Here is a 115,343-nt window from a genome sequence, read left to right as displayed (position 1 = left end):
GTTCATCAAAGCGCAGGAAATGCGCTACGGCGAGAACCCGCACCAGAGCGCGGCGTTCTACGTTGAAGCCAAGCCTGCCGAAGTCGGCATTGCGACCGCGACCCAACTGCAAGGCAAAGAGCTTTCCTACAACAACGTCGCCGATACCGACGCGGCGCTTGAGTGCGTGAAGAGCTTCGTCAAGCCTGCCTGCGTGATCGTCAAGCACGCCAACCCGTGCGGCGTTGCAGTAAGCCTGGATACAGAAGGCGGCATTCGTCAGGCCTACGAACTGGCCTATGCCACCGATAGCGAATCGGCGTTCGGCGGCATCATCGCCTTCAACCGTGAGCTGGATGCCGAGACGGCCAAGGCCATCGTTGAGCGCCAGTTCGTCGAAGTGATCATCGCCCCGAGCGTCAGCGCTGAAGCCCAGGCCATCATTGCCAGCAAAGCCAACGTGCGTTTGTTGACCAGCGGCCAGTGGGACGCAGAGCGCGCGCCGGCCTGGGATTACAAGCGAGTCAACGGTGGCTTGCTGGTGCAGAGCCGCGACATCGGCATGATCGGCGCAGACGACTTGAAAGTGGTCACCCAACGCGCGCCGACCGAGCAGGAAGTTCACGACCTGATCTTCGCCTGGAAGGTCGCCAAGTACGTGAAGTCCAACGCCATCGTTTACGCCAAGAACCGGCAGACCATCGGCGTCGGCGCAGGCCAGATGAGCCGGGTGAACTCTGCCCGCATCGCGGCGATCAAGGCCGAACACGCCGGTTTGCAGGTGCAGGGCGCTGTCATGGCCTCCGATGCGTTCTTCCCGTTCAGGGACGGCATCGACAACGCGGCCAAGGTTGGCATCACGGCAGTGATCCAGCCAGGCGGCTCGATGCGTGACGCCGAAGTGATTGCAGCAGCGGACGAAGCGGGTATCGCGATGGTATTCACCGGCATGCGCCATTTCAGGCACTGAGTGCAGCGGCAAGCATCAAGCTGCAAGCGGTAAGTAAAAGCAGAGTCACGTCGCTTTACTCGCCCTTGCAGTCTTATTAATTCAGAGCAATGAGCCGTGATTAAGAGTTGTGCTATTCGCTTTTACTTGCCGCTTGTAGCTTGCAGCTTCTCCGAAGGAGTCTTTCTTTGAATATTTTGATCATTGGCAGCGGTGGCCGTGAACACGCTCTGGCCTGGAAAGTCGCGCAGGACGCTCGTGTCGAGAAAGTCTTCGTCGCTCCCGGCAATGCCGGCACCGCCACTGAAGCCAAGTGTGAAAACGTCGCCATCGACGTGCTGGCGCTGGAGCAACTGGCTGACTTCGCCGAGAAGAACGTCGCGCTGACCATCGTCGGCCCGGAAGTGCCGTTGGTCGCCGGTGTTGTCGACCTGTTCCGCGCCCGTGGCCTGAAGTGCTTCGGCCCGACCAAGGACGCCGCACAGCTGGAAGGCTCCAAGGCATTCACCAAGGACTTCCTCGCGCGCCACAACATTCCCTCTGCCGACTACCAGAACTTCACTGAAATCGAACCGGCGCTGGCGTACCTGCAAGAGAAAGGTGCACCGATCGTCATCAAGGCCGACGGCCTGGCGGCGGGCAAAGGCGTGATCGTCGCGATGACCCTCGCAGAAGCAGAAGACGCCGTGCGCGACATGCTGGCCGGCAATGCTTTCGGCGACGCCGGTTCGCGCGTGGTGATCGAGGAATTCCTCGACGGCGAAGAAGCCAGCTTCATCGTCATGGTCGACGGCAAGAACGTACTGCCCATGGCCACCAGTCAAGACCACAAACGCGTCGGCGATGGCGACAGCGGCCCGAACACCGGCGGCATGGGTGCGTATTCCCCGGCCCCGGTGGTCACCGCCGAGGTTCACCAGCGCGTGATGGATCAAGTCATATGGCCGACCGTCCGGGGCATGGCCGCCGAGGGGAACATTTACACCGGTTTCCTCTATGCTGGTCTGATGATCGACAAGGCTGGCAATCCGAAAGTCATCGAATTCAACTGCCGTTTTGGCGATCCGGAAACCCAGCCTGTCATGCTGCGCCTGCAGTCGAGCCTGGTGACCCTGGTTGAAGCCGCTCTGGCGCAAACGCTGGATACGGTGGATGCTCAGTGGGACCCGCGTCCGAGTCTGGGAATCGTACTGGCAGCCGGCGGCTATCCGGCCGACTACGCCAAGGGCGACGAGATTCACGGGCTGGACGCTGCGGCCGCGTTGCCGGGCAAAGTGTTCCACGCTGGCACTGCGTTGCAGGATGACCGTATCGTGACCTCCAGCGGTCGCGTGCTGTGCGCGACAGCGCTGGGCGACAGCGTTGGCGATGCGCAGAAACAAGCGTACGAGCTGGCTGCAAAGATTGACTGGAAAGGTTGTTTCTACCGCACGGACATCGGCTATCGCGCCATTGCCCGGGAACGCGGCGAAGATCTGGCGTGAGCCTCGGCCCGATCGGCGATTCCTCGTTGAGTCGCTGATCGGGCATCCGGTGCCCCAGAGTTAAACAGGCTTCATTCACGAAGGGATTTCGCCGTGCGCTGGCTCAGGATTGCCACTCGTTTGACCGTCACATTGCTGACCCTGCTCTGTATAACTTCGGCGGCCGCCGAGGTCGGTGCAGGCTGGTCAACCCTTGTCGACGATCAGGCAAACCTAAACCTCAGCGACATTCGCTCCCCCCATTACGAATCCCAATTCAGCCCGGTCGAACTCGACAAGGTGCGCGCGACCAATCGCGACGCCGCGCTGTGGCTGCACTACCGCCTGCCCCCGGCCACCCATGAACAACTGGTGCGGATCTTCGCGCCTGACCTGGCGACGGTCGACATGTACGTGCTCGACGGCGACAGCCTGATCGATCATTCGCGCTCCGGTAACCGGGTGCCGCGCGAAGCCCAACCCCTGCCGTCACTGGATTTCCTGCTGCCGGTGCCCCACAGCGACAAGCCGCTCGACCTGTATTTGCGCCTCAAGTCCGAGCAGGAGCTGCGCCCTAACATCACGCTGCAGTCCGCCGTCACCAGCGCCGCCGACGAGCGCCGCCCCCTGCTGCTCGGCCTGTTCTTCGGCTCGCTGGCCATGCTGATCGTGCAGAACCTCACGCGCTTCGCCCAGTCTCGCTCGATCAGCAGCTTGTGGCTGGCAGCGTGCGAGGCGTTTCTGGGGCTGAGTGCGCTGTTGCTGCTCAACCTTCAGGCGCCGTGGCTGCCGCGCTGGCATCTGGCGCAGACGCCGAGCGCTCACCTCGCCCTGCTCCTCGCCGCCGCGACCGGGCTGATGTACACCTACTGTTTCTTCGTTCAGCGCGGCGTCGAGATGCTCAATCGGCTGCTGATGGGCGTGCTGCTGGTGGTGGGCTTTGGTGCGCTCCTGGTGCTGTTCGTTGACACCCTGCCGCTGAACATCATGACGTTCCTGCTGGTGGCATTGACCACGGTCAGCATCACCCTCGTGTCGATATACCACCTGCAGAAGGGCTACTCCCCTGCCCGGCCGTTCGTGATCGCCATGATCGCGTTCAATCTCGGCAACCTCGTGGTACTGCCGGCCATGCTCTGGCTGACGAGTATTCCCGCGCAGACGCTGATCATCGGGGTGTTGGCGGTGTTTTGCCTGTGCGGCCTGCTGATGAGCATCGCCCTCAGCGAGCGTCATCGCAGCATCACTGAAGACAACTTCAGCATCAGCCGCGAACTCGCCGCCAGCACAGCGGAGATCAACGCCAAGGCCGAGTTTCTGGCGAAGATCAGCCACGAGATCCGCACCCCCATGAACGGCGTTCTGGGGATGACCGAGCTGCTGCTGGGCACGCCGCTGTCGGTCAAGCAGCGCGATTACGTGCAGACCATCCACAGTGCCGGCAACGAACTGCTGACCCTGATCAACGAGATCCTCGATATCACCAAGCTGGAGTCCGGTCAGATCGAGCTGGACGACGTACAGTTCGATCTCAATGCGATGATCGAGGACTGCCTGAGCATCTTCCGCGCCAAGGCCGAACAGCAAAGTGTCGAGCTGATCAGCTTCATTCAGCCCCAGGTGCCGCGCGTCATCAGCAGTGACCCGACACGCCTGCGGCAGACGCTGCTCAGCTTGCTGGAGAACGCCTTAAAGAAGACCGACGAGGGCGAGATCCTGTTGGTCGTCGCCCTCGACTCCCGCGGCGGCAAGCCACGACTGCGCATCGCCGTTCAGGACAGCGGCACGCCGCTGACGCCCAACGAGCGCGACGCGCTGCTGCACGCCGAATTGCACAGCAAGAATTTCCTGGCGGCCAGCAAGGTGGGCGGTCACTTGGGGCTGGTCATCGCCCGGCAGCTCATTCTGTTGATGAGCGGCGAGTTCGGCATTCAGAGCGGCACCAATCAGGGCAGCACGCTGTGGCTGAGTCTGCCCCTTGATGCACAACGACTGGAGCAGCCCCCCGCCGATCTGGACAGCCCGCTAAAAGGCGCGCGGGTTCTGGTGGTCGACGACAACGATACCTGCCGCAAGGTGCTGGTCCAGCAGTGCAGCGCGTGGGGGCTCAACGTCAGCGCCGTGCCATCGGGCAAAGAGGCGCTGGCGCTGCTGCGCACCAAGGCTCACCTGCGCGACTATTTCGATATCGTCCTGCTCGACCAGAACATGCCCGGCATGACCGGCATGCAACTGGCCGCCAAGATCAAGGAAGACCCGAGCCTGAACCACGACATTCTGTTGATCATGCTCACCGGCATCAGCAACGCGCCGAGCAAGATCATCGCGCGCAATGCCGGGGTTAAACGCATCCTCGCCAAACCGGTCGCCGGGTACACGCTGAAGACCACGCTGGCGGACGAGCTCAATCAGCGCAACATAGGCAATGCGCCCTTTTCTGCAGTCGCCGGGGCGATCGGCGATATCGACGTGCCCAGCGACTTCCGCATTCTGGTTGCCGAAGACAACAGCATTTCCACCAAGGTCATTCGTGGCATGCTCGGCAAGCTCAACCTGCAGCCGGACACGGCCAGCAATGGCGAAGAGGCGCTGCTGGCGATGAAGACCCGGCGCTATGACCTGGTGCTGATGGACTGCGAAATGCCGATCCTCGACGGGTTCTCGGCGACGCAGCAGTTCCGCGCCTGGGAAACCGGAAACCAGCGCATTCGCACCCCTGTGGTGGCATTGACCGCGCACATTCTGGCGGAGCACAAGGATCGCGCGCGACAGTCCGGCATGGACGGGCACATGTCCAAGCCGGTAGAGATGTCGCAGTTACGCGATCTGGTCGAATACTGGGTGGAGCAACGTGCCCGGGATGACGCGACCCGCGCCACCCGCGGCGAAGACCGTTACGAGCAAAACTGACCGCCAGGTGGCCGTTACAGGCTGATAGACTTGGCGCCGTCCCAGTCTGCCGCCATGAGCTCAAACCATGCTTCACGTGCTGTTCAGCGTTTACCTGAAGATGCTGGTGCTCTATAGCCCGTTCTTCGTCCTGTCCTGTTTCATTTCCCTGAGCCGCGGTTATTCGCGCAAGGAACGCCGACGCCTGGCGTGGAAGATCGCCTTCGCGACGCTGGTGTCCAGCGTCTTGCTGTACTTGTTCGGGCGGGTGATTTTCGGTGTGTTCGGCATTACCGCCGACGCCTTCCGTATTGGTGCCGGCAGCGTGCTGTTCATCTCCGCGCTGGCCATGGCGCAGGGCAAATCCGGCGTGCAGACCGACAACGTCCAGCAGGACGTTGCCATCGTACCGCTGACCATCCCTATCACCGTCGGCCCCGGCACCATCGGCGCACTGCTTGTAATGGGCATCAGCCAGCCGCACTGGGATGACAAACTCACGGCCATCGTCAGCATCGCGCTGGCCAGCCTGACCGTCGGCGTCATCCTCTATCTGTCCAACAGCATCGAGCGGATTCTCGGCGATCAAGGCCTGCAGATTGTCAGCCGGTTAATGGGATTGTTTGTGTGCGCGCTCGCCGCCCAAATCATTTTCACGGGCATCAAGGGCTACCTGCTGACCTGATGGGCGCTCAGATCGCAAAGGTCTGAATCGCCCGTGCGCCATGGCCGTCCAGCTCCCTGGCAACGGCATCTCGGTGTCTGGCGTAGTCGGTGCGGTCAAAACGGTAGACCCCTCCGGTGATGCGCAATGTCAGCTCACTGCGTGATTCAGACCAGAAGTCGAAATCCCTCGTCTCGACGTTGCCGGTCATCTGGATGCCGCACAGCAGCACCATCACATTGCCCGCAGAGTCCGTCGCGCACGGAATGACCTGAAAGCCGGCGATGACGCTGTTGGCGTTGATGCTCTCAAAAAAATGCGTCGCATAACGATGGATGCGCATGGACTGAAGCGACGCCTTCGCCTGCCGCGCCAACCGAGCGGAGCCGCGTGATTCGATAACACTGAAGCTGATTTCCTCCAGTTCCGACGCGCTCCCGATCACCATTGGTTCATGAATGATCGGGCTCAGTTTCCTGAAACTTCGTTGCTCCAGTGCCGTGCCATACCGGTATGCCCAGTAGGTGAAATGTTCATCCCGACTGACCTTACCCGCCACTCGCTCGGCTCGCAGCAGGCAGTCGAACAGGTCCTCGCGGTCCTGCCTCTTGATACCGGCAGACAGTGAGACCAGACCATTGCCGACTACCGCGCCTGTCGCGCTCATGCGTCAGCTCCCGCCAACGCGCACACCAGGCTGGGGCGACGACCCTCCAGCGCCTGGCTGACGTTTTTGCGCAGGGGCGTGTAGACCAGGTCCATGAGTCGCAGGGAATAGAAGCGCAGATCGATATTGCCGACGATATCGTGGGGCTGCAGCGTCTCGAACACAAAGTCGTCTTTCAGCGCAGTTCGGTGCGTGAAGCTCACGAGCGCAACGGACAGCCCTGCGTTCAGGTTCAGAAAGCCGAACTGTAGCACCACCTTCTGGCCTTTTTGCACGTCGCCTGTATCCCTCGGCACTAAAGGCCCGAGCGCCTGGCGGGCCAGCAGGTCGACTGCTGGCTGATTGGGTCGGCTGGAAACAGAACGCCAGAGGGCCGACTCACTGTCAGACAGCATGTCGTTGGGCATGAAAATCGGCCACTTGCTCTTCAACCATCCCCACACCGAGCCGGGCCCGAGTTCCAGCGCCGGGCAACTCAACGTCTCATGGGTGTTCAGCGCCCAGCCGAAACGGATGAAAGCAGCGAGCCATGTGTCGTTCCAGGCAGAGGTGGCGGTAAAGCGAGCGTGTTTCTTGGTCGCCGCAAGCTGCGTGTACAGCACGCAATCGGCGGCGTCACTTTTCTGTAAGTCAGCACAGGCACTGTGCGTGAACAGCAGGCACCCTGCGCTGACCTGCGTTTCGATCATTCCCTGATGCATGGGCACATCTCCTTGAGAAGGAGGCGACGGGCGCCTCCCCCTATCTGATTAGATCTGGAATTCCTCGATGGCGGCTGAGGCGCTCTTGTTCAAACGCTGCTGGATCTGTGTACGCAGTGCCGCATAGACGCGTGTGTTCAACACCAGATGGTTCTCACCCCGGAAAGCTTGCACTTCAGCACTGTTCCATTCCCAAAAGAGGACGTTGGTGACAGCCGAATCGGTGGAGAAATTCACCGCACCCATCGCCAGGTTGACAGTGCCGTCGCTGGATTCAGTACAAGCGCCGATGCGGAAATTCGCGCCACGGTGGGTCTTGGTCTGACGCTCGAAAATTCGCAGCGGTTTTTCCTGGGCTTTCAGCGCGGCGACGGCATCACCGGCGACCTTCAGCATGGCGACGGACGCAGGCCCGGGCAGTGCGGCGGCGGCGATAGCGGAAGAGATGATCTCCAGCCCTGCTTGCTCCATGCTGAATCGACGGTGCGTCGAGTAATAGCGGCTGTACCTCCAGTTGGTGGAAAACCAGCCCAGCGTCGTCAACACCTTGTTGTATTGCTGGTACCACTGCTCGCTCTGCTTCTCCGGGTTGAACGCTTTGTTGGCGACCAGCGTGGCGAACAGAAGGGAGTCAATGACGTCGTCTTTGTTCTGCCGCGAAACGCCTTCGGCGAAGGCCAGCAGGTTGCCCGCCGCAACGGCACCTTGGCTTGGGTCGTCCGGGAGATCCGGAACAGCGTTATCCATTGCGGAGAAGTGCTCGATCAACGAGTGGGTGCAGTTGGCCATCTGGCACTGGTCGATGAAAGCACTGCGTTCGGCGTCGGTCATGCTTGTTTCATGTTTCATTCGTTAATCCTTTAACTGGCAGGTAAGTCCGTCGTGGACACCTCCGAGATTAACGAACATTGCCCGCCGCGCCACCCAAGGATTGGTAGCCGGGTTCGGCACATTCAGGCACCTATTCCTACAAAGCGACGGCACCGCTACTGGCCATGGCGAGAGCTAAACATCAAGCAAAGCAAGCGGTTGGCAGGCGCTTTGCGCAGGGCAACGGCAGTGGACGACGCGCCCAGTCGTCCACCGGCTGGCGTTTCTACACGCGGCTGGATAGGTTTCGCCATCGACCGGCTGATAGGCCTGCGTCAGCTATGAGACAAATCCCACAGCACGAACCGAACAGTCACTCACGCCGGCTTGGCACCATACCACCGCGGCGTGTAGACCCACGGCTGGCCATTGGCGCGAGGGAATACGCAGGTCAGCGACGACCCCACCAGCACCATTGTGCGCATGTCGACTTGCTCCGGCGTCAGCTCGCCGAGGGTGATGACCCGTAACGTCTGGGCGGGCCGGCCGATGTCGCGCCCCAGGGTGACCGGGGTGTCAGGGCCTCGATGCTGGCGGACGATTTCCAGGGCGCGCCCCAACTGCCAGGGCCGGGAGCGCGAGATCGGGTTGTAGAACGCCAGCGCCAGATCGGCCTGGCAGGCAAGGTCCAGCCGCTTCTCGATGATCTCCCACGGCTTGAGGTTGTCCGACAGGGACATGACGCAGAAGTCGTGGCCCAACGGGGCACCCGCCAGCGCGGCGGTTGCCAGCGAAGCCGACACGCCCGGCAGGATGTGCAGATCCACCCGGTGCCAGTCGGAATTGTCCGACTCATGCAGCGCTTCCAGCACCGCCGCCGCCATGGCGAAGACGCCGGGATCACCCGAAGAAACCACTACCACCGAGCGCCCTTCAGCGGCCAGCTCGAATGCATGGCGGGCGCGCAGCATTTCTTCGCGGTTGTCGGTGCAGTGCAGCACCTGGTCTGCGCGGAACGGCCCGGCCATACGCACATAAGTTTCGTAGCCCAGCACATCGTTGGCGCGCGCCAGCTCGGCTTTAACGGCGGGAATCATGAAGTCGGTAGCGCCCGGGCCGAGGCCGATCACCGCCAGCCGCCCCCGTGCACAGCCAATCTGCTGAACCTCCAGCGGCTGCGGCGCGACAGCAATGGCGATGCCCGCCGCCGGGGTGAGCGGTGGCAACAGTTGTGGCAATACCTGCTGGGTCATTTCCGCAGGGGTACCGGCGGCGGTGAAACGCAACGGTACGCCCAGTGATTCGGCAGCCGCGTGCAGCGCCGGACTGGCCATCTCGGCCTTGCTGGCCAGTAAACAACCCAGCGCCTGCACGGCAATGCGCGAATCGTGGAGCGCGCTTTTTACCGCCTCGGCGGGATCGGCCAGATCACCGCTCAGCGCCACCAGCACATTGCGCGGATAGATCAGCAGCTCGTGATCGCTGGGCTCGCGCTCGGCGTAACCCACGTGGATCGCCAGCTGCGCCTGATCATCCTCAGGCAACTGCGCCTGGGCCAACCAGGGCGCCGCGCCCTCGACACGCACGCTTTCGCCCGACAGCAAGTCGCTGACGAAGCGCTTGCCCAGCTCCAGGTCGCCGAGCGCGTAACCGGCTGGAGGGTTAAGCAGGCAGGTGCCGAAGCGCAACTCGCCACTGGTGGTGATAGCTGCTGCGGTGTTCAGCGCGGCGGCCACTTCCCGGGCCATGACGTTGACGCCACCCAGTCCGCCCAGCAGCGGCACTACTGCGTTGCCATCCTCGGCAACGGCGAGCACCGGCGGCTCGACGCCCTTCTCCAGCAACACCGGCGCCAACGTGCGAATGACGATGCCCGCTGCGCACAGCGCGATGATCGGCGTGTCTTGCTGATACAGCTGACGCAGTGTCGCGCCAAACTCCGAGTAGCTGCGGTCGGCCTCTTCGACGCGCCCGGCCAGCCCGTAAATCAGCGATTGGGGGTACAGCTGCTGGATACGTCGCGCCGTCGCCAGCGCGCCTTTGCCCAGGATGACAATCGCCGGAGCCTTGATGCTGGTCGTGACCATCAGCCTTGCCACCGTTCGCCGGGGACAATGATCAGCGAGAAATACGGCGACGACATCGGGTCAACCTCGGCCAGCGGCACGATCTTCTGATTGGCCATGGTCGCGCGCTCGACGTACAGCGCGCGCTCCGCCAAGCCGGTTTCCATCAGCACCTGACGCACTTTCGGCAGGTTGCGCCCCAGCTTCATGATCACCGCAGCGTCGGCATCCTGAAGCTTGCGTTTGAGTTCCTCGGCGGACAACACGCCAGACAGCACCGACAGGCTCTGATTGCGGTACACCAGCGGCGCGCCCAGCACCGACGCGCCGCCGAGCATCGAGCAGACACCGGGAATCACTTCGGCTTCGTAGCGATCGGACAGACGATCGTGGAGGTACATGTAAGACCCGTAGAACATCGGGTCGCCTTCGCAGATCACCGCCACGTCGCGTCCGGCGTCCAGATGCGCCGCCACATCGGCGCTGCTGCGGTCGTAGAAATCGCTGATCACTTGCTCGTAAGACAGGTGAACGGGCAAAGCCTCGGTGGTCACCGGGTACACCAGCGGCATCAGCGTCTGAGCCTGCTGCAGATGGCCTTCGATGATGCCGAACGCGTTGCCTTTCTTGCCCTTGGCGACAAAGTACGCGACCACCGGCGACTCGCGCAGCAGGCGCAGCGCCTTGACGGTAATGAGTTCCGGATCACCCGGCCCCACGCCCAGGCCAATCAGACGACCGCGGGGTGCCATCATTCGATCTCCGTGGCGAGTGAGTTGACCGCCGCCGCCGCCATGGCACTGCCGCCGCGACGGCCCTGCATGATCACGTAAGGCACGCCGCGACTGTCGGCAGCCAGCATGTCCTTGGATTCAGCGGCGCCGACGAAGCCCACCGGGAAACCCAGGATCAACGCGGGTTTCGGCGCGCCGGCGTCGAGCATTTCCAGCAGATAGAACAGCGCGGTCGGCGCGTTGCCGATCACCACAACCGCGCCTTCCAGATGCGGGCGCCACAGCTCCAGCGCAGCGGCCGAGCGAGTGTTGCCCAGCTCCCGCGCCATCTCGGGCACGCGTTCGTTCTTCAGGGTGCAGATCACTGGGTTGTTGGCGGGCAGGCGAGTGCGCGTGACGCCTTCGGCGACCATGTGTGCGTCACACAGAATCGGCGCACCGGCGGCCAGCGCGCGGCGACCTGCCGTGCCCGCGCCCGGCGAGAAGCGCAGGCCTTCGACCGCATCGACCATGCCGCAGGCATGAATCACCCGTACGGCGAGTTTTTCCAGGTCGGCCGGGATGGAATCGAGCCGGGCTTCGGCACGAATGATCGCGAAGGAGTTACGGTAGATCTCCTGGCCGTCGCGGATGTAATCAATCATCGGTGTTGCTCCGTGAGTCGGCGGTCAACAACGCGCCGACTGCTTCAATAGTGAGGTCACGTGCATGCAGATCGCCGAACCCGGCCTTTTCTGCATGACGAAAATAAAGGTCGTAACGACCGGGCGACGCTGCCAGCAGGGTCACCGGTGCCACATGGGCAGCAGCACACGAACGCGCGCAGCCGGATAGGTGCACCGCGCGGCTGATGGCGTTTTCTTGCAGCAATGCGGCCAGACGCAGCCCGTCGGCCTTGGTGTCAGCCAGCCCTTTAGCGCAGGCAGCGGAGCCGGTGCAGGCGACGATTTTCGACAGTGCTTGAGCGGCATCGACGAGCAGGCCCGCCCGACCCAAGCTATCCACTGCGAGCGCTGACTTTTCCGCCGGGACATTGCGCAGCGTCAGGCTTTGCCACGGTGTCATGCACAGCTGGCCGTCGCCACACGCAATCGCCAATCGCGCGGCTTCACGCAACATGGACGGCCGCAGACGCCCCAACGGCACGCCTGCGCCCACGGCCACAACGCCGGCTGTTGCCTGGGCGTACGTGCCGATGTGCGCAAAAGAGCGGATCGGTTCGCGCCGCCAGCTGGTTACTTTTTGATCAGCCACGAGTGACTGCGGCAAACGCGCGGCGACGTGTTCGAGGAATCGGTGCACGGGCGTTTCTTTCAGCAGATCGCGCATGCGCGCCTGATCGGGCCGAGCGAGATCCAGAAAGGTTTCCAGCACCGCGACCACCCATGCGTGCGCTGCTTCCGGCGCCACTGCAGCCACCGGTGAGTCGGTCGCCGGACAGCCCGCCAGCCCGAAACCCAGTAGCGTCCGGCCATCGACCTGCAACGCTGACAGCCAGACGTCATGGGGATGCTCGAGCATCGCCAACCCCTCGCCGCCGTCCAGCGACAAGGCAAATTTGGGCGACAGCTCATGGAAACGCGGGTGGTGCTCAAGGGTATGCAGGATCTGCCCGGCCAGCGGACGCACGTCCAGCAGTTGCTGCGGATCGATGCCTGCGGTCGGGCTGAGCATCAGATTGCGTACGTCGTCACCGGCCGGATTGCTTGGCCCCAGACCGGCATCGAGCAGGCAGGCGATCAGCCCGTCATGGTTGGCGCCTATACCGCGAATCTGCAGATTGCCGCGATTGGTCGCCTCGATCACACCGCCGGCGAACCCCTCAGCAGCATCCGCCACGGCCAGCGCCTGATCCGCTGAAAGCACCCCGCCCGGCAGCTTGATCCGGCAGATGCCGCCATCCAGCGCCGGGACGATACGCAACAACCCCGGACAAGCCGAGGGGCGAATGGGCGTAGCGGAGGGGCGAGCGGACAACGGCTCGGTCAATGGATCACCTGGTGCGAATGGGCGGACGCAAAGAGAAACGAAAAGTTACAGGGGCCGCATTATGCCTGCTTTGGCCGCTGCCATGAAAAGACGCTCTGTCGGATTCACAAAGCCATACGAACCGGCCCCGTCGGCGCGGTATCATGCCGGCCACTTTCACAGGCCGAGCAGGCGGGCCTGTTGCACGCAATCGGGTTGAGGGCAATTCATGTCACCGTGGCTGACAGTCGTGGGAATCGGTGAGGACGGCTATAAAGGTCTGGGCCGAAACGCTCGGCACGCGCTGCTGCAGGCGCGGCAGGTGTTCGGCGGCCCGCGGCAGCTGGCCTTGCTGCCGCCGTGCATTCAGGCCGAGCAGCGCCAGTGGCCGAGCCCGTTTTCCCTGAGCCCGGTGCTGGAGCAGCGTGGCGACCCGATCTGCGTGCTGGCCAGCGGCGACCCCATGTTGTTCGGCGTCGGCGCGAGCCTGTCGAAACACGTCCCCTTCGCTGAGATGCGGGTTATTCCAGCGCCGTCTTCTTATTCGCTGGCGGCGGCCCGTCTGGGTTGGGCGTTGCAGGACGTGGTGACGCTGTCAGTCGTCGCCCGCCCGGCCGCGGCCTTGAATGCTCACCTGCAACACGGCCTGCGCCTGCTGGTGCTGAGCAACGACGGCTCCAGCCCGGCGGCCATCGCGGCGCAGCTCCGCGAACGCGGGTTTGGCCCGAGCCGCATGATCGTGCTCGAACACTTGGGCGGCAGCGCCGAGCGACAGATCGAAGGCACCGCCGGTGAGTGGAACGCCACGGACATCGCGGCGCTGAACCTGGTCGCCATCGAATGCCGCGCCCAGCCTGATGCATTGCGTCTTTCGCCGCTGGGCGGTCTGCCGGACGAGGCATTTCGGCATGACGGTCAGCTCACCAAGCGCGACGTGCGGGCCATCACCCTGGCAAGGCTCGCCCCTGTTCCCGGTGAACTGCTGTGGGACGTGGGCGCAGGCTGCGGCTCCATCGGCATCGAGTGGATGCGCGCGCACCCGACCTGCCGCGCCATCGCCGTCGAGGCAGATGAGGGACGGCAACAACTGATCGAATTCAACCGCGATGCGCTGGGTGTGCCAGGCCTGCAACTGATTCGCGGACGTGCGCCCGATGCGCTGGAAGGCCTTGAACAACCGGACGCGATCTTCATCGGCGGCGGCGTGACGCGCGAAGGTGTGCTGCACGCGTGCTGGGAAAACCTGCGCTCCGGCGGTCGACTGGTCGCCAATGCCGTCACGCTGCAAAGCGAAGCGATGCTGGTTAACTGGCGCGAGCAATACGGCGGCGAACTGACCCGCATTCACCTGGCCCACGCCAAACCACTGGGCGAATTCGACACCTGGCGTCAGGCGCTGCCGATCACGCTGCTCGAAGCGATCAAACCCTGATGCGCGACGAAACCGCCGAACAGCCCGCGCCATTACGCAGCGGCTTGACCACTGGCAGCTGCGCCACTGCGACGTCCCTCGCCGCCGCGCGCCTGTTGCTGGCCGGCGAGACCAACGATGCCATCGAAATCACGCTGCCCAAAGGCAAGTGCGTGCAGATGCGCCTGGAATTCTGCCGTCTGATTGCGGGCGGCGCGGAGGCCGGCACGCTCAAGGATGCCGGTGACGATCCGGACGTTACCCACGGCGCGCTGGTGTCTGCCCAAGTCAGGCTGGTCCCTGAGCCCGGCGTGCGATTTGTCGCGGGCGAAGGCGTGGGTACCGTCACCCGCCCAGGTTTGGTGCTGGGTGTCGGCGAGCCGGCGATCAATCCGGTGCCGCGCAGGATGATGGCCGAACACCTGACGCATCTGGCCCAAGAGGTGAGCTATGGCGGCGGGTTTGAAGTGACGGTCTGCGTCGAAAACGGCAGCGCGCTGGCTTTGAAAACCATGAACCCGCGGTTGGGGATTCTCGGCGGCCTGTCGATTCTGGGCACCAGCGGGATCGTTCGTCCCTTCTCCTGCGCGGCGTACATCGCGTCGATCCACCAGGGCATCGACGTCGCGCGCACCAACGGTTACCAGCACATCGCCGCCTGCACCGGCAACGCCAGCGAAGACACGATGCGTCGCGTGTATCAGATCCCGGACATCGCACTGATCGAGATGGGGGATTTTGTCGGCGCTGTGCTCAAGCACCTGCGCAAAACCCCGGTAGAGCGGCTCAGTGTCTGCGGCGGTTTCGGCAAGATCAGCAAGCTGGCGGCGGGCCATATGGACCTGCACAGTCGCCACTCCAGTATCGATCTGGTTCAGCTCGCGCGCTGGGCTGCCGATGTGGGCGCGGACGCCGAGCTGCAACAGAACATTCGCCAGGCCAACACCAGTCAGCAAGCGCTGGCCATGGCCTCCGCCGTCGGCATCGCGCTGGGTGATGCGGTCTGTCAGCACGCGCTGGATTTCGCCCGCAGCGTGGTGCCGGCGCAGGTTGAGGTCGAGGTCTTCGCCATCGACCGGCAGGGCGGGATCGTCGGCCACGCGGGAGGTTTTGATTGAACTCACACACCCTGAAACGCGTACTATTGCTCGGCGGCGTCACCGACGCACTGGCGATCGCCCGTACGCTGGGGCCTCAGCACGTTTACAGCCTGGCGGGCGTGGGTCGCGTGCCCACCGACCTGCGCTGCGAAGTCCGTGTGGGCGGGTTCGGCGGCGCTGAAGGGCTGGCAAACTTCGTACAGCAAACAGGCATCGATCTGATCCTGGACGCGACGCACCCTTACGCTGCGCAGATGAGCCAGAACGCTGTCACGGCGGCAAAGCTGACCGGTGTTCCCTGCTGGGCATTGCGTCGACCCGCGTGGCAGGCGGGGCCGGACGATGACTGGCGCGAAGTTGCGGACTGGGCAGAATTGATCGCCGCCCTCACCCCCTTTCAACGCCCCCTGTTCACCTTGGGCCGCGAACCTTTGCAGCACCTGCACGAGATTCCCGCCCATCAGTTCTGGACGCTGCGGGCCCTGGACATCTACCCCGGCAACGAACGCTGTGAAGTGATCGGCGCGCGCGGCCCTTTCCGGCTGGAGGATGAGCGCGAGTTGTTCGAGACTCGCAACATCGACGTCCTTATCAGCAAGAACAGCGGCAGCACGGCCACCGAGCCGAAGCTGGAGGTGGCGCGGGAGCGCGGGGTGCCGGTGCTGGTGTTGAAACGGCCGATGCTGCCGGAGGTGGATCGGGCCTTTTGGAGTGTGGGCGAGGTGTTGGCTGCGTTGCAGAATGCTGAAGATGCCAGCTAGCTGTGTGGCATCCGTCTGGCCCCCTGCTGAACCCTTCCTGAACCAAATCCGCCCCGCGACATAACGTCGCGGGCGGGCTTTTTACATCTGGCGGCTGATCAGGCTAAATGGCCGGCATGAGAAAACAACAAGATCAAATCATCACGCAGAAGCGGCGCCGGGCGTTCGCCTGGGTGGCCTGTTTCGCACTGTTGTTCGGCGTGCTGGCGATGCCGATGACGCCGACCATGCCGCGCCCCGAGGGTGAGCGGCTGGTCTGGGGAAGCGGCTGCACAGACGCCGCATCACGCCTGGCCATGACGCCCGTTGAAGTCATCGATAAACAATCGTCCTATCACCCCGACATCGCGTTCGTGCAGCACTGCGCCTGCTGCACAAACGCCACGCCACTGGTTGCAGTGCCGACCCTCATCGGTTTTGGATTGTTCGCCCTGGTCGAACCGGTGCGTTTCCCTGTTGCGGTACTGGTGCTGCGTGCGCCGCCCCTTCAGCGCTGGCCTGCACGCAATCCGCACGCATCGCCCCGGGTCTGATGAGTCGACCTTGCCCTGGCGCACCTGAATGAACCGGAGACCTGCGTTGATGCTGAACAAAATCCTCCTGCTGATCGCCCTTGCGCTGCCAGCGGCTTTCGTTGAAGCCCAGGATTACACCAAGGGCCAATTGGTCGTCGCGCAGCCATGGTCCATGGCGTTGCCGCCCAACGCGCCCACCGTCGCTGCCTATTTTGTGATCACCAACGGAGGCGCGGAGAACGATAAGCTGAAAGCGGTCGACAGCCCCATCGCCGGTGCCGCTCAGCTGCATGAGCACGTCAGCCAGGACGGCCTGATGAAAATGCAGCACGTCGAGACGGTGGATATCCCCGGCGGCGGCACCGCGACATTCGCCCCCATGGCCTATCACGTCATGCTGCTGGATCTGAAAGACCGCGCCCGACTGATCGACGGGCAGAGCTTCCCCCTCACACTGCACTTTGAGAAAGCGGGCGACCTGACCGTTGACGTCATGGTATTGAAACAGCCACCCGATGCTGCCGCCCCGGCCCACGCCCACTGACCCGCCGAATCCCGACGCCGCCCCCTTGAACCGTCCGCCCGCGAACCGCGCCCGATCAGCCCACGCCCCTCGTCACTCGCAGGGTGCGTGGCTGAGCCTGTTCGCCATGCTGATGATCTTCATCGGCCCGCTGATCTCGCAGTCGATGCCCATGGAGCATCACAGCAGTATGGCAATACCCGCGCCGACTTCGATGTCGATGTCGATGCATGGCGAAATGGACATGTCGGCCTCGATGGACATGGCCATGGAGATGGGCGCGGGCGAACACAGCGGCCACGCCAAGGCCGAACTGGACGCCGGCGTCGATCACGTCATCTGGGCCAAATGCGGCTATTGCACACTGCTGTTCAGTTGCCCGGCGCTCACCAAAACCGTCGCCGTCCTGGCCCCCGTCCCGCCCAGACCCGCTGACTTCTACAACGAGGCCACGCAACTCGGCCACGCCCAGCGCAACGTCTTCCCCAACGCCCGCAGTCGCGCGCCGCCCCTCTCGTCAGTCGCCTGAACGCCACAAATTGACTCGCACCCGCTGACGGCTTCTCTGGCTGCCAGCGGGTTGCGCCGTGTTTTCCCTGACGGGAGCGTTGCACCATGTCCAAACCTAATGTGTCTTTCTACAACCTGGCGTGGCGATGGCATTTCTATGCCGGCCTGTTCGTCGCGCCGTTCATGATTCTGCTGGCGGTCACCGGGATCATTTACCTGTTCAAACCTCAGCTCGACGCGCTGATGTACAGCGACCTGCTGACGGTTAAACCCGCGCACCACTCACTCAGTGCCGATGACCTGCAAAAGCGTGTGCTGACGGCCTTTCCACAGGCTCAGGTGAGCAAATACCTGCCGCCGCTGAATGCCGAGGGCAGCGCGCAGTTCGTGGTCAAAAACGCCGGCCGCGACATGAACGTGTTCATCGATCCCTACAGCGGCACGGTGCTTGGCACCCAGGACGCAAAGCAAAACCTGCAAGCCATCGCGCGCGAACTGCACGGCGAACTGATGATCGGCACCGTCGGCGATCGGCTGGTGGAACTGGCCGCCGGCTGGGGCATCGTGCTGGTGGTTTCGGGCGTGTACCTGTGGTGGCCACGCGGTCGATCACCCGCCGGCGTGCTCTGGCCTCGTCTCTCCGCCCGAGGCCGCATTCTCTGGCGCGACCTGCACGCGGTGACCGGATTCTGGGGGTCGGTGGCGCTGCTGTTCATGTTGCTGAGCGGCATGACCTGGACCGGCATGTGGGGGAAGGTGTATGCCGATGTCTGGAACACGTTTCCGGCGGCGATGTGGAATGACGTGCCCAAGTCGGACAAGCAGGCGGGCGCCTTGAACAGCGCCAGTGTGCAGACCGTGCCGTGGGCCATGGAAAACACGCCGATGCCGGTGTCGTCCGGGGATCACGCCGAGCACATGAATCACGCGCACATGTCCAGCGCTCCCGCAGCGCCGGGCATCTCCCTGCAGCAGGTAGTGGACATCGCCAAGGCGCGCACTATCGAACCGGGCTACAGCATCACCCAACCGAAAACCGCCGATGGCGTGTTCACCGTCTCCGTGTTCGCCGACGACCCGCGCAATGACGCCACGCTGCATGTCGATCAGTACAGCGGCAAGGTGCTGGCGGACGTGCGTTACAGCGATTACAGCACCGTGTCCAAGGCCACTGAACTGGGCGTGATGCTGCACGAAGGCAAGATGTACGGCTGGGTAAACCAGCTGCTGATTCTGTTCATCTGCCTGATGGTGCTGCTGAGTTCGGTGAGCGGAATCGTGATCTGGTGGAAGCGTCGCCCGCAGAACGGTTTCGGCGTTCCGCCGTTGCGTCATGACCTGCCGCGCTGGAAAGCCGCAACGGTGGTGATGGTCGCGCTGGGCGTGGCGTTTCCGCTGGTAGGGGTTTCGATGCTGGCGGTATGGATGCTCGATCGAATAGTGCGTTCGCGCTTTGCCAAAACGGCGACAACAGCTTAGATTGCGTCTCGCGGAGCCTGGAACCTCTTTTGGGTGGTTTAGTGATGAATTCCTCCTCATTTCGGGTTTCAGGCTTCGCACCTGTTTTTCTGATCGTCGAATGTCCCACCTCCTCCGCGAAAACTCCTACCCGTCTGGTCGCTTTTCCTTTACCTCCAGACTTGGCTCCGCCTACAGACGCGCGCCTCACGCCCTGACTCCATGAAACGAGTCGCCGAACCCGTCGGTTCTGCGAGTCATCCCTCATGCATACGAACAGGCGCCATGAATTCCACGAACGTTACCGCTCCATCCATGCTCGACGTCGACAGCTCTGCCTTGACGATTTACACACTCCCCGATTTCACCCAGGCCCTTGAACAGACGCTCACTGACTGCCTTCGCCTGAGCCATCGCGGGCTGGCGTTCGATTACGCCCGTGCCCGGCTGGTCTGCCAGGAGCGAAGCATCGAACCCGGCGCAAGCGAAGTCACCAGCAGTTACCCGCTGCTTGCCAGCCTGACAGCCCACTTCACCGGGCTTTTTCAGTGGCAGAACGTCGAGTCTGCCGGGCTCTACACCACTGAGTTTCCTTCGCCGGACACGCCCTCCATCGGCGGGCTGGACCGCGACGCACTGATCGCTCTGTATGCAGCCGTCGCGCAGGCCCTGCCCGCCCGCTACAAACAAACACTGTCGGATCATTGGGCAGAGCTTCAACCCTCCGGTAAAAAGCGGGGAGACGACTTCCTCGCGGATCGGGTCAAATTGCTCAGGCTGGAGGGCCAGATGCGAGTCGAAAAAGGTGAGTTTCGTCCGTATCTGTACAGCATGCTCGACGCCACACTGGATTACGGCATGGACACCTCGGCGGACCCACTGCAGAAGCACGACGTCTTTAACCTGTGGTTGGGGACAAGCTCCACCGCACTGTTTCCCCTGACAGGGGCGTTTGTCATCACCGAGCAACGCAGCGATCAGGTTCCGGCACCTGACGACGAGTCAGTAGGAGAGGTCGTTCTCTACACCCCTGCCGGCAGTCTGGAACGATTCGATTCAGTGAATCAGCTCACCGGCACCCTCACCCGTCGCCTTGCCGACGAGACGCAACGCCGCCAGTTACTGGGCCATCTCAGGCTCAACGATGTCATCACAATGGCGCTGCCCAACGCTGACGTTGAGCAGCCCCCTGTACGCTGGGGCCTGCAGAAGCTGGGCAATAATTTCATGAGCCTGCTGCTGACATCGCAGATCATCAAACAGAAGGCTGACTTCGACCACGCGGTGAACATCGCTCAATCCCTGAACCTCAATCAGCCGTCGTTGCAGCGCCTCATTCTCGAGCTGATGGCCTCGGATCAACTGTTCGACAACCACCGCATCGAGCGGCAGCTGGATTGTGATGTGGTCCGCGAGCAGATGCCGGACTGGTGGGACAAAATGAGCGAAGAACAGCGGGCCGAATGGACCCGCGATGCGACGGCTTACGCTCAGTCTATCCGGGCCATCCGGCGCATCAGTCTGGACTACTTCAACACGCCGCAAGCTAACGGCGCCCACGTCATTACGGCCTACGTCGATGCAACGGTCACCGCCGCACTGGCAGAGAAAAATATCCAGCTGGCGCCTCGAAATATTCAGGTCATTGCGACGTTCCAGCATCTCGACGGTCCCTGTTTTACCCCCTTACCCCGACAGAAACGACAACCCGGTTCCAGACCCACTCGCTGCACGCATTGGCCCACGAAGACGCCCTACGGACGAACATCCAGAACGCCATCGAGTTACGGGCTGCAGACGAACACGGTGCAGAGATACCGGGGCTTTCTGGCGCTTTCGTGAGAGAGCTGCTAGCGCGAATCCAGATTCCAAAGCGGCTGGACGACTACCTAACCGAACACCTTGATCACTCCGAGTACGCTGGCCAGTTGAAGCGCCAGCACCGCGAGTTGCTGCTGGCGCGACTGGGCATGGCGTATAGGGAGAGTCAGCTCAACGGATTTCCCGAGAACCGGCTGCGCTGGATCAAAGCGGTACTGGAGGGCCCCGATTCGCAGCGGCGTCCGGGGGTGGACGAGGTCAATATCGAGGTGCGATTGCTGCACATTAGCGGGGTCAAGATCCCGGACGTCATGTTGATTGCCCCCGCTGGCAAATTCAGCAAGGGGCCTCTTGTGCTTTGCACGCTCAACGCCCCGGATAACGTGGTGTTCCGCGCATTCGACAGCATGTTCCACCTCACGAACGCTTTTCTGGAAAACGACACGTACAAATCCTACATGGCGAGGCTGCTGCCGCTGGCCGACAGACGCCAGGCCAGGCTGATGCTCGATTACGAAGAGTCGCTCAAGCACTGGCGCCTCCCGGACGTACTGGCGTCGCTGCCGAGTCCGCTTCCCATCCCGTCCCACTTTACGCATCCAGTGGTGTTTGTGACGCAGACGGGCGATCTGTTAGACGAGTATTTCGGGGGCAGGATCCGCCAGTTGAAAGAGGAAGCGAAATCGCTGCTGATCCAGCCCGGCAGTGGCGAGTCCCGGTGGCAAACCTTCGACATGGTGGTGAGCGTGGCCCTGCTGCTGTTGCCCCCGCCGGTCATGATCCCCCTCGCGCTCGGAATGGGCCTGGCCAACGCCTGGAGCGGCTTTCAAAAAGTCGATGAAAACGACTGGGACGGTGCCGCACAGGAGTTTATGGACGCGGCCGGTTATCTGCTGACTGCCGGTATCTCCCGCGCAGGTGGCGCAGCCTTCAAGGGCCGTCAACTGGCGGCGATAAAACGCCCGCACCTGGTCCGCCGCACCGGACGCCATGGACAGGTGCAGATCGGCTATCTGCTGTCACCCGCTGGGGCGCCCTACTTTGCCGAGTCGGGCATGATCACGAGGCTTGACCCGAAAAAATTTACCGAGATCACCCTCGATTCTGAAAAGGCCTACGTGGCTCGACGGTTCAACCTGTTCGGGCGGTGCCGCCTGTACCGCCCCTATTACCGAGACCCCGCGCTGCTGATCCATGAGGACGAATACGTTGTGCGGACAAGGACCGGGGGCTGGCGCAAGCTCTCGCAGCCGGTGGTGCGCCTGGCACCGAGCGCGAGTCGACAGGCCCGGCATGACCTAAGCCTGCTGCTCACCGGATGGCCGTTCCCGTCTGAAGGCATTAGCATTGCTGAACCGTCCCTCGATGAACCCCGGTTCCTGGCCCTGGCCGAACGCGCAAGGGCGGAGCTGTACCCCGAGCTCCTCGACTACATCGAAGGCGGATCCGCAGAGATCAATCAACTCCTGAGAAGCGGAGCGCGGACGCCCCGGACCCAGGCGTTTCTCAACCAGTTCTACCGCCTGCGTTCATGGAAAGGCGATGCGTTCCGTGCCGCGCGCGTCACGGACGAGGGTCTGCAACAATTACGACGCCAGCTCGGCGCGGTGTTTGTTGACGCAGGGGTGCAATCAGCGTCCATTAGCCGCGGGAATGCCGTGCGCTGGAGCCTGGACAGGTTCGTGACGGACCAGGCACTCAGTAATACGCGTCCGGTGTTTCTGATCTTTGCGCCGTCGGTACCGAAGAAGAACATGTTCTCGGATTTTCTTGCCGACCAAGTCGCTATCCCGCCCGGCACCCGCGTTCAGCTCAAAGCGTTTCAAGAGGTGAACGGACAGGCGTTCGCCTATTTCACCGCGCCGGACAACATCGTCTACGAAACCTTTGATCTGTTTACGGGGGAGCGTGAGCTTTTCGTGAGGTAGCAGCCCTTGCCGAGTGCGCCAGGCCAGTCAAACGAGGGGCGCCGGACGGTATCGCACCAGTTGAGCGCGCTTGACGCACCACCCGCCCCGCACCGATCCACATTGGTGCGCGGCGCCGGGTTCACGCGAAGTTTTGATTCCATTTTGCGACGCGCGCAGCCTTGGCCCAGCGTTTGCTAAAGCCTAAGCAGACTCAACTGTGCACCGCCAACAGCCGTCATCTAAAAAAATCAGAGAATGGAGCTAGCCAATGAAGCGTCGTAGTTTGCTGAAAGCGTTCACTTTGTCTGCATCGATCGCAGCGATGGGTTTGACCTGGACCGCTCAGGCGGCCGAGACCATCAAGGTCGGCATTCTGCATTCTTTGTCCGGCACCATGGCCATCTCCGAGACCTCGCTCAAGGACATGGCGCTGATGACCATTGATGAAATCAACGCCAAGGGCGGCGTCAACGGCAAGATGCTTGAGCCTGTGGTGGTCGACCCCGCGTCGAATTGGCCGTTGTTTGCCGAGAAGGGCCGCCAGTTGCTGACCCAGGACAAGGTCGCCGTGGTGTTTGGCTGCTGGACCTCGGTGTCGCGCAAGTCGGTGTTGCCGGTCTTCGAAGAGCTGAACGGCTTGCTGTTTTACCCGGTGCAGTACGAAGGCGAAGAGATGTCGCCGAACGTGTTCTACACCGGGGCCGCGCCCAACCAGCAGGCCATTCCTGCGGTTGAATACCTGATGAGCGAAGACGGTGGCGCGGCCAAGCGCTTCTTCCTGCTGGGCACCGACTACGTTTACCCGCGCACCACCAACAAGATTCTGCGCTCGTTCCTGCACTCCAAAGGTGTCGCGGACAAGGACATCGAAGAGGTCTACACCCCGTTCGGTCACAGCGATTACCAGACCATCGTGTCGAACATCAAAAAGTTCGCGGCGGGCGGCAAGACGGCGGTGATCTCAACGGTCAACGGTGACTCCAACGTGCCGTTCTATAAGGAACTGGGCAATCAGGGGCTGAAGGCCACCGACGTACCGGTTGTAGCGTTCTCGGTCGGCGAAGAAGAACTGCGCGGCGTCGACACCAAACCGCTGGTGGGCAACCTGGCGGCGTGGAACTACTTCGAATCGGTGAAGAACCCGGTCAACACCAAGTTCGTCGCCGACTGGAAGGCCTACGCCAAGGCGCACAACCTGCCGAACGCCGACAAGGCCGTGACCAACGACCCGATGGAAGCCACGTACGTGGGTATCCACATGTGGGCGCAAGCGGTCGAGAAAGCCAAATCCACCGACGTGGATAAAGTCCGCGAAGCCATGGCTGGCCAGACCTTCGCCGCGCCGTCGGGCTTCACCCTGACGATGGACAAGACCAACCACCACTTGCACAAACCGGTGATGATCGGCGAGATCAAGGCTGACGGTCAGTTCAACGTGGTGTGGCAGACCAAAGAGCCGATTCGCGCCCAGCCTTGGAGTCCGTTCATTCCGGGCAACGACAAAAAGCCTGACTACGCAGTGAAGAGCAACTAAGGAAAACAGGGTAAACGGTCGGTTGAAATGTTCCGGCTGAACCTTTCCCTGTGGGAGCGAGCTTGCTCGCGAATGCGATCTCACCGAGATCGCAGATGCCGTCTGACATCACGTGATCGCGAGCAAGCTCACGCCTACAGGTTCCCTGCATGACATTGCGTCATGCGGGTGCTCCCAGGACTCGATATGCCCAGATACTTCCACCACCTCATTCTCGCGCTGTGCCTGTGGCTGCCCTTCGCCGCCCACGCCAGCGATGCCGGCGACTTTGTCGCGGCCCAATCCTCCGAGCGCGCCCAACTGCTGGAAACCTGGGCCGCCAGGCCTGACCCGGCGCGCGTCGAGTTGCTGGTTGCCCTGCAGGACGGCCGCGTCGCCGCCGACAGCAGCAACCGGGCGTTCATCCAGAACGGCGACAGCTTCATCGCCGTCGACCCTGCCGCTCCCGCGCTGGCCGATGCGCCACACCCCGACACGCCACAGGCCATTAGCCTGAATAACCGCCTTCGCGGCCTGATCAACACCGCGCTGGCCAGCCATCAATTGCTCGCTGCCGACCCCAAGGTTCGCCTGGCCGCCGCGCAAATCCTGCAGAAAAGCGCGCGCCCGGCGCAATTGCCGTTGCTGGTGCAACAAGTGGCGAGCGAACAGGACGACAGCGTCCATTCGGCCCTTAATCTGGCGCTGGCCAACCTGCAGCTGGTGGACGTGAGCCCTACCGTGCGGCTCGCCGCGGTGCGCCTGCTCGGTGAAACCGGTGATCCACTGGCCCGCACCCGGCTGGAAACCCTGCTCGAACCCAACGTTGAAACCGACCCCACCGTGCGTCTGGCGGCGGAGACAAGCCTGGCTCAGGTCAAACGCAAATTAATGATCGGCGAGATCCTCGGGCAAGCCTTCGCCGGCCTGTCACTGGGATCGATTCTGCTGCTGGCGGCGCTGGGGCTGGCGATCACCTTTGGCCTGCTCGGTGTGATCAATATGGCCCACGGCGAGATGCTGATGCTCGGCGCCTACGCCACCTACGTCGTGCAGATGATGTTTCAGCGCTACGCCCCAGGCGCCCTTGAGTTTTATCCGCTGGTGGCGCTGCCGATCGCGTTTTTCGTCACCGCGTGCATCGGCATGGCCCTGGAACGTACGGTCATCCGCCACTTGTACGGTCGCCCGCTGGAAACACTGCTGGCGACCTGGGGCATCAGCCTGATGCTGATCCAACTGATTCGCGTGGTGTTCGGCGCGCAGAACGTCGAAGTGGCGAACCCGGAATGGCTGTCGGGCGGCATTCAGGTGCTGCCCAATCTCGTGCTGCCCTGGAACCGCATCGTCATCATCGCCTTCGCGCTGTTTGTCGTCGTGCTGACCTGGCTGCTGCTGAACAAAACCCGCCTGGGCCTGAACGTGCGTGCCGTCACCCAGAACCGCAACATGGCCGCCTGCTGCGGCGTGCCCACCGGGCGCATCGACATGATGGCCTTCGGGCTCGGCTCCGGCATTGCCGGCCTGGGCGGCGTGGCACTCAGCCAAATTGGCAACGTCGGTCCTGACCTGGGCCAGAGCTACATCATCGACTCCTTCCTCGTGGTCGTGCTCGGCGGCGTCGGGCAACTGGCCGGCAGCGTCACCGCAGCCTTCGGGCTGGGCATCGCCAACAAGATTCTCGAACCGCAGATCGGCGCGGTACTGGGCAAGATCCTGATCCTGGCGCTGATCATTCTGTTCATTCAGAAACGTCCGCAAGGCCTCTTCGCACTCAAAGGACGGGTGATCGACTGATGAATCAGCCATTAATGGTCACTGCCGCGCAACGCGCCGGCACCCAAGTCACGGTCGCGGTCGGCGTGGTGATTCTTGCCTTGCTGATCGCCCTGCCGTTGCTGTCCCTGCTGCCCGAGAGCAACAGCCTGCAGGTGTCGGCTTATACGCTGACGCTAGTAGGCAAGATCCTCTGCTACGCGATCGTTGCCCTGGCGCTGGACCTGGTCTGGGGTTACGCCGGCCTGTTGTCCCTCGGCCACGGGCTGTTCTTCGCGCTGGGCGGTTACGCGATGGGCATGTACCTGATGCGCGAAGCGTCGGGCGACGGTCTGCCGGCGTTCATGACCTTTCTGTCGTGGACCGAACTGCCGTGGTACTGGGTCGGCACCCAGCATTTCCTCTGGGCCATGTGCCTGGTGGTCCTGGCGCCGGGGTTGCTGGCACTGGTGTTCGGCTTCTTCGCCTTCCGCTCGCGGATCAAGGGCGTGTACTTCTCGATCATGACCCAGGCCCTGACCTTCGCCGGCATGCTGCTGTTTTTCCGCAACGAAACCGGCTTTGGCGGCAACAACGGTTTCACCAACTTCCGCAGCATTCTGGGGTTCAGCATCACCTCCCAGGGCACTCGCGCGGTGTTGTTTCTGCTGACGGTGGCGCTGCTGGCGGGCAGCTTGTTTGTCGGCTGGCGTCTGGCCCGCAGCAAGTTCGGTCGTGTCTTGACCGCCGTGCGCGATGCGGAGAACCGTTTAATGTTCTGCGGCTACGATCCGCGCGGTTTCAAGCTGTTTGTCTGGGTGTTGAGCGCCGTGCTGTGCGGGCTGGCCGGGGCGTTGTACGTGCCGCAGGTGGGCATCATCAACCCGAGCGAAATGTCGCCGACCAACTCCATTGAAGCGGCCGTCTGGGTCGCCCTGGGCGGTCGCGGCACGCTGATCGGCCCGCTGCTTGGCGCAGGTGTAGTCAATGGCATGAAGAGCTGGTTCACCGTGGCCTTCCCTGAATACTGGCTGTTCTTCCTCGGCGCGCTGTTCATCGTGGTGACGCTGTACCTGCCCAAAGGCGTGATCGGCCTGATCAAAAAAAGGGGCGAGCAATGAAAAGCACTCCGACGCCCGCATTCGATCCGGTGCTCGACCCGAACAGCGACGCCGGCACCAGCCGCGACGCCATCGGCCTTGGTCAGGTCGCCGGCAAAGGACTGAACACCTTGCACGGCACGATCCTGACGCTGGAAGACATCAGCGTCAGTTTCGACGGTTTCAAGGCCCTCAACGATCTGAATCTGTACATCCGCGTCGGCGAGCTGCGCTGCATCATCGGCCCCAACGGCGCAGGCAAGACCACGCTGATGGATGTGATCACCGGCAAGACCCGCCCCAGTCACGGCAAGGCTTGGTTCGGCGAAACCCTCGATCTGACCAAGATGAGCGAAGTGCAGATCGCCCAGGCCGGCATCGGCCGCAAATTTCAGAAACCGACGGTGTTTGAAGCGCTGAGCGTGTTCGAAAACCTGGAGTTGGCGCAGAAGACCGACAAATCGGTGTGGGCCAGCCTGCGGGCAAAGCTCAACGGCGAACAGCGCGACCGCATCGACGAGGTGCTGGAAACCATTCGCCTGACGGCGTCGATGTCGCGCCCCGCCGGGCTGTTGTCCCACGGCCAGAAGCAGTTTCTGGAGATCGGCATGTTGCTGGTCCAAGACCCGCAACTGCTGCTGCTCGACGAGCCTGTCGCCGGCATGACCGACGCCGAAACCGAATTCACCGCCGAGCTGTTCAAGAGCCTGGCCGGCAAGCACTCGCTGATGGTGGTCGAGCACGACATGGGCTTCGTCGGCAGCATCGCCGACCACGTCACCGTCCTGCACCAGGGCAGCGTGCTGGCGGAAGGAACGCTGGAAGACGTGCAGGCGGATGAAAGAGTTATCGAAGTGTATTTGGGGCGGTAAACCGCCCAGCGGCAAGCTTTTAGCTGCAAGCGGCGAGCTGAAGCCAAACGCATGACCCGCTTTTTCTTGCAGCTTGCAGCTGATGAATCCGAGGAAATCAAATTGTTAACCGTCACTCAGCTGCATCAATTCTACGGCGGCAGCCACATCCTCCGCGGCCTGTCGTTTGACGTAAAAATCGGCGAGGTCACGTGCCTGCTCGGTCGTAACGGTGTGGGCAAGACCACGCTGTTGAAAGTGCTGATGGGGCTGCTGCCCGCCAAAGAAGGCGTTGTGCAGTGGGAAGGCAAGCCGATTACCGGTTTCAAGCCCCACCAGCGCGTGCATTCCGGCATCGCCTACGTGCCCCAGGGCCGGGAGATTTTCGGGCGGCTGACCGTTGAGGAAAACCTGCTGATGGGCCTGTCACGCTTTCCGGGATCGGAGGCGAAGGAAGTCCCGGCGTTCATCTACGAGCTGTTCCCGGTGTTGCTGCAGATGAAGCACCGGCGCGGTGGCGACCTGTCCGGCGGTCAACAACAGCAACTGGCGATCGGTCGCGCCCTCGCCAGTCGCCCTCGCCTGCTGATTCTCGACGAACCCACCGAAGGCATTCAGCCCTCGGTGATCAAAGAAATCGGCGCGGTGATCAAAAAGCTCGCCGCCCGCGGTGACATGGCGATCCTGCTGGTCGAGCAGTTCTACGACTTTGCCGCCGAGCTGGCGGACCAGTACATCGTCATGTCCCGCGGCGAGATCGTGCAGCAGGGGCGCGGCGAAAACATGGAGGCCGAAGGCGTTCGGGGTCTGGTCACCATTTAATTAATGCGCCGATCAGCTAAGGTACTGACCTTCGATAAAACGATAATCGACTTATGAATCTTCCTGCCCACACCGCCCTGTTCACCCCCAGCTGGCATGCCGAGCTGGAGCTGGCGTATGGGCGTTTCGGCGACAGCACGCGCCCGACGCAACGACGCCACAAAGGTCCGTTGCGGGTGCAAAAGCATCTGTACGCCGAAGGGCCGCAGGTCTGCCAACACATCATCGTTCACCCGCCGGGCGGCATTGCCGGCGGCGATCGGCTGGACATCAGCGCCAGCGTCGGCGCCAACGCCTGGGCGCAATTGACCAGCCCCGGCGCAGCGAAGTGGTACCGCGCGGCGGGTCCGGCCTATCAGCAACTGGACATAAACGTCTCTGCAGGCGGCACGCTGGAATGGCTGCCGCAGGAATCCATCGTCTTCAGCGAAGCCAAGGCTGAACTGACCACGCAGATCGATCTGGAAGGCGACGCCCGGCTGTTCTATTGGGACGTGGTTGCGCTGGGCCGGCCGGCCAGTGGGGAGCATTTCGATCAGGGCCACTTTCAGGCGCATCTGGATATCCGGCGTGACGGCAAGCTGTTGTGGCACGAGCGCCAGCGCATCGTCGGCAATGACGGCTTGCTGGATTCGCCTATCGGCCTGTGCGGCAAACCGGTGTTCGCGACGCTGATCGTGACCGGGGAAATCGACGCTGATTTGATGGAGCGCTGCCGCGAGCTGGCCGCACATTCAGCCGTGCGCGGCGACCTCAGCCAGTTGCCAGGGTTGATCATCGCCCGCTGCCTGGCAGACGAAGCCCTGCACGCGCGGGCCTGGCTGATTGAATTATGGAGGCTGCTGCGCCCTGCCCTGTTGGGCCGGGAGGCGGTGGCGCCGAGGATCTGGAGCACCTAAACGAAACTGGCCATCTGTAGGAGCGTGGCTTGTCCGGCGATCGGCGACGAAGTCGTCGTAAACCGGCCCATACGGTCCTCATGACAGATCGAAGGAAGGCCATGACTGCCGCTTCGCGTCAGATCGCGGGACAAGCCACGCTCCTACAGAGTTTGCGGCGATTTCTCTATTCGGAACTTAATAACGGACAAAACCCATGGATCTGACCCCACGCGAAAAAGACAAGATGCTGATCTTCACCGCAGGCCTGGTCGCCGAGCGACGGCTGGCACGCGGTGTGAAGCTTAATTACCCGGAAGCGATGGCCTTCATCTCCGCCGCCCTGCTGGAAGGTGCGCGTGACGGCCAGACCGTCGCCGACCTGATGCACTACGGCACCACCCTGCTGACCCGTGACCAGGTGATGGAAGGCATCCCGGAAATGATCCCGGAGATCCAGGTCGAGGCGACCTTCCCGGATGGCACCAAGCTGGTCACCGTGCATCAGCCGATTGCCTGAACGGCCCATTGAACCTGAGAAGCCCGTTGAAACAGCCACACAGGAACCCGTGGAAACGAACATGACCTATTCGATCCGTGACGCTTTGCTGACTGACATGCCGGCCGTGCTGGCGATCTACAACGACGCCGTGCTCAACACCACGGCGATCTGGAACGAGCAGCCGGTGGACCTTGCCAACCGCGAAACCTGGTTCGCCGCGCGCCAGGCACAGGCGTACCCGATTCTGGTCGCCGTCGACGACGAGGATCAGGTGCTGGGCTATTCGTCGTTCGGCGACTGGCGACCGTTCGAGGGGTTTCGTCACACCGTCGAGCACTCGGTTTACGTGCGTGCCGATCAACGGGGCAACGGCCTGGGTCCGCTGCTGATGAAAGCGCTGATCGAGCGCGCCCGCGCCTGCGACAAGCACATGATGGTCGCGGCAATCGAAAGCGGTAACGCGGCGTCGATTCACCTGCACGAGCGCCAAGGGTTTATCACCACCGGGCAAATGCCCCAGGTCGGCACCAAGTTCGGGCGCTGGCTGGACCTGACCTTCATGCAGCTGGACCTGTCGCCCGGCGCCTCTGCCCCACCTTCGCAAGCGCCCGGCCTCACGCCTGTCGCCTGAATGTTCATTCTGAAAGGATTTCGCCCATGAATGCCGCCCACTTACGCCGTGTCACGTCAGAAAGCTTCGCGCATTACCGCTCAGGCCTGGTGGCGCTGTTGCTGGACGCCGTCCGCCACGGGGCCTCGGTCGGTTTCATGGCCGATCTCGGCGCTGAAGAGGCCACCACGTGGTGGGACGGCGTCAAGGCCGAAGTCGAGCAGGGCAACGTGCTGCTCTGGGTGGTGGCAGAGGAAGACCAGGTGCTGGCGACGGTGCAACTGGCGCTGTGCCAGAAGGCCAATGGCCTGAACCGCGCCGAGGTACAGAAATTGCTGGTGCTCAGTCAGGCACGCCGGCGCGGGCTGGCGACGCAGTTGATGACCGCCGTGGAACAGGCAGCGCAGCAGCACCAGCGCGGGCTTTTGTTTCTGGACACACTGGCCGGTTCCGATGCCGAAGATTTCTATCGCGCGTCGGGGTATGAGCTGTCTGGCCTGCTGCCGGACTACGCCTGCAACCCCGACGGCGAATACAAGGCCACGGCCATTTACTACAAGTTACTGTCGAGGAAGAGCGCATGATTCCTGGTGAATACCAGATCCAGCCCGGCGACATCGAGCTCAACGCCGGTCGCCGGACCATCACCCTTAGCGTCGCCAACAGCGGAGACCGGCCAATTCAGGTCGGCTCGCACTTTCATTTTTTCGAAACCAACGACGCCCTGACCTTCGACCGCGCCGCCAGCCGGGGCATGCGCCTGAACATCCCCGCCGGCACCGCCGTGCGCTTCGAGCCGGGACAGGCGCGGGAAGTGGAACTGGTGGACCTGGCCGGGTTGAGGCGGGTTTTCGGGTTTGCGGGAAGAGTTATGGGTGAACTGTAAAACGCGTTCACTTTCCAGCCAGGTCAAGCTGCAAGCGCCAAGCCACAAGCGCCAAGCACAGCAGTCCGCGGCGTACACAACATTCGCTTTTACTTGCCGCTTGCCGCTTGAGGCTTGCCGCTTTGATTCGAGGAACGAAGTATGAAGATCAGCCGACAAGCCTACGCCGACATGTTCGGCCCCACTGTCGGCGACCGTGTGCGTCTGGCCGACACCGAGCTGTGGATCGAGGTCGAGCAGGATTTCACCGTCTATGGCGAGGAAGTGAAGTTCGGCGGCGGCAAGGTCATTCGTGACGGCATGGGCCAGGGCCAGGGCGTGGCTGCCGAAGTCGTCGACACGCTGATCACCAACGCGCTGATCGTCGATCACTGGGGCATCGTCAAAGCCGATGTCGGCCTCAAGGGCGGGCGCATCGCAGCCATCGGCAAGGCCGGCAACCCGGACATTCAGCCCGGGGTGACCATCGCCATCGGCGCCGCCACCGAAGTTATCGCTGGCGAAGGCATGATCCTCACCGCCGGTGGCGTCGACACGCACATCCACTTCATCTGCCCGCAGCAGATCGAAGAAGCGCTGATGAGCGGCGTCACCACCATGATCGGCGGCGGCACCGGCCCGGCGACGGGCACCAACGCAACCACGGTCACGCCCGGCAAGTGGCACATGATGCGCATGTTGCAGGCTGCCGAAGCGTTCCCCATGAACATCGGCTTTACCGGCAAGGGCAACGTCAGCCTGCCCGAGCCGCTGATCGAACAGGTCAAGGCCGGTGCCATCGGCCTCAAGCTGCACGAAGACTGGGGCACCACGCCTGCGGCCATCGATAACTGCCTGAGCGTCGCCGATCAGTACGACGTGCAGGTGGCTATCCACACCGACACGCTAAACGAGTCCGGCTTCGTCGAAACCACTCTGGGGGCGTTCAAGAACCGCACCATTCACACCTACCACACCGAAGGCGCCGGCGGCGGTCATGCTCCTGACATCATCAAGGCCTGCGGCTTCCCTAACGTGCTGCCGAGCTCGACCAACCCGACCCGGCCGTTCACCCGCAACACCATCGACGAGCACCTGGACATGCTGATGGTCTGCCATCACCTGGACCCGAGCATCGCCGAAGACGTCGCGTTCGCCGAGAGCCGCATTCGCCGCGAAACCATTGCCGCCGAGGACATCCTTCACGATCTGGGCGCGTTCTCGATGCTCAGCTCCGACAGCCAGGCCATGGGCCGCGTGGGCGAAGTGATCATGCGCACCTGGCAGACCGCCGACAAAATGAAACGCCAGCGCGGCCCGCTGCCGGGGGACGGCGAAGGCAACGATAACTTCCGCGCCAAACGCTACATCGCCAAATACACCATCAATCCGGCCATCACCCACGGCATCAGCCATGAAGTGGGCTCCATTGAGGTGGGTAAATGGGCGGACCTGGTGCTCTGGCGCCCGGCCTTCTTCGGGGTGAAACCGACGCTGATCCTCAAGGGCGGCTCGATTGCCGCCAGCCTGATGGGCGACGCCAACGCCTCGATCCCGACCCCGCAACCGGTTCACTACCGCCCGATGTTTGCCAGCTACGGCAGCTCGTTGCACGCCAGCAGCCTGACGTTCATCAGCCAGGCGGCCTTTGACGCCGGGGTCCCGGAGCAGCTGGGTCTGAAGAAACAGATCGGCGTGGTCAAGGGCTGCCGCAGCGTCACGAAGGCGGACCTCATCCACAACGACTACCTGCCAAACATCGACGTCGACCCGCAGACCTACCAGGTCAAGGCCGACGGCGTGCTGTTGTGGTGCGAGCCGGCGGACGTGCTGCCAATGGCGCAGCGGTATTTTCTGTTCTAAGGGTATTAGTCCTTTTTTGTAGGAGCGTGGCTTGTCCCGCGATCTGGTGCGCAGCGCCAGTGAAATCCATGAATGCGAAGATCCAGCTATTCCGTGATCGCCGCTTTTCACGACGAATTGGTTGCCGATCGCGGGACAAGCCACGCTCCTACAATGAAAGCGTGCAAATGCGTGATGCTTCCTGCAACAACATGGCGGTACTATGCGCGCTCTCATTCAGCGCCCCGGCAGCAAGGTAGTTCCCCATGCGTCTTTCGGACTTCATCGTTCAGAATGTGGATCGCATCGTCGATGAGTGGGAACGGTTTGCGGCCACGCTGACGCCCGCCGCCGCCCAGATGAGTTCAGCCGAGCTGCGCGACCATGCCGAGGCGATCCTGCTCGCGGCGGCGCGTGACATGAACACCGCTCAGACCAAAGCCGAACGCATCGCCAAGGCGCAGGGCGAAGACATCGGCAAAACCCCGACACTCGATCAGGCCGCCTCCAGTCATGGTGAGTTGCGCCATATCGTCGGGTTTGACCTGGTGCAGATGACTTCAGAGTTCCGCCACCTTCGGGCCACGGTCGTGCGCTTCTGGGCAGAAAACCAGATAGATCCACAGGTCAGTCACATCACCGACATGATCCGCTTCAACGAAGCCATCGATGAAGCCCTGGCCGAGTCGACGGCGGCCTACGCCGATCGCGTGACACGTTCCCGTGACATCTTTCTTGCCATTCTCGGTCATGACCTGCGCGCGCCCTTGCAGGCCATCGGTATGTCGTCCGAAGTGCTGATGCGCAAGACCACGCTGGCAGACGCCGAGCTTGGGTACATCAAACGCATCAAAAGCAGCAGTTTGTTGATGGGGACAATGATCAGCGACTTGCTGGAGTTTGTTCGCAGCCGTCTCGGCGTCACGCTGCCGGTCGAGCGCAAACCCATGGAGATGACCCTGGCCTGCCGCGAGGCCATCGACGCGGCCACGGCAGGACAGCCCGATTGCAACGCCGTGTTCACCAGCACCGGTGACACCCGGGGCGAGTGGGATCGGGCACGCATCGCACAGTTGCTGCAAAACCTGATTGGCAATGCCTTGCAGCATGGCGCGGCGACGCGGCAGGTCACCGTGAAGCTCACCGGCAGCGAAAACCATGTGAGCCTCTCGGTGCATAACGGCGGCGAGCCTATCGCGGAGGAAGCCATCGGCAGCATCTTCGACCCGCTGGTCCGCTCGGCCAACGAAAAAACCGGCATCCACAACCCTTCCACCAGCCTGGGCCTGGGGTTGTTCATCGTGAAAGAGGTGGTGAATGCCCATAACGGCAGCATCACAGTTGTGTCCAACGTCGGAGACGGCACGACGTTTAACGTGGAATTGCCGAAGAAAGGTTAATAAGCGTTGAGCAGCGAGCACAACCCGTGTGGGGAGTGAGCTTCAGTCCAGCGCTTCAATCCACAAACCGCCCCAGCCGCTGCCTGAGCATGCGGTTTTCCGCCCTGACGTGTTCGAGCTCTTGCAGAAGGTCCAGCGCCAAAGCGACGCCGTCCCATTCCAGCTGCAATTCGCGACGCAATTTGACCGCACGCCTGCCGATCGACAACGCGGCACTGTCGAACAGCCACTCATCCGGCTGCCTTCCCTGGGGTTCGAGAATGCCGTGCTCGACAATCTCGATGACGAAGGCGGCCGGCAGGTCGACCACCTCACAGAACTCCTGCATGTCTATGACCAGGGTATTGCTCATGATCAGTTACTCCATTGAGCCCTCGGATCGAACGCGGCCTGCTGGGCCAGCTTCTCCCACAGCGCTTTGGTAGCCTCATCGGTGGATTTGGGCATGACGATTTTCAGTTGCGCGTACAGATCGCCGCGCTGGCCCTGCTTGTTCAGCAGACCATTGCCTTTGACCCGCAGCCGCTGACCGTTCTGACTGTCCGGGCGGATGGTCAGGTTGATCTTGCCGGTCAACGTCGGCACCGCCACCTTGGTGCCGAGCGCTGCTTCCCACGGCGCGATCGGCACCGTGATAATCAAGTCATGCCCCTCGACGTCGAACATCGGGTGCGGCGCCAGGCGGATGATCAGATACAGATCGCCCTTCTCCCCACCGGCAACGCCCGGCGCGCCCTGCCCCTTGAGGCGGATGCGCTCGCCATCGGTGACGCCCGCGGGGATCTTCACATTCAACGTCTTGGTGATGTCGGCCATGCGCTGACCATTGGCGCTGTGTTGCGGCACCTTGAAGCTGATCTGCTTGGACTCGGTGGAGAGGGTCTCCTCCAGAAACACCGCCAGTTCCATCTCCACGTCCTGCCCTCGACGCCCCGGGCTCTGCGCCCGACCGCCTTGCTGACCACCGCGATTACCGAAAATGGAACTAAAAAAGTCGGAGAAGTCGCCGTTTTCGAAGCCGCCGCCACCAAAGCCCTGACCCGCGCCCGCGCCGCCACGGCCCTGCCAGCCAGGCGGTGGCTGGAACCGGCCCTGACTGCCGTATTTGCGAATCTCGTCGTATTCGGCGCGCTTTTCAGGGTCGCTGAGCGCTTCATACGCTTCGGAGGCTTCTTTGAATTTGTCTTCCGCGCCAGGCTCTTTGCTGACGTCGGGGTGATACTTGCGCGCGAGCTTGCGATAGGCAGTCTTGATCGTCTTCTCGTCCGCCGTCGGCTCTACGCCAAGGATCTTGTAATAGTCTTTGAAGTCCATCTGACGGTCACCCAATTCTGGAATATCCAGCCCAGTCCGCAGCGTGTTCCACATGTGAACGCTGGCTGCGTTGAACGTTGCAATGTTATCGGCACGCCGTCCCGCGAATTGAAACGCTGTCCAGACCGGCCAAATGCATTAAGAGTTGCCTGCTAGATTGGGGCTCGGGGCCACAGTTCAAGCCAGGGGCGGGAAATAGATGCCGGACGGGCGATAAACCGACATTTCGCGCTACGCATCCGGCGCGCACTCGCATACACTGCGCGGCCGTTTTTTGACTGGTATGCAAAGCAGATGAGCACTCCATCCCCGGCCCGTGCCCTTGGCATCGATTTTGGCACGTCCAACTCCACGGTCGGCTGGCTACGCCCTGGAGTGGAAACGCTGATCGCACTGGAGGACGGCAAGATCACGCTGCCCTCGGTGGTCTTTTTCAACATCGAAGAGCGCCGCCCGGTCTACGGTCGTCTTGCGCTTCACGAGTACCTCGAGGGCTACGAAGGCCGCCTGATGCGCTCGCTCAAGAGCCTGCTGGGTTCCAAGCTGATCAAGCACGACACCAGCGTGCTCGGGACAGCGATGCCGTTCAAGGACCTGCTCGGGCTGTTCATCGGCGAACTTAAAAAACGTGCTGAAGCCGCTGCCGGTCATTCCTTCGAGCACGTCGTGCTGGGCCGTCCCGTGCATTTCGTCGATGACGACGCTGCCGCCGACCAGGAGGCAGAAGACACGCTGGCCGATGTGGCGCGCAAGATCGGCTTCAGGGAGGTTTCCTTCCAGTTCGAGCCCATCGCAGCCGCGTTCGACTACGAGTCAACGCTGGACCGTGAAGAGCTGGTGCTGATCGTCGACATCGGCGGCGGTACGTCGGACTTCTCGCTGGTGCGCCTGTCGCCGGAGCGTCGCCTGATTGACGACCGTCACAGCGACATCCTCGCCACGGGCGGCGTGCACATCGGCGGTACCGACTTCGACAAGCAGCTGAGCCTGCAGGGCGTGATGCCGCTGTTTGGCTATGGCAGCCGGATGAAAAGCGGCGCCTACATGCCGACCAGCACGCACATGAACCTGGCGACCTGGCACACGATCAACTCGGTGTATTCGCAAAAGTCGCAACTGGCGCTGGGCAGCATGCGCTATGACATCGAAGACACCCTGGGCATTGATCGGCTGTTCAGGCTGATCGATCAACGCGCCGGTCACTGGCTGGCGATGGAAGTCGAAGAAACCAAGATCCAGCTGACCCACTCGGAAAATCGTCTGGTGCCGATGGACCGCGTCGAGCCCGGCCTGAGCGTGGACCTCACGCGGCAGTTGTTCGAATCGTCAATTGACGCCTTGCTCGAACGCGTGCGCGGCAGTGTGACCAACCTGTTGAATGACGCAGGCGTGGGTGTGACCGATGTCGACACCGTGTTCTTCACCGGCGGCTCCAGCGGCATCCCGGCACTACGCAACAGCGTCGCCGCCATGCTGCCCAAGGCCCGGCACGTCGAAGGCAACATCTTCGGCAGCATCGGCAGCGGGCTGGCGATCGAAGCCAAGAAGCGTTACGGCTGATCCCCCGCGGGGCGCTTGTAGGACTGGCTTTAGCCGGGAAGGCGTCAGGTGTTACACCGCAAAAGTGAGGTTGTCCGCGCAGGCCTCTTCCCGGCTGAAGCCGGTCCTACTGAACATCGCGGTCCCACTGACCGACCGTGTGCACTTTGTGGGACCGGCTTTAGCCGGGAAGGCGTCAGGCGCCACGCAGCGAAAGTGAGGTTGGCTGCGCAGGCCTCTTCCCGGCTGAAGCCGGTCCTACACATCGCAGGCGCATCGTAGGACTGGCTTTAGCCGGGAAGGCGTCGGGTGTCATGCCGCGAAAGTGAGGTTGTCCGCGCAGGCCTCTTCCCGGCTGAAGCCGGGCCTCCACACCGCAGGTACTCGCGAAATGGTTGAAACCTGCCGCTACACCAGCTCTGCCCGGCGCAGTTCGCTCTTCAGGTACGCGTAATAAATCGGCCCTGCCACTACCCCCGGCAGGCCGAAGGCGGCTTCGAAGATCAGCATCGCCAGCAGCAATTCCCACGACTTGGCGCTGATCTGCCCGCCGACGATCCTTGCGTTGAGGAAATACTCGACTTTGTGGATCACGATCAGATAACCCAACGCCGCCACCGCCACCCAGATCGACAACGACATGCCGACGATGAAGATCAGCGTGTTGGACATCAGGTTGCCGACCACCGGAAGCAAGCCCAGCAGGAAGGTCAGCACGATCAGGGTTTTGGTCAGCGGCAGGTGCACGCCGCACAGCGGCAGGATCACTGCCAGGAATATAGAAGTGAACGCCGTGTTCAGCAGCGAGATCTTGATTTGCGCGAAAACGATATTGCGGAAGGCCTGGGTCAGCAGGTGCAGACGCTCGAACAGCGCCGCCGCCAATGGCTTGCGCTTGGTGACATCGGGGATGCGCTGCAAGGCGATGATCGCGCCCAGCACCATGCCAATCAGTAACGTCACGAACATGTGCGCCGCACCCTTGCCGAGCAGCTGAAGCTCGCCCAGGTGCTTGGTCAGCCACGCGCTGAGGGACACCTGAAACTCGGTGGCGCTCGCCGGCAGGTAGTTGTCGATGAAGGGCGGCAGCTGACCGCGGGCGCGGTCCACCAGAATCATGAATTTATCCAGCGACGCGCCGGGGTTTTCCGCCTCGTGCAGCAAAAAGCTGATCGCGCCGGCAAACAGCAACGCCAGCACCGTCACCACCAGAGTCCCCAGCAACGCCACCGCCAGCCACCGCGCACGCTCGCCGGCAATCAGCCGTTGCAGCTGTGGGGTGAGCATGTCGACCAGTTCGTACACCAGCAAACCCGCCAGCAGACTGGGCAGAAGGTTGAGCGGCAAGACCAGCAGCAACCCGCCGAACACGAGAATGCAACTGGCCAGATAGACTTGACGGGGCGTAAACGTTGGCATACAGCCTCAAAACGAGCGGCGTGAAGGATGGGCAGTCTGCCAGCGTTCTGAGTGGAGAACCAGCGACGCGAAAGCCCTTCAGGGCTCAAGCGTTGGGAGGCTGCGATTGCAGGCCAGATCATCGGCCGCAATCGCAGAAAGTACAGGGGCCGGCGCCGCCTTTCGACGCCCGCCATTGGCTCGGAAAATTATTTCTTTTTAAGACAATCGCTCATGAACGCCTTGCGCGCATCGCCCTTGAGCGCCTGAGTGCTGGCCGTGGCGTTGCAGGTTTTCATCTTCTCCTGTTGAGTGGCGGCAGGCGCAGGCGCGGCCTTCAGGCAGGAGCTCATGAACGCCTTGCGCTCGTCGCCTTTGAGGGATTTGGCCGAGGCATCGGCGTTGCAGGTGGTCATCTTGTTTTGTTGGGCGGTGGCGGCAAAACCCTGGGCGCTCAGCAGCAGGCCCATCACCAGCAGAGGAATACGCAGCATCGTCATCGCTTTTCTCCGGAAGCGCCACGCACCTGCATGGCTTTCGGAGCAGTGTAGCCAAAGAATGTTGCTGCATATTTCTGCAAATGCGTAGCGCACGCTGGACGCGCGCACTGACAGGCCGATAATGGCGCCTCATTCAGCCGCCGGGCCGGTCATGCAATACCTTTATCCACTGCTCACCGTCATGATCTGGGCGGGCAACAACGTCATCACCAAAGCCGCCGCGGGCCGTATTTTCCCGGCCGAGATCGGCTTCTATCGCTGGTTACTGGCCGGCTTGCTGTTCACGCCGTTTCTGCTGGGTCCCGTGCTGCGCAATCGGGCGCAGATCAAACCCATCATCGGCAAGGTCGTGGTGCTGGGCGTGCTGGGCATGGCGATTTATCAGAGCCTGGCGTACTACGCGGCGAACATCACGACGGCCACCAACATGGGCATCATTCTGTCTTTGGTGCCGGTGATGACCCTGGGCATGTCGATCGCCAGCCTTGGCACCCGGTTGACCGCAGGCGCGCTGGTCGGCGCTATCGTGTCGTTTGCGGGCGTGTTGTGGGTGGTGTCCCAAGGGAGCTGGAGCTTGCTGATTGCCCATGGCATCAACATCGGCGACGTGATGATGCTGGTCGCAACGCTGGCCTATGCGACCTATAGCACGCTGCTGAAGAAGTGGCAGTTGCGCATGCCGCCGTTGCAGCTGCTTTATTTGCAGATCCTGGTGGCGATCATCGCGCTGTTTCCGCTGTTCGTGATTTCACCGAAAACCGGCCTGAATGCGAGCAACATTCCGTTGGTGCTCTACGCGTGCATCCCGACCTCAATGCTCGCGCCGTTGCTGTGGATGAAAGCGATTTCCATCCTCGGGCCAAGCCGTACCACGTTGTTTTTCAACCTGGTGCCGATCCTGACGGCGCTGGTCGCTGCGCTCGCACTGGGCGAGCAGCTGGCGTCGTATCACTTCATCGGCGGTGCCCTGACGCTGGGCGGGGTGATCCTGGCAGAACGCTGGACCACACCGCTGCGCAAGGCCGCAATCCATTAACGCTGTCCGTCGAATGAAACCGGCTATCAGGCTTTGTCGTGCTCCTGCGCAGCGTGAATCGACACGTCGGTGATGCCCAGCACATGGGGCAGACCGATGGTGTCCTCACCGGTATCGAAGGGGTCATCTTCAACGGCCACGTTGTGCTTGAGCGCCAGCTCGTGCACAACCTCGATGATTGGCACGTCGAGGTTTTCAATCAGATCGACATGGTGCTCACCGGCCAGCGTGTACTCGATTTCATAAAGCTCTTTGTCGCTCATCGCATCTCTTCCTACGCGACCTCACGGGTCGACTGATCACGAACTACGGCCAAATAAGTCAAAGACCGGCGGCTTTGAGACGCGCGGCATGTTCAAGGAACAACCCCACGGGATCGGCTCCGTTGCCCACCAGCCCGAAGTGCTGGTTGACGATGTCGAAATGGTCGAGCGGGTAGTCATCACCGATGACTTTACCCAAGTGAGAACTGCATCTCCCGACCATGCCATCAGATTGACCCCGCTCTTTCGTGAACGTGCGAGCAAATATTCGGCAAGTGAGATTTGACGTATCAAAGAGGTTCTTGCCGCGGTCGGTACGCCCCGGTTGCAGGGTCCCGGACCACGAGTAATAGCGCACGCCGCCGACCTCCTCCTCGCCCTGCCCGCCCCAGTGTTCGGGCAATCCCTGGGGGAACCGCCGGTTGAAGTGCGCCACGCCGCGTGCGGTCAGCGAATGGTGCGCAGCGTCGACATCCACGGGCAGGCGCGTACCGCGATAACCGGTGTCGAGCAGGCTGGTGATGAGCGTGGTGAGGCGGATGGCAGCGTTGACCACACGCCCTTTCAGGGTATGGGGCGGGTAATGCGCTTCAAAGTAGTCGGCCAGTTCGGAGCCATGGTTGGGCCCCGCGACGGAGGTGACCGAGGCGACCAGGTCCGGGCGTACGCCAGCAACATACCGAATGGTCAGCGCTCCCTGACTGTGACCGATCAGGTTGACCTTCGCTGCGCCGGTTTCCTTGAGAACTTCCTGGACTCGGGCCAGCAATTGCTCGCCGCGAATCTCGGTGGAATTGACCGCCGACACCATGACCGGAATCACCTGCGCGCCGCCCCGACGCAGCGCCGGCACGATGCCGAACCAATACGGATAGACCACCAGTTTCACGAAGCCCATCAATCCCGGTACCAGAACGATGGGATAACGGGTGGCCTGCTCTTGCGACATTAAGGAGCGTCCCTCAGTGAGCGTTTTTGTTCAGCGCTGCGGGGTCAAGTCAGCCACGTCAAAGTAGCCGGGAAACATTCATAAAACATGACAGTACGGGTAATGCCCCATCGCCATCAATTTGATCGAACTCTTTTGCATCTTGAATGCTCCTAACAGCAACGGGCCAACAATGGCCTTTTTCGCGGAGCGATTCGAATGTTCAAGCAATCCCTGGCAGTAGTGATTTCCATGGCCGCATTGGCCGGTTGCGCATCGACCACCCTGCCGAACCCCGTTGATTACGCGACCTATCGCAATGAGCCGCTGGTCAAGCAAGTCGAAGAAGGCATGACCAAAGAACAGGTCCTGACCATTGGCGGCACGCCATCGACCTCCATTCAGCGTCGCGCCCACCCAGGTACTTGCAACAACTACGTGCTGAACCGCGAAGGCCATCAGCAGGCGTACTACGTCACCTTCGACAACAATGGCCGCGTCAACAGCAAGGGTTTCATGACCTGCGAACAGCGTGACGCCAACGAACGCGCCATGTGATCTGACGCCGTTCGTATGAATGGGTGAGTCCGCTCGTGATCACGAGCGCCGAGGCATCGCAAAGATGCCCGGCGCTGCCGCTGTCGCGAGCGATTCCTTGGAAACACGCGCACACCATCTTGACTCCGCATCGCCCTGTTCCCGCCACAACCCGACCATCTGACACTGCGTCAAAAAGTCCCCGAACAAAAATCAAACTTTTGCCAGCGCCCACCACTCACACCTTAAGACCCGATCTCGCCGGGCGCCTGCTTGACGTATGGCGCAACAGAGCGCGACGGAAAAAACCGTAAAAGCCCTGGAGAAATCTGATGATCAATCTGCACCCAATGACCGACGTCGCCACCCTGCGAGAGCGCGCGCGCAAAAACGTTGAAGACGGCGCCGTCACTGAAGGCTACAACGGTGATCGTGATGAGGTCCTGCGTTTGCTGAACTCGTCGCTCGCGACTGAACTGGTCTGCACCCTGCGTTACAAGCGTCACTACTTCATGGCCAAGGGCATCAAGTCCCACGCCGCCGCTGATGAGTTTCTGGAACACGCCAATCAAGAGCTCGAACACGCTGACAAGCTGGCCGAGCGCATCGTGCAGCTGGGCGGCGAGCCGGAATTCAACCCGGACCTGCTGAGCCAGAATTCCCACGCCCAGTACGTGGCCGGCAACACGCTTAAAGAGATGATCACTGAAGACCTGGTGGCCGAGCGCATCGCGATCGACAGCTACCGCGAAATCATTCAGTACATCGGCGACCAAGACCCGACCACCCGCCGTATCTTTGAAGAGATCCTGGCGCAGGAAGAAGAGCACGCCGACGACATGGCAGACCTGCTCGACGGCCTCTGATACGCGACACGCAATGCAAAAAGCCAGGGCACATGCCCTGGCTTTTTTGTGGGTAACTTTCAGGCGGGATGTTTAGCGGATACCGAGCTCTTCGCGAGCAAGCTCGCTCCCACAAGGGCCAGATCAACCTGACGCTGAATCAGGCGCCGAACGCGGTTCTGTGGGACCGGGTACCACGCAAGCCTGCGCCGAAGCCGGGCATATTGTGTGAGTGAAGACGGCACAGAATCCTGCGCCGAACTTATTTCACAGTCTTAGGCGCCTTGCCTGAACGCATCTGCTCCAGCAACCCGGTGCACTGGTTAGGCGCGTCGCCGCTGCTCGGTGCCACCAGTGCCAGCAATCCCGCCGCCGGTCCGACTGCAGCGCCCAACAGCACCATGCCCGCGCCGCGCAGCAACAGCGGACCTGACTCAACACCCGCGTTGGGTTTGCTGAACGGCCCACGCACATACAGCGGCGAACGCAGGGAGAAGACCCGGAAGCCTTTCGACTCGGGCGTCACCTTCATGTCCAGTTGCTCGGTCTTCAGGTTCGCCGTGCCATCGACGTAAATAATCGCGTTCTCGGTATCGAACACAAACACCTTCGTGCTCGCCAAGCCGTCCTTGAAGCCGACATCGGTGGCCGCACAGTTGATCTTCACGTCCTTGTCGCCGAACAGCTTGCCCACCACGTAGTTGCCAACGTTCAGGCCCGCAATCTCCATCAGGCCACGGCTGACGGCGCCGTCGTTGATCAGCATCTTCAGCTCGCCGTTGGACGTGCCCAGCAACGCTGCCACCGAGTTGCCACGGCCACTGAGGTCGGCATCACCGTTGAGCTCACCAAAGCTGGTTTTCATCGGTTCGAAGGTGGGGAACAGCTGCTTGAGCTTGAAGCCGCGAGCCGACAGTTTCGCGCGGCCCTCCAGCGGCTGGGTGTGCCCGTTGAGCTTGATGTCGGCGTCGAGCTTGCCGCCTGCCACACCAAACCGCAGCGGTTCCAGACTCAGCACACCATCGTTGAGCACCACGTGGGTGTACAGGTCGGTGAACGGCAGGTCGGCGCTCTGCACGATGCGCTTGCCCGTGAACTCGACGTCGGCGTCCATGGCAGCCCAGCGGTCGGTCTTGAACTCCTCGACCGGCAGCACCTTGCCTGTCGGCTGCTTGCTCTCGCCGCCCCGGGTTTTCTGCTCGGCATTGGAATCGGCGCCAATCAGCGGCTTGAGGTCCGCCATCAGCAGTTGGTTGGACACCAGCGCGCCGGTCAGCTTGGGGCGAGGTTCGCTGGCGGCAAAGCCGAGATCACCGTGGATGTCGCTGTCGCCGATCTTGCCGTTGAAGCCCTTGTACTGGAACGACGCACCCGCCGGGTCGTGCAGTTTCGCGATCAGGCGGCCGTCTGTGGAGTACGGGGGGGAATCCGGCAGCGTCACGCCGGTCAGCGGATAGAGATTGCTGAGGCTGTCGCCGGAGAGTTTTAGGCGCAGGTCCAGTTCACCCAGATTCTGCGGATCGGTAACCGTGCCTGCAATCGCAACACGCAAGGCACCCGCGCTGACGTCGGCCTGCACCGGGAATGGCAACGCCGCGTCTTTCAGCGCCAGCAGTCCACCTACCTTGCCGCTGCCGTTGAGTTTCTGGCCGTGGTACTGGCCTTTGGCAGTAAAGCCGAAGGCATAGTCCTGAGCCGAAGCGCCCTTGTCCTGAACCTTCTTCGCCTCGCTGCTGCCGACGATGTCGCTGTAGGGGATCGGCTTGCCCAGCATGTCGATGACGACATCGACGGCCGTGTTGATCTTCTGGTCGTTGTAGCTCACGAAGCCTTTGTCGAAGCCGATCGAGCCGATGTCGACCACCCAGCTCGACGGTTTGGCGTTCGGGTCGCTCTTGGGCAGATCAAAGACCCAGTTGGCGCGGCCATCGGCCAGACGCTCGATCTTCGCGTTGGGCTCGGTCAGGTTGATACGCGGGATGACCACGCGCTGGGCCAGCAACGGCAAGGGAGACAAACGCAGGTCGACGCGCTTGAGCGTGACCATCTGCGGCGTCTTTGACCATTCCGGGTTGCCCAGTGCGATGTCTTCCGCCGACAGGTGCGGCCACGGCACCCAGGCGCGCCAGCCGCCTTCATCGGGCTCGCGGTGCCAGCTCACGGCCAGATTGCCGTTGATGGCAAAGGGACGATGGAGTTCTGCAGACACCTTCTCGTTGATGGTCGGCTTGAGTCGGTTCCAGTCGAACGTGGCGATCACAATGATCAGAATCACCAGCAACAGCAGCAGGATTGCGGCTGTCCAGGCGAAGATTTTACGGCCTCGCGTCATTGCGTTGTCTCCCCAAAAACCGATGCGCCATCCAGGGCGCGTCTCGTACGTCGTAACGCTTCGACTGAGAAAAGCCGCGTCGGTTTGATCAAATCTGTATTCAAGGCCAGAAAAGTTCCGCACCCCACCGATACCGTACGTCCAGACGGGCTTGGCGATCCCTCTGAAACTCGCTGAAAGGCCCGCCAGGCAACGAGTCCAGAGGCGCATCATTTCTGTCGATGGTCACCATCAGCTCGCTGAACTTCTTTATCAGGCGGGCAGCGGTAAAATCGCCAGCACGTTCACATCACCCTTTACACCCGAGCATCCTTCCATGAAACGCCAGTTGATTGCCCTGACCCTTTCCCTGCTTGCCTCGAGCGCGTTCGCGATGCCTGCCAGCGAACAAGCGATCCTCGGCGAAGCAAAGGCGACACAGCATTCCGGTTTGCCGACCCTTGCGCAGGACGGCCCCGACCGATTGATCAATCAATATCAGCGCGTCGCCGAAAACGGCCCTGATCGGCTGATTCAGCAGTATCAGCGCGTTTCCTGATTTTTACCCGCTCCGTCAAAAGCTTCCCGGCTGAAGCCAGTCCTACAGAAACAACGCGGCGCTTGTTAGTGGGACCGGCTTAAGCCGGGAAGAGGCCGGTCAGATCAACCAAAAATCGGCACGACAAAAAACATGTGAACAGCCCGGCCCTGATCGCCGGGCTTTTTATTGCCCGACGTCAAACCGGGTTCGACGCCACGCAAACGCATTTGCTAGAGTTGCGGCCCATGCCTCTATCAGATACACGCCCCATGCTGCCCCGCGCCGAACAGAAACAGCAGACTCGCCATGCCCTGCTCGATGCAGCCCGGGGCCTGATGGAGAGCGGACGCGGTTTCGGCAGTCTGAGCCTGCGCGAAGTGGCGAAAACCGCCGGCATCGTGCCCACCGGTTTCTATCGGCACTTCGATGACATGGACCACCTCGGCCTGGCGCTGGTCAGCGAAGTCGGTCAGACCTTCCGCGAAACCATCCGCCGCGTGCGCCACAACGACAACATCGACAGCGGCATCATCGACGCCTCCATCCGCATCTTTCTGGACGTCGTGGCCGCCAACCGCTCGCAGTTTCTGTTCCTGGCGCGCGAACAATACGGCGGCTCGCTGAAGGTCCGACAGGCGCTCGGTGCGCTGCGCGAAGGCATCATCGCCGACCTCGCGACCGACTTGGCGTCGATGCCCAAATTCCATCACCTGAACACCGACGACCTCTCGGTCATGGCCGACCTGGTGGTGAAAAGCGTGTTTGCCATGCTTCCGGAGCTGATCGACCCGCCGCCCCCGGCATTGGCCGAACATTTGACCCCCCGCGCGAAAATCACTCAGCAACTGCGCTTTATCTTCATCGGCGCCAAGCGTTGGCAGGGATTGGGCAGCACCGAGTGAGCCGCGACGCTTCACTCCTCTGCAACACGGCCTCATGACCCTCCCTTCGCACCACGGAGGTGCGCCTTCGCAACTGACGCACCGATAAGTCGCACTGAGGTGATCAGTACAGCCCTTACTGCACCGTATTCTGGCAATTTCTGCCCTGTCCATCTGTTGGCAAGCCACTTGCTCTAGCCCTTGCATCGCACATTGCTGGAAGCTTTCTGATGCTGGTGATTCATCAACGGGTCGAACCTCAGGCTGAATGGGCCGCAGAGCTGCATTTGATATTCGAGGCGCGGAGCAAAAGCCGGCTGCGCTGTTTCAGTGGCGAGGGCGAAGACGTCGGGCTGTTCCTTGAGCGGGGCCAGCCGCCGCTGCGTGATGGCGACTTTCTCAAGGCTGAAGACGGGCGGATCGTGCGTGTTTGCGCGCGCCCCGAGCAACTGATGCACGTGACGTGCAGCAACACGTTCGAGCTGACCCGGGCGGCGTATCACTTGGGCAACCGCCATGTGGCACTGCAAGTAGGCGACGGCTGGCTGCGTCTGCTCGACGACTACGTGCTCAAGGCCATGCTCGATCAACTGGGCGCCACGACCGAATCCATCGAAGCCCCCTTCCAGCCCGAGCACGGCGCCTATGGCGGCGGCCATCACCATTCGCGCGCCGGTGAGGAAGATTTCAATTACGCGCCGCGCATTCATCAATTCGGCGTACGCACGTGAACGCAGCCTGGGCGCTGCTGCGTCTGGCCAGCCCCCAACTGCCGATCGGCGGCTACAGCTATTCCCAGGGCCTGGAAATGGCGGTCGAGCAATCGACCGTCCACGACTCGGCCAGCGCCGCCCGCTGGATTGGCGACCAGTTGCTGCTCAACCTTGCACGATTCGAGGCGCCGCTTTTACTGGCGCACTGCACGGCGGCTGCCGAAGACGACTGGGCGGCCTTGTTGCAATTGAGCGAAGAGCATCGCGCCAGCCGCGAAACCCGCGAACTGCATCTGGAAAGCCGGCAGATGGGCTACTCGCTGCAGCAATTGCTCAACGGTCTGCCGGAAATGGATCAGCCCGCGCGGGACTTTCTACAGCGTATGGGTGAGCCACATCTGGCGCTGGGTTGGGCACTGGCCGCGCGCGCCTGGCAGATCAGCCCTCAGGACGCGCTCGCTGCCTGGCTCTGGAGCTGGCTCGAAAACCAGTTGGCGGTGCTGATGAAAACCCTGCCACTGGGGCAGCAAGCTGCACAGCGCCTGACCAGTGAGTTGCTGCCGCTGCTGCAGAAGGCCCGGCACGACGCGAACGTACTGAATCCTGAACACATCGGCAGCGCGCCATTCGGTCTGGCGCTGGCGAGCATGAACCATGAGCGGCAGTACAGCCGCCTGTTCCGATCATGAGGTGGCTGCCATCGCCGCAGTACCTCGAACCGTACACCATGCTTAACGGAGAGAACGAATGAACAGCCAACCTTTGCGCGTCGGCATCGGCGGTCCGGTCGGGTCCGGCAAGACCGCGCTGACGCTCGCGCTGTGCCTGGCCCTGCGCGATCGTTACAACCTCGCGGTGGTCACCAACGATATCTACACCCGTGAAGACGCTGATTTTCTGGTGCGCAATGAAGCACTGGCGCCCGAGCGCATCATCGGCGTCGAAACCGGTGGCTGCCCGCACACGGCGATCCGCGAAGACGCTTCGATCAATCTGGAAGCGGTCGACCAGCTCAATCGGCGCTTCGAGGGGCTGGACCTGATCATCGTCGAATCCGGCGGCGACAACCTGTCGGCGACGTTCAGCCCGGAGCTGTCGGACCTCACCATTTATGTGATCGACGTGTCGGCCGGCGACAAGCTGCCGCGCAAGGGCGGCCCGGGCATCTGTAAATCCGATCTGCTGGTGATCAACAAGATCGACCTCGCGCCGCTGGTGGGTGCATCGCTGGACATGATGGACCGCGACACGAAGAAGATGCGCGGCGACAAGCCGTTCGTGTTCAGCAACCAGAAAACCGGTCACGGCCTGGAGCAGATCATCGCGTTCATCGAGCGCCAGGGTCTGCTGACTGCGGCCTGATTTCGTCCACCCAAATGGCTAACACCCAAGTGAAGCAAGGAATTCATTCATGAACGGCAAAAAAGTATTCGGCGCGTTGGCGCTGCTCCTCGTTCCGGCGCTGGCCTTCGCCCACCCCGGCCATGATGAAAGCGGTCTTGTGGCCGGCATCAGCCATCCACTGGGCGGCATCGATCACCTGCTGGCGATGATCGCTGTCGGGCTTTGGGCTGCACAGCAAAAAGGCGCCGCGCGCTGGGCGCTGCCGTGCACGTTTGTCGGCACCATGCTGATGGGCGGCTTGCTCGGGTTTGAAGGCCTGGCATTGCCGGCACTGGAGAGCGGCATTGCGGCATCGGTGTTTGCATTGGGCCTGGCGGTCGCGCTGGCCGTACGCCCGCCACTGTTCATGGCTGTAGCAGCGACGGCGCTGTTTGCGCTGTTCCACGGCGTCGCCCACGGTCTGGAGCTCCCTGAAATGTCGAGCCCGTGGGGCTATGCCCTCGGATTCGTCGGCGCGACGGCTGCGCTGCATGCAGCGGGTTATGCCGTGGTGCGGTTTCTGCCAACCGCGGCGGCACCAGTGGTGCGGATCGCAGGTGCGCTGTCGGCCGCAGCCGGCATCTGGTTGTTCGCGGGCTAAACCATGCCCTATAGGGTTCGGCGGGGATCAATCGATCCCCGCTGCCCCGCTCGCCTCACCTCCTGCTACCATGTCGCGCAATTTGCCACTGCCGTGACGCCATCCAATGCCTGACGCTTCCCTCCCCACCGCCAAGTCTGAACTGTCCGCCCTGTTCACTGAGCTGCAGCAGCACTTCATGCGCGTGGTCGTGCCGTTGTGGCAGGGCCCGGGGTGGAATGCCGAGATGGCGTTGCCGTTCGAGGCGCTCGACGCCCAGCATCGGCCTTTGCCGCCACAGCGCTACCGGGCCATGGCCTGTGCGCGTCAGCTGTTTCTGTTTTCAAGCCTGATCGATCACCCCGACGTGCCCGACGCCGCCACCCGCGCGGCCGCGCTGTTTCGTTCGTTGCAGCAGCACTTTCACGACGCCGAGCACGGCGGCTGGTTTTACAGCATTGATCCACAGGGCGCACCGCTGGATCGCCGCAAGGATCTCTACACTCACGCCTTCATCGTCTTCGCCTGCGCGCACTACTGGGGCAAGGTCCGTGAGCCGTTGGTGGAGTCGGTGCTTAATGCCGCGCTGAACGTGGTCGCCGAACGCTTCGCCGATGGCGATGGCTTGTACGAATCCGTGCTGGCCGAGGATTGGTCTTCGCTCAACGCCGGCGCGCTGCAAAACCCGCTGATGCATCTGGCCGAAGCATTTCTCGGCACCTTGGCCGTGCGTGATGACGCTGACACGCTGGCGGCGCTGGATGCCCTGGTAGAAGCCATGCAGCGACGCTTCGTGGACGTCGATCACGGCGTCATGCTGGAGAAACCGCTGGACGCTGTGGATAACTGGTCCGAGCCGGGTCATCAGTTTGAATGGTTTTATCTGCTGGCATCGTCCGCGCGTCTGCGGAGCACGCCGCTGTATCGCTCGCTGGAGACTGCATTCGCCCACGCCGAAGCACAGGGTGTCGACCAGACGACTGGCGCGGTCGCGGCGATGCTGGAAGTGGACGGTTCGGTGAAAGACGGCACGCAGCGCATCTGGGCTCAGGCTGAATACCTGCGCGCGCTGACGTTACGGCCTGAGAGCGAACATCTGCTGGCGCGCCAATTGACTGCGCTGCAAACGCAGTTTCTGCACCCCACCGGCTGGAACGAGTGCCTCGACAGCCAGGGGCAGATCAGCCGCAGCGACATGCCGTCGACAACGCCGTATCACCTGGCGACCTGCTACATCGGGCTGGCCGAGTTTTTTATCGGCTGAGCTGATTCCCTGATGGTCATCCCATCAGAGATTGGCGGCGCCCCCTGTGGGAGCGAGCTTGCTCGCGAATGGGCAGGTACATCCGCTAAATATTCAGCGGTTGGAATGCCGTCTTCGTGAGCAAGCTCACTCCCACATGGACGGCGCTGCCCTCAAGAACGCGCCGCGTGTCGGGCGACGCTAATCTCCTAAAACCCTACTTATTTCTCCCCGCGACTGCGATCAATCGCAAACCCGGCCCAGGTCTGGCTCACGGGCATCAGCTCCAGGCTGTTGACGTTGACGTGGGCCGGCGTGTTCATGATCCAGAAGATGGTGTCGGCGATGTCCTGCGGCTGGATCGGCTCGGCGCCTGCGTAGGTGGCGTCGTACTTGGCCTGATCGCCGCCGAAACGCACCAGCGAGAACTCGCTCTCACACAGGCCCGGCTCAAGGTTGGTCACCCGTACGCCGGTGCCGACCAGGTCGTTGCGCAGGTTCAGCGAGAACTGTCCGACGAACGCTTTGGTGCCGCCATATACGTTACCGCCCGGGTACGGATAATTCCCCGCAACCGAGCCAAGGTTGACGATGCTGGCGCCGCGGCCGTAGGCGATCAGACGCGAAAGCAGCGTGCGCGTTGTGTAAACCAGCCCTTTGATGTTGGTGTCGATCATGGTGTCCCAGTCATCCAGATCGCACTTGGGTGCAGGATCAATCCCCAGCGCCAGGCCTGCGTTGTTGATCAGGCCGCGGATCTTCGCGAATTCAGCCGGCAGGCTTTCCACGGCGCGCTCCACGCCTGCGCGATCGCGCACGTCCAGCGTCAGCGTGTGCACCTTGGTCTGTTTCGACAATTCGGCGCTCAGCGCCTGCAAGCGGTCTTCACGGCGACCGGTCAGCACCAGCGACCACCCCGCCTCGGCAAAACGACGGGCGCAGGCTTCGCCAAACCCGGAAGTGGCCCCGGTAATGAATACGGTAGAGGTCATTTCTTTCTCCTGACTAAAGATGCGGGCTTATCAAGCCAAGCGGGAATGTCACGCAAGCAGCGTTGCGTGTAGGAAGGTTCTGGAGAATGCCCGCCCGCACAGGCCGGGATCAAGCACCATCCGCAACATCCTCATACAACCGCTCTGCTGTACAAAAAACGACCAATTGCTCCCAACCCTTACACCATGTGGCCTGCAGACACTTTTGCCCACCTTATCCACAGTCAGACGTACATTTTCTGGGGGCAACTCTAAAACGCCGAAAGTCCCGGCATACGGGGCGTGTGGGTAACTCAGCGCATGTTTTTACTTGACCGGCCATGGGCCATCTGCCGTCGACTATTCTCAAGACTTGGGTGCGCGGACAGGATTGCTGCGTGAACGCCAGAGATTGCGCTATCTGCGGCGGTCTTTCCAACGGTTGCACACAGACTTATCCACAGGCAGACACCTTATAAAGACTGTATAAAAAACCAGCCACAAGAACGTTGACAAACCCCCTAAAAATACCGGCCGAAAGCACTGGTCAAATATTGATCAGCATGCTGCAAGCCACGTAAATAAAGGCCTCCAGCCAGCTGCTCCCAACTTATTCACAGTCACCTCCACAGTAAAACTGAACAAGTCAAAAGCGTGACAAAACAGCGATTTGCAGCGGCTATATGTCGCGTTTTCGCATCTGCCCAAAATTGTTTTCCACAATTCGGCTACCGCATAAAAAAGCCCCGGAAGTTATCCACCCGGGGCTTGTTTGAGCCGCATTGATCAGCAATCAGTGACCGCCTAGATAGGCGTTCCTGACCTCCTCGTTGGTGAGCAATTCCTTACCCGTGCCCGTCAGGCGAATCTCGCCGTTGACCATCACGTAGGCGCGGTCCGACAGCTTCAGCGCATGGTTGGCGTTCTGCTCGACCAGGAAGATGGTCATGCCGGTCTGGGCCAGCTCGCGCAGCGTTGCGAAAATCTGCTTCACGATGATGGGTGCCAGCCCCAGGCTCGGTTCGTCCAGCAACAGCAACTTGGGACGGCTCATCAACGCCCGCGCAATGGCGAGCATTTGCTGTTCGCCCCCGGACATCGTCATCGCCCGCTGATTGCGACGCTCCTTGAGCCGCGGGAACATCTCGAACATGCGCTGCATGTCTTCGCTGGCGTGTTTGTCGCCGATGGGGATGGTGCCCATCATCAGGTTCTCTTCCACCGACATGTCCGGGAACACACGGCGGCCTTCCGGCGACTGCGCGATGCCATTGGACGCGATGTAGTGCGACGACTTGTGGGTGATGTCGGTGCCCTGATAGATGATCTGTCCACTGGCCGCGCGCGGCTGGCCGAAGATCGACATCAGCAGCGTGGATTTACCCGCGCCGTTGGAGCCGATCAGGCTGACCGTCTCGCCCTCGTCAATGTGCATCGAGACTTTCTTCAAGGCCTGAATCGGCCCGTAATACACGTCGATCTCTTTCAGTTCGAGGATCGGCTTACTCATACCAACTCCTCTTCATCAGCGCCCAGATATGCGGCGATCACTTTCGGATCGTTGCGGATCTGCTCCGGTTTACCCTTGGCGATCACGTTGCCGTGGTCGAGCACGACGATGTCGTCGGAAATGCCCATGACCATTCCCATGTCGTGCTCGATCAGCACGATGGTCATGTCGTGATCGTCGCGCAGGTGGCGAATCATGCCGCTCAACGCCTCGGTTTCCTGTGGGTTCAAGCCGGCTGCCGGTTCGTCCAGGCAGATGACCTGCGGACGCGTGCACATCGCCCGCGCGATCTCCAGACGGCGTTGCTGGCCGTAGGAAAGCTCACCGGCCAGACGGTTCGCGCAGTCCACCAGATCCACCACTTCGAGCCAGTAGAACGCGGTATTCATGGCGTCTTCTTCGGCCTTGCGATAGGCCTTGGTGTTGAGGATGCCGGCCAGCATGTTGCGATTGACCCACATGTGCTGTGCGACCAGCAGGTTCTCGACGACGGACATTTCCTTGAACAGGCGAATGTTCTGGAAGGTACGCGCAAGCCCCGCACGGTTTACCAGGTGCGTGCCGCCAAACATTTTGTAGTACAGGCGGCTGCCGAAGCGCTTGGGCGACGCGAAGTCAGCGGCGCGAAATTGTTCGCCGAGCAACTGAATGACGTTGGTTTTCTTGCCCCGCGCGTTGAGCTCGATGCGCCCGCCGGTGGCTTTGTAGAAACCGGTCAGGCAGTTGAACACCGTGGTCTTGCCGGCGCCGTTCGGGCCGATGAGGGCGAAGATCGAGTTGCGCCGCACTTGCAGGCTGACGTCGCTGAGGGCCTTGATTCCGCCGAAGTGCATCATCAGGTTTTCGACGGACAGAACGATTTCGTCGCTCATCACGCGCCCTCCACTTTAGCCAGCACGCCTTTGCGTGGCTGCACGCCGGTACGGCTGATGCGGATCAAGCCACGGGGACGCCAGATCATCATCAGCACCATGAGGATGCCGAACAGCAAGACGCGGTATTCCGCGAAGCTGCGCAGCAGTTCCGGTGCGACGGTCAGCACGAACGCCGCAATGACCACGCCGACGGTCGAGCCCATGCCGCCGAGCACGACGATGGCGAGAATCAACGCCGACTCGAAGAAGGTGAACGAGGTCGGGTTGACGAAGCCTTGATAGCTGGCGAAGAACACGCCGGCCAGCCCTGCGGTCGAGGCGCCGATGGTGAAAGCCGAAAGCTTGACCAGCACGTGGTTCAGGCCCATGGAGCGGCAGGCGATTTCGTCTTCACGCAGTGCCTCCCACGCGCGGCCGACCGGCATGCGCGTCAGGCGGTGCTTGACGTACAGCACCGCCAACACGACCAGGAACAGCACGGTGTAGATGAAAATGAATTTCAGGTCCGGGTTGTATTCGAAGCCGAAATACTCGTGGATGGGGATGCCGCCGTCTTTCGCGCGACGTCCGAACTCCAGGCCGAAGAAGGTCGGCGCAGGCACCGCCACGCCGTTGGGTCCGCCGGTGAACGACAGCCAGTTATTGAGCACCAGACGAATGATCTCGCCGAAGCCCAACGTCACGATCGCCAGGTAATCCCCGTGCATGCGCAGCACCGGAAAGCCGAGGATGCAACCGGCAAGCGCCGCCGCAATGGCTGCCAGCGGCAACGCCGACCAGAACCCCAGGCCCAGATACTGATAACCCAGTGCCAGGCCGTACGCGCCAATCGCATAGAAAGCCACGTAACCCAGATCGAGCAGACCGGCGAGCCCGACCACGATATTAAGGCCCAGGCCCAGCAGCACATAGATCAGGCCGAGGATCACCACGGTCAGCACATACTTGTCGGCGAAGACCGGGAAAATCACCGCAATCAGAATCATCAGCGGAATGATGAAACGCAGCCGCGTCTTGTAACCCGGTGGCAGCACGTGCACGCCTGAGCCCGAGTTTTCGAAGCTCTGGGCGATGGCCACGCCCTTCGGCGTCTGCAGGAACAGGCTCATGAAGAAACGACCGACAACGACCACGCCCACCAGCACGGCGACGCGCCCTGGTTGCAGGTTGAAGCCGTAACCGTCGAGCACGATGCCGACGATCGGGCCGAACACGATCAACGCCAGCAGTCCGGCGATCACCGCGTCGATCAGGCTTTGTTTGATATCAATGGGTTTAGTAGGTGCAGACATGGTTATACCTTCGCCACGAGTGGGCGACCCAGCAGGCCTTGGGGACGGAAGATCAGAATCACTACCAGCAGGCCGAAACTGAACACGTCTTTGTAGTCAGAGTTGATCAGGCCGGAGAACTGCGACTCGGCCACCCCCAGGATCAGCCCGCCGAGCATGGCGCCCGGCAACGAACCAATGCCGCCCAGGACCGCTGCGGTAAACGCCTTGATGCCGATGACGAAGCCGGCGAAGAAGTCGAAGGTGCCGTAGTTCATGGTGATCAGCACGCCGGCCAGTGCCGCCATAGCCGCGCCGATGATGAACACGTAGGAAATGACCCGGTCGGTATTGATGCCCAGAATCGAGGCCATCTTGCGATCCTGCTGCGTGGCGCGGCACATGCGGCCCAGCTTGGTGTACTTGATGATGTAGGTCAGTACGCCCATGCCGACGAAGGCGGCGATCAGGATGAAGATTTTGGTGTAGGTGATCTGTACGAAGCCGCTGCCGACATCGAAGCGCATGGCGCCTTCGAGCAGGGTCGGTACGCCTTGCTGGCGTGGGCCCTGAGCGATCTGCGCGTAGTTCTGCAGAATCAGGGAGATGCCGATCGCACTGATCAGCGGCGCCAGACGGGTCGAGTTACGCAGCGGTTTATACGCCACGCGCTCGATGACGAAGCCGTACACACCGGTCACCACAATGGTGAAGATCAGTGTGCCGAGAATCAGAAAGGGGAATGACTCAACGCCGAAGAACGACAGTACGGCGAGGCCAATGGCTGCGAGGTAGGCGGAGATCATGTACACGTCGCCGTGGGCGAAGTTGATCATGCCGATGATGCCGTAGACCATCGTGTAACCGATGGCGATCAGGCCATAGACCGAGCCCAGTGTCAGGCCGTTGACCATTTGCTGCAGGAAAATACCGTCCATCACGCACGCTCACGAACTTGAAAGGCCAGCCTGACGCGCGGCGACCATTCCCTCGTGAGGAACAGAGCGGCGCACACAGTGGCAACAGAAGAAATCCGGCGCCGCTGTCAGACAGCGCCGATTACCGGATCAGAACGTTTCCCGACTCACCCCCGGGAAACGGCCGATCCGACTAAGCGCTTAACTCACTTCTGCTTTTCGAGCTGGTGATATTTGCCGTCCTTGTCCCACTGGTAAACCACGTAGTCAGAGACTTTCAGGTCGCCCTTGGTGTCCCAGGCTTTCTCGCCCATGACGGTTTTGACAGGATGGGCTTTCAGGAACTTGGCAGCGTCCTCGCCTTTGTTCGACTTGGCGCCGTTAAAGCCAGCAGCCAGGGCCTGAACCGAAGCGTAAGCGTAGAGGGTGTAGCCTTCTGGCTCGTAGCCGGATTTGCGGAACTGCTCAACCACAGCCTTGCTGTCTGGCAGCATGCGCGGGTCGGCGCCGAAGGTCATGTACACGCCATCGACGTATTGCGCGCCGCCAGCGGTGGTCACCAGCTCGTCGGTCACAACGCCGTCGTCGGACATGAACTTCACGTCTTTCAGGCCTTGCTCACGCAGTTGGCGAACCAGTGGACCGGCTTCCGGGTGCAGGCCGCCGAAGTAAACGACGTCAGCGCCAACGGAGCGGATCTTGGTGACCAGGGCGCTGAAGTCTTTTTCGCCACGGGTCAGACCTTCTTCCAGCACAGGCTTCACGCCGCGAGCGGTCAGCTGCTTGGCGGTGGCGTCTGCCAGGCCTTTGCCGTAGGTGTCTTTGTCGTTGATGACGGCGATCTTCTTGCCCTTGAGCACGTCGACGATGTAGTCGCCGGCAACGACGCCTTGCTGATCGTCACGACCGCACATGCGGAACATGGCGCTCAGGCCGCGCTCGGTCACGGTCGGGTTGGTGGAGCCAGGAGTGATCGCGATGATGCCGGCTTCGTCATAGACTTCCGACGCCGGGATGGTCGAGGAGGAGCAGAAGTGACCGACAACGCCGGCAACTTTGTCAGACGCGGCCTTGTTGGCGACGGCAACGGCCTGTTTCGGTTCGCACGCATCGTCGTAGGCGGTCAGGACGATTTTGTCGCCGTTGACGCCGCCCGCAGCGTTAATGGCATCGGCAGCCGCTTGAGCGCCCTTCATGTACTGCTCGCCGAATGAGGCGTTGGCGCCGGTCATCGGGCCTGCAACGCCGATCTTGATGTCGGCTGCCTGCGCAAATGAAGCCGCACCCATGGCAGTAGCCACGGCGAGTGCGAGAAAGCCTTTTCTGTAGAACGTCTGCGACATGAGTTGGTGCTCCTGGGTTTTTTAATTAGCACTGCGACCACAGAGCTGCTGCGAGCAAGTGGCGTGCCATCGGTTTTTTATTCTTGAGAAACTCGTCGTTTTGTCGCTATCCGACTGATTTCTGCCCTTTTTCACGGGGCGTGCAACCGTCTAAACCGCGCAAGGTGCAACCTCGCGACTTTAAAAGAGCAACCCTGGCGAGACCGGCGCGCAACCGCGCCGTTCTCACCTGTACAACCCTGTTGTTACAGCGTGCGTCACCGAACTGCACACCGTCGGTGCGGATCCGCTACGGGCCGCACCATTTGAGGGTAGTGGATGTAGGAGAAAGCGTTGTTTTGGAGAGAGAATTCTTCTTAGATCACGATTCTGAGGCACTGTCCCGCATGGTATAGCGAAAAGCCAGCCTCGTACAAAGAACTGCGCAGTCCGACGGCCGCCAGCGGCTGCATCTGCGCAAAAGGGATGGGTAAAACACTGGCGTTGCCGCTGCACAGGTAATCGGCGAATGCTTTGCCGACGACTGTCCCAGTGGTGTTGCCGCGTCCGTTGTAACCGGTGACCGCGACCAGTCCTGGTGCAGGCTCAAACATTCGCAGCAAGTGATCGGGCGTAAACGCGATGCAGCCGGTCCAGGTGCATTCCCACTCGACCGTTTTGAGATACGGAAAATAATGCTGTTGCACACGATCGGCCCACGCTTTGAGAAACCAGCCAGGCTTTTGATTGCCATTGCCCAGACTGCCCAACAACAACCGGCCATCGGCATCGCGACGGATGCTGCTGAGCACCTGCCGCGTGTCCCAGGAGCCCTGCCCGCCCGGTAAAATCCGCTGCGCCGCGTCTTCGGTCAGCGGCGCCGAGGCCACTTGATAGTAATAGCCGGGGAAGAAGTTGCGCCGAAGCTCCGTCCACTCGCCCTCGGTGTAGGCGTTGGAGGCGATGACGACTTGCTCGGCAAGCACCGCGCCGTTTTCAGTGATCACGCACCAGCGCGAGCCTTGTCGCTCAAGGCGTCTGACCGGCGAGTGGTCGAAAGGCTGACCGCCCAACTGCGTGACGGCCGCCGCCAGCCCGCTGGTATAGGCCATCGGGTTAATGGTGCCGGCGCGGTGATCAAGTAAAGCGGAGGTGATCTCGGTGGTGCCGGTCGCTTCCTGACAGGCCTTGCCGGTGAGCAATTCCACAGGCGCGCCGCGACGTTTCCACTGTTCCTCACGGCTGCGCAGGTCCAGCTCGCCTTTGGCGTTGTGGGCCATGTGCAGCGTGCCTTTGCGCGTCGCCTGGCAGTCGATGCCGTATTTTTCGATGAGGCTGAAGACCAGCGACGGCGCGTTGCCGAGCATGGTGTTGAGCTGGCTGCCGACTTTCTCGCCGAATCCGGCTTCGATTTCGTCAGGCGGAATCCACAGGCCGGCATTGACCAGTCCCACGTTTCGGCCGGACCCGCCCTGCCCGGTGCGATGGGCTTCGACGACAGCGACCGTCTTGCCTTGCTCAAGCAGATGAAGGGCCGCCGACAAACCCGTGATGCCTGCGCCGATGACGCACACATCGACCGTCACTTCCCCGCGCAACGCGGGCGCTTCCGGCCTCTGCGGCGTCAGCGTTTCCCACAGACATTCTTCGCGTAACGGCATCGCAAAACCTCGGAAAGAGACAGCCAGACCATTGATCGTTCCCACGCTCCGCGTGGTAATGCATGCGCGCGGATGGCTTAAACCTGTAGGAGCGTGGCTTGTCCCGCGATCGACTGCGCAGCAGTCGTAATGCGTTTCCCCGGTTGATTCAGACAAACCGGGTTCAAGAACTTACTGCCGCTGCGCGCCAGATCGCGGGACAAGCCACGCTCCTACACAAACCATCAATCAAACGTAATCCCCTGCGCCAGCGGCAGTTCGCGGGAGTAGTTCACCGTCGCGGTCTGGCGACGCATGTAGCCTTTCCAGGAGTCCGAGCCGGATTCGCGGCCACCGCCGGTTTCTTTCTCGCCACCGAACGCGCCGCCAATCTCTGCACCACTCGGGCCAATGTTGACGTTGGCGATGCCGCAATCGCTGCCCAGTGCCGAAATGAATTGCTCGGCCTCGCGCACGTCGGTGGTGAAGATGCAGGACGACAGACCTTGGGGGACGTCATTGTTCAGACGAACCGCCTCGCTGAATTCCTCATAGCCCACCACGTACAAAATCGGCGCGAAGGTTTCGCTGCGCACGACCTCGCTCTGTTCCGGCATCTCGACGATGGCCGGCGAGACGTAATAAGCGTTCGGGAATTTCTCCTCCAACTGGCGCTTGCCGCCGAACACCTTGCCGCCTTCGCTCAACGCCTGCTCCAGCGCTTCCTGCATGTTTTCGTAGCTTTGCTTGTCGATCAGCGGACCGACCAGATTGCCTTCCAGCGGATGCCCGATGCGCACTTTGGCGTACGCCGCTTTCAGGCGCTCGACGAACTCCGCCTTCACCGACGAGTGCGCAATCAAACGGCGCAGGGTGGTGCAGCGTTGACCGGCCGTGCCGACGGCACTGAACAGCACCGCGCGCACGGCCAGATCCAGATCGGCACTCGGGGTCAGAATCATCGCGTTGTTGCCGCCCAGCTCCAGAATGCTGCGGGCGAAACGTGCAGCGAGTTTCGGCGCCACTTCGCGGCCCATGCGCGTGCTGCCAGTGGCGCTGATTAATGCGACGCGGATGTCATCGACCAATGCCTCACCGGCTTCGCGCCCACCAACGATGCATTGGGTGAGGTACTGCGGCGCGTCGGAAAATTCAGCGGCGACTTTATCGAACAGCGCCTGGCAGGCCAGCGCGGTTAGGGGGGTCTTTTCCGACGGTTTCCAGATCACCGCGTTACCGCAGACCAGCGCCAATGCGGTGTTCCACGACCAGACGGCGACCGGGAAGTTGAATGCGCTGATGACGCCGACAACCCCCAGCGGATGCCAAGTCTCACGCATGTGGTGGCCCGGGCGCTCGGAAGCGATGGTCAGGCCGTACATCTGGCGCGACAGGCCGACGGCGAAGTCGCAGATGTCGATCATTTCCTGCACTTCACCCAGCCCTTCCTGAGTGATCTTGCCGGCTTCCCACGACACCAGTTCACCGAGGTCGGCTTTGTGCTTGCGCAGCGCTTCGCCAAACAGACGAATCAGCTCGCCGCGACGGGGTGCAGGCACTTTGCGCCAGGCTTCGAAGGCGTGATCGGCGCGGGTGATGCGCTGCTCGACTTCGGCGGCGCTTTCCCAGCTCACCGACGCGACCTGGCTGCCATCGATCGGCGTGTGAACAGGCTTGTCACCCTGTTGATAAAGCGCGGCGTCGACACCGAGTCGGGTAAGCAGGTCGTTGAGCATGGTTTCTCCTGGAACTGTTCGTAAGCGCAAAAGCGGAATGCCAAATTTGGGTTATTTCGTCAGCCTCTAGTAATAGCTGGCCGGCGACACTGCAACAAACGACGATTAAGCGAGATATCATTCCGTTTTTTCATGCTGACGCTGAACGAGCCGAATATGCTGAGCAAACGCCATCTCCCGTCGGTCACCGCGCTGCAATGTTTTGAAGCGGTGACCCGTCACCTGAGTTTCACCCGCGCGGCCGAGGAGCTGAACCTCACCCAGAGCGCGGTCAGCAAGCAGGTCGCCCAGCTGGAAGAATTGGTGCAGCACCTGTTGTTCCGACGGGTGCGTCGACGCCTGCAACTGACACCAGCCGGTGCCCTGTACTTGGGAGAGGTGCGCAAAGTGCTCACGCAGATGGAGATGTCGACGCACTTCCTGCGTTCCTACGGCGGCGAAACCGAAGTCCTGCGGGTGTCAACACCCTCGACCTTCGGCGCCCGCTGGCTGGTGCCACGGCTCAAGGGCTGGCGCTTGCGTCATCCGCACATTCATCTGGATCTGGTCAACGAACAGGAGAGCGATGATGTAGCCCAGAGCCGCTGCGACCTGTCGTTCTATTTTGGTGGAGGTGCCCGACCCGGTGCGGAGAGCGTGAGGCTGTTCAGCGAAGAGCTGATCCCGGTCTGCGCTCCCGGCAGCCTGCCCGATGAACCCTTCACCGATGCTACGCAACTGACCGATCTGGTCCTGCTGCAAAACGCGCACCGCCCCCAGGCCTGGCATGACTGGTTCGACAGTCAGGGTCACCAGACCGAGCACAGCTACCACGGCCCGCGCTTCGAAACGATCTATATGTGCATTCGTGCGGCGCAAGTGGGCTGCGGCGTCGCGCTGCTGCCCCGGTTTCTGGTGGAGGAAGAGCTGACGGACGGCAAGCTGATCATCCCCTGGCCCCACGCCCTGCCCAGTCAGGACGCCTACTACCTCGCATACCCGGAGCACGCGGCCGAAGTGCCGAAAATCCGCGTGTTTGTGGAATGGATGCTCGAACAGCTCAACGAGCCAACGCCGCAGTAAAAACATTCCCGGCTAAAGCCGGTCCTACTGACGTCGCGCAATCTCACAGTAGGACCGGCTTCAGCCGGGAAGAGGCCAGTTTGCGCACCATCAAATCTGCGCCGTGACCACCGACGCCTTCCCGGCTAAAGCCGGTCCCACACGTTGGGATTCCAGCCAGCCCCATTGGATGCACGCGATGCTTTTAGCAGGACCGGCTTCAGCCGGGAAGAGGCCAGTTTGCGCACCATCAAATCTGCGCCGTGACCACCGACGCCTTCCAGGCCAAAGCCGGTCCTACAATTGGAGTTCAGGCCAGTCCATGGAATCGGAGTTCCAGCCAGTCCTGCTAGGAGCAGGCAGTCAGTCGCTGAAACATTTCTGCCCCTCTTCCACGACGACTGGCATTATGTCGGCCATCGTCAATAACAAACCGGACGTACCGCCACAGCGCTACCGCAAGGTTGTATGCGACACCCAATTGAATCCCGGGCCGCACCTTGGCGGCCGCTGCTGGCTGGAGCGACACAATGAGTGAGAGCGCTTTCGCGGACCGCATCGTGCAGAACCTGCTCGATACCGACCTCTATAAGCTGAGCATGATGCAGGCCGTGCTGCACAACTACCCCAACGTCGAAGTGGAGTGGGAGTTTCGCTGCCGCAACGGTGAAGACCTCCGGCCGTATCTGGCCGAGATCCGCCATCAGATCGAGCAGCTCTGCGACCTGTCGCTGAGTGTCGAGGAGACCGGTTTCCTCGAACGCATCAACTTCATGAAGCCCGACTTCCTGCGTTTCCTCGGGCTATTCCGCTTCAACCTGCGCTACGTCCAGACCACCATCGAAAACGACGAACTGTGCATCCGCCTCTCAGGCCCCTGGCTGCACGTGATCCTTTTCGAAGTGCCCGTCCTGGCTATCGTCAGCGAAGTCCGCAATCGCCATCGCAACCCGGAAACCCTGCTCAGCCAGGCCCGCGATCAGCTGTACCGAAAAATCGACTGGCTCAACGCAACCGCCACCGCTGATGAACTGGCGGAATTGAAGGTGGCTGACTTCGGCACCCGCCGGCGCTTCTCCTACGCGGTGCAGGAAGACGTCGTTTCGGTGCTGAAAAAGGATTTCCCCGGCCAGTTCGTCGGCACCAGCAACGTGCACCTGGCGCGCAAATTCGACCTCAAACCCCTCGGCACCATGGCCCACGAGTGGATCATGGCCCATCAGCAACTCGGCCCGCGGCTGATCGACAGCCAGATTGCCGCCCTCGATTGCTGGGTCCGCGAATACCGCGGCCTGCTGGGTATTGCGCTGACAGACTGCATCACCACCGATGCCTTCCTCGGTGATTTCGACCTGTTCTTCGCCAAGCTCTTCGACGGCCTGCGCCACGATTCGGGCGACCCCGTGCAGTGGGCCGAAAAATGCATCCGGCATTATCAAAAGCTGGGCATCGAGCCGATGAGCAAGACCCTGGTGTTCTCCGACGGGTTGAATCTGCCCAAGGCGCTGGAAATATTCCGCGCGCTGCGGGGTCGCATCAACGTCAGCTTCGGGATCGGCACCAACCTGACCGCCGACATCCCGGGGATCCAGCCAATGAGCATCGTGCTGAAAATGACCGCCTGCGCCGGCCAGCCCGTCGCCAAGATTTCCGACGAGCCCGGCAAAACCCAGTGCAAGGACCCGGAGTTCGTGTCCTATCTGCGCCACGTATTCAAGGTGCCAGCCTGAGTCGAGCACCGACCGCCGCCCTTTTTATGCCATTCCTTTTTTGCTTGAGGAGTCAATCATGCAAGACGTACAGCGCGAGATCGCCCGGCAGCTCAACGTCCAGCCGCCTTTTGCCAATGATGAGGCACTGCAGGCGGAAGTCAGCCGCCGCGTGCAATTCATCAAGGACTGCCTGCATAACGCCCGTCTGAAAGTGCTGGTGCTGGGCATCAGCGGCGGCGTGGATTCGCTAACGGCAGGTTTGATGGCCCAGCGCGCCATCCGCGAGCTGCGTGAAAGCACCGGCGACAATGCCTACACCTTCGTTGCCGTGCGCCTGCCGTATCACATCCAGCACGACGAACACGAAGCCACTGCATCGGTTGATTTCATCAACCCGGACGAGCGCCACACCGTGGACATCGCGCCCTCGGTGAAAGCGCTGGTTGATCAGATCAAAGCCTTCGAGGGCCAGCCGGCCAATACCGTGGATTTCGTCAAAGGCAACATCAAGGCCCGGGCGCGGATGGTCGCGCAGTACGCCATTGCTGGCGTGAAAGGCGGCCTGGTCATCGGCACCGACCATGCGGCTGAAGCGGTCATGGGCTTCTACACCAAGTTCGGCGACGGGGCCTGCGACTTGGCCCCGTTGAGCGGTCTGGTGAAGAACCAGGTCCGTGCGATCGCCCGCAGCTTCGGCGCGCCACAGAACCTCGTCGAGAAAGTCCCCACCGCGGACCTCGAAGAACTGGTCCCCGGCAAACCGGACGAAGCGGCCCACGGCATCAGCTACGCAGAAATCGACGCCTTCCTGCACGGCGAACCGGTGAAGCAGGAAACCGCCGAGATCATTGTCAGCACCTACCGCAAGACCCAGCACAAGCGGGATCTGCCTTACGCGCCATAAGGCTCGGTCACAAAGACGCCCGATGGGTTTGATTGAAAATTCATCGGGCAGCAGTACCGCTGCATTCAAAAACGGAATGAACCCGTTATTTCTTTTCGCTTGATGGCGCTCGCCATCACGGCTTACATAGCGCTCTGACTTCCCGCCCAGAGCCGCTAACCATGACTGCTTTCCAAGGCCTCTTCACCCTCGTTGCGTCCACCGTCGGCCAGCCTGCTGCGGCATGGCTGGAACACCGCGTCGAGGTGCCGCAGGCGCTGGGCGGGTTTTCCTGGTCCGAGGAGGCGGTCCATCGGGTCTGGCTCGCCGAAGCGTTGAACCTGTGCCTGTTCCACAAGCTGGTAGAGGCCGTGCCCGACGGGCTTCGCTATGTGGACGAGCAATTCGACGGCGGCCATAAAGTGGTGTTCGACCACGGCGCCATCCGCACCGTCGACTGGGCGGACAACGGCGAATTGCCGCGCGGTCGTCAGGCCTTCTCGCGCCTGCTCGAGCCGCTGGGTTTCACCGATGTGCGCACCTATCCGCTGACCAAACTGAACATGACCGGTTGGGGCTATCGCCAGATGGACCTGCCAGAAGACATCGCGCAGTTCTTCGTCTCCGAACTGCACCCCGGCCGACTCAGTCAGTCGTTTCAAGAGGCGGTCAGCCGCGTCGTCGGTTCGAGCCGCGACCCGTTGAGTTCTGAAGACTTGAGCATGCTGAATCGCCTGCGCACCACCCGGCATTGCAGCCTGGCCGAAGCCACGCGCCTGCTGCCGGCCCTGTATCGCGCGTTTGGCCGCCAGCACGGCGTCGTTCGGGAGGATGACTATCGCCAACTGCTGAGCGAAAGCGCGGAAATGGCGTGGATCGCCACCGAGGGCAACAGCTTCAATCATCTGACCGATCGGGTGGTGGATCTGGAAGCGACGGTGGCCGAACAGAATCGGCGCGAACGGCCGATAAAGGACAGCATCGAGGTGTCAGGTTCGGGAAGGGTCATGCAGACCGCGTACAAGGCCTGCACGGTGAGCCGAGGGCTGATGAATGCCGAGGGCGTCGTGGTGGCGCACAAGGTGCCGGGCTCATTCGTGGAGTTCATTCAGCGCAAGATCGACCCTGACAACGGCAAGATCGATCTCAACTTCGACAGCAGCAACGCGCAGGGCATCTTCAAAATGACCGACTCGAAGCAGCACTAGCGGTCACTTCAGGCTGACGGTGCCTTTCATCATGCCGATGTGGCCGGGGAACGAGCAGAAGAAGCCGTATTTCTCGGCCGGGTCCAGCTTGGAGACGTCGAACGTGACCGAATCCTTCTCGCCTCCGCCGATCACTTTGGTGTGGGCAATAACGCGCGCGTCACCGTCCTTCAGATAATCCTTGTCGATGCCGACGCTCATGCCGTCTGTGGCGATCTGCGACATGTCATCGTATTTGCTGATGACCAGATTGTGGCCCATGACGGCCTTCGGCAGGCTGCCGGAGTGTTTCAGGTTGACAGTGAACTGCTTGCAGCTCTTGTCGATTTCGATGGCCTTGGTGGTGAACGTCATCTGGTCGGTGGAATCGACTTCGACCGAGCATTCCGCCGCCAGAAGGTGCCCACTGGCCAAAGTCAGAATGGATGCAGCGACAAGCTTGCGAATCATGGTGCGTCTCCTGGTGGGCAGCCCTGGATTTTGCATACAAAGACTGACCTGAATTAGAACAATTTATCAACCGTTATGACCGGTCACCTCTGGGCGGCCTCTATCAGTGCCATCAAGACAATCAAACAGTCAGCGCTACGATGGCTGCATAAGATCGCGCTGTCACCTATCTTCAGGACGATCCCATGCAACTCTCCAGCATTTTCCGCAGCTTGCTCGCCGCTTACGCCTGTGGCGCATCGGGTAGTTACGACCGCGCCAGCCAGGATTACGGCGTCTATCAACGCGCGTTTTCCGCAGGCTACGACCTGTAACGGCGGGCGACCGACCGGGATATATGACTGGGTGAAGAAAAATACCACGCCGGCTTTGCACCATTCTCAGGCAGAATGTGCTGACTTATCGTCTGCCTCGAGGACTGCCCATGGCCAAACCCAACTATTCCTTCGCCAAACGCCAACGTGATCTGGCAAAAGAGCAAAAGAAAGAGGAAAAAGCACAGCGCAAGCAGGCTGAGAAGGCTGAAGCAGAGGCCGGAGAAGCTGCAGTTGTAGACGGCGAAAACGCCGAAGGCTCTTCCGAAGCCGAACACTCTACCGATGCTGAAGGCTCCGCTGACGTAAAAGGCTCCGCCGAAGAAAAGCCCGCTGAGTGATCGTCTGATTCAGCGCAATGGGATGGATGAACGCGAAACCTCTAGGAGTGAGCTTGCTCGCGATGGGATTTTCGCCATGATCCATCCATTGGCTGACACCCCCTGATCGCCAGTACGCTCACAGCCCCGTCGACAGCAACGCCCACCTACCCCGCAATCGGCATCACCGTGACGCGCACGTCCGGGTCATGGCTCCCGCCCCCCAGAATCACCCCTCGCAACGGCGACACGTCCGAAAAATCCCTCCCCCACGCCAGACTGATGTGCTCAAGCGCAGGCTGAACGTTGTTGGTCGGATCGAAATCCACCCACCCCAGCACCGGACAGAACACTGACACCCACGCGTGGGACGCATCGGCACCGATCAGCCGTGGCTGACCGGGCGGCGGCTGGGTCAGCAGATAGCCGCTGACATAACGCGCCGCCAGCCCGCGCGACCGGACGCACGCCAGCATCAAATGAGCGAAGTCCTGACAGACGCCACGGCGGGTTTCCAGGACCTCCACCAGCGGCGTCGCAACCTGAGTCGCCTCGCCGTCAAACGTGAATTCTTCGAATATCTTCTCCATCAGCGCCTGCGCGCACAGCAGTACCGGCCGCCCCGCGGGAAAGCAACTGACGGAGAACTCGACAAACGTCTGCTTCAGGTGCACGTAGGGCGATTCGAAGCGATAGCGGCAGGCATCAAGGATATCCGGCGCCATTCTCGACGCGCTGTAGGTCAGCCGGTGCTGGGCCTCATCCCACGAAGCGGAAGCATTGAAATCCAGCAGCGGGCGTTCCAGCACTTCAATGCGCAGGCGCGCGTTGACCTGCAGCTCATCGTGGGGGCGTTCGAACGCCAGACGCGTCAGCGGATTGCCGAACACGTCCAGCTCATCGCGGCGCGTGGTTGGCATCGGGCTGATGACCAGGTGCTGCTCCAGACAACGCTGCCAGGGACTGCGCCGCGGCCACAGATGCGCAAGTTGCTGGGCCAGGGAAACCGGGCTGTCGTATTTGTAGTGCGTGTCGTGGAGGATCTGATACTGGGCACTGTTCATCAGACCGACACCGTGCGCTGACTGACGTCGTCGACGTGGGCGAAATGACGCAGCGCAAGCCGGTCAGAAACATGGCCGCTGGTGTCGCCTATGGTCTGCAGCAAATCCGCCAGCCCATCCAGCGCCGCTTTGACACTGCTCTCGCCGAAGAGCCCTTCTTCCAGGCAACCCAGATCGAACATCGACAGCCGCTGGATCAGCGCCGCGAGACTATTGTCCTGGGGCACGCCGAAATCCTCGTTCATGCGTTTCACCGAGCGGGCCACCAGCTTGAGCTGAAACAACACCGCGTGGGGGTTCTGATCGTCCAGCACCAGCAAATCGAGCACCGGGATCAACTGCGGCAGGGCCAGATAGCGCGAGCGGTAAGTGATCCCGCTGTTACCCAGTTCAAGCAGCCCGTCCTGCGCATCCTGATGAAATACCGCGTCGCTGCGCAGGAATGCCGCCAGCGTCGTGCACAGAAACTGCAAGCGCTCGATGCGCCGCCCGATCATCAGGAAGCGCCAGCCCTCGTCGCGGGTCATGTCGTCCAAGGCAAAACCGGACAACGCCGCCAGTGACATCACCAGCCGGTTGAGGAAATCCAGCAGCTCGCCGAAATCAGGGGTTTCGGTCTCCAGGCTCATCGCTTCCCGCTGCAACTCCACCAGCGCCTGCCAGTTCTCGCGGGACAACTTGCCGCGTACTTGGGACGCCGCCCACTGCAAGCGCTGCAAGTTGGAGCGCAGGCTGAACGGCCAGTCATCACCCAACAGCGCTTCGAGCAGACGCTCATGCAGCTCGCTCGGTGCTTCTTCGTCCTGAAGCGGCAGGAGGTTCAACCGTTCGGCCAGCTCGACCGCTGCTTGCAGGGCGACCGGATCATCACCGTCGACATAGCGCGTGAGCATGATTCGCAGCAGGCGCGCGCTGTTGTCGCAGCGCTCGCAGTAGCGGCCGAACCAGAACAGATTTTCCACCACCCGCGACGGCAGATAGGGGTCGCGACGTACCAGGTCGTGCACGCCCAGCGAGTGACGGTTTTTCCACGGTTCGCTCCCGAGCGGACGCTCACCGAGGATCCAGGTGTCCTTGCTTGCGCCGCCCCGCTGCATCGACACCACGTCGGCGTCGGCATCGGCGGCCACGCGGGTCAGTCCGCCCGGCAGGACGCGATAGCCATCGGCGGTGGCCACTGCGTATACGCGCATGCCGATGGCGCGGGGCTGCAGTTGGCTGTCCTCGCCCTGCCAGACCGGCGCGTGGGACAACTGCGCCAGTTCTTGAGCCACGTAGGCATAGGGCCTGGCCTGCATGCGCGCGGACAGCGCCTGACGCGCTTCCTCGCTGAGATCGCGGCCGAACACCGGGGCGAAACTCTGGGACGGGAATGCAGGTTTGATGAGCAGCTCCGGCATCTTCTCCAGCGCCTGCGCCAGCACCGGCGGCTCGCCGCACCACCACGTGGCGATCGACGGCAGCAACAGCTCTTCGCCAAACAGGTGTTCGTTGATCTTTGGCAGAAACCCCAACAGTCCCGGCGATTCCAGCACGCCGCTGCCCAAGGCGTTGGCAACCAGCACACGCCCCTGACGCACCGCCTGCAGCAGGCCGGGCACGCCCAGCGCTGAATCCGTGCGCAGTTCCAGCGGATCGCAGAAGTCGTCGTCCAGACGGCGCATGATCGCGTGAACACGACGCAGGCCGCTGAGGGTTTTCAGGTACACCGTGGCGTCGCGTACGGTCAGGTCGCTGCCTTCCACCAGTGGATAGCCCAGCTGACCGGCCAGATAAAGGTGCTCGAAATAGCTCTCGTTGAAACGCCCGGGCGTCAGCAACACCACCAGCGGTGCTTCGTGGCTGGTCGGTGCCTGGCGCGCGAGTGTTTCCTGCAGCGACCGAAAGAAATTGGAGAGGTGCTGGACCTGCAGATCCCGGTACAACTCGGGAAATGCTCGCGACACGATCAGGCGGTTTTCCAGCGCATAACCGGCACCCGACGGCGCCTGAGTCCGGTCGGCGGTCACCCACCAGCGACCGTCGGGCGTGCGCGCCAAGTCTACTGCGTACACATGCAGGAAGGTGCCTTCGGGGGGCGTTACGCCCTGGCATGGCCAGAGAAAATTATTGTGGCCGAACACGAGTTCCGACGGCAGCAGTCCTTCGGCGATCAGTTCCTGCGGACCGTAGAGATCAGCCAGCACGGCATTGAGCAGACGCGCGCGCTGGGCGATGCCGGCCGCCAGCGGCTGCCACTCTTCCATTGGAATCACGTGGGGCAGCATGTCCAGTTCCCAGGGCCGATCGGCACCCTTGGGGTCGGCATAGACGTTATAGGTCACGCCGTTTTCCTGAATCTGCCGGGCGAGCAGCGCCTGACGCTGGATGAGCTGCGCAGGTGTACTGCGCTGGAGATGCTCGTACAGACGCTGCCAGTGCGGCCGAACGGCGCCGCTGGCATCCAGCATCTCGTGATAGGTACCCGGGGTGAGCGGATATTGATCAAGCAGGTCAGGCATGGAAGGCTCGGCAGGCAACAAAAGGACTCGAATCAACAGCGCTTAGACTAGCGCAGACAACATGACACGCAGGCGCCGCTTTCCACGTTTCAAACGTGCGGCACGGCGACCTGATCCCACGTCAGGTCGCCGGCGCGGCTACCGATGCAGGCGCAGGTCCAGGGTCATCGGCAGCTCATCGTTGAGGGTCAACGCGGGAACCTCACGTTTGCCGGGACTGTGGCCGACCCGGAAGAACCGCGCCAGACGTCGGCTTTCCGCTTCATTGGCGTTCACCGGCAGGGTCTCGTAATTGCGCCCGCCAGGGTGGGCGACATGGTACTCGCAGCCCCCCAGCGAGCGCTGCATCCAGGTGTCGAGAATGTCGAAGACCAGCGGCGCATGCACCGGGATTGTCGGCTGCAAGGCATTGGTCGGCTGCCAGGCGCGGTAACGCACGCCGGCGACGAACTCGCCGACGCGCCCGGTCGGTTGCAGGGGCACCGGCACGCCGTTGCAGGTGAGCATGTAACGCTGCGGCGGCAGACCCGTGACCTTCAGCTGCAAGCGCTCAAGAGACGAGTCCACGTAGCGAACCGCGCCACCCGCTGCACCCTCCTCGCCCAGCACGTGCCACGGTTCCAGCGCCTGACGCAGCTCCAGCTCGATGCCGCTGACGGCGTAGTCGCCGACCTTCGGAAAGCGAAACTCCAGATGCGCCGCGAACCACTCGCCGCGCACGGGATAACCCGCGTCGTTGAGCTCGGCGATGACGTCGGCAAAATCCTGGTCGATAAAGTGCGGCAGCATGAAGCGGTCATGCAGCTCGGTCCCCCAGCGCGCCAGTTTCGCCGGTGCATAGGGCTCGCGCCAGAAACGCGCGACCAGTGCCCGAAGCAACAGCTGTTGCGCCAGGCTCATGCGCGCGTGCGGCGGCATCTCGAATGCACGCAGTTCCAGCAGTCCCAGCCGCCCGGTAGCACCGTCGGGCGAGTACAGTTTGTCGATGCAGAATTCCGCGCGGTGGGTATTGCCGGTCACGTCGATCAGCAGGTTGCGCAGCAGCCGGTCCACCAGCCACGGCGCGCATTCCTCGCCCGGCTTGGGCATCTGCGAAAAGGCGATTTCCAGCTCGTACAGCGAGTCATTGCGCGCTTCGTCGACCCGCGGTGCCTGGGAGGTCGGGCCGATGAACAATCCGGAGAACAGGTAGGACAGCGACGGGTGGTTATGCCAGTAGCTCAACAGGCTGCGCAGCAGATCCGGCCGACGCAAGAAGGGCGAGTCGCCGGGCGTCGCGCCACCGAGGACAAAATGGTTACCGCCGCCGGTGCCGGTGTGGCGCCCGTCGATCATGAATTTCTCGGTGGTCAGCCGGGTCAGACGCGCCTGCTCGTAGAGAAACTCGGTGCGTTCCACCAGCTCATCCCAGGTGGACGACGGCTGTACGTTCACTTCAATCACGCCTGGATCGGGGGTGATGCGGAAGTTCGCCAGACGCGGATCGCTCGGCGGCTCGTAACCTTCCAGCAACACCGGGCAGCGCATGTCCTCGGCCGTCGCTTCAATGGCGGCGACCAATTCCAGATAGGCCTCAAGGGATTGCAGCGGCGGCATGAACAGATACAACCGTCCGCCCCGCGCTTCGGCGCTGAGTGCGGTGCGGGTCAGCCAATCGGCCGACTCGTCGATCTCGGGTTCGCGGTCGACGCTCGGGTCGCCCTGCTCTGCCAGGCCGTCCAGTCGCGACTGAACCTCGTCGCGGTCGGGCAGCTCGGCAAATGCCTGATTGTGGTCGGTCGGGTGGATGTAGGGATATTCCGCCGCCTTGACCCATGGCTGCGAGGCCAGCGGCAGGCGATAGCCAAGGGCGGAATCCCCCGGCACCAGGCGGCAATGCTCGTCGCGCAGGTACCAGCGACCACTCTGCCATTGATCGTCGGCGGCGGTTCGCGCCAACGGCAGAACGTGGCCAATGATCGTGTCCAACCCTTGGGAAAACACTTTGCGCAGACGGGCGCGCTCAAGGGGGTCCTCAAGACGTGAGGCTTCGGCGCTGACGTTTTTGGGCAGCGCGCCCTCGCGCCACAGGTAATAGAAATTGTCTTCGTACGCCGGGAAAACGTAATGCGTCGGCAGCTTCAGCCTCTCGGCAACGCTGCGCAGGAAACTGCCCGCCATCTCGCTGTCGGCGCCATAGTCCCGGGTTTCATCAGCGATCAGCGCATTGTTGCGCCACACCGGTTGCCCGTCCCTGCGCCAGAAGCAGTTCAGCGACCAGCGCGGCAGTTGCTCACCGGGGTACCACTTGCCCTGACCGAAATGAACGATGCCCTGGGGCGCGTAATGGTCTCGCATGCGCTGGTACAGCTCGGCGGAGAGCAGGCGCTTCTTCGGCCCCAGCGCAGCGGTGTTCCATTCCTCGCCGTCACGGTCGTCGATGGACACAAAGGTCGGCTCGCCGCCCATGGTCAGGCGCACGTCGTGGGCAACCAGATCGCTGTCGATCTGGCGTCCCAGCGCTTGAATGTCCTGCCACTGCGCTTCGGTGTAGGGCTGGGTGACGCGCGGCGCCTCCCAGATACGCTCCACCGACATCTCGTGGGTGAACTCGGTGTTGCAAGGCTCGACCATGCCACTGATCGGCGCCGCCGAAGACGGCTCGGGGCTGCACGCCAGCGGAATGTGTCCCTCACCTGCGAACAAGCCGGAGGTCGCGTCAAGGCCCACCCAGCCAGCGCCCGGCAGGTACACCTCGCACCAGGCGTGCAGGTCAGTGAAATCAACCTCAGTGCCAGACGGTCCGTCCAGCGCTTTGACATCGGCCTTGAGCTGAATCAAATACCCGGACACGAACCGCGCGGCGAGGCCCAGGTGACGCAGCAACTGCACCAGCAACCAGGCCGAATCGCGGCAGGACCCCGACGCGTTTTCGAGGGTATATTCCGGCGTCTGAATGCCCGGTTCCATACGGATCAGGTAACCGATGTCGTTGGCCAGACGCTGGTTGAGCCCCACCAGAAAGTCGATCGCCGGAATCGGCGTGCGGTCGATGCTGTCCAGGTACGCCTGGAATCTCGGGGTCAGCGGCAGCTTTTCCAGATAGGGCTGCAGCTCGTGGTGCTCTTCTCGGGCATAAGTGAAGGGGATCTTCTCGGCATAGGGCTCAAGAAAGAAGTCGAAAGGGTTAAACACCGCCATTTCGGCGACCAGGTCCACTTCGATGCGCAACTCGCTGGTCTTTTCCGGGAACACTAACCGCGCCAGGTAATTACCCTGCGGGTCCTGCTGCCAGTTGATGAAGTGGTTTTCGGGGAGGACGTTCAGCGAATACGACAGCACACGCGTGCGGCTGTGGGCCGCCGGGCGCAAGCGGACGATCTGCGGACCCAGCTCTACCGCGCGTTCGTAGCGGTAATGCGTGATATGGTGCAAGGCAATGTGAATCGACACGGCGTGCCTCCTGCGAGCCTGGACGGTAACGGAGCTGCGCAAGACTTATGCCACCCCGGCAAATCAGGCGCCTCCGGCGCGGAGGTTGCCTGTTCAGCCAGGCACAGCACCAAAATCGCGCCACCCTCAACGAATGGTGCAAGGGTCGCACGGAAATGAGGCGGGTGGGGTTATTTGCACCGGAATGCAAAACGCCAGCTCGAAAGCTGGCGTTTTGTTGTTCGGTATCGCGCGGCGCGGGACCTTAGCGTGGAAAGACCGGCTGACGCGAAGGCTTCTTGCTTTTGCCGCCTTTGCCACCCTTGGCGGCATCAGCGCGTTCCTTGGCGGCGTCCCGGTTACGAGCCGCCGCAGCGGCCTTGGCCTCTTCACGCTTGTCCCAAGGCTTGCTGCCGTCGCTTGCACGCTGAGGCAAGCCGGTGTGCTGCGTCAGGATCTTGGTGGTCTTGGCGACCTTATGACTACCGGCCGGCGTCGAGTTCTTGCGGCGCGCGCTCTGATAGCTATCGGTTTCAACCTGATGCAGCGGAATCAACTGGTGCTTGCCCGGCCCGATCAGATCGGCACGGCCCATCCGCTCAAGCGCTTCACGCAGCATCGGCCAGCCCTTCGGATCGTGGTAGCGCAGGAACGCCTTGTGCAGACGGCGCTGCTCCTCGCTCTTGACGATGGTGACCGAGTCGCTCTTGTACGTGACCTTGCGCAACGGGTTCTTGCCGGAGTGGTACATGGCCGTCGCACTGGCCATCGGCGACGGATAGAACGCCTGCACCTGATCCGCACGGAAGCCGTTGCCCTTGAGCCACAGCGCCAGGTTCATCATGTCTTCGTCGGTCGTGCCCGGGTGGGCCGCGATGAAGTAAGGAATCAGGTACTGCTCTTTACCCGCCTCCTTGGAGTACTTCTCGAACATGCGCTTGAACTTGTCATAGCTGCCAATGCCCGGCTTCATCATCTGGTTGAGCGGGCCTTCTTCGGTATGCTCAGGCGCAATCTTCAGGTAACCGCCGACGTGGTGCGTCACCAGTTCCTTGACGTACTCGGGAGATTCAACGGCCAAGTCGTAACGCAGACCGGACGCGATCAGAATCTTCTTCACGCCGGGCAGTTCACGGGCGCTGCGGTACAGCTGAATCAATGCCGAGTGATCGGTGTTCAGGTTCGGGCAGATACCCGGGAACACGCACGACGGCTTGCGGCACGCCGATTCGATTTCCGGGCTCTTGCAGGCGATGCGATACATGTTCGCCGTCGGCCCGCCGAGGTCGGAAATCACGCCGGTGAAACCAGGGACCTTGTCACGGATCTCTTCAATTTCGCGAATGATCGAATCGTGGGAACGGTTCTGGATGATCCGGCCTTCGTGCTCGGTGATCGAGCAGAACGTACAGCCGCCGAAGCAGCCGCGCATGATGTTCACCGAGAAACGGATCATGTCGTAGGCCGGGATCTTCTCCTTGCCATACACCGGGTGCGGAATGCGCGCGTAGGGCATGCCGAACACGTAGTCCATTTCTTCGGTGGTCATCGGAATGGGCGGAGGATTGAACCAGACATCCACTTCGCCGTGCTTCTGGACCAGTGCGCGGGCGTTGCCCGGGTTGGTTTCCAGGTGCAGGACGCGGTTGGCGTGGGCATAGAGCACCGCGTCGCCGCGCACTTTTTCCATCGACGGCAGACGGATGACCGTCTTGTCGCGTGTCATGCGCGGGCTCGCCAGAATCTGCACGACCTTCGCTTCGTTCGGATCCTCAACGTCACCTTTTTCCTGCTCGATGGCACAGGCCTGGGTGTCCTGAGTGTTCACGTACGGGTTGATGATCTTGTCGATCTTGCCTGGACGGTCGATACGCGTGGAATCGACTTCATACCAGCCTTCCGGCGTATCACGGCGAATGAATGCCGTGCCGCGAACGTCGGTGATGCTTTCGATCGTCTCGCCATAGGACAGGCGGGTCGCCACTTCAACGATGGCCCGCTCGGCGTTGCCGTACAGCAGAATGTCGGCGCAGGCGTCGATCAGGATCGAATTGCGAACCTTGTCCTGCCAGTAGTCGTAGTGAGCGATGCGGCGCAGCGATGCTTCGATGCCACCCAGAACGATCGGCACGTTCTTGTAGGCTTCCTTGCAGCGCTGGCTGTAGACCAGACTCGCACGGTCCGGACGCTTGCCCGCCATGCCGCCCGGCGTGTAAGCATCGTCGGAGCGAATCTTTTTGTCGGCGGTGTAACGGTTGATCATCGAGTCCATGTTGCCGGCCGCGACGCCGAAGAACAGGTTCGGCTCGCCGAGCTTCATGAAGTCGTCTTTTGACTTCCAGTCAGGCTGGGCAATGATCCCGACGCGGAAGCCCTGGGACTCCAGCAGCCGGCCAATGATTGCCATGCCAAACGAGGGGTGATCGACGTAGGCATCACCCGTGACAATGATGATGTCGCAGGAATCCCAGCCAAGCTGATCCATTTCTTCCCGGCTCACGGGCAGGAAAGGCGCTGGTCCGAAACATTCGGCCCAGTACTTCGGATAGTCAAATAACGGCTTGGCTGCTTGCATATCGATGACCAGTGTTCGTGTCTGGGGGCGATTTTCGCTTGGAAATTCGCGGGCGCGGAGAATAGCACAAATTTTGATCAAATCCGACGACAGTAGTCGGATAAGTGATCGGCTCGACTCGCGACTCTGGCACCCTTCCGGCATCAAAGTCGCGATCCCGAGGCCTACTTATTCATCATCATCAAAGTTGTAACTGCCCGGCGCGAGGTTCTCGAAGCGGGTGTACTTGCCGATGAACGCCAGCCGGATAAACCCGATCGGGCCGTTCCGCTGCTTGCCGATGATGATTTCAGCGATGCCTTTGTGTTCGGTCTCGGGGTGATACACCTCATCCCGGTAGACGAACATGATGACGTCGGCGTCCTGCTCGATCGCTCCGGATTCCCGCAAGTCGGAGTTCACCGGGCGCTTGTTGGGACGCTGTTCGAGGGAGCGGTTGAGCTGGGACAGCGCGACCACCGGGCAATTGAATTCCTTGGCGAGCGCTTTCAACGAACGGGAGATCTCGGAAATCTCGTTCGTCCGGTTATCGCCGCTTGAGCCAGGGATCTGCATCAGTTGCAGGTAGTCGATCATGATCAGGCCGATATCGCCATGTTCGCGGACCAGCCGCCGCGTGCGCGCTCGCATCTCGGAGGGGCTGATGCCGGCCGTGTCATCGATGAACAACTTGCGATCGTTGAGCAGGTTGACCGCCGATGTCAGGCGCGGCCAGTCATCGTCATCGAGCTGACCGGAACGGACCTTGGTCTGATCGATACGACCGAGCGACGAAAGCATACGCATGATCAGCGATTCGCCTGGCATCTCCAGCGAGTAGACCAGCACCACCTTGTCACTGCGCAGCACTGCGTTTTCCACTAGGTTCATCGCGAAGGTGGTCTTACCCATCGACGGACGACCCGCGACGATGATCAGGTCAGACTGCTGCAGACCGCTGGTCTTTTCATCCAGGTCGGCGTAACCGGTAGAGAGACCGGTGATGCCGTCGCCGATGTTGAACAGCGTATCGATGCGGTCAATCGCCCGGGTCAGCAGGTCGTTGACGCTGACCGGGCCGCCTGTCTTGGGCCGCGCTTCGGCGATCTGGAAGATCTGCCGTTCGGCCTCGTCGAGAATCTCTTCGGCGGTACGCCCCTCCGGGTTGAACGCACTGTCAGCGATCTCGGTACTGATGCCGATCAACTGACGCAGCGTTGCGCGCTGACGAACGATCTGGGCATACGCCTTGATGTTCGCAACCGACGGGATGTTCTTCGCGAGTTCCGACAGGTAACCGAGGCCACCGACTTGCGACGTCTGGCCTTCCTTGTCGAGCTGCTCGGCGAGGGTCACGACGTCGATCGGCTGGTTTTGATCCGCCAGCTTGGCAATGGCGCGGAATATCAGACGGTGGTCATGACGATAGAAGTCGCCATCCGACACCTGATCAAGCACGCGCTCCCAGGCGTTGTTGTCCAGCATCAAACCACCGAGCACGGCCTGTTCGGCCTCAATGGAATGCGGCGGCACCTTCAGGGCAGCGGTTTGCAGGTCATATTGCTCGGGAGCGGAGATGTCGTTCATGGCCACACGGAAATCAGGGGGTTGAATCAGGATACTCAGAAATGACAAAGGGCACGACCTGCGAACAGGAACGTGCCCAATGCTAACCGACGGAGGAGCGAGTCATCAGTCGGTCAGACTTCTGCACCGAAGCGCAGAAACCATACTGCTTAAGCAGCTACAACAACAACGCGAACGGTAGCTTCAACATCGCTGTGCAGGTGCACGGCTACGTCGTATTCGCCAACGTTACGGATGGTGCCGTTCGGCAGACGAACTTCAGCTTTGGCCACTTCAACGCCAGAGGCGGTCAGTGCGTCAGCGATGTCGTGAGTACCGATCGAACCGAACAGCTTGCCTTCGTCACCAGCGGTGGCAGTGATAGTCACTTCCAGCTCAGCCAGTTGAGCAGCACGAGTTTCAGCAGAAGCTTTCTTCTCGGCGGCAGCTTTTTCCAGCTCTGCACGACGCTCTTCAAACGCGGCCACGTTGGCAGCGGTTGCAGCGGTTGCTTTGCCGAAAGGCAGCAGGAAGTTACGACCGTAGCCAGCCTTAACGTTTACTTTATCGCCCAGGTTGCCCAGGTTGGCGACTTTTTCCAGCAGGATGAGTTCCATTTGGTAAAACCTCTTAACTTTAACCTTCACCGTTCGCAGAACCGTTATCGGCATCTTTCGACGCCAGACGGCCGCGAAAATCAATCAGGCTGTCGACAATGGCAAACACCACCAGCAACGGATAGATCAGCTGCATGAACAGCAACAGCGTGACGTACAACCCCACCAGCCAGAACCGTGTCAGGCGCTTTGCAGCGACCAGACCGTGAATCAGGGCCAGGCCCGCGAACATGAGCGGCACGCTGCACAACGGTGTCAGCATCGCCAGTTGAGGACCGAAGTTCGGCCCCACCAACATGCACACCAGCAGCACCAGCATCGGTGCCCGCGGGAGTTTCAGGCTGCGAAATTCGCGTCCGAAACCGCCCGGGTTATACAACAACGCCTGCCAGTACCGCCCAAGGAGCAGGCATACCACGCTGACGATCTGCAACAACGCTGCAATCAGGCCATTGAGGACCGGTGTAATCAGTGCCCCCAGACGCGCTCGCTCTTCTACCGACATCTGCTGGTAGACATCACCGAAGACGTGGGGCAGGAGCTTTTGCAGCTCCCCCGCCATGGCTTCGATGGGCTCGCGAAACACCGCGCCCAGAACCACTGCATACAACAATCCAACCGCCACGCTGACCAGCAGCACGCGGACCCAGGACTCGCTGGCACGCAACACGGCGGCCAGCCCCCAGGAACCCAGCAACACCATCAGGGTGCGAGGTTCACCGAAATACCACCAGACCAACGCTGGCAGCAGAGCCCAGGCAAGGACGCCCAGGGCGTCACTCATCCCGCGTCGCAGGAGCACAAGGCAACCTGCGGCAGCACTCAACCAGAACAACAGCGGCAATGCCGCACATCCAACCACTACGAGAGTGGCCTGCATGCGGCCGCGCATGATGAATTCAGCCATGGCGCGCATGCGATCTATCCCTTACTGCGTTTGTCGACTACCTGGTCTCAGCGGCCGTGGCTGTCGGTGTAGGCCAACAGGGCCAGGAAGCGGGCGCGCTTGATAGCGGTAGCCAGCTGACGCTGATAACGAGCTTTGGTACCAGTAATGCGGCTAGGAACGATCTTGCCGGTTTCAGATACGTAGGCTTTCAGGGTGTTGAGATCTTTGTAATCGATCTCCTTCACATTTTCAGCTGTGAAGCGGCAGAATTTACGACGACGGAAGAAACGTGCCATGTAATGGGCTCCTCAAAAGGTCCGTGGATTACTCGTCAGCGTTATCGCTGTTGTCGCTGTCATCACCATCGGCGCCATCGGCGTCGGAGTGCTCAGGACGGTCGCGACGCTCACGGCGCTCACTGCGGTTTTCTTCAGCCTTGAGCATTTCGGACTGGCCAGTAACAGCTTCGTCGCGACGGATGACAAGGTTACGGATCACGGCATCGTTGTAACGGAAGTTGTCTTCCAGCTCGGCCAGGGCCTTGCCAGTGCACTCAACGTTCAGCATCACGTAGTGAGCCTTGTGAACATTGTTGATTGCATAGGCCAGTTGACGACGGCCCCAATCTTCCAGACGGTGGATCTTGCCGCCGTCTTCTTCGATCAGCTTGGTGTAACGCTCAACCATGCCGCCGACTTGCTCGCTCTGGTCCGGGTGAACCAGAAAGATGATTTCGTAATGACGCATGAATGCTCCTTACGGGTTGTAGCCTGCCGCCAAAGCGGTCAGACAAGGAGTGAATAACACTGGTTTATCTTGCACAGGGACAGGCACATGAGCGCCTGCCATGACAGCAAGGGGCGCAATTGTAGAGAAGGGGTCGGAGGGGCGCAAGGAGATTGGTGAATATTTGAACAATGACGCTGAGCTACAAGCTACAAGCTGAAGCGTGACTGGCTTGAGGCTTGCAGCTTGAGGCTTGCAGCTTGCTACTGACAACTACTTCTTGGCAGCAGCGCGCTGACGCAGGGCTTCGAACAGGCAGACGCCTGTGGCAACCGAAACGTTGAGACTGCTCACGCTGCCAGCCATCGGCAGGCGCACCAGATAGTCGCAATGCTCGCGGGTCAGGCGGCGCATGCCTTTGCCTTCGGCACCCATGATCAGGATGGTCGGGCCGGTCAGGTCCTGCTGATACAACTCCTGCTCGGCCTCGCCCGCAGTGCCGACGACCCACAGACCACGTTGCTGAAGTTTTTCCAGCGTGCGTGCCAGGTTGGTCACGGCCACAAGAGGGATCACCTCCGCCGCACCGCATGCCACTTTTCGAACGGTCGGCGTCAATGTCGCAGACTTGTCCTTGGGCACGATCACCGCCAGAGCGCCGGCTGCGTCGGCAGTCCGCAGGCAGGCGCCAAGGTTATGGGGGTCAGTGACGCCATCAAGCACCAGGATCAGTGGCGGACCTTCAGTGCGATCGAGCAACTCGTCGAGCATCGCCTCGCCCCAGACCTGGCTCGGACTGACATCCGCCACTACGCCTTGGTGAACACCCTCGACCCACGCATCCATCTCGCGGCGCTCGGCCTGCCCCACCGACACGCGGTTCTGCGCGGCGAGCTCGATAAGCACCTGAACCCGCGGATCGCTGCGCCCTTCAGCCAGCCAGATCTGCTTGACCCGCTTCGGGTGATGACGCAACAACGCCTCTACGGCATGAACACCGTAGATTTTTTCCAGCTGACTCATGACTTCGCCTTAGGTTTGCGCACGCTGCCACTGCCTGAAGCAGAGGTCGAGCCCGATTTGGACGACCCCTTGCGATGTTTGCTGGTTTTACCGGAAGCGCCAGCAGAGTCACTCGTCGACTTTCCCGACGATGCCTTGCTACCACCCTTGGCTTCAGTCAGCAGCGCTTTCTTCATCTCACGGCTTTTGCGGACTTCCGCATTCTTGGCAGCCGCATCACCCGGCCGGTAAGCTTCGGCGACAGGCTCTTTCGCGGTGCGACGACCGGACTTGGAAGCAGACGACGACTCCTTGGAGTCCTTGCCCTTCTCCGCCGCCGCAGGCTCGGACGTTCGACGCTTGCGGCCGATCGGCGCGCTGGTGGTCTTTTCGGACATTTCGAAGTCGATCTTGCGCTCGTCAAGATCAACGCGCATCACGCGCACTTCAACGGTATCGCCCAGACGGAAGCTACGGCCTGTGCGCTCGCCGGCCAGGCGATGATGGACCGGATCGAAGTGGTAGTAGTCACCCGGCAATGCGGTGACGTGAACCAGGCCTTCGACGTAGATATCGGTCAGCTCGACGAACAGACCAAAGCCGGTAACAGCCGTGATCACACCCGGGAACGACTCGCCAACGCGGTCTTTCATGAACTCGCATTTCAGCCAGTTCGTGACGTCGCGTGTCGCCTCATCGGCACGGCGCTCGCTCATCGAGCACTGCTCGCCCAACTGCTCGAGCATCGCTTCGTCGTACGGGTAAATACGGGCCTTCGGAATGGCGGGAGCACCGGCACGGCGAACGTGCGGGGTTTCCTGCTTGGAGCGGATCACACTGCGGATCGCGCGGTGAGTCAGCAAGTCCGGGTAGCGACGAATCGGCGAGGTGAAGTGAGTGTACGCCTCGTAATTCAAGCCGAAGTGGCCATGGTTATCGGAGCTGTATACCGCCTGGCTCAACGAACGCAGCATGACAGTCTGGATCAGGTGGTAATCCGGACGGTCCTTGATGGTTTCGAGCAGCGCCTGGTAATCCTTCGGCGTCGGGCCGTCTTTGCCCTTGTGCAGAGAAAGACCCAACTCGCCAAGGAAGGCACGCAGCTTTTCCAGGCGCTCAGGCGGCGGGCCGTCGTGTACGCGGTACAGTGCGGGAATTTCGTGCTTCTTGAGAAACGCTGCAGTCGCCACGTTCGCCGCGAGCATGCACTCTTCAATCAGCTTATGCGCATCGTTGCGAGTGGTCGGACGGATCTCGGCGATTTTGCGCTCGGAACCGAAAATAATCCGGGTTTCCTGGGTTTCAAAATCGATGGCACCGCGAACATGCCGGGCGCCCAGAAGCACTTTGTACAACGCATAAAGCTGCTTCAGATGCGGTACGACGTCGCCATACTGCTCACGCAGCTGCTTGGCTTCGGCGGCTTTCGGGTGTTCCAGCATCGAGCTGACCTTGTTGTAGGTCAGGCGTGCATGGGAGTGGATCACGGCTTCGTAGAACACGTAGTCGGTCATTTCGCCGGTTTTGGAGATCGTCATCTCGCAAACCATTGCCAGACGATCAACCAGCGGATTCAGCGAGCACAGCCCATTGGACAGCTGCTCAGGCAGCATCGGGATCACGCGCTCGGGGAAATACACCGAGTTGCCACGCACTTGAGACTCCGCGTCGAGCGCCGAGCCGAGCTTCACGTAGCTTGATACGTCGGCGATGGCCACGTAAAGCTTCCAGCCGCCGGAGAACAGGCGCAGCTTGCCGGGCTTGGCTTCGCAGAAAACGGCATCGTCGAAGTCGCGGGCGTCTTCACCGTCGATGGTGACGAATGGAAGGTGACGCAGATCGACGCGGTTTTCCTTGTCCTTCTCCTCCACTTCCGGCTTCAGTTTGGCGGCTTCTTTCAGCACAGCCTCGGGCCAGACGTGAGGAATGTCGTAGGTACGCAGCGCGACATCGATCTCCATGCCTGGCGCCATGTAATTACCCACAACCTCAACCACATCGCCTTGCGGCTGAAAACGCGGCGTTGGCCAGTGGGTGATTTTCACCTCGACGAACTGACCGACCTTGGCGCCGTTGTTACGGCCCGGGGTAATCAGCACTTCTTGCTGGATTTTTGGGTTGTCCGGCTGGACGAAACCGATGCCGCTTTCTTCGAAGTAGCGGCCCACTACGGTTTCATGGGCGCGGGAGATGACCTCGACGATGACGCCTTCGCGGCGACCGCGACGGTCCAGGCCCGAGACGCGCGCCAATGCACGGTCACCATCGAACACCAGGCGCATTTGCGCAGGGCTCATGAACAGGTCGTCAGAGCCGTCATCCGGGACCAGGAAGCCGAAGCCGTCACGGTGACCGCTGATGCGACCCAGGATGAGGTCCAGCTTGTCGACCGGCGCGTACGTGCCGCGCCGGGTGTAAATCAGTTGCGCGTCGCGCTCCATGGCACGGAGCCGACGTCGCAGGGCCTCGATCTGATCTTCAGTCGTCAGGCCAAATTCTTCCACCAACTGCTCGCGGGCTGCGGGCGATCCGCGCTCGGAGAGGTGAGCCAGAATCAGCTCACGGCTAGGGATGGGGTTTTCGTATTTTTCCGCTTCACGAGCGGCCTCGGGATCGAGGGACTGCCAATCGGCCATTAGAATGAATTCACCTTATCTGTATGTAATTAGTTTGGCATATACCAGATTGAAACGCGAAGACAGCGTTTGCTGGGACTTTTCGCTATTTCAAATTATTTTTGCACGGGGGCTTTACAGCCTTCAATCTCCTCCGTAAGATGCGCCCCACAACGACGGCACTGCCAAGTTGTAGTTGAAATCAAACGAAATATCGAATGAAATCAACGAACTGCCCAGATGGTGAAATTGGTAGACACGCCAGCTTCAGGTGCTGGTGACCGCAAGGTCGTGGAAGTTCGAGTCTTCTTCTGGGCACCAATTCAACGAAACCGAGCTTAGGCTCGGTTTTGTGCATTTTGCGGTTTGAAAAGTCAAGTGTTGCAAAACAGCCGTTAGCGTAGATCACTTCCCCCTGCCCTGTCCTCGCTGCAAATGAATCATCCTGCCGTCTCCCCAATAAATTCAAAAATTCAGTTGCACTCCCGCGAAAAATCTAATTAAATCAGCGCCATGCCCAGATGGTGAAATTGGTAGACACGCCAGCTTCAGGTGCTGGTGACCGCAAGGTCGTGGAAGTTCGAGTCTTCTTCTGGGCACCAAACAAACAAAACCAAGCCGAGTGCTCGGTTTTGTGCTTTCTGGGGAGCTGCAATTGTCCCTCCTAGAGCGAAACTACGCTCGAAATTGCCCCAGACTAGCCTTCAGCTGCGCGGCAAGCCTGTCCAGCGTCTTGCCGCTGGCGGTCGTTTCCACCACTGCCTGGGCAGCCTTCTCGGCCTGGGCGTGAATAACCTCTACCCGCCCACGCACCGCTTGCGCGCCCTGAGCCTGATGCTCTGCCGCTCGGGTCGCCAGGCCAATCGCCGCATGAACCTGCTCGACCGACACCTGCACAGAGTGCTGCAGCCGCGCGCTGTCTTTCAGCACTGCGAGCCCTTCCTTGGCCTGACGACCGGCGAGACCAATCGTTGCCACTGCTTCGCGCGCCCCGGATTGCAGCTTGGCGATGTGCTCCTGGATATCGCCCGTCGAGCTTTGCGTCTTGCTCGCCAACGCGCGCACTTCATCGGCGACAACGGCGAAACCTCGACCGGTCTCACCGGCGCGCGCGGCCTCAATGGCAGCATTGAGAGCAAGCAGGTTGGTTTGCTCGGCGATGCCATGGATCACTTCCAGCACCACTTCAATCTGCTGGCTTTGCTGCGCCAGCCGCTCGATGACCTGGGCGCCGGTGTCCACCTGCCCGGCCAGCGCCTCGATCAAACTGCCGACCTGATTGGAGGTGCGCGTGTTCTCATCAGTCGCTTGACGAATATCCACCACCTGCCGCAACGCCGCCTGCATCGCCTGGCTCTCGGCCTGCGCCTCGTCAGCCATCTGTGCCAACGCTTGAAGGCTGGCAGCCACCTCATCGCGCTGCAATTCAGCTGCCGCGCCAGCTCCTGCATTGCGTTTGCTCATGGCGCCAATCTCGACGCCAGTCTGCTGCGCCACATCCCCCGCCTCCCGGACGATCGGCTGCAACTTATCGACAAAGCGGTTCACGGCCGCAGCCATGTCGCCTATCTCATCGTTGCTGTTGAGTTTGACGCGCTTGGTCAGATCGCCTTCACCTGCCGCCAGATCATCCAGCGCACGGTTGAGCAACTGCAAGCGCAGCACCACGCGACGCCCCAGCACAATCGCCAACACCACCAGCACGCCGAGCCCCACCAGGGACAGCCCGACGCCGATCCTCCAGCGCAAGGTGGACGCAGCTTCCTGTACGGCAGAACTGGTATTGGTTGCCATCGCAGCGGCCGACGATTGCGCCGTTTGCAGACGCGAGCGCAATGCGGCAGAGCTCTCGGCCGCAGCGCCGCCCAAGCTTTCGGAGACCAGTTGATCACCGCTGCCGATCAGCGCAGCGAAGCGCTTGTCCAGCGCCGCCAGATTCTCTTCTACCGAGGTGGTTGACACGCCCATGCGGACCTTGCCGATCTCGACGCCATTGGGGCTGATGGACGCTTCAACGTAGTAAACCGAAGGGTCTTTCTGCGCCGCGTTCAGGACCTTGTCCATGGCGCGCTCACCCTCGCCTTTCGCCAACAGGGCCTTGATCGATTCGTTCTCGCGATTCAGGTAACGCGTCAAGTGCTCGCCCTGGGCGTCGTCGTAGACCACGAACAGCACGTTCGGATTACGTTGCGCCCGGCGCGCGAACTCCGACAGCGTCGGCGTATCGCCATCCCACATCGCCCGTGGCGCGACAGCTGCCAGCAGCTCGGCCATGTCCGTCGCCGAATCCCGAAGGTCTTTCTCCAGCGTCGCACGCAGTTGCGCCTGCTCATCTTTAAGGCGCGTCGAGAGGCCGGCACTCAGGCGCTGACGAGTATTTTGCGAAAGACTGTCCAGACTGGACGTTACGTCACGGCTCGCCTGCTCCAGCTCGCCGGTCAAGTGTTGCGAATCTACACCCAGCCGTGCCGCCAGCTCAGCTTCGAGCGCAGTGACGGTGCTCCGAGTGAGGGCGACGGCAACCAGCACTTGCACCAGAAGGGCGATACCAAGAGCAATGAATACGGGCCGCAGCAAGCGGCTGCGCAGAAGAGAATTAACGGCCGACACAGGAGATCCCTCGCCACACACGCCATCAAAATGATGGCATCGTTTTATAAGCGGAATCACAGCAAGGGTCGTGCCGCAGTGGCGAGTAGTTTCCAGCGGGCAAAACAAAGGGCCGCCGAGGCGACCCTTTATTTGCGCTTCAACGACTTATCAGTCGAACGGATGACGCAGAACGATCGTCTCGTTGCGGTCAGGGCCCGTCGAAATAATGTCGATCGGTGCGCCGACCAGCTCTTCAAGACGTTTGATGTAAGCGCGAGCATTGGCAGGCAGCTCTTCCAGGGTCTTGGCACCCAGGGTCGACTCGGACCAGCCCGGCACTTCTTCGTACACCGGCTCAAGGCCGATGTAGCTGTCGGCGTCGGTCGGTGCGTCGATCACTGCGCCGTTTTCGTTCTTGTAACCCACGCAGATGTTGATGGTCTCGAGACCGTCAAGCACGTCCAGCTTGGTCAGGCAGATGCCCGAGATGCTGTTAACGTCGATGGCGCGACGCAGGATAACGGCGTCGAACCAGCCACAGCGACGCGCACGGCCGGTGGTTGCCCCGAACTCGTGGCCGCGCTTGGCCAGGAACGCGCCAACGTCGTCGAACAGCTCCGTCGGGAACGGACCCGAACCCACGCGAGTGGTGTAAGCCTTGGTGATGCCCAGAATGTAATCCAGGTACATTGGCCCCATGCCCGAACCGGTAGCGATGCCGCCGGCAGTGGTGTTCGAACTGGTGACGTACGGGTAGGTACCGTGGTCGATGTCCAGCAGCGAACCCTGAGCGCCTTCGAACATGATGTCTTTGCCGGCGCGACGCATTTCGTGCAGCGTTGCGGTCACGTCGAGCATCATCGGCTTGAGCAGTTCGGCGTATTCCATGCACTCGTCGAGCGTCTTCTGGAAGTCGATCGCCGGCTCTTTGTAGTAGTTGACCAGAACGAAGTTGTGGTAATCCAGCAGCTCGCCCAGCTTGGCGGCAAAGCGCTCGCGATGGAACAGATCACCGATGCGCAGACCACGACGCGCAACCTTGTCTTCGTATGCCGGGCCAATGCCGCGACCGGTGGTGCCGATCTTGTGCTCGCCACGGGCCTTTTCGCGGGCCTGATCAAGGGCCACGTGATAGGACAGGATCAGCGGGCAGGACGGGCTGATGCGCAGACGCTCGCGCACCGGAATGCCTTTATCTTCCAGCTTGGTGATTTCGCGCATGAGCGCATCAGGCGCGACGACCACACCGTTGCCGATCAGGCACTGCACGCCTTCGCGCAGGACGCCGGACGGAATCAGGTGGAGGACGGTTTTTTCGCCGTCGATCACCAGTGTGTGGCCAGCGTTGTGGCCACCTTGATAGCGCACTACCGCGGTTGCATGTTCGGTCAGCAGATCAACGATCTTGCCTTTGCCCTCATCACCCCATTGGGTGCCCAGGACTACGACATTCTTACCCATAACACTTGTCCTCATTCGCGCAAACTTGGTGCCGGCAGCGGCCGGCGGGGAAACTTAAGAGGCCAGCGGCATTACCTGCCAACGCTCGCCCTGCTGAATCAATTGCCGATCACAGTCGGCGTCTAGCGCTGCTGAAACCGGTTGGCCTGGCAACGCCTGAACCACACGCTGACCTTCAGCGCGCAACTGGCAGACCGTTTGCCACAGCGCCGCATCAGTGCTGTCCGGCATCCAGATACCGCCAGACGGTAGCTCGATCTGCGCCTGGCCGCGTGTCACCAGGGTTTTCAAATCGGTGGAAAAACCCGTCGCCGGTCGCGCGCGACCGAAGTCGGCACCAATGTCATCGTACCGACCGCCCTGGGCGATCGACTGGCCAACACCCGGGACGAAGACCGCAAAGACCACGCCAGTGTGGTAGTGGTAGCCGCGCAATTCGCCAAGGTCAAAGTACAACGGTAGCTCAGGGAATCGGGCCGAGAGACGTTCGGCGATTTCCTGCAGATCATCCAGCGCCTCAATGACCGCCGCCGGCGCATTCGCCAGACGGTCGCGGGCCTGCGCCAATACCGTACGGTCGCCACACAGATCCACCAGCGCACGCAACATGCTGGCCAAGTCGGTCGGCAGACCTTCGGTCAACGCAATGACCTCGTCGATGGCTTTGCGCTGGAGTGCATCAAACAGCTGTTGCTCGACTTCGCCGGACAATCCGGCAGCGCGGGCAAGACCGCGGTAAATCCCGACGTGCCCCAGGTCCATATGGACGTCTGGCACATCCGCCAATTGCAGCATCGCCAGCATGAGGCTGATGACTTCGACGTCACTGCTCGGGCTCGCGTCGCCGTACAGCTCGGCACCCAACTGGATCGGGCTGCGCGAGGACGACAATGCACGCGGCTGGGCATGCAGCACGCTGCCGGCGTAGCAGAGGCGGCTTGGGCCTTCGCGACGCAGGGTGTGGGCGTCGATGCGGGCGACCTGTGGCGTGATGTCCGCGCGGAAACCCATCTGCCGACCCGATTGCGGGTCGACCACTTTGAAGGTGCGCAGATCCAGATCCTGGCCCGCACCGGTGAGCAGTGATTCGAGGTATTCGATGTGCGGGGTCACGACAAACTCGTAGCCCCAGCTCTGAAACAGATCCAGCACCTGACGACGCGCGACTTCAATGCGCGCAGCTTCCGGCGGCAGTACTTCTTCGATGCCATCCGGCAGCAGCCAGCGGTCAACCGTTGCCATTACGCCTTTCCCCTATGATCCGGGCGGCCGGCCCTTGGGCAAGCCTTGAGTGAAGCAGACAGCATTCTGCGGACGCAGGGCAAGGGAATGTCCCCTGCCCGATGAGCCGCACTATCGTGAACACCGTCCTCGAAAAAACTGCCGCGCACGGAACACGTCACGGCCAATCAATCGTGCAGACGCAAAAAAGCCGGGAATTTCCCGGCTGCCGCATCATACACACGTTTTGTCGCGCGATCACCCCGACGGGCAGTTTTGCCGCCCGGCGGAGTGATCAGGTGCTGATGCGATTACGGCTTGGCTTTTTGCAAATAGCGGAAGAACTCGCTGCTTGGGTCCAGCACCATCACATCGCTTTTGTTGGCGAAGCTTTCACGGTAGGCGCGCAGGCTACGGTAGAACGCGTAGAACTCCTGATCCTGACCGTAGGCCTTGGAGTAGATCGCAGCCGCTTGAGCATCACCATCACCGCGTGCCTCTTCAGACTCCCGATACGCCTCAGCCAACAGAACGCGGCGCTGACGATCGGCGTCGGCACGGATGCCTTCCGCCAGCTCGTTACCCTTGGCGCGGTGCTCACGGGCCTCACGCTCACGCTCGGTGCTCATACGCTCGAACACGCTGCGGTTCACTTCCTTCGGCAGGTCGATGGCCTTGACTCGAACATCGACAACTTCGATGCCCAGCTCTTTGCCGGCCATGGTGTTCAGAGACGCAGTGATGTCAGCCATCAGTGCGTCACGCTCACCCGAAACCACCTCGTGCAGCGTGCGCTTGCCGAACTGGTCACGCAGACCGGATTCGAGACGACGGGAGAGACGCTCATCGGCGATCTGCTTCAGGCCGGAAGTCGCGGTGTAGAAACGCTCAGCGTCCTTCACGCGCCATTTGGCGTAGGCATCGACCATCACGGCTTTCTTTTCCAGCGTCAGGAAACGCTGAGTCGGCGCATCGAGGGTCATCAAGCGACCATCGAACTTGCGCACCTGATTCACGTAAGGAATCTTCACGTGCAGGCCTGGCGAAACATCCGCCTGAACCACGCGACCGAATTGCAGCAGCACCGCGCGCTCGGTCTGAGCGACGATGTAGAAGCTGTTCCATGCGACCACGGCCAACACGACGCAGACAATCAGGGCAACCAGAGATTTATTGCTCATCAGCGAGTCTCCCTAGTGCGCGTGTCACGTTGCTGTTGCATGTCCGCTGCCCGTGAGCCCGGATCTGCCGGTGCAGCAGCAGCGCCGCCCGTGGCAGACGAGCTGGAACCGTTACGGCTGCTATCAATCATTTTGTCCAACGGCAGATAAAGCAGGTTGTTCTGACCTTTGTCGCCGGTCACAAGTACCTTGCTGGTGTTGCTGAAGACTTCCTGCATGGTGTCCAGATACAGACGTTCACGCGTGACTTCCGGTGCCTTGCGGTACTCGGCGACCAGCTTGGTAAAACGATCCGCCTCACCCTTGGCCCGAGAAACCACTTCATCGCGATAGCCGTTGGCGTCTTCGACAATACGCTGAGCCTGACCGCGCGCTTCCGGGATCACACCGTTGGCGTAGGTTTCAGCCTGGTTACGTGAGCGCTGTTCGTCTTCACGGGCGCGGATCACGTCATCGAACGCTTCCTGGACTTCGCGCGGCGCCGCAGCGCTCTGCACGTTGACCTGAGTCACGGTGATGCCGGTGCGATAGGTATCGAGGAAGCGTTGCAGCCGCTCCTTGATTTCGCTGGCCATCAACTCACGACCTTCAGTCAGCACCTGGTCCATGGCGGTCGAACCCACCACATGACGCAAGGCACTTTCGGTCGCATGCTGCAGGCTGACTTCAGGCTGATCAACGTTCAGCACAAAATCCTGCAGATTGGTGATCTTGTACTGCACAGTCAGCGGCACTTCGACGATGTTCTCGTCTTCGGTGAGCATCTGGCCCTGCTTGCTGTACGCACGTTCACGCGTCACGTTTTCGAGGTACTTGCGATCAAACGGCGGGAAATAGATATTCAGACCCGGCCCGACAGTTTCGTAGTACTTGCCGAAGCGCAGCACAACAGCCTGCTCCTGCTCGTCGACCACATAGATTGCGTTGTACAGCCAGATGGCGAGCAGCACGACCAGACCGATGCCGAGCAGGCCGAGGCCACCGCCCTTGCTCGATCCACCGCCGCTGCCGCCGCCATCGCCACTGCGTTTCTTGCCACCACCGAACAACCCATTCAGGCTTTCCTGCAGCTTACGGAAGGCCTCGTCGAGATCCGGTGGCCCCTTGCGGTCGCCGCCCTTGCGCTTACCACCCCAAGGATCCTGATTATTCGAGTTGCCACCCGGCTCATTCCAAGCCATAGCGCTCTCCATCTGATAAAGCAAAGACGCGCCCACGGCGCGCCGACCAATGCTACAGAATGCCCGTCGAAGCGGTACAACCGCTTTGTCAGGCTTTTATTGCAAAGTGTGTTGCTCGATGAATTCCAGCGGCTGCAGTCCTTCGCGACTCACCAGGCGATTGAATTCAACTCGGGGTAACCGAACAGCCAAAAGACTCTGACCTTCTTCGTCGTGCTCTTCGCTCTGCACCGCACCCAGGTTGAAAAACTGGGCACGCAACCGGGCGAACTCCTGCGTGAGGCGCAGCGTCCCCACGAAGAGGTCATTGCCCAACACTTCGGCAATGGCTTGCTTGAGCAAGTCCAGACCGCGTCCATCACGGGCAGAAACCCAGACCCGCTGCGGCTTGCCATCGGCATCGCGCTGGATCTGCGGCTCAACCCCTTCGAGCAGATCGAGTTTGTTATACACCTCAAGCATCGGCAAGTCCTGGGCCCCAATCTCGCCCAGCACCACCATGACCTGCTCGATCTGCTCAAGGCGATCGGGCTCATGAGCGTCAATCACATGCAGCAGCAGATCGGAGTTGCTCGACTCTTCGAGCGTAGCTCGAAAGGCCTCGACCAGCTTGTGCGGCAAATGACGGATGAAACCCACCGTATCAGCCAGCACAATCGGCCCAAGGTCTTTGACTTCAAGGCGGCGCAGGGTCGGATCAAGGGTCGCGAACAGCTGATCGGCCGCGTAGACGTCGGAGTCGGTCACCGCATTGAACAGCGTTGACTTGCCGGCGTTGGTATAGCCGACGATCGAAACCGTAGGGATGTCGGCGCGGGACCGGCCACGACGGGCCTGATCACGCTGACTGCGAACTTTTTCAAGCCGGCCCTTGATCTGACGCAGGCGCACACGCAACAGGCGCCGGTCCGTTTCGAGCTGGGTTTCACCCGGACCGCGCAGACCGATACCGCCACCCTGACGCTCAAGGTGAGTCCAGCCACGGACCAGCCGCGTACTCATGTGCTCAAGCTGGGCCAGTTCGACCTGCAGCTTGCCTTCATGGGTGCGCGCCCGTTGGGCGAAGATGTCGAGAATCAGGCCCGTACGGTCAAGCACGCGGCACTCGAAAACACGTTCGAGGTTACGTTCCTGACTGGGTGTAAGGACATGATTGAAGATGACGATATCTGACTTTTCGGTTTTGACCAGGTCGCGCAATTCCTCGACCTTGCCGCTGCCTACCAGATACTTGGCCGTTGGCCGATGCCTTGGCACGTTGACGAACGAGACAATGTCGGCGCCGGCCGACAGCGCCAGCTCCCTGAACTCCTGCGGATCTTCGCGCGCCTCAGGGTCCTGACCATCCAAGTGAACGAGGATCGCCCGCTCACCACCACTGTGGCGCTCAAAGAACAAAGCAGACTCCTATCAGGCGTTACCTGGCTCGGCGTCAGCCTGCTCGGATTCGGTAGCGCTAGGCAGACGAATCGGGCGGACGGGAACGACAGTCGAGATGGCGTGTTTGTAGACCATTTGGCTGACAGTGTTCTTCAGCAAAATAACGAACTGGTCAAAGGATTCGATAGTGCCTTGCAGCTTGATACCGTTTACCAGATAGATCGAAACCCCAACCTTCTCTTTACGCAAAGTGTTCAGGTAAGGGTCTTGTAGCGAATGCCCTTTTGACATGTGCCGCACTCCTTTAAGGATCAATAGAATAAATTCGAAAACATTGGCTTGGGCCGCTACCTCCCGAAGGCTATCCCCCAAGGATAGACGGCTATTGCAAGGACTCAGCTCAATATGGAGACCGACCCCAGGTATTTCAAGGCGCGTGGCAGATTGTCGCAAGCCAGGCTGTCCAACCAGTGCAAATTCTGCCAGCTGCGTAACCAGGTGAACTGCCTCTTGGCCAGCTGGCGCGTGGCAATGATGCCGCGCTCCTGCATCTGGTCCCGAGTCAGCTTGCCGTCCAGATGATCCCAGACCTGGCGATACCCCACAGCTCTTATAGACGGTAAATTCGAGTTCAGATCACCCCTCGAACGTAGCGCTACGACTTCTTCAACGAATCCTTTATCAAGCATTTGCCTGAAACGCACAGCAATTCGGTCGTGGAGCACCTTGCGATCCGTCGGTGCGATCGCGAGATTTGCGACAGTATAGGGCAATTGATGACGCCCCGAAGCGCTCGCTTGAGCACTTTGCGCACTTTGTTGTTCCCGGTGCGCGGTCATGCTCATGCCGCTGACCCGAAAGACTTCCAGCGCGCGAACCAGCCGCTGGGGATCGTTGGGGTGAATTCTCGCCGCCGACACCGGATCGATGCTCGCCAGCTCATCATGCAACGACTGCCAGCCCTGACTGGCCGCTTGCGCCTCAATCTGCGCACGAATCTCGGCGTCAGCCGCAGGCATATCGGCCAGGCCCTCCAGTAGAGCTTTGAAATACAACATCGTGCCGCCCACCAGCAGGGGAATTTTTCCCCGGGCGGTAATTTCCGCCATGGCGTGCAAGGCATCGGTTCGAAAATCCGCCGCAGAGTAGCTCTGGCTCGGGTCGAGGATATCGATGAGACGGTGCGGACACGTCTCCAGCAGCGCTTTTGATGGCTTGGCAGTGCCGATGTCCATGCCGCGGTACACCAGCGCGGAATCCACGCTGATCAGCTCACACGGAAGCACTTTGGTCAGCTCGATGGCGAGATCGGTTTTCCCGGCGGCGGTCGGCCCCATCAGAAAGATGGCCGGAGGAAGAGCACTCATCAGCGACCGCGCAGGAATAGTTTGTCCAGATCATCCAGACCCAGCTGGGTCCAGGTGGGCCGTCCATGGTTGCATTGACCGCTGCGCTCGGTGTTTTCCATGTCACGCAGCAGCCCGTTCATTTCCGGGATGGCCAGCCGGCGATTGGCGCGGATCGCACCGTGGCACGCCATTGTGCCGAGCAGCTCATTCATGTGCGCCTGAACGCGATCGCTGGTGCCGTACTCCATCAGATCGCCCAGCACATCGTGCACCAGTCGATGCGCCTCAGCCTGTTTCAGCAGCGCGGGGATCTGCCGGATAGCGAGAGTCTCCGGCCCAAGGCGCTGCAACTCGAAGCCCAGCTGCTGGAAGGTGACCATGTGTTCCTCGGCGCAGTCGGCTTCGCGCTGGCTGACCGCAATGGACTCCGGCACCAGCAGCGGCTGACCGCTCAGGCCTTCGCTGGCCATGGCGATCTTCAAGCGCTCGTACATGATTCGCTCATGGGCCGCGTGCATGTCCACCAGCACCAGGCCGTGGGCGTTTTCCGCGAGGATATAAATACCCTTGAGCTGAGCGAGTGCATAACCCAGCGGCGGAACATCGCCCTGGGATTCGGGAAGCGACACGCTGCCTGCGCTCGCCGATGCCTGCACGCCGGGCAGAGGGGCAAAGAATTCGCTGTAAGCGGCACGCGCCTCTTCAGCCGGAAGCACCGACGACGGCCGCGGCGTGTACTGATACTGGTAACCCGCACCACTGCCAGAGCCTGGCGCAGATCCGGCCGGCGGGTTCCACGCCTGACCTTGTGGCGTTTCGAGCACGTTATTGGCCAGGCGCATTTCGCCCTGGGGCCCGAACTCGCCGGCATCCGGCCCGCTTGGCCGCACCAGCGCGGTAACCGAGGTGGTGCCCGCGAGCTGATCTTCAGGTCGTACATCGCCGAGGGCGCGATGCAGCGTGCCGTAGAGGAAATCGTGAACCATGCGCCCGTCGCGGAACCGCACTTCGTGCTTGGTCGGGTGGACGTTGACGTCGACGACCGACGGATCGACTTCGAAAAACAGCACGAAGGTCGGATGCCGGCCGTTGAACAGCACGTCGCGGTAAGCCTGACGCACAGCGTGGGCAACCAGTTTGTCGCGCACTGCACGGCCATTGACGAAGAAATACTGCAGATCGGCCTGACTGCGCGAGAAAGTCGGCAGCCCCACCCATCCCCACAACCTCAAACCGTTGCGCTCGACCTCGATCGGCAGCGCCTGCTCCAGAAACCCGGGGCCGCAAATAGCCGAAACCCGACGCGCGCGCGCGACGTCATCGTGGGCTTCATGCAGGCTCAGGACAGTCTTGCCGTTATGGCGCAAATGAAAGGCCACATCGAACCGAGCCAGCGCCATGCGCTTGATTACCTCCTGGAGGTGATCGAACTCGGTTTTCTCGGCCTTAAGAAACTTGCGTCGTGCAGGGGTGTTGAAAAACAGGTCACGCACTTCCACGGAGGTGCCGACGGGATGCGCAGCGGGCTGAACACGGGAAACCATGTCGCGGCCTTCGGTCTCGACCTGCCAGGCCTGATCGGCGTCGCGCGTGCGAGACGTCAACGTCAGGCGCGCCACGGAACTGATCGACGCCAGCGCTTCGCCCCGGAAGCCAAGGCTCATGACTCGCTCAAGGTCTTCCAGGTCGCGGATCTTGCTGGTGGCATGTCGGGCCAGTGCCAGGGGCAGATCATCCGAGGAGATGCCGCCGCCGTCGTCGCGAACCCGCAACAGTTTGATGCCGGCTTGCTCGACGTCGACATCAATACGGCGCGCGCCGGAATCAAGGCTGTTTTCGAGCAACTCCTTGATCACCGACGCTGGCCGCTCGACGACCTCGCCCGCAGCAATCTGGTTGGCGAGCCGCGGGCTCAGCAGCTGGATACGCGCAGCCTCGGCCGCAGGTAAATCGGGGCTTACGCTGACATCCAGCTCTTGATCACCCAGCAACAGGTCAGTCACGGCTCACCTGCCAGTTCTGCGCTGGGGATTCTCAGCTCCTGCCCGACTTTCAGCTCGTCAGAGCTCAGATGATTGGCTGTACGAAGCATCGGCATGGTCATGTCGTAGCGCGCCGCGATCATGCTCAACGACTCGCCGGGACGCACCGTATGCTCGCGTGCGCCCATGGCCAGCTTGCCGTTATCCCGCAGCCAGGCGATGTACGTGCCTTGCGGCGGATTCTGCTGGAAGAACTGCTTCACGCCCGCCGTGATGGAGCGCGCCAGGGCCTGCTGGTGGCTGGTGCCTTGCAGCTTGTTCGCTTCGGCCGCGTTGGAGATGAAGCCGGTCTCGACCAGAATCGACGGAATGTCCGGCGACTTCAGCACCATGAAGCCGGCCTGCTCGACGCGGGACTTGTGCAGCGAGGTTACGCGGCCGATGTTGGTCAGGACCTTCTGGCCGACGTTCAGGCTTGAAGTCAGTGATGCGGTCATCGACAAATCGAGCAGCACACCCGCGAGCATGCGGTCTTTGTCATCGAGACTCACGGCCCCGGCGCCACCGATCAAGTCGGAACGGTTTTCACTGTCCGCCAGCCAGCGTGCTGTTTCGGAGGTCGCGCCGCGTTCCGACAGGGCAAACACCGAAGCGCCGAAGGCCGCCGAAGAAGGCGCCGCGTCGGCATGAATGGACACGAACAGATCAGCACCTTTGGCGCGGGCAATTTCCGTGCGCTTACGCAGCGGGATGAAGTAGTCGCCGGTACGGGTCAGCTCGGCGCGGTAGCCCTTTTCGCCGTTGATCTGGCGCTGAAGCTCCTTGGCAATCGCGAGCACGACGTTCTTTTCTTTCTCACCGCGACCGCCGGACGCACCCGGATCTTCTCCGCCGTGACCGGCATCGATGACGACAACGATGTCGCGCTTGCCGTTTGGCACAGGGGTAAGCTTGATTTCAGGCTTGGACGGGCTGACCGGCACCACTGCGGGCGTCGCAGGCGCGGTGGTGGCCGGGGTATCGGCAACCGACGGCGGCGGATTGGCATCGGCGGCGTTGTCGTACAGGTCGACCACCAGACGGTTGCCGTATTGCTGGTTCGGCGCGAGGGTGAAGCTCTTCGGCGTCACGGCCTTCTTCAGGTCGATGACCACACGCAGGTCGTCAGGCGTGCGTTGCGCCGAGCGCATGCTGGTGATCGGCGTGTTGGCCGTCGGCACGTTCAGCGGCCCACCCAGGGTGGCGCCGTTGATGTCGATGACCAGACGATCAGGGGACTGCAGCGTGAAGACACTGTGCTGAACAGGGCCAGACAGGTCGAAAACCAGCCGCGTGTTATCCGGGGCACGCCATAAGCGGACACTTCGTACCTGTGAAGCGGCCAACGCGTCGACAGCCAGTGTCGCCAGCAGCAGTCCTATCACAGTAACCAGCGCGCGCATGCGCATACCAAACCCCATATCTATTGAATGTCTATTTAAACGAAGGCGCCAAAGCGGCACACCACATCTCGCCACGCGAGCTTTTTGGGCTCAACGTCAACGCTCGACCTTCGTCGAGCGGCCTTATGGTAATGATCAGGTCAGGCTTTGGCAAAAAGCCTGCACCAAGATTGGGCCATTCGATAAGACAAAGGGCATCGCCTTCGAAATAGTCCCGGATGCCGAGGAATTCTAGCTCTTCTGGATCAACAAGTCGGTAGAGATCAAAGTGATACGCGCGGTTTCTCCCAATTTCGTAAGGTTCTACCAGCGTAAACGTCGGACTTTTTACCGCGCCGGTATGCCCCAGGCCGCGAATGATCCCTCGGGACAGCGTGGTCTTGCCCGCCCCCAGATCACCCTCCAGAAAAATAATCCCATTGCTTTCAGTCACTTGGGCAATACGTGCGCCGAAGTGGGTCATGGCCTCTTCACCCATGAGCGCCAGGGTTAACTCAGACACGGTTGGTGCTCCTCCAGAAGCTGGCGAATAACAGGAATCAGATCAGCGGCAGCCAGCCCTCGCCCGCCGGCGCCGCATTGCTCACCAGCGAAGGCGTGCAGCCAGACGCCCAGACAAGCAGCGTCATAGGCGCTCATCTTTTGCGCCATCAGCGCGCCGATGACACCGGACAAGACATCGCCCAGCCCGCCGGTCGCCATCGCCGGATGGCCGTGATCGGCCAGTGAGAGGTCACCTGCCGGGTTGGCGATCAGGCTGCCGCTGCCTTTTAAAACGCATACAGCATTGAATTTCCTGGCCAGCGCACGCGCCGCAGCCGGACGATCGGCTTGAATGTGTTTCGTGTCGGTGCCCAGCAGACGCGCGGCTTCGCCAGGATGCGGGGTGATCACGCTGCCCTCGGGCAATTGCACGGCACCGGTCGCCAGCTCGTTCAGCGCGTCGGCATCCCAGACCTGCGGCAACGGCGCGTTCGCGGCCGCAGACAACAGGCTTTTTCCCCAACTGTGCTGGCCGAGCCCCGGACCCACCACCAGCACCGACGCAGGCTCAATCAAGGCGAGGAGCTGGTTGGCCGAGCTGATGCCGGCGCTCATCACTTCAGGGAATCGCGTCAGCGCGGCGCTGATATGTTCCGGCCGCGTGGCCAGCGTGACCATGCCGGCGCCGGTGCGCAGCGTGCTTTCGGTGGCGAGCAATGCTGCGCCGCCGAAACCTCGATCGCCGCCCACCACCAGCACGCGACCAAACATGCCCTTGTGTGCGACGCGTGAGCGAGGCGCCAGGGTGGGCAGATTGAAGGTGTCCAGCCGTTTGACGCTGACGGGGGTTTGCCGAATGATCTCGGCGTCCGCCTGCAAGTCATCGAACACCAGCTCGCCGACCAGTTCGGGCGCATCGCCAGTGAACAGCCCGACCTTGAGGCCAATGAAGGTGACGGTCAGATCGGCGCGGACGGCGACGCCCAGTGTTCGGCCGGTGTCGGCGCAGAGCCCTGAAGGGAGATCGACGGCCACTACGGGCAATCCACTGTCGTTGATGGCTTCAATGGCCGCCGCGTAAGGATCGCGCACGTCCCCCGTCAGCCCTGTGCCCAGCAGCGCGTCGACAACGATGCCGGCCAGCGCCTGCTGTTGCCAGGGCTGAATATCGACCTTGGCGGCAACCGCCTCTTCATAAGCGGATCGAGCGTCGCCGCCCAGCGCTGCGCAGTCACCCACAGCCAGCACGTGAACGTGCCAGCCGGCACGCCGGGCCAGCGCAGCCACGAGGTAGCCGTCGCCGGCGTTGTTGCCGCGACCGGTCATCACTGTCAGCTGCCTGCCCTCGGGCCAGCGACGACGTATTGCCCGCCATGCAGCATGGGCAGCGCGCTGCATCAGCTCAAAGCCGGGCGTGCCGGCAGCAATCAGGCGTGCGTCGAGGTCGCGCACCTGAGCGGCGCTGTACAGTGCGTCGGGAAATGGGGGTTTGCTGTGCAACATGCGTCTTTGGGCTCCGATGTCTGGCAGAATTATACGCACCTGCGCCCCGGTGTCCTCTTTGCATGTCCGCGATAACTGTAGACCCATCCACAGCTCCAGTGCCTCTAACGGCAGCCGGGCTGACCGACCTTGCCCAATCGATCAAGGGTTGGGGGCGCGAGCTCGGCTTTCAGCAAGTCGGAATCTCGGGGCTGGACCTGGCCGAGCACGAGCAGCACCTGGAGCGCTGGCTCGACGCCGGGTACCACGGCGAGATGGACTATATGGCAGCGCATGGCAGCAAACGTTCGCATCCGGACGAGCTGGTGCCGGGAACGCTGCGCGTGGTGTCGTTGCGGATGGACTATCTTCCCGGCGACACGCAGATGGCTCAGTTGCTGGGGCAGCCCGAGAAAGCCTACGTTTCCCGTTACGCCCTGGGCCGTGATTACCACAAGCTGATCCGCAAGCGCGTGCAGCAACTGGCGGAGCGCATTCAACAGGCGATCGGACCATTCGGATTTCGCGCGTTCGTCGACAGCGCACCGGTGCTGGAGAAGGCCATTGCCGAGCAGGCCGGGCTGGGCTGGATCGGCAAGAACACCCTGGTGCTCAATCGCAAGGCCGGCAGTTATTTCTTCCTCAGCGAGCTGTTCGTCGACCTGCCGCTGCCGGTAGACGCGCCACACGCCACCGAGCATTGCGGGCGCTGCACGGCGTGCCTGGATGTCTGTCCGACCAACGCCTTCGTCGGACCCTACGTGCTGGATGCGCGAAAGTGTATTTCCTACCTGACCATCGAGCTGAAGACGTCGATCCCCGAAGACCTGCGTGCGTTGATCGGCAATCGGGTGTTCGGCTGCGATGACTGCCAGATCGTCTGCCCGTGGAATCGCTTCGCACGGCCGACCGATCAAACGGACTTCAAACCCCGTCACGGCCTTGATAACGCCGAATTGACCACGCTGTTTTTGTGGGATGAGACCACCTTCCTGAGCAACACCGAAGGCTCACCGTTGCGGCGCGCCGGGTATGAGCGGTGGTTGAGAAATCTGGCCGTGGGGCTGGGTAACGCGCCGTCTACCATCCCCGTGATCGAAGCGCTGAAAGCGCGGCGGGAGCATCCGTCAGAGATGGTGCGCGAGCATGTGGAATGGGCGTTGGGGCAGCATGAAGCCAGGGCCCCAGGGCGCTTGTTGTAATTACGCGCCGGTTCAGTGCCCGTCCTTGTAAACAAACTTCGGCATTTCCCAGCGAAACTTGATCGCCAGCAGCCGCAGTAACAATCCGCCAAACAGCGTGATCAGCGTGCCCTGCTCCACCGGCAAGCCGGCGTACTGACACAGCAAAAAACACCATGCGGCGGCAAACGACACGCTGGCATACAGCTCGCGGCGGAAGATGAGGGGGATGTCGTTGCAGAAAATATCCCGCAGGATCCCGCCAAACACGCCGGTGATCACCCCGCTCACGGCGGCGACGGTCATGCTCAAGCCCATGTCCAGCGCGGTCATGCAGCCGATCAGGGTAAACGCCACCAATCCCAGTGCATCGAGCACTAGAAACAGCGAGCGCAGATGGCGCATCAGCGGTGCGATGAAGATGGTCACCAGCGCTGCAATGCTGGTAAGGATCAGGTATTCCGGGTGCTTGACCCACGTCAGCGGATAATGCCCCAGCAGCACGTCGCGAACCGAACCGCCGCCCAGCGCCGTGATGCAGGCGATCAGCACCACACCGAACCAGTCCATGCCGCGACGGCCTGCGGACAGCGCGCCGGTCATGGCTTCGGCCGTAATGGCGATCAGGTAGAGCATCAACAACATGGCGGCAGTCCCTGCGAGAAAGGGGCGCAGTCTAACCACTCGACCGGGGCACCAAAAGAGAGCGTTTGGTTTAGCGCTCTCTCCAGGCGACTGCGATTGGCCGCCAGCGCCCTGCTGTCACGACTTGATGAAGTGCTCGCGGTAGAAACGCAGCTCGGCGATCGACTCACGGATATCGTCCAGCGCCAGGTGCGTGCTGCCCTTCTTGAACTTGAGGTCAGGGGACCAGCGTGCAGCCAGTTCCTTGAGGGTCGAGACGTCGAGGTTGCGGTAGTGGAAATAGTTTTCCAGCGTCGGCATGCGCTTGTACAGGAAGCGACGGTCCTGGCAGATGCTGTTGCCGCAGATGGGCGAACTGCGCTCGGGGACCCACTGCTTGATGAACTCAAGCGTCATGGCCTCGGCTTCGTCGTTGGAGATTTTGCTTTCGCGCACGCGCTGGGTCAGGCCGGAACCGCCGTGCTGGCGGGTGTTCCATTCGTCCATGCCGTTCAGCAGCTCATCGCTCTGATGCACCGCGATGACCGGGCCTTCGGCCAGGGTGTTGAGCTCGCTGTCAGTGATGATGGTTGCCATCTCGATGATGACGTCGTTATCAGGGTCCAGACCGGTCATTTCCAGGTCGATCCAGATAAGATTCTGTTTGTTCTGCATATGTCGGCTCCTCAGCGTTGGCGCGCAGTTTAGCCCACCCGGGCGTGCTAGACTCGCCCGCGCTTTATCAAATCAGCACCTTTATGCGTCTTCAAACGGAACACTGAACACCCATGGCCAAACGCCAACTCAACCGCCGCCAGAACTGGCGCATCGAAAAGATTCAGGGCGAACGCGCCGCGCGTGCCGCCAAACGTGAATCAACCGCTCTCGAAACGCTGGAAGGCGGCGATCTCGGTCCCGAGCAAACGGGCCTTGTCATCGCGCACTTTGGCGTGCAGGTAGAAGTCGAAGCGCAGGACGGCGAGCTGCAGGGTCAGGTTTTCCGCTGTCACTTGCGTGCCAACCTGCCAGCGCTGGTGACCGGCGACCGCGTCGTGTGGCGCGCGGGTAATCAGGGCATCGGCGTCATCGTTGCGCAGTTGCCCCGCGATACAGAACTGAGCCGCCCGGACAGCCGGGGCCAGCTCAAGCCGGTCGCCGCCAACGTTGACTTGATCGTCATCGTTTTCGCACCGATGCCCGAACCCCATGCCAATCTGATCGACCGCTACCTGGTGGCCGCTGAGCATGCGGGGATTCGCCCGTTGTTGCTGTTGAACAAGTTTGACTTGATCGACGATCAGAACGCCCCGGCGCTCAATGCGCTGCTGGCGGTGTACCGCACTCTGGGTTATCCCGTGCTGGAAGTGTCGGCCCACCACGGCGATGGCATGCAGCAGTTGCAGGACCAGCTGGATGGCCACATCAGTGTGTTCGTCGGTCAGTCCGGCGTTGGCAAATCCTCGCTGGTCAACAGCCTGCTGCCGGAAGTCGGCACGCGCGTCGGGCCATTGTCGGAGTATTCGGGCCAAGGCACGCACACCACGACCACCGCGCGCCTGTTCCACTTTCCGCGCGGCGGCGACCTGATCGACTCACCGGGTATTCGTGAATTCGGTCTGGGCCACGTCAGTCGTGCAGACGTCGAAGCGGGTTTTATCGAGTTCAACGACCTGCTCGGCAGATGCCGCTTCCGCGACTGCAAACACGACCGCGAACCCGGTTGTGCCTTATTGCAGGGCCTTGCAGACGGCCGCGTGCAGCAACAGCGCATGAACAGCTATCGCTCAATCATCGCCAGCTTGCCGGAAAGCAGTTATTGATTCAGCGGTAGTGGCCAATCCGATTTAGGCCTTCCCGGCTGAAGCCGGTCCTACTGACTGCGATCCCAGCGCTTGAACTGCGCAAACAAAAACGCCGCGATCATCGCGGCGTTTTTGCGTCTGCAACCCAGTATCAGTTCTTGGTTTCGTCGATCTTCAGCTGGCCCTGATCGAAGATGTTCAGCTTCTGCCGAATCTCGTGGGGCTGGGCATAAGCCTGGGGATCAACTGCCGGTGTGGAAATTGACGCCCCCGGCTGATTGGCCGGTGCGGTAGCGCCAGGTGCCGGCAATGGCGCAGCGGCTCCAGGCGCATCCGGGGTTTGCGGTGCTTCGCCTGAATTCTGCGCGCCTTCGATCCGCTGCTGCGCTTTCTTGGTCATCACCACAATGTCGATGCGACGGTTGATCGGATTTTGCGGGTGCTCTTTGTCGTACAGTGCCGAAGACGCATAACCTACCACGCGCGCCACCTGCTGATCCGGATACCCACCCGCGAGCAGCGCACGACGAGCAGCGTTCGCTCGACCGGACGACAGCTCCCAGTTGCCGAAGCCGTTGTTGCCAACAAAAGGGGTCGCATCGGTGTGACCACTGATGCTGACTTTGTTCGGCACCGCTTTAATGGTGTCGGCCATGGCCAGCAAGATGTCTTCGAAATACGGTTTTAACTTCGCACTGCCGATGTCGAACATCGGACGGTTTTCGGCGTCCGTGATCTGGATACGCAAACCGTCCTGGGTGATCTCGAACAGAATCTGGTCCTTGAACTTCGCCAGTTGCGGATTCTCGTTGATCTTGTTCTGCAACTCTTGCAGCAACATTTCCAGACGGTCCTGCTCGACCTGCTCGGCGGCGGCGTCCTGCTGATCCGCGTCGACCGGCACACGATCCGGCGAAGGCGTGGATTGCACCTCCGGGTTCAGCGTCTGGTCCGGGGACATTTCCGGCGAACCGCCCAGGTCAATGACGTAGGGCGAACCGCTGTCGGAAAACCCGACCGGGTCCTTGAAGTAACCGGCGATGGCGAGCAGTTGCTCCGGCGTGGCCGACGACATCAGCCACAGCACCAGGAAGAACGCCATCATCGCCGTCGCGAAGTCGGCAAATGCGATTTTCCAGGCGCCGCCGTGATGCCCTCCGCCATAGCGCTTGACGCGCTTTATGATGATCGGCTGATTATTTTCCATGGATCAACGACCGCGGACAGCTTGTTCCAGCTCGCTGAAGCTGGGGCGATGGGCCGGATACAGAACCTTGCGACCGAACTCCACGGCCAGCGAAGGCGGCACGCCGGACGCGGACGCTACGAGGGAAGCTTTGATCGATTCATAGACGTTCATTTCTTCCTTGGCATCGTGGGCCAGGGAAGTGGCCAACGGGCCGAAGAAACCGTAGGCCGCGAGAATACCGAAGAAGGTACCGACCAGCGCCGCGCCGACGTGCATGCCGATCGCCGCTTTGTCGCCGGAGCCCAGGGAGGCCATGGTCACCACGATACCCAGTACCGCAGCAACGATACCGAAACCTGGCATGGCATCGGCGACACCGGTCACGGCGTGGGAAGGATGCTCGAGTTCTTCTTTCATGCTCAGCAATTCCATGTCGAACAAGCCTTCCAACTCGTGGGGCGCCATGTTGCCGGAAGACATGATGCGCAGGTAATCGCAGATGAAAGCGATCATGCGGGTGTCTTTGAGCACGCCAGGGTATTTGGCGAAAATCGGGCTGTTCTCGGGCTCCTCGATGTCGCCTTCGATGGCCATCATGCCTTCGCGACGGCTCTTGTTGAGGATCTCGTAGACCAGGCCCAGCACTTCGAGGTAGTAGCCATGGGTGAACCGGGTGCTGAACATCTTCAAGGACTTCTTGATGACCAGCATGGTCATGTAGCCCGGGTTGGCTTGCAGGAATGCACCCAGCGCCGCACCGCCGATGATCATGACCTCGAAAGGCTGGATCAACGCTGCGATCTGACCGTGGGACAGGACGTATCCGCCGAGAACGCTCGCGAAAACGACGATGATGCCGATAATTTTTGCCATAGGTAGAAAATACTTACTGAGTCGGGTTCATGGTCATTGTGCGAGAAGCGCTTGAAACTCTTGTCCTGCTTATCGGCATGAATGCGCCAGACTATAGTCAGATCACAGGAAAATGCTGATCGATGCATGGCCCAGGACGTTGCGTCCATGAGGGCCAGCATGATGCCAGTACCCTACATTGATCAAAACCTCCCAGCCGTACGGGTGTTGTGAATGCAATCAGATAAAGCTTCTTCGCTCCCTGTCCCGCGCACCCTCGATACCTGGATAAAGCAGCTCGACGGCATCGCCTTGCCGGTGCCCGCCGTGGCGTATAAACGCGTGCAGGCGGCCTTGACCGATAGCCGCCGCTCGCTGCGCGATATTGCCGATCTCATGCAGGACAGCCCGGCGCTGGTGCTCAACGTTTTGCGTGACGCCAACCTGAACAGCCCCGCCACCGCCCAGCCTGCGGAGAGCCTTGAAGTCGCGATCAACCGATTGGGCCTGGCGCGCACCGAAGCGCTGTTGGCGCGACTGCCCAGTGTCGATGCACGGGATATTCCGGTGGCGCTCCGTCAGCTACAGCTGATCAGTCAGCACGCCATGCAGCAGGCTTACGGCCTGTTCGCCAATCAACTGGCGCGGCTGTGGCAGGACATCCATCTGGGCAGCCTGCTATTTCTGTCGCCGCTCTGGCCGATGGCCTTGGCGCATCCCAAGCTGCTGGAAGAGTGGGAGTTACGGGTTATCCACAAAGGAGAGTGCGCGAAGGCTGTGGAAAACGCTCTGTTTGGCGTGCGCTTGGTGCATCTGTGTCAGGCCCTGGCACAGCACTGGCGCCTGCCGATCTGGGTGACCCAGGGCTACGCACTGCTGACCTCTCAGCAACGCAATCTGGTGAGAGTGCTGCGCATCGCCCACAGCAACGACGACCCGGTCAAGCAGCAACAGCAACTCGACGCCGACTTGCCGCTGCGCCGCTGGCTCAACCAGCCTGCCAATACAATCCTGCTGGCCAACGGTCTTGCGCTGTCGGCGCACCAGGCTTGGGACACGCCGCACAACCTGCGCTGGCAGCTGCTGACCAGCCTGTATCTGCAGCAGCCACTGGATGATCTCCAGCAGCAGGTTCACCAGAGCGCGGCCGCCAGCGCTCGCCAGCATTCCGGCCCGGATATCTGGCACCCCGCGCAGGCGTTGCTCTGGCCGTGGCATGCACGAAGGATCCATAAAGGCTTGCTGCCCGCCCCGCCACCCTCGCCCGACGCCCTGCAACTGTGGCGCAAGCATTGCGCGGATCTGCTGAAAGAGCCCGGCATTTTCATCAACGCGATACACCTGACCACCTGCGCCCGGGACGCTCTGGTAGCGGCGGGCATGCAGCGGGTGGTGTTGCTGATGACCGATCGCAAGACCGACAGCCTGCGTGTGCATCAGATTGCGGGTGTGGACAAGTCGGCCGCGGCGTTGCTGGTGCCTTACAAAGACAGCACCGTGCTGCAACGCCTGCTCGCCCAGCCCACGCAATTACGCCTGACGCCGGCCAACAACGCTCAGTTTTCGGCGCTGCTGCCGCCACAACTGCGCAATTTGTTCAGCGGCGAGAACCTGCTGATCCGCTCACTGGCCAGCAACGGACGCGTGGTGATGATGGTAATGGCCGATCAGGGCGGTGGCCCGTTTTCCGAGATGTCCGTCCAGGCTTTCGGAAAAACCGGTCAGTGCATCGAGAAAGCGCTTACTGCCTTTAGCCATCGCAATGGCTGACGGCTGAGCTACAATTCGCAACCTTTTCGCGATCCGGAGACGCTAGATGTCTGCCTTTTCAAGCTTGCCGCTGGTCATCGAGCCCGCAGACCTGCAAGCACGCCTCAGCGCGCCAGAGCTCATTCTGGTCGACCTGACCAGCCCGGCCCGCTACGAGGCCGGCCACCTTCCCGGCGCGCGATTCGTCGATCCGAAGCGTACGCAACTGGGCCTGCCGCCAGCGCCGGGGCTGCTGCCCTCGCACACGCAACTGGAAGCGCTGTTCGGCGAACTGGGCCACAACCCCGACGCGGTATACGTGGTGTATGACGACGAAGGCGGCGGCTGGGCCGGCCGGTTCATCTGGCTGCTCGACGTCATCGGACACAAAAAGTATCACTATATCGACGGTGGCCTGCTCGCCTGGCAAGCCGAAGGCCTGCCGCTGTCGACTGAGGTGCCGAAAGCCGTTGGCGGTCCGGTTTCGCTGACTCTGCACGACGAGCCCACGGCCACCCGCGAATACCTGCAAAGCCGCCTGGGCGCTGCTGACCTGGCGATCTGGGACGCGCGCGCGCCGACCGAGTACTCCGGCGAAAAAGTCGTCGCTGCGAAGGGAGGTCACATTCCCGGCGCCGTGAACTTCGAATGGACCGCCGGCATGGATCAGGCGCGCCACCTGCGCATCCGCAAGGACATGCCGAAGATCCTTGAAGACTTGGGCATCACTCCGGAGAAAGAAATCATTACCCACTGCCAGACCCATCATCGCTCGGGCTTCACCTATCTGGTGGCCAAGGCGCTGGGTTACCCGAGGGTCAAGGGCTACGCCGGCTCCTGGGGCGAATGGGGCAACCATCCGGACACCCCGGTCGAGACATAAAATCGGCGCCCGGTGTGGAGTCGACCCGTATTCCCCTTTTCAAACGTTAGGAATCTTGATGAAACAGCGTCTGTTTATCCTTTTCCAGTATCTGCTTCCCCACCATCTGCTGTCGCAACTGGCAGGCTGTGTGGCCGAATGCCGCGTGCGCTGGTTCAAAAATGCCTTCACTCAATGGTTCGCGCGCCGCTATCAGGTCGACATGTCCCAGGCTCAGGTCGAGGACATCACCGGGTACGCGCACTTCAATGACTTCTTCACCCGCGCCCTCAAGCCGGGCGCGCGTCCATTGGACTCAACCCCGGGCGCGATTCTTTCCCCTGCCGACGGCGCGGTCAGTCAACTGGGCCCAATCGAACACGGCCGGATTTTCCAGGCCAAGGGCCACAGCTACAGCGTGCTTGAATTGCTGGGCGGCGATGCGCGCCTGTCCGCGCCCTTCATGGGTGGCGAGTTCGCGACTGTTTACCTGTCGCCGAAGGACTATCACCGCGTTCACATGCCGCTCGCCGGCACCCTGCGCGAAATGGTTTACGTGCCGGGCCGGCTGTTCTCGGTGAACCAGACCACGGCGGAAAACGTGCCGGAGCTGTTCGCCCGTAACGAGCGCGTTGTTTGCCTCTTCGATACCGAGCGCGGTCCGATGGCCGTCGTGCTGGTGGGCGCCATGATCGTCGCCTCGATCGAAACCGTCTGGGCAGGTCTGGTAACGCCGCCCAAGCGCGAGCTCAAGACTTTCCGTTACGACGAAGCCGCGCGCGCGCCCATTCATCTGGAAAAAGGCGCCGAACTGGGTCGGTTCAAGCTGGGCTCCACGGCCATCGTGCTGTTTGGCCCAAATCAGGTGAAATGGTCCGAACTGCTGGCGGCCGGTTCGCCGGTGCAAATGGGTCAGGGCCTCGCTTTGCCATTGCAGGCCTGATTCTTGCGTAAGCTAGTCCCCTGAGAGCGTGATGCTGTTTTTCTGGCGCTAACGGCACCAAGGCGTCGCGCAGCATTACGCTTCGTCAGGGATGGTTGAGCCAGGCCGCATGACCCTGGGCCCAGGCTGCGACGTTGCAGGATGCTGCTAGAGTCCAGTGTCAGCGCTGTAGGAAACGTCGCTGTCAATGGACGTAAACGTGCTCTTTTCGCCCGGCGAGGGTGCTTGCCCCGGAGTTGGACGCCGCCGTTCAGGCCTGTAGTTGTCGGAGTTTGCCTGTCACATGAGTAATTTAAGTCTCCCACTGTTGTTGCGCGCACCTGTGCCGACGCAGTCGAGCCTGTCGTTCTGTGACGCGACGCCCAAAGACATGAAGCGCTGGATCGCCACCCTGCCCAAGGCCAATCTCGGCGAAATGGCGCGCCAGCTCTATCAGGGGCTGGGCGAGCTGAACCAGTTGCTCACCCCAAGCGACAACCGCATGCAGCTCCTCGAATTGCTTCGCCCGGAAGTCTTTTTCGTGTGCAAGCATCTGGAGCGTCACTTCCTGAACCAGTCGGTTGTTCTCGAAGAGCGTCCGCGCAAGGTTGCCAACCTGTGCCAGGCCCTGCAAAACCACTTGGCCATTGGTTACAAACAGATCATCGCGCGGGTCGCGGTCAAGCTCGGAAAAGACCGCATCGGCCTGCTGACCACCGCCCTTCAGCGCGCGCTCAGCTGCCTGAACGGCCCGCTTATCCGCGCCAACCAACTTTACTGCCCGGTGCAGGACGGCTTGTGGCTGGAGATGCATCAGATTTATCAGATCGCCCGCCAGCATCAATTGCAGAACGTGCCGGTTGCCGACAGCCTCGCCCACAACACTCAGGCGATGAGCGTTGAACAGACATACATCGTTGCGCTGCTGATGGGGTGTTCGCGCTGCAATCAGATGCGCCAGCACAACATCGGCAAACTCGCCGAAGCGCTGGATGCGTGGAGCGCGATGGTCACCCTGCAGCAGCCGCTGGACAGCAACAGCCTGTACGCGGTGTCTCCAGGTACGGACACAGCGCCACGCTATGCCGCGCTGTACGACGAAGATCAGCGGCCAAATTTGCTCGGCATCGACCCCCGTGGTTTGTCGGCTGCCCTGGAGCGCTACACCGAAACACCGGTTGAAGAACGTTCGAAGTCAGCCCTGAAAGTGCCGGCGGGTTTGTCCATCGACGTCCTGCAGCACCTGGCAGCCGCGTGGGGCGACGTGTCGGAACGTGCGTTTCAGCGCACCCCGGGGCAAGGCACCCTGACCGTCTGCGTGGGCATGAGCGCTCTGCATTATTACGTCGGCGGTCAGCAGTCCTTCAGCGATCTGCTGCAAATGTCGACGCTGTCCAGAGTCGTCGACTACACGCTGCAGCCTTTGAAGCCGGTCAAGCATGATCCGTGGGCGCAGACTGCAGACGCGCCACGCGATGGCACCTCGAACAGCATGCTGCCGTTCGAGGAAATCGAATACAAACGTGACGACGCTGAAACCAATGCGGCGTCCGACGGGCAAAAGAGCTTCCCCACTTACGCGCTGCACATTGTCAATCACAGCCCGGGCGGCTACTGCCTGGCCTGGCCGAAAGAGGTGCCGGACCAGTTGCAGGCCGGCGAGATGATTGGCATCCAGGACCACGGTCACGGCTGGAGCATCGCAGTGGTGCGCTGGGTGCGGCAGGTTCGTGGCGGTGGCATGCAGATGGGCGTTGAACTGATTGCGCCCTTTGCCCAGGCGTGCGGCATGCAGCTCACGCGCGCCGAACAGAGCAGTCAGTTTCTGCGCGCCCTGCTGCTGCCGGAAGTTCGTGCGATTGACGTACCCGCGACGGTCATCGCTCCGCGCCTGCCGTTCGAGGACGGTTCCAAGGTGCTGATCAATACCAGCGGCGAACAGCGACGCGCTAGCCTGAGCAATCGTCGGGCGACGACGGGCAGCTACAACCAGTTTGAATATCAGATTCTTGAAGGACCGAAAAAGGCCGCGACGCCAGACGACGACGGCCCGGAGCAGGAATTCGACTCGCTGTGGACAGTGCTCTGAGCCATTGAGGCATCCGTTGCAGATGCCTCAACGTCCATGCGTGTTAAGCGCTGCGCCCTTCCCGGTCCCGGAACCCCAGCAAATACAGTACGCCATCCAGTCCCAGCGTCGAGATGGCCTGCTTCGCCGATTGCTTGACCAGCGGTTTGGCGCGGAACGCCACACCCAGGCCGGCGATGGCGAGCATTGGCAAGTCGTTGGCGCCGTCGCCCACTGCAATGGTCTGCTCCAGACTCAACCCTTCCTTGCTGGCGAGTTCGCGCAGCAGATCGGCCTTGCGTTGGGCGTCGACGATTGGCTCGATCGCATTACCCGTGCACTTGCCGTCCACCACTTCCAGCTCGTTGGCGAAGATGTAGTCAATGCCCAGTTTGGCCTGCAGCTGACGCGCAAAATACGTGAAGCCGCCCGACAGGATCGCCGTCTTGTAGCCCAGCCGCTTGAGTTCGGCAAACAGCGTTTCGGCGCCTTCCGTCAAACGCAGCGAAGCGCCGATCTCATCCAGCACCTTCACATCCAGACCTTGAAGCAGCGCAAGCCGCTCTTTGAAGCTGGCGCGGAAGTCCAGTTCGCCACGCATGGCGCGCTCGGTGATCTCCGACACGCGCTCGCCGACGCCGTGGGCTTTGGCCAGTTCATCGATGACCTCGGCTTCGATCAGCGTGGAGTCCATGTCGAACACGGCCAGACGACGGTTGCGGCGGAACAGTGAGTCCTGCTGGAACGCGATATCGACGTTCAGCTCTTGGGCAACATGGAGGAATTCAGCCTGCATCTGCTGAGGATCGACCGGCTCGCCGCGCACGGAAAACTCGATGCAGCCTTTACTCTTCTCGGTGGGCATGTCGAGCGGCATGCGCCCGGAAAGGCGATCGATGCGGTTGATGTTCAAGCCATATTTGGCAGTGATCGCACTGACCGTTTGCAGCTGCTCGGCGGTGACCTTGCGCGTCAACAGCGTCACGATGTGCCGCGCCTTGCCCTGACCGTCGACCCAGTGCTGATAGTCAGCTTCGGACACGTCAGTGAAACGCACGTGCTGCCCCAACTGGTCGACTGTCGCCTGCACGTTCTGGCGCACGGCCGCGCCTGCTTCTGTGTCGGGAATCTCGACCAGAAGGCCGAACGACAGCGCGTCGTGAATCACCGCCTGACCGATGTCGAGAATGTTCACGCCGCCTTGGGCCAGCACACCGGTGATGGCCGCAGTGAGGCCCGGACGGTCTTCACCGGTGATGTTTATCAGGACGATTTCGCGCAAGGCGCACCCCCGCAGTTGAAAAAAACCGCATTCTACGCACTTTCAGTGACGGCCGGGCACAGCCAGCGCTTTGCCGCCACAGGGTCGCTCGCTATACTGCGCCCCAACTTCACCAAGAGAGCCGTGCTCAGTGAACCGGCCCACGCCTGTAAAAACCGATAATTTCTTCGTGCTGATCTTCCGGGCATTGCGTCATCGACGTGTACCGATTGCTTTGCGTATCGCCAGCCACAACGTGATCCTCGTCGCGCTGGCTCTGGTGATCTACGCCTGCGTCATGGGTTTGCAGTTCAAGCAAGCCATGCACGAGCAGGCTGACGCACTGGGGCAAGCCCTGACCACGCAGACCGCCACGTCCGCCACCGAACTGCTGGTGTCCAACGACATCCTCAGCCTCAATGTGCTGCTGGGCAACCTGGTGAAAAACCCGCTGGTGGCCCACGCGGCTATTTATAGCCCCGACAACCGCATTCTTGCCGAAGCCGGACAGCGTCCGAAAAACGGCTTGCTGGGCGAGGCGGAAGGTCTCTACGAGATCAAGATCACCTTTCAGGACGTGGTCGCCGGCACGCTGCGCATCAGCCTGGACATGGCCCAGTTCCAACAGCCGCTGACCATCAGCTTGCAGAGCATGGCGATTCTGGCCGGTATCCTGCTGGCACTCGCGTTGGCCTTGAGCCTGCGCCTTGGGCGGCATATTTCCACGCCAATGCTGCAACTGCGCATGTGGCTGCGCTACATCGATCCGTACACGCCGGCCACTGATCGTCAGGATGAGATCGGCGATCTGGCGCGTCAGTTGAAGACTTCGTACGCGCCGCCAGAACCGGAACCGGCGCCCATTCCCGAGCCTGCACAGGTCGAAGACGAGGAAGACGCTTCGCCGGAGTTCGACAGCAGCGACCTGAGCGACCCTGACTTCGACGACACCCCCAAACCCCGCGCCACAGTGATTCCGGCACGACGTATCGCTGCCGAGGAAGATGAAGAAGATGAGGAGGATCCGTTTGCGGACCTTCGTGATCACTCTCCCGCCACGCCAAAACCCGCCCCGCGTCCGATCCTTCCGGTCGTGCCGTCGCAACCGCAATACAGCGCCGTGCTGGCGGTGCAGCTGGGTTCACAGGAGCAGCTGCGCCGTCTGCCGCGAACGCGCCTGACCGAGCTGCTCGAGCGCTACCGAGACTGCATCGATCAGGCCGCTTCGCTCTACGACAGCGAGCTGCACACCCTGAACGACGGCAGTTCGCTGATGGTTTTCAGCACCCAGGACAGCGGCGATGACTACCTGACCAATGCGATCTGCTGCGGCGAGTTGCTGCGTGCGTTGAGCCATGCGTTGCAGATCGAAGTCGCCGACAGCGGCATCACCCTGCAACTGCAGCTGGGGCTGACACTGGGCGAAGGCCTGCATGGCATGAACCAGATCGATCTGCTGCTGACCGAAACCGCGCAGGACGCCTTGGCGCTGTCGCAGCACAGCCGCAATCTGCTGCTGGTGGAGCGCAAGATCAGCGAAGACCCGACCATCCGCCAGCGTGCGCGTATTCGCCCGATTGCGAGCCCTGAAGGTGCCAGCTGTGTGGAGCGTCTGATGGAGCCGTATCCATCGATGCTGGAGCGCCAACTGGCGCGCATGCACGAGGCACGCAAGGTCTAAGCGTCACCCACAAAAAAGCCCGCATCGCTGCGGGCTTTTTTGTGGCCGTCACTCTCAGAAGCGGAACACTTCCAGATCAGTGCGGATGGGTGATGCCATCGGGATCTTCGGCTTGTCCTGATCAGTGCGGGTTTTCGCCGGCGCCGAGGCCTTTTTGGGCACTTCCGCCACATAGGGCTGGCTCGCGATGGGCTTGACCGCGACACTCAGCTTGTCCGCCAGGCGCTGCAGCAAAATCCCTTGAGCCTTGACCTGCGCGGCTGATGAGCCTGTATGGGGCTCTTCCAGGTGGACCAGCTTGCTGTCGCGCACATTGCCGCGGCGGTCGAGCAAGCGCCACTGGGCATCCAGTACCGCCGGCTGCTTCTCGCCGGAATCCAGGCGGGTGATGGAAAGCACCACCTGCACATCGGGCGTGAAACTGGCCGCGGCATTCGCCATCACTACGCGTTGGCTGTCGAGCTTCCAGGCCAGCTGGCGCAGAAGCAGTTGATCGATATCGGCAGACAGGCTGCCGGCCCAGCGACCGTCGGTGGAGGCCTTGAGGCTGCCATCCGGCTGACGCTGCAGTAATGTTTCACGCTGCAGATAGTCAGCAATCGCCACAGGGCCCAGCAAGACTGCGACCCCGTTGGTGTGTTTCGGTTGCCCAGGGTCGCCGCTGTCCAGCTGATAGAGCGACGTGGGCTGATGAACGCTGCAACCGGCCAAACCCAGAACGCCGGTCAACAACAGAACACAGGGAACACGTAGAAAATTCATCATCCCGTCCAAGTGAACGCCGTGTAACGCGTCCACGCTGTTGAATACTTTGAAAACATGAAGGCATTCCGCCATAGCGGCGCCGGAGGACGTCATATCATCCGTGAATATGCGCGTTGACTCCAGCGATTCTGCGTCGCTCTCGTGACGAAACGAAGAGCGACCGCCGAACCAACCGCCTTAGCCAGCGGTTTCTACCAATAGCGCATCGACGCGCTGGAATCCGCGCGGCAGCTTGTTGCCCCGTCGTCCGCGTTCGCCTTTGTAGTGCTCCAGATCGTCGGGCTTGAGCGACAGATTGCGCTTACCCGCCTGCAGCACCAGCGTGGCGCCGTCCGGGACGACGGCCAGGTCGGTCACGTACTCTTCCCGACTGGCAACGCGCTCGCCCGGAATGCCAATGATCTTGTTGCCTTTGCCCTTGCCCAGTTGCGGCAGATCGCTGATTTTGAACACCAGCAAACGACCTTCG

At 61.5% G+C, this 115,343-nt stretch carries 101 protein-coding genes, 2 tRNA genes and 2 pseudogenes (2 of these 105 cut by a window edge); 52 read left to right on the top strand and 53 right to left on the bottom strand.

The annotated features are described in order from the left end of the window. The 4 genes from purH to SLW75_RS25215 form a co-directional block, all read left to right on the top strand. Positions 1 to 949: the 3' portion of a bifunctional phosphoribosylaminoimidazolecarboxamide formyltransferase/IMP cyclohydrolase gene (purH, locus tag SLW75_RS25230; RefSeq protein ID WP_410935739.1), read on the top strand. It extends 659 nt beyond the left edge of the window; the window shows 949 of its 1,608 coding nt (coding positions 660-1,608); its start codon lies off the left edge, out of view; its stop codon occupies positions 947 to 949. Between the two features lie 167 nt (positions 950 to 1,116). Then, complete coding sequence (purD, locus tag SLW75_RS25225; protein ID WP_410935738.1) at positions 1,117 to 2,412, top strand: phosphoribosylamine--glycine ligase; 1,296 nt, start codon at positions 1,117 to 1,119, stop codon at positions 2,410 to 2,412. 93 nt (positions 2,413 to 2,505) lie between these two features. Then, on the top strand, positions 2,506 to 5,301 hold the full coding sequence (locus SLW75_RS25220; RefSeq protein ID WP_410935737.1) for a response regulator: 2,796 nt from the start codon (positions 2,506 to 2,508) through the stop codon (positions 5,299 to 5,301). A 67-nt stretch (positions 5,302 to 5,368) separates the two neighbouring features. Continuing rightward, positions 5,369 to 5,965 carry a MarC family protein gene (locus SLW75_RS25215; protein ID WP_065987735.1) on the top strand — a complete coding sequence of 199 codons (597 nt, stop codon included), beginning with the start codon at positions 5,369 to 5,371 and terminating at the stop codon, positions 5,963 to 5,965. A gap of 7 nt (positions 5,966 to 5,972) precedes the next feature. Here SLW75_RS25215 and SLW75_RS25210 read toward each other — a convergent pair whose 3' ends face one another. From SLW75_RS25210 to cobG, 7 genes are all read right to left on the bottom strand, one after another. Next, a complete protein-coding gene (locus SLW75_RS25210; RefSeq protein WP_192133234.1) occupies positions 5,973 to 6,611 on the bottom strand; it encodes a hypothetical protein in 639 nt (212 codons plus the stop codon). Next, the gene (locus SLW75_RS25205) at positions 6,608 to 7,312 is read right to left on the bottom strand and encodes a hypothetical protein (RefSeq protein WP_410929677.1); all 705 of its coding nucleotides are present in this window, start codon (positions 7,310 to 7,312) and stop codon (positions 6,608 to 6,610) included. Before SLW75_RS25205 ends, SLW75_RS25210 begins: the two co-directional genes overlap by 4 nt. A 48-nt stretch (positions 7,313 to 7,360) precedes the next feature. Continuing rightward, the gene (locus SLW75_RS25200) at positions 7,361 to 8,161 is read right to left on the bottom strand and encodes a hypothetical protein (protein ID WP_065987738.1); all 801 of its coding nucleotides are present in this window, start codon (positions 8,159 to 8,161) and stop codon (positions 7,361 to 7,363) included. Positions 8,162 to 8,499: 338 nt separating this feature from the next. Then, positions 8,500 to 10,209: a precorrin-3B C(17)-methyltransferase gene (cobJ, locus tag SLW75_RS25195; protein WP_410935736.1), complete on the bottom strand. Its 1,710-nt coding sequence runs from the start codon at positions 10,207 to 10,209 to the stop codon at positions 8,500 to 8,502. Next, positions 10,209 to 10,940 (bottom strand): precorrin-2 C(20)-methyltransferase, encoded by a 732-nt coding sequence (locus SLW75_RS25190; protein WP_296307670.1) that lies wholly within the window; start codon positions 10,938 to 10,940, stop codon positions 10,209 to 10,211. The genes cobJ and SLW75_RS25190 overlap by 1 nt, the downstream gene beginning before the upstream one ends. Further along, positions 10,940 to 11,566 (bottom strand): precorrin-8X methylmutase, encoded by a 627-nt coding sequence (locus SLW75_RS25185; protein ID WP_065987740.1) that lies wholly within the window; start codon positions 11,564 to 11,566, stop codon positions 10,940 to 10,942. The genes SLW75_RS25190 and SLW75_RS25185 overlap by 1 nt, the downstream gene beginning before the upstream one ends. Beyond that, positions 11,559 to 12,911, bottom strand: a complete 1,353-nt coding sequence (cobG, locus tag SLW75_RS25180; RefSeq protein ID WP_410935735.1) for a precorrin-3B synthase — start codon at positions 12,909 to 12,911, stop codon at positions 11,559 to 11,561. Before cobG ends, SLW75_RS25185 begins: the two co-directional genes overlap by 8 nt. Positions 12,912 to 13,119: 208 nt before the next feature. Between cobG and cbiE the strand changes: the two genes are divergently transcribed. The 21 genes from cbiE (at position 13,120) to SLW75_RS25075 (ending at position 35,037) form a co-directional block, all read left to right on the top strand. Beyond that, the gene (cbiE, locus tag SLW75_RS25175) at positions 13,120 to 14,322 is read left to right on the top strand and encodes a precorrin-6y C5,15-methyltransferase (decarboxylating) subunit CbiE (RefSeq protein ID WP_410935734.1); all 1,203 of its coding nucleotides are present in this window, start codon (positions 13,120 to 13,122) and stop codon (positions 14,320 to 14,322) included. Beyond that, positions 14,322 to 15,419: a cobalt-precorrin-5B (C(1))-methyltransferase gene (locus SLW75_RS25170; RefSeq protein ID WP_410935733.1), complete on the top strand. Its 1,098-nt coding sequence runs from the start codon at positions 14,322 to 14,324 to the stop codon at positions 15,417 to 15,419. The genes cbiE and SLW75_RS25170 overlap by 1 nt, the downstream gene beginning before the upstream one ends. Positions 15,420 to 15,430: 11 nt before the next feature. Next, positions 15,431 to 16,162 carry a cobalt-precorrin-6A reductase gene (locus SLW75_RS25165; protein WP_296312287.1) on the top strand — a complete coding sequence of 244 codons (732 nt, stop codon included), beginning with the start codon at positions 15,431 to 15,433 and terminating at the stop codon, positions 16,160 to 16,162. A 116-nt stretch (positions 16,163 to 16,278) separates the two neighbouring features. Further along, complete coding sequence (locus SLW75_RS25160) at positions 16,279 to 16,695, top strand: DUF2946 domain-containing protein (protein ID WP_065987877.1); 417 nt, start codon at positions 16,279 to 16,281, stop codon at positions 16,693 to 16,695. Between the two features lie 49 nt (positions 16,696 to 16,744). Continuing rightward, positions 16,745 to 17,221, top strand: coding sequence for a copper chaperone PCu(A)C (locus tag SLW75_RS25155; RefSeq protein WP_065987744.1), 477 nt, complete (start codon positions 16,745 to 16,747; stop codon positions 17,219 to 17,221). A gap of 25 nt (positions 17,222 to 17,246) precedes the next feature. Then, positions 17,247 to 17,729, top strand: a complete 483-nt coding sequence (locus tag SLW75_RS25150) for a DUF2946 domain-containing protein (RefSeq protein ID WP_274605129.1) — start codon at positions 17,247 to 17,249, stop codon at positions 17,727 to 17,729. Between the two features lie 86 nt (positions 17,730 to 17,815). Continuing rightward, a complete protein-coding gene (locus SLW75_RS25145) occupies positions 17,816 to 19,189 on the top strand; it encodes a PepSY-associated TM helix domain-containing protein (protein ID WP_410935732.1) in 1,374 nt (457 codons plus the stop codon). Positions 19,190 to 19,453: 264 nt separating this feature from the next. Next, the gene (locus tag SLW75_RS25140) at positions 19,454 to 21,010 is read left to right on the top strand and encodes a dermonecrotic toxin domain-containing protein (RefSeq protein ID WP_410935731.1); all 1,557 of its coding nucleotides are present in this window, start codon (positions 19,454 to 19,456) and stop codon (positions 21,008 to 21,010) included. After that, entirely contained in the window at positions 21,007 to 22,917 is a 1,911-nt protein-coding gene (locus SLW75_RS25135) for a dermonecrotic toxin domain-containing protein (RefSeq protein WP_410935730.1), read from the top strand. Before SLW75_RS25140 ends, SLW75_RS25135 begins: the two co-directional genes overlap by 4 nt. A gap of 250 nt (positions 22,918 to 23,167) precedes the next feature. Beyond that, positions 23,168 to 24,433 carry an urea ABC transporter substrate-binding protein gene (gene urtA / locus SLW75_RS25130; RefSeq protein ID WP_122533769.1) on the top strand — a complete coding sequence of 422 codons (1,266 nt, stop codon included), beginning with the start codon at positions 23,168 to 23,170 and terminating at the stop codon, positions 24,431 to 24,433. Between the two features lie 186 nt (positions 24,434 to 24,619). Further along, a complete protein-coding gene (gene urtB / locus SLW75_RS25125) occupies positions 24,620 to 26,209 on the top strand; it encodes an urea ABC transporter permease subunit UrtB (RefSeq protein WP_410935729.1) in 1,590 nt (529 codons plus the stop codon). Then, on the top strand, positions 26,209 to 27,288 hold the full coding sequence (urtC, locus tag SLW75_RS25120) for an urea ABC transporter permease subunit UrtC (protein ID WP_410935728.1): 1,080 nt from the start codon (positions 26,209 to 26,211) through the stop codon (positions 27,286 to 27,288). The genes urtB and urtC overlap by 1 nt, the downstream gene beginning before the upstream one ends. Then, positions 27,285 to 28,139, top strand: coding sequence for an urea ABC transporter ATP-binding protein UrtD (gene urtD, locus SLW75_RS25115; protein WP_410935727.1), 855 nt, complete (start codon positions 27,285 to 27,287; stop codon positions 28,137 to 28,139). The genes urtC and urtD overlap by 4 nt, the downstream gene beginning before the upstream one ends. A 102-nt stretch (positions 28,140 to 28,241) precedes the next feature. Further along, positions 28,242 to 28,940 carry an urea ABC transporter ATP-binding subunit UrtE gene (urtE, locus tag SLW75_RS25110; RefSeq protein ID WP_410935726.1) on the top strand — a complete coding sequence of 233 codons (699 nt, stop codon included), beginning with the start codon at positions 28,242 to 28,244 and terminating at the stop codon, positions 28,938 to 28,940. A gap of 53 nt (positions 28,941 to 28,993) precedes the next feature. Next, on the top strand, positions 28,994 to 29,839 hold the full coding sequence (locus SLW75_RS25105) for an urease accessory protein UreD (RefSeq protein ID WP_410935725.1): 846 nt from the start codon (positions 28,994 to 28,996) through the stop codon (positions 29,837 to 29,839). 196 nt (positions 29,840 to 30,035) lie between these two features. Beyond that, positions 30,036 to 30,338 carry an urease subunit gamma gene (locus SLW75_RS25100; protein WP_065987752.1) on the top strand — a complete coding sequence of 101 codons (303 nt, stop codon included), beginning with the start codon at positions 30,036 to 30,038 and terminating at the stop codon, positions 30,336 to 30,338. Between the two features lie 61 nt (positions 30,339 to 30,399). Further along, positions 30,400 to 30,951: a GNAT family N-acetyltransferase gene (locus tag SLW75_RS25095; RefSeq protein WP_192133262.1), complete on the top strand. Its 552-nt coding sequence runs from the start codon at positions 30,400 to 30,402 to the stop codon at positions 30,949 to 30,951. Between the two features lie 26 nt (positions 30,952 to 30,977). Beyond that, positions 30,978 to 31,514, top strand: coding sequence for a GNAT family N-acetyltransferase (locus SLW75_RS25090; protein ID WP_410935724.1), 537 nt, complete (start codon positions 30,978 to 30,980; stop codon positions 31,512 to 31,514). Further along, entirely contained in the window at positions 31,511 to 31,816 is a 306-nt protein-coding gene (locus SLW75_RS25085; protein ID WP_065987755.1) for an urease subunit beta, read from the top strand. The genes SLW75_RS25090 and SLW75_RS25085 overlap by 4 nt, the downstream gene beginning before the upstream one ends. Before the next feature lie 141 nt (positions 31,817 to 31,957). Further along, positions 31,958 to 33,658 carry an urease subunit alpha gene (gene ureC, locus SLW75_RS25080; RefSeq protein WP_065987756.1) on the top strand — a complete coding sequence of 567 codons (1,701 nt, stop codon included), beginning with the start codon at positions 31,958 to 31,960 and terminating at the stop codon, positions 33,656 to 33,658. Positions 33,659 to 33,903: 245 nt separating this feature from the next. Continuing rightward, a complete protein-coding gene (locus tag SLW75_RS25075; protein ID WP_065987759.1) occupies positions 33,904 to 35,037 on the top strand; it encodes a sensor histidine kinase in 1,134 nt (377 codons plus the stop codon). Between the two features lie 55 nt (positions 35,038 to 35,092). Here the strand turns inward: SLW75_RS25075 and SLW75_RS25070 are convergent, their stop codons facing one another. Both SLW75_RS25070 and cbpA read right to left on the bottom strand, forming a co-directional pair. Next, positions 35,093 to 35,389: a chaperone modulator CbpM gene (locus tag SLW75_RS25070; protein WP_410935723.1), complete on the bottom strand. Its 297-nt coding sequence runs from the start codon at positions 35,387 to 35,389 to the stop codon at positions 35,093 to 35,095. A 2-nt stretch (positions 35,390 to 35,391) separates the two neighbouring features. Next, entirely contained in the window at positions 35,392 to 36,351 is a 960-nt protein-coding gene (gene cbpA, locus SLW75_RS25065) for a curved DNA-binding protein (protein WP_296313806.1), read from the bottom strand. Between the two features lie 294 nt (positions 36,352 to 36,645). Between cbpA and SLW75_RS25060 the strand changes: the two genes are divergently transcribed. Then, positions 36,646 to 37,911, top strand: coding sequence for an Hsp70 family protein (locus SLW75_RS25060; RefSeq protein WP_410935722.1), 1,266 nt, complete (start codon positions 36,646 to 36,648; stop codon positions 37,909 to 37,911). 387 nt (positions 37,912 to 38,298) lie between these two features. On the opposite strand, the gene SLW75_RS25055 is transcribed toward SLW75_RS25060, so the two are convergent. Together SLW75_RS25055 and SLW75_RS25050 are read right to left on the bottom strand one after the other, a co-directional pair. Continuing rightward, positions 38,299 to 39,309, bottom strand: coding sequence for an AI-2E family transporter (locus SLW75_RS25055; RefSeq protein ID WP_065987762.1), 1,011 nt, complete (start codon positions 39,307 to 39,309; stop codon positions 38,299 to 38,301). 188 nt (positions 39,310 to 39,497) lie between these two features. Next, positions 39,498 to 39,788, bottom strand: a complete 291-nt coding sequence (locus SLW75_RS25050) for a PsiF family protein (protein WP_065987763.1) — start codon at positions 39,786 to 39,788, stop codon at positions 39,498 to 39,500. A 151-nt stretch (positions 39,789 to 39,939) separates the two neighbouring features. On the opposite strand from SLW75_RS25050, the gene SLW75_RS25045 reads away from it, so the two are divergent. After that, complete coding sequence (locus tag SLW75_RS25045; protein ID WP_192135393.1) at positions 39,940 to 40,824, top strand: DMT family transporter; 885 nt, start codon at positions 39,940 to 39,942, stop codon at positions 40,822 to 40,824. Between the two features lie 26 nt (positions 40,825 to 40,850). Here the strand turns inward: SLW75_RS25045 and SLW75_RS25040 are convergent, their stop codons facing one another. Together SLW75_RS25040 and SLW75_RS25035 are read right to left on the bottom strand one after the other, a co-directional pair. After that, entirely contained in the window at positions 40,851 to 41,087 is a 237-nt protein-coding gene (locus SLW75_RS25040; RefSeq protein WP_074891368.1) for a hypothetical protein, read from the bottom strand. 58 nt (positions 41,088 to 41,145) lie between these two features. Beyond that, positions 41,146 to 42,036, bottom strand: coding sequence for an esterase/lipase family protein (locus SLW75_RS25035; RefSeq protein WP_192135297.1), 891 nt, complete (start codon positions 42,034 to 42,036; stop codon positions 41,146 to 41,148). Between the two features lie 198 nt (positions 42,037 to 42,234). On the opposite strand from SLW75_RS25035, the gene osmE reads away from it, so the two are divergent. Further along, complete coding sequence (osmE, locus tag SLW75_RS25030; protein WP_065987766.1) at positions 42,235 to 42,573, top strand: osmotically-inducible lipoprotein OsmE; 339 nt, start codon at positions 42,235 to 42,237, stop codon at positions 42,571 to 42,573. Positions 42,574 to 42,884: 311 nt separating this feature from the next. Beyond that, the gene (locus SLW75_RS25025) at positions 42,885 to 43,418 is read left to right on the top strand and encodes a bacterioferritin (protein WP_369303828.1); all 534 of its coding nucleotides are present in this window, start codon (positions 42,885 to 42,887) and stop codon (positions 43,416 to 43,418) included. A 241-nt stretch (positions 43,419 to 43,659) separates the two neighbouring features. Here SLW75_RS25025 and SLW75_RS25020 read toward each other — a convergent pair whose 3' ends face one another. Then, on the bottom strand, positions 43,660 to 45,729 hold the full coding sequence (locus SLW75_RS25020) for an AsmA family protein (RefSeq protein WP_192135301.1): 2,070 nt from the start codon (positions 45,727 to 45,729) through the stop codon (positions 43,660 to 43,662). Positions 45,730 to 45,880: 151 nt separating this feature from the next. Here SLW75_RS25020 and SLW75_RS25015 point away from each other — a divergent pair, with 151 nt between their 5' ends. From SLW75_RS25015 to SLW75_RS24985, 7 genes are all read left to right on the top strand, one after another. Beyond that, positions 45,881 to 46,267 (top strand): hypothetical protein, encoded by a 387-nt coding sequence (locus SLW75_RS25015; protein WP_141695141.1) that lies wholly within the window; start codon positions 45,881 to 45,883, stop codon positions 46,265 to 46,267. Between the two features lie 251 nt (positions 46,268 to 46,518). Next, positions 46,519 to 47,151: a TetR family transcriptional regulator gene (locus SLW75_RS25010; protein WP_065987770.1), complete on the top strand. Its 633-nt coding sequence runs from the start codon at positions 46,519 to 46,521 to the stop codon at positions 47,149 to 47,151. Between the two features lie 209 nt (positions 47,152 to 47,360). Next, on the top strand, positions 47,361 to 47,861 hold the full coding sequence (gene ureE / locus SLW75_RS25005) for an urease accessory protein UreE (protein ID WP_065987771.1): 501 nt from the start codon (positions 47,361 to 47,363) through the stop codon (positions 47,859 to 47,861). Continuing rightward, entirely contained in the window at positions 47,858 to 48,532 is a 675-nt protein-coding gene (locus SLW75_RS25000) for an urease accessory protein UreF (RefSeq protein ID WP_065987772.1), read from the top strand. The genes ureE and SLW75_RS25000 overlap by 4 nt, the downstream gene beginning before the upstream one ends. 58 nt (positions 48,533 to 48,590) lie before the next feature. Continuing rightward, on the top strand, positions 48,591 to 49,205 hold the full coding sequence (ureG, locus tag SLW75_RS24995; RefSeq protein ID WP_065987773.1) for an urease accessory protein UreG: 615 nt from the start codon (positions 48,591 to 48,593) through the stop codon (positions 49,203 to 49,205). A 49-nt stretch (positions 49,206 to 49,254) separates the two neighbouring features. Next, a complete protein-coding gene (locus SLW75_RS24990) occupies positions 49,255 to 49,827 on the top strand; it encodes a HupE/UreJ family protein (protein WP_065987774.1) in 573 nt (190 codons plus the stop codon). A 106-nt stretch (positions 49,828 to 49,933) separates the two neighbouring features. After that, positions 49,934 to 51,070 carry an AGE family epimerase/isomerase gene (locus tag SLW75_RS24985; RefSeq protein ID WP_410935721.1) on the top strand — a complete coding sequence of 379 codons (1,137 nt, stop codon included), beginning with the start codon at positions 49,934 to 49,936 and terminating at the stop codon, positions 51,068 to 51,070. Between the two features lie 200 nt (positions 51,071 to 51,270). Here the strand turns inward: SLW75_RS24985 and SLW75_RS24980 are convergent, their stop codons facing one another. The 8 genes from SLW75_RS24980 to SLW75_RS24945 all read right to left on the bottom strand — a co-directional run bounded on the left by SLW75_RS24980 (position 51,271) and on the right by SLW75_RS24945 (position 61,291). Next, positions 51,271 to 52,041 (bottom strand): SDR family oxidoreductase, encoded by a 771-nt coding sequence (locus SLW75_RS24980; RefSeq protein WP_065987776.1) that lies wholly within the window; start codon positions 52,039 to 52,041, stop codon positions 51,271 to 51,273. A 772-nt stretch (positions 52,042 to 52,813) separates the two neighbouring features. Next, entirely contained in the window at positions 52,814 to 53,530 is a 717-nt protein-coding gene (locus SLW75_RS24975) for an ABC transporter ATP-binding protein (protein WP_065987777.1), read from the bottom strand. Then, positions 53,527 to 54,402: an ABC transporter ATP-binding protein gene (locus SLW75_RS24970; protein WP_065987778.1), complete on the bottom strand. Its 876-nt coding sequence runs from the start codon at positions 54,400 to 54,402 to the stop codon at positions 53,527 to 53,529. Before SLW75_RS24970 ends, SLW75_RS24975 begins: the two co-directional genes overlap by 4 nt. Further along, positions 54,402 to 55,697 (bottom strand): high-affinity branched-chain amino acid ABC transporter permease LivM, encoded by a 1,296-nt coding sequence (livM, locus tag SLW75_RS24965; RefSeq protein WP_065987779.1) that lies wholly within the window; start codon positions 55,695 to 55,697, stop codon positions 54,402 to 54,404. The genes SLW75_RS24970 and livM overlap by 1 nt, the downstream gene beginning before the upstream one ends. 2 nt (positions 55,698 to 55,699) lie before the next feature. After that, positions 55,700 to 56,614, bottom strand: coding sequence for an ABC transporter permease subunit (locus SLW75_RS24960; RefSeq protein WP_065987780.1), 915 nt, complete (start codon positions 56,612 to 56,614; stop codon positions 55,700 to 55,702). 185 nt (positions 56,615 to 56,799) lie between these two features. Continuing rightward, positions 56,800 to 57,936, bottom strand: coding sequence for an ABC transporter substrate-binding protein (locus SLW75_RS24955; protein WP_065987781.1), 1,137 nt, complete (start codon positions 57,934 to 57,936; stop codon positions 56,800 to 56,802). Positions 57,937 to 58,292: 356 nt separating this feature from the next. Next, positions 58,293 to 59,576 carry an NAD(P)/FAD-dependent oxidoreductase gene (locus SLW75_RS24950; protein WP_410935720.1) on the bottom strand — a complete coding sequence of 428 codons (1,284 nt, stop codon included), beginning with the start codon at positions 59,574 to 59,576 and terminating at the stop codon, positions 58,293 to 58,295. 224 nt (positions 59,577 to 59,800) lie between these two features. Continuing rightward, a complete protein-coding gene (locus SLW75_RS24945; protein WP_065987783.1) occupies positions 59,801 to 61,291 on the bottom strand; it encodes an aldehyde dehydrogenase family protein in 1,491 nt (496 codons plus the stop codon). A 156-nt stretch (positions 61,292 to 61,447) separates the two neighbouring features. Between SLW75_RS24945 and SLW75_RS24940 the strand changes: the two genes are divergently transcribed. From SLW75_RS24940 to SLW75_RS24925, 4 genes are all read left to right on the top strand, one after another. Next, positions 61,448 to 62,353 carry a LysR family transcriptional regulator gene (locus SLW75_RS24940; RefSeq protein WP_410935719.1) on the top strand — a complete coding sequence of 302 codons (906 nt, stop codon included), beginning with the start codon at positions 61,448 to 61,450 and terminating at the stop codon, positions 62,351 to 62,353. 509 nt (positions 62,354 to 62,862) lie between these two features. Then, on the top strand, positions 62,863 to 64,062 hold the full coding sequence (gene pncB / locus SLW75_RS24935) for a nicotinate phosphoribosyltransferase (RefSeq protein WP_065987784.1): 1,200 nt from the start codon (positions 62,863 to 62,865) through the stop codon (positions 64,060 to 64,062). A gap of 58 nt (positions 64,063 to 64,120) precedes the next feature. Further along, the gene (nadE, locus tag SLW75_RS24930; RefSeq protein WP_410935718.1) at positions 64,121 to 64,948 is read left to right on the top strand and encodes an ammonia-dependent NAD(+) synthetase; all 828 of its coding nucleotides are present in this window, start codon (positions 64,121 to 64,123) and stop codon (positions 64,946 to 64,948) included. A 161-nt stretch (positions 64,949 to 65,109) separates the two neighbouring features. Further along, positions 65,110 to 66,135 (top strand): DUF1338 domain-containing protein, encoded by a 1,026-nt coding sequence (locus SLW75_RS24925; protein ID WP_410935717.1) that lies wholly within the window; start codon positions 65,110 to 65,112, stop codon positions 66,133 to 66,135. A 3-nt stretch (positions 66,136 to 66,138) separates the two neighbouring features. Here SLW75_RS24925 and azu read toward each other — a convergent pair whose 3' ends face one another. Continuing rightward, positions 66,139 to 66,585 (bottom strand): azurin, encoded by a 447-nt coding sequence (azu, locus tag SLW75_RS24920; protein ID WP_296313335.1) that lies wholly within the window; start codon positions 66,583 to 66,585, stop codon positions 66,139 to 66,141. A gap of 185 nt (positions 66,586 to 66,770) precedes the next feature. Between azu and SLW75_RS24915 the strand changes: the two genes are divergently transcribed. Together SLW75_RS24915 and SLW75_RS24910 are read left to right on the top strand one after the other, a co-directional pair. Further along, positions 66,771 to 66,899, top strand: coding sequence for a hypothetical protein (locus tag SLW75_RS24915; protein ID WP_274605159.1), 129 nt, complete (start codon positions 66,771 to 66,773; stop codon positions 66,897 to 66,899). Positions 66,900 to 67,009: 110 nt separating this feature from the next. Then, positions 67,010 to 67,240, top strand: coding sequence for a hypothetical protein (locus SLW75_RS24910; protein WP_410929700.1), 231 nt, complete (start codon positions 67,010 to 67,012; stop codon positions 67,238 to 67,240). Positions 67,241 to 67,386: 146 nt separating this feature from the next. Here the strand turns inward: SLW75_RS24910 and SLW75_RS24905 are convergent, their stop codons facing one another. From SLW75_RS24905 to rnr, 11 genes are all read right to left on the bottom strand, one after another. After that, positions 67,387 to 68,283 (bottom strand): transglutaminase family protein, encoded by an 897-nt coding sequence (locus SLW75_RS24905; RefSeq protein WP_410935716.1) that lies wholly within the window; start codon positions 68,281 to 68,283, stop codon positions 67,387 to 67,389. Further along, complete coding sequence (locus SLW75_RS24900) at positions 68,283 to 70,784, bottom strand: circularly permuted type 2 ATP-grasp protein (RefSeq protein ID WP_410935715.1); 2,502 nt, start codon at positions 70,782 to 70,784, stop codon at positions 68,283 to 68,285. Before SLW75_RS24900 ends, SLW75_RS24905 begins: the two co-directional genes overlap by 1 nt. A 138-nt stretch (positions 70,785 to 70,922) precedes the next feature. Next, positions 70,923 to 74,216 carry a DUF2126 domain-containing protein gene (locus tag SLW75_RS24895; RefSeq protein WP_410935714.1) on the bottom strand — a complete coding sequence of 1,098 codons (3,294 nt, stop codon included), beginning with the start codon at positions 74,214 to 74,216 and terminating at the stop codon, positions 70,923 to 70,925. Between the two features lie 244 nt (positions 74,217 to 74,460). Beyond that, the gene (locus SLW75_RS24890; RefSeq protein WP_410935713.1) at positions 74,461 to 76,770 is read right to left on the bottom strand and encodes a YgiQ family radical SAM protein; all 2,310 of its coding nucleotides are present in this window, start codon (positions 76,768 to 76,770) and stop codon (positions 74,461 to 74,463) included. A gap of 168 nt (positions 76,771 to 76,938) precedes the next feature. After that, complete coding sequence (gene dnaB / locus SLW75_RS24885) at positions 76,939 to 78,336, bottom strand: replicative DNA helicase (RefSeq protein WP_065987793.1); 1,398 nt, start codon at positions 78,334 to 78,336, stop codon at positions 76,939 to 76,941. A gap of 149 nt (positions 78,337 to 78,485) precedes the next feature. After that, on the bottom strand, positions 78,486 to 78,932 hold the full coding sequence (rplI, locus tag SLW75_RS24880; RefSeq protein WP_065987794.1) for a 50S ribosomal protein L9: 447 nt from the start codon (positions 78,930 to 78,932) through the stop codon (positions 78,486 to 78,488). A gap of 19 nt (positions 78,933 to 78,951) precedes the next feature. Further along, a complete protein-coding gene (locus SLW75_RS24875) occupies positions 78,952 to 79,848 on the bottom strand; it encodes a hypothetical protein (protein ID WP_065987795.1) in 897 nt (298 codons plus the stop codon). Between the two features lie 38 nt (positions 79,849 to 79,886). Then, on the bottom strand, positions 79,887 to 80,117 hold the full coding sequence (gene rpsR / locus SLW75_RS24870) for a 30S ribosomal protein S18 (RefSeq protein ID WP_037015707.1): 231 nt from the start codon (positions 80,115 to 80,117) through the stop codon (positions 79,887 to 79,889). A gap of 28 nt (positions 80,118 to 80,145) precedes the next feature. Further along, positions 80,146 to 80,568, bottom strand: coding sequence for a 30S ribosomal protein S6 (gene rpsF, locus SLW75_RS24865; RefSeq protein ID WP_065987796.1), 423 nt, complete (start codon positions 80,566 to 80,568; stop codon positions 80,146 to 80,148). A 252-nt stretch (positions 80,569 to 80,820) separates the two neighbouring features. Then, the gene (rlmB, locus tag SLW75_RS24860) at positions 80,821 to 81,570 is read right to left on the bottom strand and encodes a 23S rRNA (guanosine(2251)-2'-O)-methyltransferase RlmB (RefSeq protein WP_037015712.1); all 750 of its coding nucleotides are present in this window, start codon (positions 81,568 to 81,570) and stop codon (positions 80,821 to 80,823) included. Continuing rightward, positions 81,567 to 84,185, bottom strand: a complete 2,619-nt coding sequence (rnr, locus tag SLW75_RS24855; protein ID WP_369319100.1) for a ribonuclease R — start codon at positions 84,183 to 84,185, stop codon at positions 81,567 to 81,569. The genes rlmB and rnr overlap by 4 nt, the downstream gene beginning before the upstream one ends. Before the next feature lie 213 nt (positions 84,186 to 84,398). Here rnr and SLW75_RS24850 point away from each other — a divergent pair. Together SLW75_RS24850 and SLW75_RS24845 are read left to right on the top strand one after the other, a co-directional pair. Next, positions 84,399 to 84,485, top strand: a tRNA-Leu gene (locus SLW75_RS24850). Positions 84,486 to 84,679: 194 nt separating this feature from the next. After that, positions 84,680 to 84,766, top strand: a tRNA-Leu gene (locus SLW75_RS24845). A gap of 73 nt (positions 84,767 to 84,839) precedes the next feature. On the opposite strand, the gene SLW75_RS24840 is transcribed toward SLW75_RS24845, so the two are convergent. The 12 genes from SLW75_RS24840 to SLW75_RS24785 all read right to left on the bottom strand — a co-directional run bounded on the left by SLW75_RS24840 (position 84,840) and on the right by SLW75_RS24785 (position 99,939). After that, positions 84,840 to 86,774 carry a methyl-accepting chemotaxis protein gene (locus tag SLW75_RS24840; protein WP_065987798.1) on the bottom strand — a complete coding sequence of 645 codons (1,935 nt, stop codon included), beginning with the start codon at positions 86,772 to 86,774 and terminating at the stop codon, positions 84,840 to 84,842. 150 nt (positions 86,775 to 86,924) lie between these two features. Continuing rightward, positions 86,925 to 88,217: an adenylosuccinate synthase gene (locus SLW75_RS24835; protein ID WP_065987799.1), complete on the bottom strand. Its 1,293-nt coding sequence runs from the start codon at positions 88,215 to 88,217 to the stop codon at positions 86,925 to 86,927. Between the two features lie 54 nt (positions 88,218 to 88,271). Then, positions 88,272 to 89,459 (bottom strand): ATP phosphoribosyltransferase regulatory subunit, encoded by a 1,188-nt coding sequence (locus SLW75_RS24830; RefSeq protein WP_065987800.1) that lies wholly within the window; start codon positions 89,457 to 89,459, stop codon positions 88,272 to 88,274. A 290-nt stretch (positions 89,460 to 89,749) separates the two neighbouring features. Continuing rightward, positions 89,750 to 90,619 (bottom strand): protease modulator HflC, encoded by an 870-nt coding sequence (hflC, locus tag SLW75_RS24825; RefSeq protein ID WP_065987801.1) that lies wholly within the window; start codon positions 90,617 to 90,619, stop codon positions 89,750 to 89,752. Further along, entirely contained in the window at positions 90,619 to 91,800 is a 1,182-nt protein-coding gene (gene hflK, locus SLW75_RS24820; protein WP_065987802.1) for an FtsH protease activity modulator HflK, read from the bottom strand. Before hflK ends, hflC begins: the two co-directional genes overlap by 1 nt. A 96-nt stretch (positions 91,801 to 91,896) precedes the next feature. After that, positions 91,897 to 93,198: a ribosome rescue GTPase HflX gene (gene hflX, locus SLW75_RS24815; RefSeq protein WP_065987803.1), complete on the bottom strand. Its 1,302-nt coding sequence runs from the start codon at positions 93,196 to 93,198 to the stop codon at positions 91,897 to 91,899. A 12-nt stretch (positions 93,199 to 93,210) separates the two neighbouring features. Further along, positions 93,211 to 93,471 carry an RNA chaperone Hfq gene (hfq, locus tag SLW75_RS24810; RefSeq protein WP_019691505.1) on the bottom strand — a complete coding sequence of 87 codons (261 nt, stop codon included), beginning with the start codon at positions 93,469 to 93,471 and terminating at the stop codon, positions 93,211 to 93,213. A 104-nt stretch (positions 93,472 to 93,575) separates the two neighbouring features. After that, positions 93,576 to 94,547 (bottom strand): tRNA (adenosine(37)-N6)-dimethylallyltransferase MiaA, encoded by a 972-nt coding sequence (miaA, locus tag SLW75_RS24805; RefSeq protein WP_410935712.1) that lies wholly within the window; start codon positions 94,545 to 94,547, stop codon positions 93,576 to 93,578. Next, positions 94,547 to 96,502, bottom strand: coding sequence for a DNA mismatch repair endonuclease MutL (gene mutL, locus SLW75_RS24800; protein ID WP_410935753.1), 1,956 nt, complete (start codon positions 96,500 to 96,502; stop codon positions 94,547 to 94,549). The genes miaA and mutL overlap by 1 nt, the downstream gene beginning before the upstream one ends. A gap of 26 nt (positions 96,503 to 96,528) precedes the next feature. Then, positions 96,529 to 97,971: an N-acetylmuramoyl-L-alanine amidase gene (locus SLW75_RS24795; RefSeq protein WP_208600739.1), complete on the bottom strand. Its 1,443-nt coding sequence runs from the start codon at positions 97,969 to 97,971 to the stop codon at positions 96,529 to 96,531. 13 nt (positions 97,972 to 97,984) lie between these two features. Beyond that, positions 97,985 to 98,455, bottom strand: a complete 471-nt coding sequence (tsaE, locus tag SLW75_RS24790; protein ID WP_065987807.1) for a tRNA (adenosine(37)-N6)-threonylcarbamoyltransferase complex ATPase subunit type 1 TsaE — start codon at positions 98,453 to 98,455, stop codon at positions 97,985 to 97,987. Then, positions 98,443 to 99,939: an NAD(P)H-hydrate dehydratase gene (locus SLW75_RS24785; protein ID WP_410935711.1), complete on the bottom strand. Its 1,497-nt coding sequence runs from the start codon at positions 99,937 to 99,939 to the stop codon at positions 98,443 to 98,445. The genes tsaE and SLW75_RS24785 overlap by 13 nt, the downstream gene beginning before the upstream one ends. Before the next feature lie 62 nt (positions 99,940 to 100,001). Here SLW75_RS24785 and queG point away from each other — a divergent pair, with 62 nt between their 5' ends. Then, entirely contained in the window at positions 100,002 to 101,120 is a 1,119-nt protein-coding gene (gene queG, locus SLW75_RS24780) for a tRNA epoxyqueuosine(34) reductase QueG (protein WP_141695142.1), read from the top strand. Positions 101,121 to 101,132: 12 nt separating this feature from the next. Here the strand turns inward: queG and SLW75_RS24775 are convergent, their stop codons facing one another. Next, the gene (locus SLW75_RS24775) at positions 101,133 to 101,744 is read right to left on the bottom strand and encodes a trimeric intracellular cation channel family protein (RefSeq protein WP_065987810.1); all 612 of its coding nucleotides are present in this window, start codon (positions 101,742 to 101,744) and stop codon (positions 101,133 to 101,135) included. Between the two features lie 117 nt (positions 101,745 to 101,861). Continuing rightward, positions 101,862 to 102,398 carry an oligoribonuclease gene (orn, locus tag SLW75_RS24770; RefSeq protein WP_065987811.1) on the bottom strand — a complete coding sequence of 179 codons (537 nt, stop codon included), beginning with the start codon at positions 102,396 to 102,398 and terminating at the stop codon, positions 101,862 to 101,864. 113 nt (positions 102,399 to 102,511) lie between these two features. Here orn and rsgA point away from each other — a divergent pair, with 113 nt between their 5' ends. Continuing rightward, complete coding sequence (rsgA, locus tag SLW75_RS24765) at positions 102,512 to 103,543, top strand: small ribosomal subunit biogenesis GTPase RsgA (protein WP_065987812.1); 1,032 nt, start codon at positions 102,512 to 102,514, stop codon at positions 103,541 to 103,543. A gap of 133 nt (positions 103,544 to 103,676) precedes the next feature. Here the strand turns inward: rsgA and motB are convergent, their stop codons facing one another. Both motB and motA read right to left on the bottom strand, forming a co-directional pair. Then, entirely contained in the window at positions 103,677 to 104,732 is a 1,056-nt protein-coding gene (motB, locus tag SLW75_RS24760) for a flagellar motor protein MotB (protein WP_065987813.1), read from the bottom strand. 3 nt (positions 104,733 to 104,735) lie between these two features. After that, positions 104,736 to 105,587: a flagellar motor stator protein MotA gene (motA, locus tag SLW75_RS24755; RefSeq protein WP_037015764.1), complete on the bottom strand. Its 852-nt coding sequence runs from the start codon at positions 105,585 to 105,587 to the stop codon at positions 104,736 to 104,738. Between the two features lie 213 nt (positions 105,588 to 105,800). Between motA and SLW75_RS24750 the strand changes: the two genes are divergently transcribed. From SLW75_RS24750 to SLW75_RS24735, 4 genes are all read left to right on the top strand, one after another. Next, positions 105,801 to 107,336 (top strand): HDOD domain-containing protein, encoded by a 1,536-nt coding sequence (locus SLW75_RS24750; RefSeq protein WP_410935710.1) that lies wholly within the window; start codon positions 105,801 to 105,803, stop codon positions 107,334 to 107,336. A gap of 46 nt (positions 107,337 to 107,382) precedes the next feature. Then, positions 107,383 to 108,198, top strand: a complete 816-nt coding sequence (locus SLW75_RS24745) for a rhodanese-like domain-containing protein (protein WP_296315038.1) — start codon at positions 107,383 to 107,385, stop codon at positions 108,196 to 108,198. A 52-nt stretch (positions 108,199 to 108,250) separates the two neighbouring features. Next, complete coding sequence (asd, locus tag SLW75_RS24740) at positions 108,251 to 109,120, top strand: archaetidylserine decarboxylase (protein ID WP_410935752.1); 870 nt, start codon at positions 108,251 to 108,253, stop codon at positions 109,118 to 109,120. 283 nt (positions 109,121 to 109,403) lie between these two features. Beyond that, positions 109,404 to 111,188 (top strand): molecular chaperone, encoded by a 1,785-nt coding sequence (locus tag SLW75_RS24735; RefSeq protein WP_410935709.1) that lies wholly within the window; start codon positions 109,404 to 109,406, stop codon positions 111,186 to 111,188. Positions 111,189 to 111,231: 43 nt separating this feature from the next. On the opposite strand, the gene serB is transcribed toward SLW75_RS24735, so the two are convergent. Further along, positions 111,232 to 112,449: a phosphoserine phosphatase SerB gene (gene serB, locus SLW75_RS24730; protein ID WP_410935708.1), complete on the bottom strand. Its 1,218-nt coding sequence runs from the start codon at positions 112,447 to 112,449 to the stop codon at positions 111,232 to 111,234. A gap of 130 nt (positions 112,450 to 112,579) precedes the next feature. Between serB and SLW75_RS24725 the strand changes: the two are divergent. Both SLW75_RS24725 and SLW75_RS24720 read left to right on the top strand, forming a co-directional pair. Then, a pseudogene (locus SLW75_RS24725) lies at positions 112,580 to 113,302 on the top strand (AhpA/YtjB family protein); the annotation flags it as partial. 102 nt (positions 113,303 to 113,404) lie between these two features. After that, positions 113,405 to 114,109 (top strand): annotated as a pseudogene (locus tag SLW75_RS24720) (histidine kinase); the annotation flags it as partial. Between the two features lie 54 nt (positions 114,110 to 114,163). Here SLW75_RS24720 and SLW75_RS24715 read toward each other — a convergent pair. Both SLW75_RS24715 and parC read right to left on the bottom strand, forming a co-directional pair. Next, positions 114,164 to 114,871 (bottom strand): membrane integrity-associated transporter subunit PqiC, encoded by a 708-nt coding sequence (locus SLW75_RS24715; protein WP_410935707.1) that lies wholly within the window; start codon positions 114,869 to 114,871, stop codon positions 114,164 to 114,166. 180 nt (positions 114,872 to 115,051) lie between these two features. Continuing rightward, positions 115,052 to 115,343, bottom strand: partial view of a DNA topoisomerase IV subunit A gene (parC, locus tag SLW75_RS24710; protein ID WP_410935706.1) — the 3' portion only. The gene runs 1,976 nt beyond the window's last position; 292 of the gene's 2,268 nt are visible here — the last part of the coding sequence; its start codon lies off the right edge, out of view; it ends in the stop codon at positions 115,052 to 115,054.

Source organism: Pseudomonas sp. W5-01 (genome assembly GCF_046540435.1).
Lineage (GTDB): Bacteria > Pseudomonadota > Gammaproteobacteria > Pseudomonadales > Pseudomonadaceae > Aquipseudomonas > Aquipseudomonas graminis_B.
Note: the sequence above shows the minus strand (reverse complement) of the source record. Positions and strands in the feature narration are given on the sequence as shown.

Bases quoted from the DNA above. Each gene is read 5' to 3' on its own strand.
- SLW75_RS24735 (WP_410935709.1), top strand. From the start codon at position 109,404: ATGAGTAATTTAAGTCTCCCACTGTTGTTGCGCGCACCTGTGCCGACG.
- SLW75_RS24835 (WP_065987799.1), bottom strand. From the start codon at position 88,217: ATGGGTAAGAATGTCGTAGTCCTGGGCACCCAATGGGGTGATGAGGGC.
- SLW75_RS24955 (WP_065987781.1), bottom strand. From the start codon at position 57,936: ATGTCGCAGACGTTCTACAGAAAAGGCTTTCTCGCACTCGCCGTGGCT.
- SLW75_RS24905 (WP_410935716.1), bottom strand. From the start codon at position 68,283: ATGAACAGTGCCCAGTATCAGATCCTCCACGACACGCACTACAAATAC.
- SLW75_RS25075 (WP_065987759.1), top strand. From the start codon at position 33,904: ATGCGTCTTTCGGACTTCATCGTTCAGAATGTGGATCGCATCGTCGAT.
- SLW75_RS25215 (WP_065987735.1), top strand. From the start codon at position 5,369: ATGCTTCACGTGCTGTTCAGCGTTTACCTGAAGATGCTGGTGCTCTAT.
- SLW75_RS24715 (WP_410935707.1), bottom strand. From the start codon at position 114,871: ATGAATTTTCTACGTGTTCCCTGTGTTCTGTTGTTGACCGGCGTTCTG.
- SLW75_RS25205 (WP_410929677.1), bottom strand. From the start codon at position 7,312: ATGCATCAGGGAATGATCGAAACGCAGGTCAGCGCAGGGTGCCTGCTG.
- urtD (WP_410935727.1), top strand. From the start codon at position 27,285: ATGAAAAGCACTCCGACGCCCGCATTCGATCCGGTGCTCGACCCGAAC.
- hfq (WP_019691505.1), bottom strand. From the start codon at position 93,471: ATGTCAAAAGGGCATTCGCTACAAGACCCTTACCTGAACACTTTGCGT.
- ureE (WP_065987771.1), top strand. From the start codon at position 47,361: ATGCTGGTGATTCATCAACGGGTCGAACCTCAGGCTGAATGGGCCGCA.
- SLW75_RS25200 (WP_065987738.1), bottom strand. From the start codon at position 8,161: ATGAAACATGAAACAAGCATGACCGACGCCGAACGCAGTGCTTTCATC.
- SLW75_RS25140 (WP_410935731.1), top strand. From the start codon at position 19,454: ATGAATTCCACGAACGTTACCGCTCCATCCATGCTCGACGTCGACAGC.
- SLW75_RS24900 (WP_410935715.1), bottom strand. From the start codon at position 70,784: ATGCCTGACCTGCTTGATCAATATCCGCTCACCCCGGGTACCTATCAC.
- motB (WP_065987813.1), bottom strand. From the start codon at position 104,732: ATGGAAAATAATCAGCCGATCATCATAAAGCGCGTCAAGCGCTATGGC.
- SLW75_RS24975 (WP_065987777.1), bottom strand. From the start codon at position 53,530: ATGAGTAAGCCGATCCTCGAACTGAAAGAGATCGACGTGTATTACGGG.
- SLW75_RS24980 (WP_065987776.1), bottom strand. From the start codon at position 52,041: ATGACCTCTACCGTATTCATTACCGGGGCCACTTCCGGGTTTGGCGAA.
- hflC (WP_065987801.1), bottom strand. From the start codon at position 90,619: ATGAGCAATAAATCTCTGGTTGCCCTGATTGTCTGCGTCGTGTTGGCC.
- hflK (WP_065987802.1), bottom strand. From the start codon at position 91,800: ATGGCTTGGAATGAGCCGGGTGGCAACTCGAATAATCAGGATCCTTGG.
- ureG (WP_065987773.1), top strand. From the start codon at position 48,591: ATGAACAGCCAACCTTTGCGCGTCGGCATCGGCGGTCCGGTCGGGTCC.
- SLW75_RS24785 (WP_410935711.1), bottom strand. From the start codon at position 99,939: ATGTTGCACAGCAAACCCCCATTTCCCGACGCACTGTACAGCGCCGCT.
- SLW75_RS25045 (WP_192135393.1), top strand. From the start codon at position 39,940: ATGCAATACCTTTATCCACTGCTCACCGTCATGATCTGGGCGGGCAAC.
- SLW75_RS25095 (WP_192133262.1), top strand. From the start codon at position 30,400: ATGACCTATTCGATCCGTGACGCTTTGCTGACTGACATGCCGGCCGTG.
- SLW75_RS24950 (WP_410935720.1), bottom strand. From the start codon at position 59,576: ATGCCGTTACGCGAAGAATGTCTGTGGGAAACGCTGACGCCGCAGAGG.
- SLW75_RS25040 (WP_074891368.1), bottom strand. From the start codon at position 41,087: ATGAGCGACAAAGAGCTTTATGAAATCGAGTACACGCTGGCCGGTGAG.
- ureC (WP_065987756.1), top strand. From the start codon at position 31,958: ATGAAGATCAGCCGACAAGCCTACGCCGACATGTTCGGCCCCACTGTC.
- osmE (WP_065987766.1), top strand. From the start codon at position 42,235: ATGTTCAAGCAATCCCTGGCAGTAGTGATTTCCATGGCCGCATTGGCC.
- cbiE (WP_410935734.1), top strand. From the start codon at position 13,120: ATGTCACCGTGGCTGACAGTCGTGGGAATCGGTGAGGACGGCTATAAA.
- SLW75_RS25060 (WP_410935722.1), top strand. From the start codon at position 36,646: ATGAGCACTCCATCCCCGGCCCGTGCCCTTGGCATCGATTTTGGCACG.
- SLW75_RS25170 (WP_410935733.1), top strand. From the start codon at position 14,322: ATGCGCGACGAAACCGCCGAACAGCCCGCGCCATTACGCAGCGGCTTG.
- SLW75_RS25145 (WP_410935732.1), top strand. From the start codon at position 17,816: ATGTCCAAACCTAATGTGTCTTTCTACAACCTGGCGTGGCGATGGCAT.
- queG (WP_141695142.1), top strand. From the start codon at position 100,002: ATGTCCGCGATAACTGTAGACCCATCCACAGCTCCAGTGCCTCTAACG.
- SLW75_RS25190 (WP_296307670.1), bottom strand. From the start codon at position 10,940: ATGGCACCCCGCGGTCGTCTGATTGGCCTGGGCGTGGGGCCGGGTGAT.
- SLW75_RS25210 (WP_192133234.1), bottom strand. From the start codon at position 6,611: ATGAGCGCGACAGGCGCGGTAGTCGGCAATGGTCTGGTCTCACTGTCT.
- SLW75_RS24990 (WP_065987774.1), top strand. From the start codon at position 49,255: ATGAACGGCAAAAAAGTATTCGGCGCGTTGGCGCTGCTCCTCGTTCCG.
- SLW75_RS25050 (WP_065987763.1), bottom strand. From the start codon at position 39,788: ATGACGATGCTGCGTATTCCTCTGCTGGTGATGGGCCTGCTGCTGAGC.
- rsgA (WP_065987812.1), top strand. From the start codon at position 102,512: ATGGCCAAACGCCAACTCAACCGCCGCCAGAACTGGCGCATCGAAAAG.
- SLW75_RS25085 (WP_065987755.1), top strand. From the start codon at position 31,511: ATGATTCCTGGTGAATACCAGATCCAGCCCGGCGACATCGAGCTCAAC.
- rplI (WP_065987794.1), bottom strand. From the start codon at position 78,932: ATGGAACTCATCCTGCTGGAAAAAGTCGCCAACCTGGGCAACCTGGGC.
- dnaB (WP_065987793.1), bottom strand. From the start codon at position 78,336: ATGAACGACATCTCCGCTCCCGAGCAATATGACCTGCAAACCGCTGCC.
- rpsF (WP_065987796.1), bottom strand. From the start codon at position 80,568: ATGCGTCATTACGAAATCATCTTTCTGGTTCACCCGGACCAGAGCGAG.
- azu (WP_296313335.1), bottom strand. From the start codon at position 66,585: ATGATTCGCAAGCTTGTCGCTGCATCCATTCTGACTTTGGCCAGTGGG.
- SLW75_RS24745 (WP_296315038.1), top strand. From the start codon at position 107,383: ATGTCTGCCTTTTCAAGCTTGCCGCTGGTCATCGAGCCCGCAGACCTG.
- urtB (WP_410935729.1), top strand. From the start codon at position 24,620: ATGCCCAGATACTTCCACCACCTCATTCTCGCGCTGTGCCTGTGGCTG.
- SLW75_RS24960 (WP_065987780.1), bottom strand. From the start codon at position 56,614: ATGGACGGTATTTTCCTGCAGCAAATGGTCAACGGCCTGACACTGGGC.
- SLW75_RS24830 (WP_065987800.1), bottom strand. From the start codon at position 89,459: ATGGCAACGGTTGACCGCTGGCTGCTGCCGGATGGCATCGAAGAAGTA.
- cobJ (WP_410935736.1), bottom strand. From the start codon at position 10,209: ATGGTCACGACCAGCATCAAGGCTCCGGCGATTGTCATCCTGGGCAAA.
- livM (WP_065987779.1), bottom strand. From the start codon at position 55,697: ATGTCTGCACCTACTAAACCCATTGATATCAAACAAAGCCTGATCGAC.
- pncB (WP_065987784.1), top strand. From the start codon at position 62,863: ATGAGTGAGAGCGCTTTCGCGGACCGCATCGTGCAGAACCTGCTCGAT.
- SLW75_RS24945 (WP_065987783.1), bottom strand. From the start codon at position 61,291: ATGCTCAACGACCTGCTTACCCGACTCGGTGTCGACGCCGCGCTTTAT.
- SLW75_RS25010 (WP_065987770.1), top strand. From the start codon at position 46,519: ATGCTGCCCCGCGCCGAACAGAAACAGCAGACTCGCCATGCCCTGCTC.
- SLW75_RS25090 (WP_410935724.1), top strand. From the start codon at position 30,978: ATGAATGCCGCCCACTTACGCCGTGTCACGTCAGAAAGCTTCGCGCAT.
- SLW75_RS25155 (WP_065987744.1), top strand. From the start codon at position 16,745: ATGCTGAACAAAATCCTCCTGCTGATCGCCCTTGCGCTGCCAGCGGCT.
- SLW75_RS24985 (WP_410935721.1), top strand. From the start codon at position 49,934: ATGCCTGACGCTTCCCTCCCCACCGCCAAGTCTGAACTGTCCGCCCTG.
- SLW75_RS25025 (WP_369303828.1), top strand. From the start codon at position 42,885: ATGATCAATCTGCACCCAATGACCGACGTCGCCACCCTGCGAGAGCGC.
- SLW75_RS24910 (WP_410929700.1), top strand. From the start codon at position 67,010: ATGGCCAAACCCAACTATTCCTTCGCCAAACGCCAACGTGATCTGGCA.
- SLW75_RS24925 (WP_410935717.1), top strand. From the start codon at position 65,110: ATGACTGCTTTCCAAGGCCTCTTCACCCTCGTTGCGTCCACCGTCGGC.
- SLW75_RS25020 (WP_192135301.1), bottom strand. From the start codon at position 45,729: ATGACGCGAGGCCGTAAAATCTTCGCCTGGACAGCCGCAATCCTGCTG.
- SLW75_RS25185 (WP_065987740.1), bottom strand. From the start codon at position 11,566: ATGATTGATTACATCCGCGACGGCCAGGAGATCTACCGTAACTCCTTC.
- rpsR (WP_037015707.1), bottom strand. From the start codon at position 80,117: ATGGCACGTTTCTTCCGTCGTCGTAAATTCTGCCGCTTCACAGCTGAA.
- SLW75_RS25055 (WP_065987762.1), bottom strand. From the start codon at position 39,309: ATGCCAACGTTTACGCCCCGTCAAGTCTATCTGGCCAGTTGCATTCTC.
- miaA (WP_410935712.1), bottom strand. From the start codon at position 94,547: ATGAGTGCTCTTCCTCCGGCCATCTTTCTGATGGGGCCGACCGCCGCC.
- SLW75_RS25035 (WP_192135297.1), bottom strand. From the start codon at position 42,036: ATGTCGCAAGAGCAGGCCACCCGTTATCCCATCGTTCTGGTACCGGGA.
- SLW75_RS25160 (WP_065987877.1), top strand. From the start codon at position 16,279: ATGAGAAAACAACAAGATCAAATCATCACGCAGAAGCGGCGCCGGGCG.
- nadE (WP_410935718.1), top strand. From the start codon at position 64,121: ATGCAAGACGTACAGCGCGAGATCGCCCGGCAGCTCAACGTCCAGCCG.
- SLW75_RS25105 (WP_410935725.1), top strand. From the start codon at position 28,994: ATGAATCTTCCTGCCCACACCGCCCTGTTCACCCCCAGCTGGCATGCC.
- SLW75_RS24875 (WP_065987795.1), bottom strand. From the start codon at position 79,848: ATGCGCGCCATGGCTGAATTCATCATGCGCGGCCGCATGCAGGCCACT.
- SLW75_RS24775 (WP_065987810.1), bottom strand. From the start codon at position 101,744: ATGTTGTTGATGCTCTACCTGATCGCCATTACGGCCGAAGCCATGACC.
- SLW75_RS24795 (WP_208600739.1), bottom strand. From the start codon at position 97,971: ATGGGGTTTGGTATGCGCATGCGCGCGCTGGTTACTGTGATAGGACTG.
- cbpA (WP_296313806.1), bottom strand. From the start codon at position 36,351: ATGGACTTCAAAGACTATTACAAGATCCTTGGCGTAGAGCCGACGGCG.
- SLW75_RS24890 (WP_410935713.1), bottom strand. From the start codon at position 76,770: ATGCAAGCAGCCAAGCCGTTATTTGACTATCCGAAGTACTGGGCCGAA.
- SLW75_RS24940 (WP_410935719.1), top strand. From the start codon at position 61,448: ATGCTGAGCAAACGCCATCTCCCGTCGGTCACCGCGCTGCAATGTTTT.
- motA (WP_037015764.1), bottom strand. From the start codon at position 105,587: ATGGCAAAAATTATCGGCATCATCGTCGTTTTCGCGAGCGTTCTCGGC.
- SLW75_RS24915 (WP_274605159.1), top strand. From the start codon at position 66,771: ATGCAACTCTCCAGCATTTTCCGCAGCTTGCTCGCCGCTTACGCCTGT.
- SLW75_RS25100 (WP_065987752.1), top strand. From the start codon at position 30,036: ATGGATCTGACCCCACGCGAAAAAGACAAGATGCTGATCTTCACCGCA.
- urtC (WP_410935728.1), top strand. From the start codon at position 26,209: ATGAATCAGCCATTAATGGTCACTGCCGCGCAACGCGCCGGCACCCAA.
- SLW75_RS24750 (WP_410935710.1), top strand. From the start codon at position 105,801: ATGCAATCAGATAAAGCTTCTTCGCTCCCTGTCCCGCGCACCCTCGAT.
- rlmB (WP_037015712.1), bottom strand. From the start codon at position 81,570: ATGAGTCAGCTGGAAAAAATCTACGGTGTTCATGCCGTAGAGGCGTTG.
- rnr (WP_369319100.1), bottom strand. From the start codon at position 84,185: ATGGCCGATTGGCAGTCCCTCGATCCCGAGGCCGCTCGTGAAGCGGAA.
- urtA (WP_122533769.1), top strand. From the start codon at position 23,168: ATGAAGCGTCGTAGTTTGCTGAAAGCGTTCACTTTGTCTGCATCGATC.
- SLW75_RS24970 (WP_065987778.1), bottom strand. From the start codon at position 54,402: ATGAGCGACGAAATCGTTCTGTCCGTCGAAAACCTGATGATGCACTTC.
- SLW75_RS25070 (WP_410935723.1), bottom strand. From the start codon at position 35,389: ATGAGCAATACCCTGGTCATAGACATGCAGGAGTTCTGTGAGGTGGTC.
- orn (WP_065987811.1), bottom strand. From the start codon at position 102,398: ATGCAGAACAAACAGAATCTTATCTGGATCGACCTGGAAATGACCGGT.